Origin of the sequence: Caulobacter sp. 602-1 (assembly GCF_003931565.1) — a bacterium.
Lineage (GTDB): Bacteria > Pseudomonadota > Alphaproteobacteria > Caulobacterales > Caulobacteraceae > Caulobacter.
Map to the genome: position 1 here is coordinate 55,053 of NZ_RRYI01000008.1, position 110,560 is coordinate 165,612.

The following is a 110,560-nucleotide window of genomic DNA, read 5'->3' on the forward strand; positions in this document are numbered from 1 at the left end:
ACCCAAACGAAAGTTATCGGCGTCAGGATGCGCTCCGACAAAGCTGTCGGATCCGTCACAGTGCCCATCCAAGTCGTCAAAGCCCTGGACCTTTCCCCCGCCGACATCGCGCGGTGGATGGAGCTGCAGCGTAGCCAGGCGCGGCTGGACTCGCCGTTCCTGTCGCCGCACTGGGCCTTGGCGGTCGCCCGCGCCCAGGGCGACAAGGGCGAGGCCGTCAAGGTCGCGATCGTGCGCGGCGCCGAGGGCGAAGCCCTGGCCTTTCTTCCAGCCCGCATCCGCCAGGGCGTGGCCATGCCGGCCGGCGCGCCGATGTGCGACTATCAGGCCCTGGTCTCGGCCCCGGGCGTCGCGGTCAATCCGCGCGACCTGCTGGCGGCCCTGCACGCCTCGCGCATCGACTTCTGTCACATGCTGGCCGACGACGAGACCCTGGCCCGCCACGGGCGTGGTCAGGCGGACTCCTGGATCATCGAACTGCCAGACGGCTACGAGGCCTACGCCGCCGAGCGCAAGGCCGCCAATGTCGGCGTGCTCAAGGACATCGACAAGAAGCGCCGCAAGGCCGAGCGCGAGGTCGGGCCCTCGCGCTACACGGCCATGTCGGAAAGCCGCGCCGACTTCGACCAGTTGATCGCCTGGAAGCGGGCTCAGCTGCTGGCCACCGGCCAGACCGACCTCTTCAAGACGCCCTGGGTCAATGACCTCGTCGAGGCGCTGTTCCAGAATCGCGCCCCCCACTTCGGCGGCGGGCTCTATACCCTGCATCTGGGAGACCAGTTGGCGGCCGTGCACCTGCACCTGCGCGGCGAGCACACGATCCACGGCTGGCTGATCGCCCACAATCCCGAGCTCGACCGCTATTCGCCCGGCATGCTGCTGTTCCAGGACATCCTGAAGAGCATGGACGGCGCGGACTATTCGCGTCTGGACCTCGGCACGGGCGACTACCGGTTCAAGCGTGAGCTGTCCAACGCCCGTCAGACGGTGGTGTTCGGCTTCCTGGGCTCGCCCTCGCTGCCGACCCTGGTCCGCCACGCCGCCTACGGCATGCGCAGCGTCGCCGAATCCCTGCCGCTGGGCCGGATCTCCGAAATCCCCGGCAAGGCCATGCGCCGCATCGATCTGCTGCGCGGCCTGCACTGACCCCTAGTGAAGGGCGTTGATCCGCATGGCGCGCGGATCAACCGAACCGGCCGCCCAGGCGCGGGTCCAGCCGTATTTCAGCTCGCCCTCGCGGAAGGCGAAACGGTCCAGGTGCTTGGCGACCACGTCCTCCAGCCGGGCCAGACCCTCGAGGTCGGCGGCCTCGACGGTGATGTCGAGGCCATCGGGATGGGCCACCATCCGGCAGGTTCCCAACGGCAGCGGAAACACGGCCGAGGTCTCGTCATAGGCGACCTCGAACTTGTGGCTCCAGTGCTTGGCCAGTTGGGTCATGTAACGGGCCGCCTTGTCGGTGGCGACGCGAGCGTGGCTTTCCATGCCGTCCCTCCTTCCGCTTAGATGGCTTCGATGACCGCCGCGGCGTCGTCCATGGCCTTGGCGATGGCGGCGATCTGCTCGGCGCTCAGTTGGCCGCCGTGCAGCTTGAGACGCAGCGCGGTCTTGAGGTTCTCCCGAGCCCGCATGATCTGCGGCGAGAAGGCGGCGCTGGCGGACGCGGCCTCGGCCATGCGCTCGAACAGCGAACGGACGGGCGCGTCGTTGCTGGCCAGGAACGCCTCGCCTTCCGGCGTGATCGTGTAGAGCTTCTTGCCGCCGCCGGCGTCGCTGGCGGTGACGTAGCCCAGCTCTTCCAGCAGGGTCAGGGTCGGATAGACCACGCCCGGGCTCGGGCTATAGGCGCCGCCGGCCGCCGTCTCGATGGCCTTGATCAGTTCGTAGCCGTGGCTGGGCTTCTCGGCGATCAGCTTGAGAACCACGAAGCGCAGGTCGCCATGATCGAAGAACCGGCCCATTCGGCCGCCGCGACCGCGCGGGCCGCCATGATGACCGGCGGGACCGCCGTGGAAACCGAAGGGATGACGGCCGTGATGCTCGTCGGCCTGACCGCGCCAGTGGCCGCGGTGATGGTGATGTCGTCCAAACATTGTGTTTTAGATCCTGTTTCGTTATATCGGATTTATAGATATATCGGATCTGAATTGCGTCAAGAGCTATTTTCGATATATCGGATTATGTCGGAAAACACGACGCCGCGACGTCGCCGCTTTGCGACCGGCTGGTTCAAGTCAGGGCGATTTGAAGCAAGGCCGCCCAACGTGGCCGAAATACAACGTAATCAGTCTTGATACGGATTGCGGCGTGAATACATGCCGGCGTGTAGACTCAGGAGCACGGGCTTGAACGACCAGGATAACGGCCTCCGCCACAGGGCGACCGGTCGGCGCATCGCCGCCATGGGGCTTGCCGCGGCCGCCAGCCTGGCGACGTTCTCGCCGGCCCTTGCTCAAGAACAGGGCGTTAAGGGCCAGTCGGTCGGCACCACCGCGAACGTCGAGGCGGCCAACGATCCGCTGGAAGGTTTCAATCGGGGTTCCTTCAAGCTGGGCATGGGCCTGGACCACGTGATCCTGGCGCCGATCGCCCACGGCTACATGGCGGTCACGCCCCGCGTGGTCCGCAACCGGGTCAGCTCGGCGGTCTATAATCTGGGCGAGCCGAACACCGTCATGAACATGGTTCTGCAGGGCAAGCCCAAGCAGGCCATGCGGTCGACCACCCGCTTCGTGGTCAATTCGACCGTCGGGGTGCTGGGCCTGTTCGACGTGGCCTCCAAGATGAACCTGCCGCGCCGCGATTCCGATTTCGGCCAGACCTTTGGCAAATGGGGCGCCAAGCCCGGCGCCTATCTCTATGTACCCCTGATGGGTCCGCTGAACGTCCGCGACGGCGTCGGCCGCGTCCTGGACATCGTCACCGACCCCGTCTCGCTGTATGTCGGCGGCCTGTCCACCGACTTCGGCAAGGCCCGGACCGGCGTGACCATCGTCGACGTGCGCTCGAACGCCGACCCGGCGTTCCAGGCCTTGAAGGACGCCGCCGACCCCTATGTCACCACCCGTTCGGCCTACACCCAGTATCGCGAGGCCTTCATCCGCGAAGCGACCGGCGACGCCGAGGTGCTTCCCGACTTCGATGCGCCGCCCCCGGAAGCTCCGCCCCAGGACGCTTCACCCGCGGCGCCCAAACCATGACCGGTAAGACCATGACCAACACCCCCTCCACCCGGCGCGGCGCCAACGCCGCGCTTTTGGCGTTCTTCGGAGCTGTCGCGATCGGCGGTCCGGCCCTGGCCCAGAACAGCGCCCGCGACGCCGGCGCCGAGGCCTTCGTCCAGACCAAGGCCCAGCGCGTGATCACCGTGCTGGCCAACAAGACCATGAGCGACGCCCAGAAGACCCAGGTTTTCCACCAGGCGGTGGACGAACTGGCCGACGTGCCGCGCATCACCAACTTCGTGCTGGGCAAATACGCCCGCACCATCACGCCCGAACAACGGGCCCGCTTCACGCCGGTGTTCCGCGCCTATGCCGAGAACGTCTATCAGAGCCGCATCGACGACTATCGCGGCGAGCAGCTGAAGGTGGTCGGCTCGGTGGTCAACAAGCCGGGCGACGTGACGGTCAAGACCCTGATCTCGGGCGGCCAGATCACCCAGCCCCTGCCCGTATCCTGGCGCGTGCTGGGCGGCGGCCAGACCTGGAAGGTCGTCGACGTCCAGTTCAAGGGCATCTGGCTGGCCATCACCCAGCAGCAGGACTTCGTCTCGACGATCGACAACGCCGGCGGCAACATCGACGTGCTGATCAATCAACTCCAGAAGGGCGGCTCGGCGCCTTCTGGCCGCCGCAAGTAGCGGCGGGACGACAGGCTTAAAGACCAAGGGGATTTGGCATTGCGCGAACAATGGGCCGAGACGGCCATGGGCGTCGTCGTCCTCGCCCTGGCGGCGGGGTTCCTGATCTATTCGCTCAGCGTGGGCGGCGTTCACATGAAGAGCGGAAACTATGAGATCAACGCCAAGTTCGGCGAGGCCGGCTCGCTGGCCCCGGGCGCGGCGGTGAGCGTGGCCGGCGTCAAGGTCGGCACCGTCTCGCAGATCACCCTGGAGCCGAAAACCTTCCTCGCCGTGGCCAAGCTGAGCATCGACCCGACCGTGAAGCTGCCGTCGGACTCGACCGCCAAGATCACCAGCGACAGCCTGCTGGGCGGCGCGCACGTCTCGATCGCGCCGGGCGCGGCCATGGACGACATCAAGCCGGGCGGCCAGATCGAGAACACGCAAGGCGCCGTGGACATCTTCGGCCTGATCGGTTCGGTGATCCGTCCGCAGGGTGGTTCGGATGCGACGGCTTCGTCGGACTCCGCCGCGCCGGCCGCCTCGCAACCCGCCGTGAGCTACTGACATGACCGCGGTCGAGGCGACACAGCGGGTCGCCCCTCGTTCTCCTGGCAATCCCGTTCGGGCTCTGGGTCGCTCGACCCTGGCCGCCGTGCGCATGGTCGGGTCGGTCGGCGTCTTCGCCGTGCGCGGCGTCGCCGCCGCCCTGACCCCGCCCTGGTTCCTCGGCCAGCTGTGGCGCCAGTTCGTGGCCATCGGCTTCTTCTCGCTGCCGGTCGTGGGCCTGACCGCCATCTTCACCGGCGCGGCCCTGGCCCTGAACATCTTCACCGGCGGCGGGCGCTTCAACGCCGAGCAGGTGATGCCGCAGATCGTGGCCCTGGGGATCACCCGCGAACTGGGTCCGGTTCTGGCGGCGCTGATGCTGGCCGGCCGGGTCTCGGCCGCCATCGCCGCCGAGATCGGCGCCATGCGCGCGACCGAGCAGATCGACGCCATGCGCACCCTGTCGACCGACCCGTTCCGCTATCTGGTCGGCCCGCGCCTGCTGGCCGGCGTCCTGATGACGCCGCTGCTGACCGCGGTGGCCGACACCATCGGCGTCGCCGGCGGCTGGCTGGTCGCCACGCGGGTGCTGGACTTCAGCTCGGCCGTCTACATTCGCAATACCATCGACTTCCTGCAGAGCTGGGACATCGTCTCGGGCCTGATCAAGGCCGCGGTGTTCGGGTTCATCGTGGCGCTGATGGGCTGCTACCATGGCTACAACGCCAAGGGCGGGGCGCGGGGCGTCGGCCGGGCCACCACCCACGCGGTGGTCTCCTCGGCGATCCTGATCTTCGGCTCCGACTACCTCCTGACCACCCTCTTCACCCACGCTTCATGACCGACGTGACCCCGAAACTCGCCTGGAAGGGCGTCACCAAGCGCTTCGAGGGCCGCGCGGTCCTCGACGGTCTCGACCTGTCGGTCGCGCCGGGCCGGTCGCTGGTCATCATCGGCGGCTCCGGCCAGGGCAAGTCGGTGACGATCAAGACCGCGCTGGGCCTGATGCGCCCGGACGCCGGCAAGATCGAGCTGGACGGCAAGAACACCGTCACCCTGTCGGAAGGCGCCCGCCGCAAGCTGTTCTCCCGCGTGGGCGTGCTGTTCCAGGGCGCGGCCCTGTTCGACAGCCTGACCGTCTGGGAAAACGTCGCCTTCCGCCTGATCAACGCCGACGGCCTGAACCGCAAGGCGGCCAAGGAGAGGGCGATCGAGGCCCTGGAACAGGTGCGTCTGTCGCCCGACGTCGCCGACCGCTTCCCGTCCGAGCTGTCGGGCGGCATGCAGAAGCGCGCGGGTCTGGCCCGCGCCGTCGTCGCCCAGCCGGAGATCCTGTTCTTCGACGAACCGACCACGGGCCTGGATCCGATCACGGCGGCGGCGATCAATGAGCTGATCTCCCACCAGGTGCGGCGCCTGGGCTCGACCGCCGTGTCGATCACCCACGACCTGGCCTCGGCCCAGACCATCGGCGACGAGATCGCCATGCTGCATGGCGGCAAGATCATCTGGCGCGGGCCGGCCGCCGAGCTGCGCACGACCGACAACCCGTATGTCCGCCAGTTCGTCGAAGGCCGCGCCGAGGGTCCGATCTCGCATGCGGTCTAGGATGTCGCGCGCCGCCAGACCGGCGGCGCGTTAAGCTTCGGTTTCTCGCAGGGTTTCGGCCAGCAGCCGTCCCTCGACGCCACGGCTGGAACCGGCCCGCCAGGCCACCACGATCTCGCGGCTGGGATGTTCGGTCGCCAGCGGGCGGATCGTCAGCGCGGTCTTGTCGGCCAAGCCCGCGTGCACCGCCATGGCCGGCAGGAACGAGACGCCCAGGCCCGAGCCGATCATCTGCACCAGGGTCGGCAGCGAGGTGGCGGCGAAGGTCTCGTCGTCGCCCACGCCGCGCGGAGGCTCGAGGCCGCAGGCGGCCAGGGCGTGATCGCGCAGGCAGTGGCCGTCTTCCAGCAGGATCAGGTCGTCGCCCCGCAGGCTGTCGGGATCGACCCGCGTCGAGGCCGCCATCGGATGGTTGGCGGGCGCGGCGGCCAGCAGTTCATCGTCCTCGACATGGGCCCAGTCCAGGCCGGACATGTCGTAGGGCAGGGCGATCAACGCCGCGTCCAGGGCTCCGCTCTTCAAGGCCGCGATCAGGCGCTGGGTCAGGTCCTCGCGCAGGAACAGCTTCAGCTTCGGAAAGCGGTCGCGCAGGACGGGCAGGGCGCGCGGCAGCAGGTAGGGCGCCACGGTCGGGATCACGCCCAGGCGGAAGCGGCCCGCCAATGGCTGGCCCGCGCCGCGCGTGGCCTGCACCAGGTCCTCGGCCCGCGCGAGAATGTCTTCGGCTCGCCGCACCGCCTCCTGGCCGGCGGCGGTCAGGATCACCCCCGAGCGCGCCCGATCGACCACCGGCGCGCCCAGGATCTTTTCCAGTTCCTGGATGCCGGCCGACAGGGTGGGCTGGGTGACATAGGCGCTCTCGGCGGCCCGGCTGAACGAGCCATGCTCCGAGAGAAGCTTCAGATATTGCAGTTGGCGAAGGGTCGGGAGAAGCATGGCCTTTATATAGGCCGCATCTATCGAAAATCCAAAAACTATCGATTGGATATCTGGAAGGCCCGGACATACACCCCTTTCACGGTGAAAGTTCCAGCGTGTCTCCCCCCACCGCCGCTGGATCCCACCCCGTTGTTCCCGGTCCGCCCGCGTCTCCCCTCCCAGCGGCGCGGACCGGGACGAACCTCTCCCTTAGTGCTAAGCCCGCCCCGGATCTCACGGAGCTTGCCATGTCCATTGAGGCCTTGCGCGCCCAGCTACCCGCCTACGCCAAGGACATCGGGACCAATCTGAGCGTCCTGGCCGGCGAGACCGTGTTGAGCGACCAGGCGCGCTGGGGCTGCTTTGTCGCCAGCGCCTGCGCGGTCGGCGAACCCGAGACCCTGCGGGCGATCACCATCGCCGCGCGCGAGGCGGACCTGACTTCCGAGGCCTTCACGGCGGCCAAGACCGCCGCGGCGATGATGGCCATGACCAATATCTACTTCCGCGCCGTTCATCTAATGAAGGCGCCCGACTACGGCGCATTGCCTTCGCGCCTGCGCATGAACCGGCTGGCCCATACCGGCGTCGAAGCCGTCGACTACGAACTCTGGTGCGTGGCCGTGTCGGCGATCAACGGCTGCGGCGCCTGCCTCGACAGTCACGAGGCCGAGCTGCGGAAACGGGGCGTGGACCCTCTTCAGATCCAGGCCGCCCTGCGCATCGCCGCCGTGGTTCACGCGGTGGGCCGGGTGCTGGCGGTCGAGGGGCCGGATCGTCCGCAATTTTCGGGCGTCTGAGGCCCATCCGCGACGCCCGGTCGCGGCGCGGGCCCCTCGACATTCACCTTGCCCGTAAACTAAGTTGTTAACCTCTGGGTAAGAGATTCGCGGCGTCCGCAAGGCGACCTGTCGGGTCGCGGCGGGGCCGCACGGGGTGAAGGTGGGCGATATGAGACTGCTGTCGAAGAATCCTCGCGAGAACAAGAACGGCAAGCCGACCGTTCTTGGTGAAGTCGGCCAGGTCGAAGCCGTGCAGCACCAGATCGAATCCACCCAGGCGATCGGCCAACGCTACGAGACCATTCACGGCGGCCTCGACAGCATCGGCCGCGTGATGGAGCACCTGAAGGCCATCGAGCCGCTGATCGCCGAGATCCGCGGTCCGGTCGCCCAGGAGTTCGAAGCCCGCCGCGCGGAACATGCCGAGCTGATCGCCCTGCGCGCCAACTACGAGCACGCCCAGCGCCAGGTCGCCCAGATCCAGGCCGAGGAACGCGAGGTCAGCGCCCGCCTGGCCGCCGCCGAGACCGCGCTTGGTGAGTCCGACGCCCGTCGCCAGACCCAGGACGCGGCGCTGGAAGACAACGCCCTCGAGATCGACCGCCTGCGCAACGCCCTGCTGCAGTCGGATCTCAAGGTCTCCAGCCTCGACGCCAGCTTGCGCGACTCCACCGCCCGCATCGAACACCTGGTGCAGGACGTCGAGGGTCTGCGCCTCCAGGCCCAGGACATCGACACCCGTCGCGGCGACGCCGAGGCGGCGCTCGCCCGCGCCAACCAGGACAACGCCCTGCTGGGCGACGAAGTCGCGACCCTGAAAAAGCGCGTCGACCAGGCCGGCCTGGACGTGGCCCGCCTCTCGCGCATCGAAACCGACCTTGAAGCCCAGCTGGCCGGCGAACGCGCCCGCGCGCAGGCGATCGAGAACGCCCTTTCGGCTCACCAGACCGACAGCGGCCGCACCATCCGCAACCTGGAAAGCCAGGTCGAAGCGGCCCGCGCCGAGATCTCGGCCCTGCAGACCCGCCTGGAGACCGCCACCGGCCGCGCCGACAAGCTGGAAGAGATGAACGGCCAGATCTCGGCCCGTCTCGCCGAGTCGTCCGCGCATCAGAAGGCGGTCGAGCGCCGCGCCGGCGACCTCAACGTCGCCCTGGAACGCGCCCTGGAACGTATCCGCACGCTGGAAGAAGATTCCGAAGGCCTGCGTCAGCGCCACGCCGGCGTCGACACCGCCCGCGCCACCGCGATCGAGCGCGCCGACCAGCTGGCCAAGAGCGCCGTCGCCCAGGAAAAGGCGATGAAGCGCGCCGAGGAACGGGCTCAGCAACTGCGCACGCGCCTCGACGGCATGCAGGAAGCCCAGGACCAGCTCCGTCGCGAACACGAGGAAAAGGTCGCCGAACTGCAGGCCACGATCGAGCGCCTCACCTCGGAAGCCGCCCTGGCCGAAGGCGCCCTGGAAGCGGCTCGCCGCGACCGAGCGCGCCTGCAGATGGCCCTGCTGGGCGCATCGGACGAGGGCATGGCCGAGAGCGCCTGAGCCTCGCAGCCCTGAAGGACCAAAGCCCGCCGACCGACCGGTCCGGCGAGCTTTTTCTTGCCTATTTCGCTTCGGCCGCCGCCTTCAGCCCAGCCATCTGCTGGCCCAGCACGCCGTCCACCGGCGCGGCGATCTTGTCCAGGCCGCCCTTGAAATAGCCGCCGACGTCGTAGGTGACGGTCACCGTCGTCTGACCGTCCTTCTCGGCGAGCAGGAAGGTCAGCGCCCCGCTGGCGCCGGAGCTCTGCATCGGGCCGAGCGCGCCGACCAGCACCAGCTTGCGGCCCGGCTCGGCGTTGACCGTCGTCATGTGCAGCGCCGAGCCGCCGTTGGGCAGCCGCTCGCAGAAGCAGCCGCCCGAGGCCGCGCCCAGCGACAGGTTGGCGGCCGAACCCGACCAGGTGTGGGCCGAGGCCCACCATTTCGAAGGCTGGACCAGCGTCGCCCAGACGGCGCCGGCGGGCGCGGCGATGACGACCTGACGCCGGACCTCGAATCCGTTGGGCTGGGCGTCCACGACCTCGGCGCGCGCCGAGCCGGCGACCAGCAGCGCAAGGGCGATGGCGGCGATCTTCGTCTTCATGAGGGGTCCCTCTCTGGCCAAGGTTGAGGGCAGGGGCGGGCGGGCGTCAACGCCCGCTCTTCGTCGTCCTATTCGACGGGCGAGCTCACCGTCGCGCCGCCGGCCTTCAGCCTGTCCAGCACGCCGTTGGCCGGCAGCAGAAAGCCGAGATCGACCACCGCCACCGTGACGCCGGGACGCTTCAGCGCGTCGGTCATGGCGTCGGTCGTCTGGGCGACGCCCTTCTCCAGCAGCGCTGGACCGCCGGGCGCGCGCAGCAGGCAGCGCTGGGCGCCGCTGGCGCGATAGCGGGCGCGGACAGAGCCCAGATCGCCCTGCGCCCAATCCTGGCCGATCGTGGTGGAATGGGCCCCGTCATAGGCGATCTCGTCCAGCGCCACCCGCAGGCAGTAGAGCTGGTCCTCGGGCGAGAGCTTGGAGACGATCGAGGTCACCGCGCTCATCCGGTACTGTCCGACCGACTTGACCTTCAGCTTGCGGGCCTTGGCCATGCGCTCGACCGTGCTGACCGGCTTGGCTTCGGAGAGGCCCGCCGCCTGGCGGAAATCCGACAGCAGCAGGAAGCCGGCCACGCCCGGCTTCCAGTTCTTGTACTCGCCCGCTCCCTTGCGGGCCTGATTGCGGGACTCCACGAAGCGCGCCTTCAGGTCGGGCGGCAGCTGGTCTTCCAAGTTCTTGCCCATCGGCTGGCGCAGCCCGCCGCCGAAGCTGAGGATGAAACCCGCCGCCTGGGTGACGCCGACCGCCGCCTGGGGCGGAACCAGCACCAGGCTGGCCTTGTCCAGCGCCTTGTTCAGGCGCGGGCTTTCCCATTTCAGCTGATGGGGCAGGGGAGCGGCCGAGCCGAGAATGTAGAGCTTGGCCCCGTCCTTCTCGACCAGCCAGATCGCCGGCCCCTTGGGCTTGGCCACCACGGTCAGCTCGGCGACCACAGCGCTTTCGTCCTGGGCCGGGGCCTGGCCGAGCTCGACCACGGGCGGCGGGGGAATGGTTTGACCGGCGAGAAGCAGGGACAGGGCCAGAACGGCGGACGCGACCATCGAAACTCCTTCAGCCCCCGAGCCCATTTAGCCCTTCTCCCGTGGCGGGAGAAGGGCTTGGGTCAGGCGCCTAAGCGCCCGCCGGGACCGGGAAGCCGCGCTTGCGCATCAAGGCTCCGATCTTCACGTCGCGGCCGCGGAAGGCGCGGAACTGGTCGACGGGGTCGACCGTGTTGCCCTTCGACATGATCGTCTCGTAGAGGCGCTTGGCGGTCGGCTTGTCGTAGAAGCCGCCGGGCGCCTGCTCGAAGGCCTCGGCGACGTCGGCGGTCAGGGTGTCGGCCCACAGATAGCTGTAGTAGCCGGCCGAATAGCCGTCGCCGGAGAACACATGCCCGAACTGCGGGGTGCGGTGACGCATGACGATCTCGTGCGGCATGTTCAGCTTGGCCAGCTCCTCGCGCTCGAACTTGTCCGGGTCGATGTCGACGTCGCCGGCAAGGTGCAGCTTCATGTCGATCAGGGCCGAGGCCAGATATTCGGTCGTGCCGAAGCCCTCGCCGAACTTGCCGGCGGCCTCGATCTTGTCGACCAGGGCCTGCGGGATCGGCTTGTCCGTCTGGTAGTGCAGGGCGAACTGGTTCAGCACCTGCGGCGTCGGCAGCCAGTGCTCGTTCAGCTGGCTAGGGAACTCGACATAGTCGCGCGCCACGGCCGTGCCCGACACCGACGGATAGGTGGCGTTGGCGTTCAGACCATGCAGGGCGTGGCCGAACTCGTGGAACAGGGTGGTGGCGTCGTCCCACGAGATCAGCAGCGGCTCGCCCGGCTTGCCCTTGATGAAGTTGGAGTTGTTGGAGACGATCGTGGTGATCTCGCCCTTGAACCGCTCCTGGGTGCGATAGGCGTTCATCCAGGCGCCCGAACGCTTGCCGGGGCGGGCATAGGGGTCGAAGTACCACAGGCCCACATGCTTGCCGGCGCGGGTCACCTCATAGACGGTGATGTCCTCGTGATAGACGGGGATGCCGGAAAGCTTCTTGAATTCAAAGCCGTAGAGCTGGCCCGAGGCCCAGAACATGCCCTCGCGCAGCTTGTCGAGCTGCAGGTACGGCTTCACCTCGTTCATATCGAGGTCGTACTTCGCCTTGCGGACCTTCTCGGCGTAGTACCGGTAGTCCCAAGGCTCCAGCTTGAACCCGCCGCCCTCCTTGTCGATGATCGCCTGCATGTCGGCGACGTCGATGGCGACCTGGGCGATGGCCGGCTGCCAGACAGCTTCCATCAGGCCCATGGCGTTCTCGGGCGTCTTGGCCATGGCGTCCTCGAGGCGCCAGTGGGCATGGGTCTTGTAGCCCAGCAGTTTGGCCCGCTCGGCGCGCAGCTTCAGGATCTTGCTGATGATGGCGTTGTTGTCGGTCGCGCCGCCATTGTCGCCGCGGTTGACAAAGGCCCGCCAGACCTTCTCGCGGGCGGCGCGCACCGGGCTCTCGGTCAGGAACGGGTCGACGCTGGAGCGGGTGTTCACGACGATGAACTTGCCCGGCAGCTTGCGCGACTCCGCGTTCGAAGCCGCGGCGGCCTTCAGGCCATCCGGCAGGCCGGCCAGGTCGGCGTCGCTCAGCTCGATCCAGGTGTTCTCGTCGGCCAGCAGGTTCTGGCTGAACTTGGTGTAGAGGCCGGCCAGCTCGGTGTTGATCGCGCCGACGCGGGCCTTGGCCTCGGGCGACAGCTTGGCGCCGGCGCGCACGAAGTTGGTGTAGTAGATCCACAGCACGCGCTGCTGCTCGGGCGTCAGCTTGGCCTTGTCCGGCGAATTGTAGACCGCCTCGATGCGGGCGAAGAGCGCGGCGTTCTGATTGACCTTGTCGCTGTGCGCCGAGAGCTTGGGATCCATCTCCTCTTCGACGACCTGGAACTCCGGCGTGCTCATGTTCGAGCCCCAGATGTAATAGTAGGTCGACACCGCGTTCAGCATCCGTCCGGCGTCTTCCAGCGCGCCGATCGTGTTGTCGAAGGTCGGCGCGGCCTTGTTGGCGGTGATCGCGTCGATCTCGGCCAGGTTCTTGGCCATGGCCGTTTCCAGGGCCGGCTTGAAGTCGGCGACCTTGACCTTGTCGAAGGCCGGCACGCCGCCGTAGGGGCCGACCCACTTCTGGGTCATGGGGTTCGCGCCTTGGGCCATGGACAAACTCGGATTGAGGGCGGCGACCGCGCCGGTGGCGGCGGCCGAGGCCAGGAATGTACGACGTTGCACGGAGTGTCTCCGGTGAAGATTTGGAAGCGACCCTAACAAGGTTCCCGGGCGTGTCACATGACAGGCGCGTAACCTTTCTGGAACCGCGCCCAGTCCCGTGGACGACGCACGCTTTGACGGCTACAGCTTGGCCCATGATCGGCGTCTTCGACTCCGGCGTGGGCGGCCTCTCGGTCCACCGCGCCCTCGTGCAGCGTCTGCCCCAGGCGGACTTCATCTATCTGGCAGACCAGGCCCACGCGCCCTATGGCGTGCGCACCGGCGAGGACATCGTCGAGCTGACCAAGGCCGGCTGCATCCGCCTGTTCGACCGCGGCGCCAGCCTGGTGGTCCTGGCCTGCAACACCGCCTCGGCCATCGCGTTGCGCCGCCTGCAGCAGACCTGGCTGCCGGGCTACCGCAAGGACATCGGCCGGCCGGTCAACATCCTGGGCATCATCGTGCCGACCATCGAAAAGGCCACCGGCCTGCCGTGGGAGCACGAGGCCGAGCGGCGCGGCGAAAAGGTCGAGCAACTGGACATCCTGGGCGTCTTCGCCACACCGGCCACGGTCCGCTCGCGCGTCTACGAAATCGAGATCGACAAGCGCAAACAGGACCTGGCGGTGTTCTCCGAGGCCTGCCCGGAGCTCGTGCCCCTGATCGAGGGCGACGCCTCGGTGGTCGAGCTGGCCAAGGCGGTCGAGAGCCACGTCGAGACCCTGAAGACCCGCATCGGCCGCTATCCGCACCGCGTGGTGCTGGGCTGCACCCATTACGAGATCATCGCCGACCTGTTCCGCGCCGCCCTGCCGGCCGGCACCCCGCTGATCCAGCAGCCCGAGGCCACCGCCGACGCGCTGGAGCTCTATCTGCAGCGCCACCCCGACTATGATCCGGGGACGGGCGGCGGCCGCGTCTTCCTGACTACGGGAACGCCGGGCCCGCAGAACGGTCTGGTCCAAAGCTTCTGGGGCGCCCCGCTGGCGTTCGAGGCGGCCTAATATCCAGCCTTAGGTCACCCCGCGTCCTGGTTCCGTGGCTGGTGATGGGCTTGACCTACTTGCCGTGGACGACGTTCGCGGCGCCGCCGGCCTTCGTAAACTCGCCATGGGTGTTCGTCTGCGGGATCGGTTTGTTCTGGGCGATGTATTTCGCGTGGCCTCTAGCTGAGCGCGCGTTCGCGAAGCTCCGCCGCCCCTGACCGCGACGTTGTGAATCATTTCCTGACGAACGCCGTAAACGCCTCTTAACGCTCTTCGGGCACAACATCGCGGTTCGACCCCTTCCACGGGTCCACGCGACGAGTTGAGTTCGGAGACTTTCATGGCGCGAGCCGCGCGGCGATCCACGACGGAGCTCCTCTGGGACGCGATCCGTTACGGCTGGGTCCAGCCCTGGACCGCCCGGTTCAGGGGCGGGATCATCACCGTGATCGGCGCCGTCCTGCTGCTGGCCATCGCCACCTACAACGCCACCGACCCCAGCCTCAACGCCGCCACCGGCGAGCCGGCCCGCAACGCCTTGGGCGCGCCGGGCGCGGCGATCGCCGACCTGCTGATGCAGTCGTTGGGCCTGTCCGGCTGGGGCGTGGCCCTGTTCATGCTGGTCTTCGGCGTCACCCGCGTGGCCCAGGCCGACCCGGACGCCGAGCGCAAGGACCTGCGCCAGCGCGCCGGGGTCGGCGTCCTGGGCCTGCTGGCCTTGTCCGCGACTCTGGCCGCGCCCCCGCCGCCGGCGATCTGGCAGCTGGAAAAAGGCCTGGGCGGCTTCTGGGGCGACGCCCTGCTGCACATGGTGGCCGGCGTCCTGCGCTTCGCCCACATTCCCGGCGCGACGATCGTCGCCGCCCTGTTGTTCGCCGTCGCGGCCATCGTCGCCCTGGGCTTCGCCATCGGCGTGCGCGAGGTTGATCCCGACGCCCTCCACGCCGCCGTCAGCAACGCCCTGCAGCCGCGCGTCCGCGCCGAGCCGGAACCGATGCCGGAGCCAGCCCCCAAGCCGGCCCGCGCCAAGCGGGAAAAGGCCGAGGCCCCGCCCAAGCGCGAACGCCCGGGCCGCCTGCCGCCGATCGACGCCGATGAAGACGAGGCCGTGGTCGCGGCCACGCCGACTCCGGTGTCCCGGCGCGCGCCCGAGCGGGCCTACACCCCGCCGCCGGCTCAGGACGACGAGGACGATTTCGAGGATTCGCTCGACGCTCGTCCGATGGCGATCGCCAAGCCCAAGACCGTGCCCAAGGAGTCCGGGCGCGAGGCGCGCGAGCAGCAGAAGGCCTTCGACTTCGACGACGAGGCCGGCTTCCAGCTGCCCGAGCTGGCCATGCTGGCCAAGTCCAAGCCGCGCTCGTCCGAAGTCGACGCCGCCGCCCTGCGCCAGAACGCCCGCCTGCTGGAAAGCGTGCTGGCCGAGTTCGGCGTCAAGGGCCAGATCGACCAGATCCGCCCCGGTCCCGTGGTCACCATGTACGAGCTGGTGCCGGCCCCGGGCGTCAAGACCGCCCGCGTCGTGGCCCTGGCCGACGACATCGCCCGCTCGATGAGCGTGATCTCGTGTCGCGTGGCCGTGGCCCAGGGCCGCAACGCCATCGGCATCGAGATGCCGAACTCCAAGCGCGAGACCGTCTATCTGCGCGACCTGCTCTCGAGCGCCGACTACGAAAAGGCCAGCCAGATCCTGCCCATGGCGCTGGGCGAGACCATCGGCGGCGAACCCTATATCGCCGACCTGGCCAAGATGCCCCACCTGCTGATCGCCGGCACCACCGGCTCGGGCAAGTCGGTCGGCGTCAACGCCATGATCCTGTCGATCCTGTACAAGCTGCCGCCAGAGAAGTGCCGCTTCATTATGATCGACCCGAAGATGCTGGAACTGTCCGTCTATGACGGCATCCCGCACCTGCTGGCCCCCGTCGTGACCGATCCGAAGAAGGCCGTCGTGGCCCTGAAATGGACCGTGCGCGAGATGGAGGACCGCTATCGCCGCATGTCGAAGATCGGCGTGCGCAACATCGGCGGCTACAACGAGAAGGCCAACGAGGCGCTGGACAAGGGCGAGCACTTCGAGCGCACCGTCCAGACCGGCTTCGACGACGCCGGCCGGCCGATCTACGAGACCGAGCAGATCCGTCCCGAGGCCATGCCCTATCTGGTCGTGGTCATCGACGAGGTCGCCGACCTGATGATGGTGGCCGGCAAGGACATCGAAGGCGCCGTCCAGCGCCTGGCCCAGATGGCCCGCGCCGCCGGCATCCACCTGATCATGGCCACCCAGCGCCCGTCGGTCGACGTCATCACCGGCACCATCAAGGCCAACTTCCCGACCCGGATCAGCTTCCAGGTCACCAGCAAGATCGACGCCCGCACCATCCTGGGCGAGCAGGGCGCCGAGCAGCTGCTGGGCCAGGGCGACATGCTCTACATGGCCGGCGGCGGCCGCATTACCCGCCTGCACGGTCCGTTCGTCTCGGACGGCGAGGTCGAGCAGGTCGCCAAGTTCCTGCGCGACCAGGGCATCCCGCAGTACCTGGAAGAGGTCACCGCCGGCGGCGACGAGGAACAGGAAGAGGCCATCGAGGGCGCCTTCGCCGGCGAGGGCGGGTCCAACGACCTCTACGACCACGCGGTGGCCGTGGTCACCCGCGACCGCAAGGCCTCGACCAGCTACATTCAGCGCCGCCTGCAGATCGGCTACAACCGCGCCGCCTCGCTGATGGAGCGAATGGAGAAGGAGGGCGTCGTCGGCGCGGCCAACCACGCCGGCAAGCGCGAGATCCTGGCTCCGCCGCCGCCGCCGATGTAGGAAACCTTGGCCGTGCGGGCGCGTTCCTGACGCTCCCAACCTGAACGGCGCTTCATCGGGGCGCCGGAAAATGGCCTTGCGACGGCCTTCGCGCAGGCAAAGGTTGCCGCTAAGGAGTTCGCATGAACACTCGCCGTTTCCTTCTGGCGGCCGGCCTGGCCGCCGCGATCGCTTCTCCGGCTCTGGCGCAAGGCGCCAAGCCCGTGCCGGCCACCCTGACCGCCGAACAAAAGGCCCTGCTGGACAAGGCCACGGCCTATATCCAGGGCCTGGGCTCGGCCAAGGGCCGCTTCGTGCAGACCGACGCGCGCGGGACCCAGACGCAGGGCGCCTTCTACATGCAGCGTCCGGGCAAGGCGCGGTTCGCCTATGACCCGCCAGCCGGCCTGCTGGTCGTTAGTAACGGCAACAACGTCAACATCTTCGACAGCCGGCTGAAGACCTATGAGAGCTATCCGCTCAGCAAGACGCCGCTGAACCTGCTGCTGGCCCGTGAGGTCCGCCTGGATCGCGGCGTGATCATCACCGACATCCGGCCGCTGGCCGACGGCTTCACCATCGTCGCCCAGGACGCCAAGCGCCAGGCGCTGGGCCGGATCTCGATGGACTTCTCCAATTCGCCGGTCGGCCTGATGGGCTGGACGGTCACCGACATCAAGGGCGGCCAGATTCGGGTGCGCCTGATCGATTTCGCCGAGACTTCGGCGCTGGATCCCAAGCTCTTCGTGCTGACGGATCCCCGTCGTCGGGTCGGCAAGCCCTAGTTGTTCCTGGGCATAAGCTCGATGCCAGGCTGAATGTGACATTACCACAACAGGCAAGAATCAACCGATCTCGGGGTTGACTTAAAGTTTTGAAGTGGCATATTTAACACGCATGGCGAAGAGCGACCGACCCGCGCTTCGCAAACCGTGCCGGATCCTATCCCCTCCCGGCGGCGGCATGAGAGACTAGACTTTCGCCCCAACGCCCCTGCGTTGGGGCGTTTTTCTTTTAGTGCGCCGGCCCCTCGGCCGGCTGAGGGCCCCTGCGTTGGGGCGTTTTTCTTTTCAGGCGTCGGCAAACCCCCTAAAGCCAAGCCATGCGCCTTCGTATCGCCACCTGGAACGTCAATTCCGTCCGTCTCCGCGCCGAACAGGCCGCCCGCTTCGTCGACGAGCAGGCCCCGGATGTCCTGTGCATGCAGGAGATCAAGTGCCAGGAGGGCGAGTTCCCGCGCGAAGCCTTCGAGGCCATGGGCCTGAAGCACCTGAAGATCGCCGGCCAGAAGGGCTGGCATGGGGTGGCCATCGCCTCGCGCCTGCCGTTCGAGGATGTCCCGACCCTGATGAACTGCCGCGAGGGCCATGCCCGGTGCGTCGCGGTCAAGGTGGCCGGCGTCGACATCCAGAACTTCTACATCCCGGCCGGCGGCGATACGCCCGACCGCATCGGCAATCCGAAGTTCGACCACAAGCTGGACTTCTACGAGACCCTGACCGCCGCCCTGAAGAAGCGCGACCCCAAAGCGCCGCTGATCGTCACCGGCGACCTCAACATCGCACCGGGCGAGAACGACGTCTGGAGCCACCGTCAGATGCTCAAGGTGGTCAGTCACACCCCGGCCGAGATCGAGGCCTTCGACGCGATGATGAAGTCGATGGACCTGCTGGACCTGCCGCGCCTGGCGACGCCGGAGCCGGAGAAGCTGTTCAGCTGGTGGAGCTATCGCGCCGCCGACTTCCGCAAGTCCAACCGCGGCCTGCGCCTGGACCACATCCTGGCCAGCCCCGGTCTGCGCGACGCAGCGATCGTGGACGGCAAGGTCTCCTCGCGCGTCCACGACACCGTCCGGGAATGGGAGCGTCCCAGCGACCACGCCCCGGTCACGGCGGACCTGAAGATCTAGCGGATCGGAGCCGGGGCCTTCATCGCCAGGATCTCGCGCGTCTTGCGCGTGATGCCGTAGAGCATGCCCTTGTCGCTCTCGTCCCAATCGATCGCCTGGCCCTCCGCCTCCATGGGCAGGGTCGCCAGATGGTCCAGCACGCCGCCGCCCGCAGGCAGGGCGACGACATAGAGTTCGGGAAGGTCGTGGCCGCTGAGATAGAGCCGCCCGTCCGGCCCCCAGCCGCCGCCTGAAATGCTCATCGGCTTGATGCGCTCCAGGATCGAGGCGGGCAGGGCCCAGGCCTCGAGGCGGCGCCACTGGGCGTCGAACTTGACCAAGGTCGTATGGCGATGGTCGCGCGGAGGCTCGCCGCCCTTGCCGTCGTAGTTGGCGAACATCGCCCACCAGAAGCCGTCGCGCCGATCCACCCAGGTGATCGACCCCGCGCCCATGCCCAGGGCGACGCTGCGCCGGTGAGCCAGGGTGACGGGATCGAACATCTCCACCGTGCTGACCTGGGGCACGCCCGGAAAGTTCGAACTGGCGCAGACCAGATCGCCGCCGATCAGGGCGCACGAATTGATGTGCGGGAAGCGCGACTTCTCGCCGACCCACTCCGCTCTGGTCTCGCCGGTCTTCTTGTCCAGGCGCGTGATGCGGAAATTGCTGACCGCGTAGACGTCCTTCGGCCCGACCGCCACGCCCTGGCTGGCGGTGCTGGCATAGCGCCGCACGGTCTCGAAGCCCACGGCCTCGAGACCGGGGGGTGAGGGGCCGGCCGGAGCGGGTTCGGCGGCGGCGACCTGGAGGCCCGCCGCCAGGATCAGGGCGATCGACATGGTCTGGTTCCCAATCAGAAGTTGAAGCTCGCGCCGACCCAGTAGGTGCGACCATAGTTGGCCCATTCCTGCAGGTTGCGGCGCTTGGGACCCGTCACCTCCTGGCGGCCGGTATTGGACAGGTTCTGGCCCTCGACGAACAGGCTGATACGGTCGTTCCAGCGCCAGGACAGGCTGGCGTCGAACACGTGACGACCTTTCCAGTACTGGTCCGAATTGACGTTGCCGTCGTTGATCGTCTCGAGCTGGCCGCCGATATAGTTGTGCGACACCCGGGCCTCGAACGGACCGCGCTGATAGTAGATCGACTCGTTGGTGGTGATCTCGGGCTGCTGGAACAGGCCGGTCACGCGCGGGCCGGTCGAGGTCAGGAACGTGAACTCGGTGTCCAGCCAGGTGACGTTGCCGTTGAAGCCGAAGCCGTCGAACGGCGCGGGCAGAAAGGTGAAGGCCTGCTGCACGGCGAACTCGACGCCCTTGATCTTGGCGGTCTCGGCGTTGCGCGGGGTCGAGATCAGCACCGTCTCGATCCCGCGGCCGACGTCCATCTGGGCGGTGGAGGACAGGGTGAAGATCTCGTTCTTGATGTCCTTGGAGAACACGGCCAGCGAAACCATGCCGTCCGTCGGATAGTATTCCAGCGACAGGTCGAGGTCCTCGCTCTTGCGGGCCTTCAGGTCCGGATTGCCGCGCGACAGAGTGGGCTGGCTGCCATCGAAACTGAGGTTTTCCGTCGCCGCCAGCGAGCCGTAGTCTGGACGGCCGATCGTGTTGGTCCAAGCCGCCCGGACGATCACATCGGCGCGTGGCTTCCATTGCAGGTGCAGGCTGGGCAGCCAGTTCCCATAGCTGCCGCTGTTCGAGACCGGCGTCAGGACGCCCGCCGTGGTGCGCACGGCGTCGGACTCGACCTTGGTCCGCTCATAGCGGACGCCGCCCAGCACCGTCAGGTCGCCGAACTGGTAGCTGCCCTGGACATAGCCCGCCTGCACATCCTCGCTGACGTCGTAGTTGCCAGTCGGGGCGGTGACCGTCGTCGTGAAACGGGCGCGATTGGCGCGGAAGAAGGCCATGGCCGCGTCGGCGTCGATGCGCGGCGTCAGAAGATAGCGGCCGGCGATCAGTTCGCTCGGACCCGGCTTGTCGACCTCGGCCAGGGTGTAGGTGAAGCCCGTTCCCGCCCGATAGTTGACCTGCGAGCTCCGGAAGTCCCGGTCGCTGGAGCGCAGCACGCCGCCGAACTTCAGCTTCCACGCGCCGCCGTCGTCATGGGCGAGATCGAGCCTGGCCTGGGTGGTGTTCTCGTTGGTCTTGGTCAGGGCCTGGCGATGCTGCTGCAGCACATAGTTGGCTGGATCGCGCATCGCCGCGTCATTCACCGACGTGAAGATCGGGAACAGCGGATTGGTGGTGTCGTAGGTGAAGGCGTAGTTGGCGCCCTGGGCGTCCACCGTGCGGAACTCGACCGACTCGTTGGGCACCTTCAGGCCGGCCAGCGAATAGACCAGGTCCCCGCTCGCCTTCCAGCCCTTGGCGAAATCCCACGCGAAGCCGGTTCGCGCCAGGCCGATCTCGCGGGTGGTGATCGGCTGGTTCAATTGGATGATGCCCCGGCCGCGGGCGAACGAGCCGCTGGTCTGGGTCTGGTTGGCGACGTTGCCCAGAGGCTCGATGCGATATTCGATCCGCTCCTCGTCGTCTTCCATGCGCGAGGCGAGGATCGAGGCGTCCCAGCGGAAAGCGTCGCTAGGACGGTATTCGATCTTGGCGTTCACGCCGCTGCGCTGCTTGGTGTTGTTGTACCAGAACAGGCGGACCTGGGTGGGCACCTGGATGCCGTTGCCGGTCGGAGACCCCGACGGTGTCGGCGCGCCGGCGGCGGTATATTCGCGGACGCTGGGGTCGGCGGATTCGACTTGTGGAATGTCGTAGTCCAGCTGCTCTTGAGAGGCGCCGATCACGACGCCCCACTGATCCTCGGCCCCGAAGGTGCGGCCGGCGGCGAAGGCCAGGCGGTACGAAGGCTTGTCGTTGCGCACGTCGCCGCTGCGCTCGTAGTGGCCGTAAGAGGCCATGCCGTTGAAGAACGGACGCTTGGCGTCGAAAGCGCTGCGGGTGGTGACGTTGATCACGCCGCCGATGGCGTTGCCGTCGTTCTCCGGCGTCACCGTCTTGATCACCTCCAGCCGGCCCGCCATCACCGAGGGCACGATGTCCATCGGCACGGTGCGGCCGCTCTCGTCGACCGAGGCCACCAGGGCCCCGTCGATGGTCGTGCGGTTATAGGTCGAGCGCAGGCCGCGGATGACCGGGAAGCGCGGCTCGCCCTGGTCTTCCATGACCGAAATGCCGGGGATACGGCGCAGGGCGGCGGCGGTGTTGTGGTCGGGGAGCTTGCCGATGTCGTCGGCCGAAACCACGTCCGAAACCACGAAGGCCTCGCGCTTCACCGCGATGGCGGCGCGTTGGGCTTCGCGCTGGCCCGTGATCACCACTTCTTCGACGGCGGTCGAGTCCTGGGCGAAGGCGGCAAACGGCGCGCACAGGGCGCTGGTGGCCAGCAGGCCGGCGATCAGATTCTGAGACTTCGACACGGGACCCCTCCAGCGTTTCGGATGGCTGGGCGATAGGGGGTCTTGGCGACAGGGAGGCGAAGGTTCCGTCTCGTTTCGACGACAAGAAAACTAGGATTTCTCTACAGGCGACGCGCCGTTCGCGCCGGCCGTGTCGTCAGCCCTCGGCCGCGACGATCCCCTGCTTGATCCAGAGCGCCGAGTCCTTGAGGTTCTTTCGGATCCAGGCGGCGTGCAGTTCCCGCTCGGCGTCGGTCGAGCGGGGCGCCAGCGGGCGGGGACGGGCGCCGTACGAGCCCTGGATCGCCGCCGAGACCGACAGGGCCTCGACATGGGTCAGTTCCAGAGCGCGTTCCTTGCCGCCCTGCAGTTCCAGATAGACCTCGGCCAGCAGGTGCGAGTCGATCAGCGCCCCGTGCTTGTCGCGGCTGTCCAGGCTGATCTTGAAGCGTTTGCACAGCGCGTCGAGCGAGTTGTACATGCCCGGAAAGCGCTTCTTGGCCATGGCCAGGGTGTCGATCCAGCGCTCCTCGTGGATCGGCGCGCGACCGCACTTCTCCAGTTCGAAATTGACGAACGAGCGGTCGAAGGCGGCGTTGTGGGCGACCACGACGCTGTCGCCGACGAAGTCGATGAACCTGTCGGCGATCTCGTGGAACTTCGGCTTGCCCGTCAGGAAGGCCGACGACAGGCCGTGAACCTTTTCGGCCTCGGCCGGCATGTCGCGCAGCGGGTCGCAATATTCATGGAACGAGCGGCCGGTCGGCATGAAGTCGACCACCTCGATGCAGCCGATTTCGACCAGGCGATCGCCCGTCTTCGGATCGAAGCCGGTGGTTTCGGTGTCGAGGATGATTTCCCGGGCCATGTTTCTTCAATGCCGCCGTTCGGGGCGGGCTTCAAGCGGGGCTGGGAGTTCTCAACAGAGTCAGAAGGTCGCGGACCTGGGCGTGGGCGTGCTCGACGCCCTGGCTCGTGTCGATCACGAAGTCGGCGCGGGCGCGCTTCTCCGCGTCGGGAGTCTGGCGGGCCAGGATCGCCTCGAACTTCTCAGGCGTCATTTCGGGACGGGCCAGGACGCGGGCGCGCTGGACGTCGGCAGGCGCCGAGACCACCACCACCTTGTCGACCTTCTTCTCGCCGCCGGTTTCGAACAGTAGGGGGATGTCCAGCACCACGATCTCGTGGCCCTCGGCCTGGGCTTTCTCGAAGAAACCGATGCGATGAGCGCCGACCAGCGGGTGGACGATCGCCTCCAACTTGGCCAGGGCCTCGGAATTGCCGACCACCTGGGCGCTGAGCCTGGCCCGGTCGATCGCGCCGTCGACGACCACGCCGGGGAAGGCGGCCTCCACCGGTCCGACGGCTGCGCCGCCGGCCGCATAGAGCGCGTGAACGGCGGCGTCGGAGTCGTAGACCGGGACGCCCTCGGCCTCGAACAGGGCCGCGGTCGTCGACTTGCCCATGCCGATCGAGCCGGTGAGACCGAGGATCAGCATGTCAGGCCTCGCCCAGCAGCTTAAGGGCGATGGACCGGACGTCGACTTCGGCCGGCGGGGCGATCCCATAGAACGCCTCAAAGCTCGGGACCGCCTGGCGCAGCAGCATTTCCAGTCCGTCGACCGTGCGGCGGCCCGCGGCCTCGGCCCGACGCAGGAATTCGGTTCGCAGAGGCTTGTAGACCATGTCCATGATGACGGCGGTTTCCGGCGTCAGGGTCAGGTCGGCCGCCGGACCCTCGCCGCCGCCAAGGCCCAGGGCGGTGGCGTTGATGACCAGGCCGGCCTCGGGCAACAGACCGGGCAGGGCGCTGTCCTCGGCCGCGACCACCTGCGGGCCGAACGCCTCGACCAGCTCCCGAGCACGGACGAGCGTGCGATTGACGATCGTGATCCGCGCCGCGCCGGCCAGCAGCAGAGCCGCCACCGCGCCGCGCGCCGCGCCGCCGGCGCCAAGGATCACGACCGGCGCGGCCGAGACGTCAAAGCCCTTCGCCTGCTCCGCGATAGCGCCCAACAGGCCCGGTCCGTCGGTGTTGTCGGCGTGGATCGAGCCGTCCGCAGCGAAGATCAACAGGTTCGCCGCGCCCGCCATCCTGGCGAGATCGCTAGCGTGGTCCGCGACCGCGAGCGCGCGTTCCTTGAAGGGTATGGTGACGTTGAGCCCCCGAATGGCGCCGCCTCGAAAGCCGTTCACGAAGGTCTCGAAATTGTTCACCCCCGGCGAGAACGGCACATAGGCCGCGTCGAGGCCGGCCGCGGCGATCCAGGCGTTGTGCAGCGCCGGGCTCAGCGAATGCTTGATCGGCGCGCCACAGACGCCGCCGACGATGGCGGCTCCGGAGATCGTCATGCGGCCAGGGCTCCATGAAGACGCAGGAAGTCGAGCAGGCCGATCAGCGGCAGGCCCAGGATGGTGAAATAGTCGCCGTCTATGGCGTCGAACAGCTGAACGCCCTCGCTCTCCAGCTCGTAGCAGCCGACCGACCACAGCAGGGCTTCACCGCGCCGCTCCATATAGGCGTCGAGCCAGGCGTCGCTGAACGGCCGCACCGACAGCTTGGCGCTCTCGACGATCCGCCAGATGGGCTGGCCATCGCGGGCCACGACCACGGCCGAGTGCAGCTTGTGGCTCGTTCCGCGCAGTTCCAGCAGGCGTTCGCGGGCCTCGTCCAGGGAATTGGCCTTGTCGACCAGCCGGCCCTTGAGATCCAGAGTCTGGTCGGCGCCGATCACCAGGCCCGGCCGCCTGGTCGAGACCTTGACCGCTTTCATCTCGGCCAGGGCGTCGGCGATGTCGCGGGGCGTGACGTCCTCGGCCAACAGGCCGGCCTTGGCAGCCTCCTCGTCGACACCGGGGCTGACCGCCTCGAAGGCGACGCCGGCGTTCTTCAGGATCATTTGCCGCGCCGAACTCTTGGACGCGAGCGTTACCGGGGTCATCCGAGAACCTCGACCTTGCCGCGGCCGCCCGACAGCAGGTTGATGATCGCCGCCGCCGTCTCCTCGACGGAGCGACGGGTGATGTCGATGACCGGCCAGTTCATTCGCTCGAACAGGCGGCGAGCGGCGATGATCTCCTGGCGCACGGCGTCGCTGTCGACATAGTCGCTCTCGCGGCTTTCCTTGAGGGAGAGCAGGCGGTTGCGGCGGATCTGGATCAGGCGATCGGGCGAGGTGATCAGGCCGACGATCAGGGTGTTCTTCAGCTCGAACAGATCCTGCGGCGGCGGCCGGCCCGGGACCAGCGGCACGTTGGCGGCGCGCACGCCGCGGTGGGCCAGATAGATGCAGGTCGGAGTCTTGGAGGTCCGCGACACGCCGACCAGGATGACGTCGGCCTGGGTCAGATCCTGTCCGCCCTGGCCGTCGTCGTGGGCGATGGCGTAGTCCAGCGCCTCGATGCGGTCGAAATAGTCGTTGGTCAGGGCGTGTTGGGCCCCGACCCGGGTCGAGATCCGCGCGCCAAGATAGCGGGACATGGCGCTGATCACCGGATCCAGCGCGGCGATACAGGGCATTTCCAGCTTGCGGCACCCTTCTTCCAGGGCCGTGCGCAGGTTCGGGTCGACGATGGTGTGCATCACCACGCCGGGCGCGCCGCCGATTTCCTCCAGCGCCCGGTCCAGCTGACGCGTGGAACGGACAAGCGCGTAGATATGTTCGATAGGAAGAATGTCGGTGAACCGGGCGCAGACCGCGCGCGCCATGGCGTTGAGCGTCTCGCCCGTGGAATCGGACACCAGGTGGATATGGAAGTAGGTGGCGAAGCGCGGCGGCAGCCGTTCCGCTTCCCCCTGAGCCAGACTCTCCTGTGGATCATCCGTTAACGGTTGTTTAACCACTTGTCCTGCCTCTGGGGACGCCCGGGCGCCGAATGGCCCAGGAGGCGTCGTGTCATGGCGCCGCTGTGATCAACGGTCGCATTGCCCGCGTACCATCCCCAGGCTCGCCCCGCATCCCCCGATAAGTGAATCCCGACTGTCCAAGGCTCGGGACAGAGTCCCGCGACGGGTCTTTCTCCCGCCTCCGCGCATTAAGAATTCATTAAGACCTTCAAGGCGATCGACGGTCTGTCCACATGATTAACAGATCCTTAATCCCATGTGGGAAGGGTTGGGGGTAACGAAGGATCGGCTGTGCGAGTCACTCGCCCGTGAGGCGTTTTCCCCACTATGCAGTTGCCCTCCCACCCCCTCATTCAATCTTAATTTCTTATTAAGATATGAGAGGAAGGTCTTAGGAGCCTTACGGACTTGAGCCCGGACGCTCGCCGGGCTTTAACCCGTTCCATGACGTCTTCGGCTCCGACTCCCAAATTTCTCTCCGCGCTTTCGGGGGAGACGCACGCGAACCCTCCGATCTGGTTCATGCGTCAGGCGGGACGGTATCTGCCCGAGTACCGGGCGGTGCGCGCCACGGCTCCGGACTTCATCAGCTTCTGCTTCGATCCCGAGAAGGCGGCGGAGGTCACCCTGCAGCCGATGCGGCGGTTTCCCTACGACGCCTCGATCGTGTTCGCCGACATCCTGCTGGTCCCGGGCGCTCTGGGCCAGAAGGTCTGGTTCGAAGCCGGCGAGGGCCCGAAGCTGGGCGAGATGCCGTCGATCGAGTCCATGGCCGAAAAGGCCGGGAACGCGGGCGAGGCCCTCAAGCTCGTCGGGGAGACGCTGACGAGAGTTCGATCGGCGCTCGATCCGTCCAAGGCCCTGATCGGTTTCGCGGGCGCGCCCTGGACCGTGGCGACCTACATGATCGAAGGCGGCTCCAGCGACCGGAGCGGCGCGCGGACCTACGCCTATCAAAATCCCGAAAAGCTGGACGCGCTGATTCAGGTGCTGGTCGACTCGACGGTCGATTATCTGGCCATGCAGGTCGACGCCGGGGCCCAGGCCTTGAAGCTGTTCGAGAGCTGGGCCGAAGGCCTTTCCGAGCCGCTGTTCGATCGACTGGTCACCCAGCCGCACATTCGGATCATCGAGGGCCTGCGCGCGCGCGGCGTCACGGCGCCGATCATCGGCTTCCCGCGTGGCGCCGGGACGCTGGTCGAAGACTACGCGGCCAAGACGCCGGTGCAGGGCGTGGCGCTCGACACCTCGGCCTCGGCCAAGCTGGGTCAAGAGATCCAGAAGACCAAGACCATCCAGGGCGCGCTCGATCCGCTGCTGCTGCGCGCCGGCGGCGACGAGCTGCTGCGTCGGGTCGACCAGCTTCTGGAACAGTGGAACCAGGGTCCCTACATCTTCAACCTGGGTCACGGCATCCTGCCCGACACGCCGATCGCCAATGTCGAACTGGTGCTGGAGCGGGTGACCGGCCATAAGGTCGGCGGATGACCCGCAAGCTTGCCGTCGTTCTGTTCAACCTCGGCGGTCCGGATGGTCCGCGCGCGGTGAGGCCATTCCTGTTCAACCTGTTCCGCGATCCGGCCATCATCGGCTTGCCGGCGATCTTTCGCTATCCGCTGGCGGCGCTGATCTCGACCAGCCGCGAGAAGATGGCCAAGGCCAACTACGCGATCATGGGCGGCGGTTCTCCCTTGTTGCCGGAGACGAAGAAGCAGGCCAGCGCTCTGGAAGCAGAGTTGGCCAGGAGTCTGCCAGGCGTCGAGGCCAAGTGCTTCATCGCCATGCGCTACTGGCATCCGCTGACCGGCGAGACCGCGCGCCAGGTCGCGACCTTCGCGCCGGACGAGATCGTGCTGTTGCCGCTCTATCCGCAGTTCTCGACCACCACGACCGGCTCGTCGCTGGAGGCGTGGCGCAAGGTCTATAAGGGCTCAGGCGTCGAAACGACCGTCTGCTGCTACCCGACGGGAGGCGGCTTGGTCGACGCTCACGCCCGAATGATCCGCGAGACCTGGGAAAAGGCTGGCTCTCCGGCGAACCTCCGCCTGCTGTTCTCGGCTCATGGACTGCCGGAGAAAGTCATCCTGGCTGGCGATCCCTACCAGAAGCAGATCGAGGCCACGGCCGCCGCCGTCGCGGCCAGGCTGCCGGCGGGCCTCGACTGGACCGTCAGCTATCAGAGCCGGGTGGGGCCGATGAAGTGGATCGGTCCCTCGACGGATGACGAGATCCGCCGCGCGGGCGCCGAAGGCAAGGGCTTGATCATCACGCCGATCGCCTTCGTTTCCGAGCACGTCGAGACCCTGGTCGAGCTGGACCACGAATATGCCGAGCTGGCGACGACGGTTGGCGCCGCGCCCTACATCCGGGTTCCAGCCCTGGGCTGCGCGCCGGAGTTCATTCAAGGCCTGGCCGGCGCCGTCCGTGACGCCATGGGCGAACGCGCCGGTTCGGTAGCTCCGGCCTGTGGCTGGCGTTGCGGCGCTGAGTGGTCCAAGTGCCCGCGTCAAGAAGGAGCCGCCGCGTGATGGAATTTCTGGTGGCGCACTTCAACCTGGTGCGCGGACTGCACATCCTGTCGGTCATCGCCTTCATGGCCGGGATGCTCTACCTGCCGCGTCTGTTCGTCTATCACAGCAAGGCGACGCCCGGTTCGGAGATGCACGAGACCTTCACGGTCATGGAGCGGCGTCTGCTGCGCGGCATCATCAATCCGGCCTCGATCGCCACGGCGCTGTTTGGTCTTGGTCTGATCCTGGCCGACGCCCAGATCCGCGGCTGGAGTTTCCTGGTCGAGCCCTGGATGGCGACCAAGCTGGTGGCCCTCGTCGGGCTCTACGGCTTCCACGGCTTTCTGTCGGCCTCGCGCAAGAAGTTCGAGAAGGGTGAATATCCCCGGTCCGAAAAGTTCTGGCGGATGGTCAACGAGATCCCGTTCGTGCTGGCGATCGTCATCGTCCTGTCGGTGACGACCAAGTTCCTGAACCACTGAGTCCGGCCGGCGGCTTGACCGCCGGTCCCCCGCGTGGTTTGCATCCAGGGAAGTTCGGATTTTCCGAACTCCCTTTCCACGGACCGGCGCCCGTCCTGGCGCGCCCCGCGAGCGATCGCTCCAAGGTTCGTCCCCCGAACGATCCGCGTCATCGTCAATCGACGCGCTCGCCTGGTCCGTCCGCATGGGCGGACCGGTGTGACCATCGAAGTCTTACCGGCCGGACTCCGTCTTGGGGTCCGCGCCCACTCTTGAGTCTTGTCATGACCGAAGAAACCGAAAACGAAATTCCCGCCTCGGATGGCGAGGCCGCCGAACAGGCGACCACCGAAGCGACCTCCGTCGATATCGATACGACGGTGGAGGCCGCGACCGACGCCGAAGCCGAGGCCGAAGGCGAAGATGAAGGGTCCGGGATCGCCGACGCCATCGCGGCCCTGGGCCTGAAATCCATGTCCCTGCAGGAGCTGAAGGAAAAATCCCCGGCCGATCTGCTGGCGTTCGCCGAGACCTTCGAGGTCGAGAACGCCAACTCCATGCGCAAGCAGGACATGATGTTCGCCATCCTGAAGACCCTCGCCGAGGAAGGCGTGGAGATCTCGGGCTCGGGCACCATGGAAGTGCTGCAGGACGGCTTCGGCTTCCTGCGCTCGCCGGAAGCCAACTATCTGCCGGGCCCAGACGACATCTATGTGTCGCCGTCGCAGATCCGGAAGTATGGCCTGCGCACCGGCGACAGCGTCGATGGCGCCATCCGCTCGCCGCGGGAAGGCGAGCGCTACTTCGCCCTGACCAGCGTGTCGAAGATCAATTTCGAGGCGCCTGACAACGTCAAGCACAAGATCCACTTCGACAACCTGACGCCGCTCTATCCCGAGCAACGCCTGAACATGGAACTGCCCGATCCGACCGTGAAGGATCGCTCGGGCCGCGTCATCGACATCGTCGCCCCGCTCGGCAAGGGCCAGCGCTGCCTGATCGTCGCCCCGCCGCGCGTGGGTAAGACGGTTATGCTGCAGAACATCGCCAAGTCGATCGAGACCAACCATCCCGAGTGCTACCTGATCGTCCTCTTGATCGACGAGCGCCCGGAAGAAGTCACCGACATGCAGCGCACGGTGAAGGGCGAGGTCATCGCCTCGACCTTCGACGAGCCGGCGACCCGCCATGTGCAGGTGGCCGAGATGGTCATCGAAAAGGCCAAGCGCCTGGTCGAGCACAAGCGCGACGTCGTCATCCTGCTGGACTCGGTCACCCGTCTGGGTCGCGCCTACAACACCACCGTCCCGTCATCGGGCAAGGTGCTGACCGGCGGTGTCGACGCCAACGCCCTGCAGCGCCCGAAGCGCTTCTTCGGCGCGGCGCGGAACGTCGAGGAGGGCGGCTCGCTGTCGATCATCGCCACGGCCCTGATCGACACCGGCAGCCGCATGGACGAGGTGATCTTCGAAGAGTTCAAGGGCACCGGTAACTCGGAAATCGTCCTGGACCGCAAGGTCGCCGACAAGCGCATCTTCCCCGCCATCGATGTGCTCAAGTCGGGCACCCGCAAGGAAGAGCTCATCACCCCGCGCGACCAGCTTCAGAAGACCTATGTCCTGCGCCGCATCCTCAACCCGATGGGCGCCTCGGATGCGATCGAGTTCCTGCTGGACAAGCTGCGTCAGTCGAAGACCAACGGCGACTTCTTCCAGTCGATGAACACCTGAGTCCAAACAGACTCATCTCAGAACGAGAAAGGCCCCGGTTCTACCCGGGGCCTTTTTTGTTGGCCGTACTGGTTTGGTCGTGCCGGGCTCGGCCCTACGGAATCAGCAGGGTGGCGCCGGTCGTACGGCGGCCTTCCAGCGCTTCGTGCGCGGCGCGCGCCTCGGCCAGCGGGAAGGTCTGGCCGATGTCGATCTTCACCGCGCCCGAGCTGAGGACGGCGAATAGCGCCTCGGCGCTCTCGTCCAGTTCCCCGGTCGTGGCGATGTAGTCGAAGAGGCGCGGGCGGGTGACGAACAACGACTTGCCCGACAGCTCCAGCGGCGCGAAGGGTGGGACCGGACCCGAGGCGTTGCCGAAGGTGACCAGCATCCCGCGTCGGGCCAGGCTCTTGAAGCTGGCGTCCCAGGTGTCCCTGCCGACTCCGTCATAGACGACCGCCGCGCCCTGACCGCAGGTGATCTCGGCGACCCGGGCGGCGACATCCTCGCGGCCATAATCGACGACATGGTCAGCGCCGAGCTCGCGGGCGAGCGTCAGTTTGGCCTCGCCGCCGGCCGTGGCGATCACCGTCGCGCCGAGAGCCTTGCACCACTGCACCAGGATTTGGCCGACGCCGCCCGCGGCCGCGTGCACCAGAACGAGGTCTCCGTGTTTCACGTGGAAACACCGGCGGACCAGGAACTCGGCCGTCATGCCCTTGAGCAGGACGGCGGCGGCGGTCTCCAGGCTGACGCCGTCGGGCACCTTGACCGCGCGCTCGGCCGGGACGACCGCCGCCTCGCTATAGGCCCCCAGGGTTCCATTGTAGGCCACGCGGTCGCCGACCTGGAACCGCGTGACGTCATCGCCGATCGCTTCGACCGTCCCGGCCGCCTCCAGCCCGATCACCGCCGGCATCTTCAGCGGGTAGAGGCCAGAGCGGTGATAGGTGTCGATATAGTTCAGACCGACGGCCTCGTGACGCACAAGGATCTCTCCGGCGGCGGGCGAGGGGACCGGAAGCGCGACGGCTTCCAGCACCTCCGGACCGCCCGAGCGAGCCGCCTGGATCGCTAGCATCAGCCGAGCGCCTTCTGGAAGAAGGTCAGGCTCCGGCCATTCGCCTTGGCCGCGTCGGCGGCGTCATAGTGCGCGCCGCCCTCGCGGGCAAAGGCGTGATCGCGGTCCGCGTAGGTGTGCAGCTCGATCTGGGGGTGATCCTTCAGGGCGGAAAGGATCAACTGCTGGGCTTCCGGCGGGACGAACTGGTCCTTCTCGGCGATGTGCATCAGCAGAGGGTGGGTCAGCTTTTCGGCCTCGTTCACGTGCTTCTCGATGCCGACGCCGTAGTAGGAAACGCTGGCGTCGACATCGGTGCGCGTCGCGGTGAGGAAGGCCAGCAGGCCGCCCAGGCAGTAGCCGACCGCTCCGACCTTGCCGTTGACGCCCGGCAGCTCGCGCGCCTTGGTGATGGTGGCGGCGATGTCGCCGACGCCGGCGTCCACGTCGAAGGCGTTGAACAGTTCGAAGGCCCGTTTCCACTCGGCCTCGGACTGGTCGGTGATGTCGATGCCGGGCTCTATCCGCCAGAACAGGTCGGGCACGATCGCGACATAGCCCTGGGCGGCCAGGCCGTCGGCGATATCGCGCATCACCTTGTTGACGCCGAAGATCTCCTGGATCACGACGATGGCCGGCGCGCTTTCGGCCTTGGGCCGGGCGACATAGGCCGAGAAGTCGCCATCGGGCGTGGTGATCGTGAGGGTCTCACTCATCGCGGGTCTCCGTGCTTACTGTGTCTCAAGTCAGACCGATGTGACTTTCGACCAAAGCGCTCTAACCTGAGCCGACGGGCCTTGGCCCATAACAATATCGTGCCCTGCCCGAAGGGAACCTCCGCATGAAGATGACCATCGAGATTGACTGTACCCCCGTCGAAGCCCGGAGCTTTCTGGGACTGCCCGACGTCAGCGCCTTGAACGAGCATCTGGTGAAAGAGATGCAGAACCGCATGGACGCCAACATGGCCATGCTGGCGCCCGAGGAGTTGATGAAGAACTGGATGGCGTTTGGCACGGGCGCCCAGGAGCAGTTCCGCAAGCTGATGACGGCGGCGGCGGGCGCTGCGGCCGGCAAGCGCGAATAGGTCATGGCGGATACGATCTTCGCCCTGGCCACGGCGGCCGGGCGCGCGGCCGTGGCCGTGGTGCGTGTCTCTGGTCCCGAGACTGTTTCGGTGGTCGAGGCGCTGACAGGCGGCAGGCCCAAGGCGCGGACGGCGGCGCTTCGCACCTTGCGTCATGGCGGCGCCGATCTGGACGAGGCGCTGGTTCTTCGCTTCGAGGGGCCGGCCAGCTATACCGGCGAGGACAGCGTCGAGTTTCACGTGCACGGCGGCCGCGCCGTGGTCGAGGCGTTGATGGTAGCGCTGTCGGAGCTGGGCCTCCGCCTGGCCGAGCCGGGCGAGTTCACCCGTCGGGCATTCGAGAACGGCAAGCTCGATCTTGCCCAGGCCGAGGGTGTCGCCGACCTCATCGACGCCGAGACGGAAGCTCAGCGCAGGCAGGCGCTCGGCCAGGTCGGCGGCGCGCTGAGTCAGCGCTATGACCGCTGGCGCGATTTGCTGATCCAATCCCTGGCCATGCTCGAAGCCGCCGTCGACTTCCCGGATGAGGATTTGCCGGAGGAAGTCGCCGAACGCGCTCGGCCTGGACTGCGGGTCCTGAGCGCCGAACTCGACGCGGCCTTGGCTGATGTTTCGCGCGGGCGACGGGTTCGGGACGGCTTTCGCATCGCCCTGGTCGGCGCGCCGAACGCCGGCAAGAGCACCTTGCTGAACGCGCTCGTCGAGCGGGACGCGGCGATCGTCACGGACACACCAGGTACGACCCGGGACGTCATCGAGGCGCCGCTAGTGCTTGGGGGTTACAAGGTTCTGATCGCCGACACGGCCGGTCTGCGCGAAACGGCGGACGCCATCGAGGCCGAAGGCGTGCGCCGCGCCCGAGCCTGGGCTGAGGAAGCCGACCTAAGGCTTTGGGTCATTGATGGGTTTCACGTGAAACATACGGTGAAGCTTGAAGAGGCGGTTCGACCCGGAGACTGGCTTGTACTGAACAAGACCGACATCGCCGACGCCGCGGCGCTGGACGAAGCGACCGCACGCTGGGCGGGGGAGGGCTTGAAAGTGGTCCGTCTGTCCGCCCGCTCAGCGGATGCGCTGGCCGAAGTTCGCGAGGCGCTTTCCATCTATGTCGCCGGGGTGCTGTCCGGCGCAGATTTTCCCGCCGCCACGCGACTGCGTCACGCCGAACGCCTCGTGGAAGCCCAAGGCTATGTCCGACGAGCGCTCTCCGACGTCGGTCTCGAAGTCGAACTGGCCGCTGAGGACGTTCGCCTCGCCGCGCGGGCGCTTGAGAAGATCGCGGGGCGGGTCGACCCGGAGGATGTGCTCGGGCGCGTCTTTTCGACCTTCTGCATCGGCAAGTGATGTTCCACGTGAAACGTCCCCTATATTATCCACAGCACGCTCACAGCTGGGGTAGGGGTGTTTCACGTGGAACGCCCTTGAGTCACATCGACCGCCTCGCCTGATTGGCGTATAGATCGAGTCCAACGCCCCCGCGGTATGCCGGGGGCGTTCGCATTGAGGCGAGTTCGTTGTCCAACACCTGGGATGTCATTGTCATCGGCGGCGGCCACGCCGGCTGCGAGGCGGCGGCCGCCTCGGCGCGCGTGGGGGCGCGCACCTTGCTGCTGACGCACAAGCTTGAAACGATTGGCGAGATGTCCTGCAACCCGGCCATCGGCGGCCTGGGTAAGGGTCATCTGGTGCGCGAGATCGACGCCCTGGATGGCGTCATGGGTCGCATGGCCGACAAGGCCGGCATTCAGTTTCGGATGCTGAACCGCTCCAAGGGCCCGGCCGTTCGCGGGCCGCGCGCCCAGATCGACCGCAAGCTCTATCGCGAGGCGATGCAGGCCGAACTGGCGGCCACGAAGAACCTCGACATCAACGCCGCCGCCGTCGAGGACCTGATCGTCGAGGACGGCAAGGTCGCCGGCGCGATCGACGGGGAAGGGCGGTCGTATCGCGCGCCCCGGGTTATCCTGACGACGGGCACCTTCCTGAAGGGCGTCATCCATCTGGGCGAGACGCGTATTCCGGCCGGCCGCGTCGGCGACCAGCCGGCCATCGGCCTGTCGGATCGCCTATATGGCCTGGGCTTCCAGATGGGTCGGCTGAAGACCGGCACGCCCGCGCGCCTCGACGGTTCCACCATCGCTTGGGATCGCCTGGAGATGCAGCCCGGCGACGACGAGCCCGTGCCGTTCTCGTTCCTGAACGATCGGATCGAGACCCCGCAGATCGCCTGCGGCATCACCTTCACGACCGCCGAGACCCACCAGATCATCGCCGACCGCCTGAGCGAGTCGCTGGTCTATGGCGGTCGCGCCACGGGGATCGGCCCGCGCTATTGCCCGTCGATCGAAGACAAGGTCGTGCGCTTCGCCGACAAGACCAGCCACCAGGTGTTTCTCGAGCCGGAAGGCCTGGATGACACCACGGTCTATCCGAACGGGATCTCGACCTCGGTCTCGGAAGAGACCCAACTGCTGTTCCTGCGCACCATTCCCGGCCTGGAGGCCGTGGAGGTCAAGCGCTATGGCTATGCGATCGAATATGACTATGTCGATCCGCGCGAGCTCTACGCCACACTCGAGACCAAGCGCCTGCCGGGCCTCTACCTGGCCGGCCAGATCAACGGCACCACCGGCTATGAAGAGGCGGGCGCTCAGGGTCTGGTCGCCGGCTTGAACGCTGCGCTGGCGGAGCAGGGCCGGGAGGCCGCCGTGTTCGCGCGGGACGAAGCCTATATTGGCGTAATGATCGATGACCTCGTCACCCGGGGCGTCACCGAGCCCTATCGAATGTTCACCAGCCGGGCCGAGTTCCGCCTGACCTTGAGGGCCGACAATGCTGACCAGCGCCTGACGGATCGCGGGATCGCGCTGGGCTTGGTTGGCGAGCGCCGGGCCGTGGCCTGGAGTGAGAAGAAGGAGCGCCTCGAAGCGGCGCGCGCCTTCGCCCGCTCGGTGAGCCTTACGCCGAACGAGGCCGTGAAGGCCGGTTTCAAGGTCAATAGCGACGGCGTGCGCCGCGACCTGTTCGCCATGCTGGCCTATCCGGACGTGACGCTGGACTCGCTCGGCGCCGTCTGGCCCGAGGTTTTCACGTGGAACACAGACGTCCGGGAGCAGATCGAGATCGAGGCGGCCTATGCCGGCTATCTCGACCGCCAGCGCGCCGACGCCGAGTCGCTGCGCAAGGACGAGGATCTGCGCCTGCCGGCCGAGCTCGACTATGCCGATATCGGCAGCCTGTCGAACGAGGTCCGGGAGAAGCTGGCCCGCGTGCGTCCGATGACCCTGGGCCAGGCGGCGCGCATCGAGGGTGTCACCCCCGGCGCGCTGACGGCGCTGCTAGCCCATGTGAGGCGCGGCCGTGCAGCCTGAAGCCATGACCGCTGAACCCCCGGCGCTGGACGCGACTGGTTACCAAGCCCTTACCGGCGTGTCCGACGCCCAGATGGCCGACCTGACGCGCTTCCAGGACCTGCTGGCCGAATGGAACGCGGTCATGAACCTCGTCGGACCGCTGACAATCGCCACCTATTGGACGCGCCATGCGCTGGACAGCTCGCAGCTGCTGGCCTTGGCGCCCGATGCGCGCGTCTGGGCCGACCTTGGCGCCGGCGCCGGTCTGCCCGGCGTCGTGCTGGCCATACTGTTGAAGGGCCAGGGCGGGGCCAAGATCCATCTCGTGGAGAGCATGGCCAAGCGTTGCCGCTTCCTCGAGGTCGCGGCCAAGACGCTGGATCTGCCCGTCGAGATCCACAATGTCCGGGCCGAAGAGCTGAAGCTGAAGGTCGATGTGGTCACCGCGCGCGCCTGCGCGCCGATGACCAGGCTGCTGGGCTTCGCCGAACCCTATCTCCATCGCGGCGCGACGGGCTTGTTCCTCAAGGGCCAGGATGTCGCGGCGGAGCTGACGGAGGCCCGCAAGGCCTGGTCGTTCGCCAGCGAGCTACTCCCCAGTCAAAGCGACCCTCGCGGCCGCATCGTTCAAGTGAAGAGGCTTTCCCGTGCCCGCTAATCCTCTCCGCGTCCTGGCTATCGCCAATCAGAAGGGCGGCGTCGGTAAGACCACGACCGCCATCAATCTCGGCACCGCCCTGGCGGCTTGCGGCGAGCGCGTGCTGCTGATCGACGCCGATCCGCAGGGCAACTGCTCGACGGGCCTGGGCATCACACGCATCCAGCGTCGGACCACGCTTTATGACGTGCTGATGGGCGAGTCGCCGGTGATCGACGCGGCGGTAAAGACGGAGCTGCCTGGGCTGGACGTCATACCCGCCGACGCCGACCTTTCGGGCGTCGAGATCGAACTGGGTCAGACCGCCCGACGGTCATACCGTCTGCGCGACGCCCTGGAGACGATCCGCGCCAACGGGCCCTACACCTATGTGCTGATCGACTGCCCGCCGTCGCTGAACGTGCTGACTGTCAACGCCATGACCGCCGCCGACGCAGTGTTCGTGCCGCTGCAGTGCGAGTTCTTCGCCCTCGAAGGCCTGACCCAGCTGATGCGGACCATCGAGCGCATCCGCGGCAGCCTCAATCCGCGCCTGGAGATCCAGGGCGTGGTGCTGACCATGTACGATCGCCGCAACAGCCTGTCAGAGCAGGTCGCTCGCGATGTCCGCGACTATTTCGGCGACAAGGTCTATGACGCGGTCATCCCGCGTAACGTCCGCGTCTCCGAGGCGCCGTCGTTCGGTAAGCCCGTGCTCTTGTATGACCTGAAGTGCGCCGGCAGCCAGGCCTACCTGAAGCTGGCCCGCGAGGTGATCAGCCGCGAGCGCGACCGCCAGGCCCAAGCCGCCTGATCCCACCCGAAATATCGATCCGAGTTAGAACGAGAAGAAGATGGAGTCCGTGGTGGCTGAGGCGAGTGGTTCCGAAGGGCGTCGTGGTCTGGGGCGGGGGCTTTCCGCCCTGCTGGGCGAGGTCGAGAACGCGCCGGCCCAGGCGCCCGGCGACAACGCCCCTGGTTCGCGCGAAGCGCCGATCGAGATCCTGAAGCGCAATCCCGATCAGCCGCGCCGCACCTTCCGGGAAGAAGACCTGGAGGAACTGTCCAATTCGATCCGCGAAAAGGGCGTTCTGCAGCCGATCCTGGTCCGGCCGGCGCCCGGGGCGTCCGGTGAATATCAGATCGTCGCCGGCGAGCGACGCTGGCGTGCGGCTCAGCGCGCGGGCCTGCGCACCGTGCCGATCATGGTGCGCGAGCTGGACGATCTGGCGGTGCTGGAGATCGGCATCATCGAGAACGTCCAGCGCGCCGACCTGAACGTCCTGGAAGAAGCGCTCTCCTACAAGGTGCTGATGGAGAAGTTCGAGCGCACCCAGGAGGCCATCGCTCAGACCATCGGCAAGAGCCGCAGCCACGTCGCCAACACCATGCGCCTGCTGGCCCTACCGGAGGAGGTGCAGTCCTACCTAGTCAGCGGCGAGCTGTCGGCGGGTCATGCTCGCGCCATCGCCGCGGCGGCGGACCCTGTCTCGCTCGCCAAGCAGATCATCGACGGCGGCCTGTCGGTTCGCGAGACCGAGGCCCTGGCCCGCAAGGCCCCGACCGCCACGCCGTCGAAGAACAAGGGGGGGCGTCCGCCGCGGGTGAAGGACACCGACACCCAGGCCCTCGAAGCCGATCTCTCGTCGGTGCTGGGTCTTGATGTCTCGATCGACCATCGCGGGGCGGGGGGCGCCCTGACCATCACCTATGCGACGCTTGAGCAGCTCGACGACCTCTGCAATCGACTGACGCGCGGAATCTGATCTCGATCTGATCAGGCGCACCTAAAAACGTGCGGATGATCGGATTCTGGAGCCTTCCAAAATCGCTTCTGTCGCGCACCAAACGGCGCCGTTCCGTACTCCGGGAGGCGCCGTTTTCGTCAGAGGAGGGCGGCTCACAGCGATTTCCGCCGCAAACCCTTCTGTTAAAAGGCTTTCTCAAGAAGCATCCACAGGCGCGCAAAGAGCCCTTTTAGAGGGTTTTGGAGCCTAGAGACCCAAGCGACGCGCGCGCCCCGCTATCATCAGCGCCAGGCGTTCGGAAATCAGCTGGTCGGGCGAGCCGGACGTCTTGCAGGCGCGGTCGGCGTTGAGGATCTCGCCCTGGATTTCCAGGATGGCTTCCAGGTTCCAGGCGCGCGCCTGACGCAGGAACTCGCGCTCCTGTTTCCAGAACACGCCGGCGGCCTTGGCGGCGGCCTGCAGGTCGACGCCATTCTTATGCAGGGTCAGCACGCGGCGCAGACGGCCAAGATAGTAGCCCATGGCCCGGACGGCGGCCGGACCGCCTTCGCCCTCGGCGGCCGCGCGGCGAAGAGCCTGCTGGGCAGGACCGGCCTTGCCGCCAAAGGCGTCGGCGGCGGCGTCGCTGAGCGAGGCCTCGGGCTCGACGCCCAGAAAATCGGTCAGGTCGGCGGCGGTGGCGGTGACGCCGCTGTTGGGACCCAGATAGAGCGCCAGCCGTTCGATCTCGGCGCGGGCCACGCCGCGCTCCTTGGGCAGGCGGGAGACGAAGAGGTCCAGCGCTTCGCTGTTCAGCCCGACCTTGTCATTGGCCAGGGTGTCGCGGGTCAGTCGGGCCAGGTCGCCCGCTTCGTCTTCATAGCAAGGGATGACGGCGCAGCCGCTGGCCTTCTCGCCGACCTTGCGCAGCTGGGAGTCGCGGCCCAGCGCCCCGGCCTCGACCAGGAAGAAGGCGTCGGGATTGAGCTGGCCCTCGACGTGGCGGGTCAAGGCCTCGGCGGCCTGCTTGTCGGGTCCGGCCTTCTCGCCGGCCAGCCGCAGGCGGACGAGGCGGCGGCCGCCCATCAGCGACATCGCCGAAAGCTCGTCCTCCAGCTTGGCCGGATCGGCGTCGAGGTCGCCGTCGGTCAGCATGGCGGTGTCGAAGGGATCGTCCGGACGCGCGACCACGCGCTTGGCCAGGGCGTTGGCGCGATCGCGCACGACGCCCCGATCCTTGCCGTAGATGACCACGGCCCGGATGTCCGGGGCCGGCTCCCGCAGGAAGCGTTCGACGTCCGGACGCTTGGAGAGGATCATGACCCGCTAGGCCGCCGGCTTTTTCTTGCCGGCCGCCAGCCAGGTGGCGAGATCCAGCTGGATCTTGCGGGCCGCTTCGGTCGCCGCCCGCTCCTGGCCGTCGTTCTGGGCCGCAATGGCCGCGTAGGGCTGGTCGGCGGAGTCGTAGGTCACCGACACCTCGGTCTTGCCGTTGGTGGCTTCCTTGCCGCTCTTGGCGTCCATCAGCCGCCAGTCGACGCTCATCCGCAGTTCGTAGCGGTTGGCGACGTTGTCGAGACGCACGCCCCGGGCGAAGCGGATCTCCTTGACCGAGAAATAGAGCTTATAGGCGGTGGCGTCGCCCTGCTTATGGCCGAAGGCGTCGTCCAGTTGCTCGCGCAGCAGGTAGCCGCCCCGGCCCTCGGCCGCGACGGTCTCGATGCTGGAGAGGCCGCCCTCGACGCCCGGCTGGCCATACAGCGGCGTGAAGCCGGCGCAGGCCGAGAGGGCGAGGGTCGAGAGCGCGAAAGCGCCAGCCGCCAGGGTGCGTTTCATAGAGGTCCCTTGGGGTCTCAGTTGGCCACGATGTTGACGATGCGGTCCTTGACGACGATCACCTTGCGGACCGTGACCCCTTCAAGGTGAGCCAGGACGTTCGGATCCGCCAGAGCGATTTTCTGAACCTCGTCTTCCGGCGCCCCAGCCTTGACCTTGATCTCGCCGCGACGCTTGCCGTTGATCTGGATCGGCAGGACGCGCTCGTCGTCCGCGGCCAGGGCCGGGTCGGCCTTTGGCCAGGGCGCGTTGACGACCATGCCTTCGCCGCCGATGCGGGCCCAGGCCTCTTCGGCCAGGTGCGGGGTGAAGGGGGCCACCAGGCGGGCCAGGATGTTCAGGGCCTCGGCGCGGGCCGCCAGGACGGCGTTCGAAGCGCCTTCGGCCGGAGCGGCCTTCAGCGCGTTCAGGAACTCGTACAGACGCGCCACGCCGCTGTTGAAGCGGAAGCCCTCGATGCTGTCGGTGACGAAGCCGATCAGCTTGTGAGCCGACTTGCGCAGGGCCAGGGCCGCTTCGTCGCTGTCGTCGTGAGCGAAGTCGCCGGCCGGCTGGCTGTCGAACTCGTTCCACAGGCGATGGGTGAAGCGCCAGCTGCCCTCGACGCCGGCATTGGTCCACTGCACGTCGCGCTCTGGCGGGCTGTCAGACATCACGAACAGGCGCGCGCTGTCGACGCCATAAGCCTCGAAGATGTCCTCGGGGGCGACGACGTTCTTCTTGGACTTCGACATCTTCTCGACGTCGCCGATGATAATCGGCGCGCCGGTCGTGGCGTGGACAGCCGAGCGGGCGTTGCCCTCGACGGTGATACGGATGTCCGACGGCTCGACCCACTCGCCGGCCTCGTTCTTGTAGGCCTCGTGGGTGACCATGCCTTGGGTGAACAGGCCCGCGAAGGGCTCCTCGACCGACAGCAGGCCCTCGTCCTTCAGGGCGCGGGTGATGAAGCGGGCGTAGAGCAGGTGCAGGATCGCGTGCTCGACGCCGCCGATATATTGGTCGACCGGCAGCCAGTGGTCGGCCGCGTCCTTGCCCACCGGCTCGGCGGCGTGAGTGTCGGCGAAGCGCGCGAAGTACCAGCTGGAGTCGATAAAGGTGTCCAGCGTGTCGGTCTCGCGCTCGGCCTTGCCGCCGCATGAGGGACAGGTGGTGTGGCGCCAGGTCGGGTGACGCAGCAGCGGATTGCCCGGTTTGTCGAAGGTGACGTCCTCGGGCAGGGCGACCGGCAGCTGGTCTTCCGGCACGGGCACGACGCCGCAGGCCTGGCAGTGGACGACCGGGATCGGGCAGCCCCAGTAGCGCTGGCGCGAGACGCCCCAGTCGCGCAGGCGATAGACCGTCGCGCCCTGACCCTGGCCGGCCGCTTCGATGCGGGCGACGGCCTCGGCCTTGGCGGCCTCGACGTCCATGCCGTCCAGGAATTCCGAATTGAAGATCTTGCCAGGGCCGACATAGGCCTCGTTGCCGACCTGGAAACTCGTCGGATCCTCGCCGTTGGGCAACACGACGGGCTTGACCGGCAGGCCGTATTTGCGGGCGAAGTCCAGATCGCGCTGGTCGTGGGCCGGGCAGGCGAAGATCGCGCCGGTGCCGTAGTCCATCAGGATGAAGTTGGCGATCCAGACGGGCAGGGTTATCGACGGGTCCAGCGGGTGCTTCACCCGCAGGCCGGTGTCGTAGCCCAGCTTCTCGGCGCTCTCGATCTCGGCCTCAGAGGTGCCGCCCTTGCGGCAGTCGGCGATGAACTGCTGGATCTGCGGGTTCTCGATAGCCAGGCGCTCGGCCAGCGGATGCTCGGGCGCGACGCCGACGAAGCTGGCGCCGAACAGGGTGTCGGGCCGGGTCGTGTAGACCTCCAGGCCGTCCGCCATGCTGTCGGGCGCTTCGCCGTCGAACTGGAACTTGAAGCGCAGGCCCTTCGAGCGGCCGATCCAGTTCTCCTGCATCAGGCGAACCTTGTCGGGCCAGCGGTCCAGGGTCTTCAGGCCGTCGATCAGGGCGTCGGCGTAGTCGGTGATGCGCAGGAACCACTGGGTCAGCTTGCGCTTCTCGACCGTCGCGCCCGAGCGCCAGCCCTTGCCGTCGATGACCTGCTCGTTGGCCAGGACGGTCATGTCGACCGGGTCCCAGTTGACCGAGGCTTCCTTGCGATAGACCAGGCCGCGCTTCAGTAGGCGCAGGAACCAGGCCTGCTGCTTGCCGTAATATTCCGGGTCGCAGGTGGCGAACTCGCGCGACCAGTCGACCGAGATGCCCAGCGACTTCAGCTGCTCGCGCATGGCGGCGATGTTGTCGTAGGTCCAGCCCTTGGGATGGACGCCGCGCTCCATGGCCGCGTTCTCGGCCGGCATGCCGAAGGCGTCCCAACCCATCGGGTGCAGGACGTTGAAGCCTTGAGCGCGCTTGTAGCGGGCCACCACGTCGCCCATGGCGTAGTTGCGGACGTGGCCCATGTGGATGCGGCCCGACGGGTACGGGAACATCTCGAGGACGTAGTATTTCGGACGGCCGTCGTTGATCTCGCCGGTCTTGAAGACGTCGGCCTTCGCCCAGGCTTCGCGCCACTTGGGTTCGGTGTCTTTGGGATTATAGCGGGCCATCGGAAACCAGGGTCTTGGATGCAGGAACGCGCCGGGCGCGAGATAGCCGAAAGTGTAAGCGGTTTCGGCGGTTATCGTGCGCCCAACTATTGGACTTGGAACCTGCCAAGGCAGGCTCCGCGCGCGTCCGCGACAAGTTAAGCGGTTTCGCGGCTGGAGCGCGTAGAGAAATAGGAAGCCAGGGTCCTCTTCGCCTGGAAGAGGACCCGTGAGCGCCTTAGTTCTTGATGTTCGAAAGTCGAAGCTGACGGGCGCGGGTCAGGATCGCGTTCTCGAGATCGGTGGCGGTCTGATCGGCGACCGGAGCGTCGACCCAGGCGCCGTTGATGTCCTTGGACTGCTTGAACACCGTGACGTTCAGGCCGTCGGCGCGCAGGCGGGTGTCCAGGATGTAGACGGTGGCCTTGAAGCGCTCGGCCGGCGTTTCCGGGTTCACGTACCAATCGGTGATGATCACGCCGCCGTACGGGTCGGCCGAGGCCAGGGGCATGAAGGCCAGGGTGTCCAGGCTGGCGCGCCACAGATAGCCGTTGACGCCGATCGAGCCTTCCGACGCCGGGGCCTTGGCGCCGCCGCCGAAGCGCTTGAACGGGTTGAGGCCCGGCTCGTCGCTTTGCGTGGAGAAAGTCTTGGGGGGCTTGTTGCTGGCGCATGCGGTCATGCTCAGCATCGACAGAGCCAGGACGCCCGCGGCGACGCCGCGCATCACAGACCCACGTTCAAACGCCATAGTACCTCGCTCCAAATGTCTTTCGGGCGCTCGCGCGCACCCTGGCGCGCCCCCGCGGCCGGGAGCCGGTCTATAGCATGGCTGCGCCGCCTCAAAACAGGAATCGCGTGACCTCGTCGCAACAGGACTCGATTGAATCGCCCAATTTGGCGCCGGGTGCGACCGAAGCGAGGTTGACCGCGTTCCGCTCCAGCCTTTAATCGCAATGTAAGGGGCTCGTTCCTACATGGGATGGGTGGGGACAACTGAGTATAGGCGGCGAGTGGTGATGACCGCGACGCGTTTCTTTCTGGCGGGGACTGCCGCGCTGATCCTGACGGGATCGGCCTCGATGGCGTTCGCCCAAGCCAAGCCGCACGCCGTCACGCCGGATTTCTCGGTCAAGAACGACTTCACCAGCGCCGCCGCCGGCGTCCAGTATCCGCAGGATGACAAGCGCACCCTGCGTTGGGACGCCAAGAAGGGTCGCTGGGGCCTGAAGCTGGACCTCGATCAGCCGTCCAGCCGCGAAATGGAAATGCAGGACGTCCAGGCCGGCGCCTATTTCAAGGTGACTCCGTCGATCCGCGTCGGCGGCGCCGTCAGCCTCGGTGAATCCAACCCGGCGCTCGCCGCCCGCAAGGCCCAGCAGCCCGATCCGGCTCCGCGCGTACGCCTCGAGACCGCCTTCAAGTTCTAAGGTCCGGCCAAGGCCTCCACGGCCGCGATCCCGACAATCCCGCTGCCGATCAGCCGCGAGACCGTGCGCGCGCGCACCCCGCCCAGCGCGTAGACGGGCAGCGACGTCGCTGCGACGAGATCCTTTAGGCCCTCCACGCCCAGCGGCTCGCCGGCCGACGGACTGTTGCTGGGAAAGATCGGCGAGACGACGACGGCGTCGGCGCCCCCGCGCTCGGCCGCCTGGATCGCGCCCCGATCATGGGCCGCGACGGTGATCAGCCAGCGACTGTGCTCGGCTCGCAGGCGAGGGATCTCGGCCGAGAGCCGCTCCGGCATGTGCAGGCCATCGGCGCGGACGCCCTCGGCCAGACCCGGATGGGCGCCGACCAGCAGCAGCAGGCCGCGCTCGGTGGCGATCACCCGCAGCCGGCGTCCGCGCTCGATCGCGTCCTCGGCGCTGAACGCTCTGTAGACGATCCCCGCGCCGGCCGGCAGGCGCTCGGCGATCGCCTCGGGGTTAGGAACCCGCTGCGGATCGGTGAAGAACAGCAGGTGGGGCAGGGCCTGGCCGCGCACGGTCCTTGGCGGAAAGGCCGCGGCCGCACTAGACAGGACTTCCAGTTCGCTCACGTTCCCGTCCAAGGCTGCCCCCAATGTCCCACGCTCTCGCTCGGATCCAGGACCGCATCGCCGTCGCCGAGGCGCGCGCCGGCCGGCAGGCCGGATCGGTGACTCTGGTGGCGGTGTCGAAGACCCAGCCCTGGGAGCATATCGCGCCGGTGCTGGAGGCGGGACAGAAAGTCTATGGCGAGAACCGCGTTCAGGAAGCGATGGAGCGCTGGGGTCCGCGCCGCGAGGGCCTCGAGCTGCGCCTGATCGGCCCGCTGCAGACCAACAAGGCCCGCGAGGCGGTCGATTTCTTTGACGTCATCGAGACGCTCGACCGCGAGAAGCTGGCCCGCGTGCTGGCCGAGGAGATCCAGCGGGTGGGCAAGGCCCCGCGACTCTACGTGCAGGTCAATATCGGCGAGGAGGTCCAGAAGGCCGGCGTCGCACCCTCAGAAGCCGACGCTTTCCTCGCCGCCTGCCGCGAATCCTACAGCCTGACGATCGAGGGCCTGATGTGCATCCCGCCTGTCGGCGCCGATCCCGCGCCCTATTTCGCATCCTTGCGGGCCATCGCCGCGCGCAACGGCGTCGAGAAGCTGTCGATGGGCATGAGCGACGACTTCGAGATCGCCATCGCCGAGGGCGCGACCTCGGTTCGGGTAGGCTCGGCGCTGTTCGGCGACCGCCACTACGGCTAGTCGGCGACGATCTCGACCGCGTCGCCCGGTTTGGCGATGGCCAGCACCGCCTCTAGGTCCGGTCGCGCCAGGGCCACGCAGCCCTCGGTGCCCGGATAGCCGTCGCGGGCCAGGTGCATGAAGATCGCCGAACCCATGCCTGGCGCGGGCGGACGGTCGTTGTGGCCCAGGATGACGACCAGGTCGTAGACGTGGTCGTCACGCCACATCCGTTCGGCGCTGGCCGGGTAGGGCAGCAGGACAGGGCGGTTGTAGTTCGGATCGCCCGGGGAGTCGCACCAGCCGTCGTCGGGGCGGGTGGCGTGGAGGGGCAGGGCGGTCTTTGGACCGCCTTTATAGACATCGGGCCGGTACCAGACCTCGCGCATGACCCATGTCCCCGCCGGGCTCTTGTTGTCGCCCTCGCGCTTATCGGCGGCGGCGATCGCGCCAGCCTTGCCGATCGCGCAGCGCACGGTGCGCCCGTTCAGCTCGAAGCGGCCATCCGCATGGGCTCGAAACAGCATCAAAGGTGTCTCCCAGACATTCCTGTTTGGCGCTCAATGGCCGCCGAAACCCGCTACCACTTTCCGCTATTGAGCTTAAGGCCCCGCTCGGGGTTGTCCCCGAGGGCCGCAGCGGTGCATGTTCCGCCTTATGGCGCAACGCAAGACGCTTCTGCTGATCGACGACGACGAGGACCTGCGCGGCGCCCTGGCCGAGCAATTGGCCCTGCACGAGGAATTCGCCGTGGCCGAGGCCGCAACGGCCGGCGAGGGCGTGAAGATGTCGCGCGAGGTCAAGCCTGACTTGATCCTGCTGGACGTCGACCTGCCCGACATGGACGGCCGGGAGGCCTGCCGCCTGATGCGCAAGAACGGGGTCACGGCCCCGGTGATCATGCTGACAGCGGCGGCCAGCGACAGCGACACCATCCTGGGCCTGGAGTCCGGGGCCAACGACTATGTCACCAAGCCTTTCCGCTTCGGGGTGCTGCTGGCCCGCATCCGCGCCCAGCTGCGCAGCTACGAAGCGTCGGAAGACGCGCTGTTCCGCATCGGTCCGTACGAGTTCCGCCCCTCGGCCAAGCTGCTGGTCGACGAAAAGCAGAAGAAGGTGCGGTTGACCGAGAAGGAAACCAACATCCTCAAGTACCTCTACCGCGCCGGCTCCAAGCCCGTGTCGCGCGAGGAGCTGCTGACCGAGGTCTGGGGCTATAATGCCGGGGTCACCACTCACACGCTGGAGACCCACGTCTACCGCTTGCGCCAGAAGATCGAGCCGGATCCAGGGGCGGCCAGGATCCTGATCACCGAGATGGGCGGCTACCGCCTGCAGCCGTAAAGAAAAAAGGCCCGGTCAGCGATGACCGGGCCTTCTTGTATTTTCGCGGTGGCGTTCGAGGCTAGGCGTTGCCCATCACGCCGCCGGCTTCGGCCTGGGCCTTGCGCGCGGCGTAGACGCCGGCGAAGTCGATCGGATCGATCAGGAAGGGCGGGAAGCCGCCTTCGGCCGTGACGTCCGAGATCAGGCGACGCGCATACGGGAACAGGAAGCGGGGGCACTCGATCAGAAGCACCGGCTCCAGGTCTTCCTCAGCGACGCCCGCGATGTGGAACAGGCCGCCGTAGACGACTTCGATGTGGAACACGGCCTGCTCTTCGCGCGTGGCGCGGGCCGAGAGCTTCAGGTCGACTTCGAACAGGCCATCCGGGCGACCACGGGCGTTCATTTCGACGCCCATGTCGATGGCGGGCTGGGCCGCGCCGGCGCGCAGGCTGTCGGGCGCCAGCGGGTTTTCGAACGAGAAGTCGCGGACGAATTGGGCCAGGATACGGATGCCCGATTGCGCGGCGGCGTTGTCGTCCGAAGTCGCCTCGGGGGCGGTGGTGTCGGTCATTAGGATAAAATCCGTAATCGGCGTCTAAAACGCCTAAGAAAGGTGGGCGCTGCTACCATGAGGGCCCGTCCGGCGCAACGCTGGGCGCCTGACGAGAGAACGCGTCTCGCCTATATAGAGATGATATCCTGGGCCCAAAGCCCGTTGCCGGACCTTGAAGTGCTCCAGATCCTGTTCCTCGCCGCGGTCGCCGCGGTCGTCCTGTATCAGCTGTACGCCACCCTGGGGCGTCGTACGGGCCGTCAGCCCGAGGACGTCGTCACGGCCCAGCCCGGCGCGGCTCCGCTTCCGGCCGAGACGCATCCGATCCTGCGCACCGAGGGCCTGGAGGCTCTGAGGTCCAAACAACCGGACTTCGATCCAACCAAGTTCCTGGCCGGCGCCCGTTCGGCCTATGAGCAGATCGTCAAGGCCTACGCCGAAGGCGACCGCGAGACGCTGAAGCCGCTGCTGGCCCCGGACGTCATGGCCAATTTCGAGCAGGCCATGGCCGCCCGCGAGACCGCCGGCCGCAGCGAGAAGGTCGAGTTCATGGCCCCGCCGCGCCTGGACCTCGAGCGGATCGACCTGGTCGGCGACCTGGCCAAGGCGGTGGTGCGGATTCTGGCCGAGGTGCGCACCCGCACCAAGGACGAGCGCGGCGAGGGCGTCGACGACCGCCGCACCGCCGAGCTCTGGACCTTCGAGCGCGAGGTCAAGAGCGCCAATCCCAACTGGCGCCTGGCCTTCGTCGCCGCCGCCGAGGCGTAATGACTCGGATTCTGAGCGTCCAGACCGCCTTCGCCCCCCTGGCCCTGGCGGGCCTGCTGCTGAGCGCCTGCGCCAGCACGACGTCCACGCCGCCTTCACCGCCGGCAACGACACCGCCCCCGACGACCTCGCCCGCAACGACGGTGTCGTTCGCCAGTCTGGTCGGCTGGGCCGAGGAGGATCACGTCGCGGCCCTCGACGCCTTCCGCGCCGGCTGCGGCGTCGCCAAGGATCCGGCCATGGCCCGCGTCTGCGGCCTGGCCCGCAACGCCACCGTCCAGGACGAACCCGGCGCGCGCGCGTTTCTGGAAGCCAATTTCCGGGTCGAGCCGGTTCGCCAGAAGGAGGGGAGCGACGAGGGCCTGCTGACCGCCTATTTCGCCCCCCAGTACGAGGCGCGGATGTCGCGCAACGCCGAGTTCACCGTCCCGGTCCGCGGCGTCCCGGCCGACCTGGTCGTGCTGGACCTCGGCGCCTTTGAGCCCAGCTTCGTCGGCAAGAAGATCACCGGCCACATCGAGGGCCCGACCTTCGCGCCCTATCCGGACCGGGCCGAGATCGAGGCGACCCCCACCGACAAGCCCCTGGCCTGGATGCGACCGGAGGAGCTGTTCTTCCTGCAGATCCAGGGTTCGGGCGTTCTGGTTCTGCCCGATGGCCGCCGCGTCCGCGCGGTGTTTGCCGGGACCAATGGCAGGCCGTTCGTCGGAATCGCCAACGCCATGCGCGACAAGGGCCTGCTGCCCGACAACAACACCTCGGGCGACGCCATCCGCGCCTGGCTGGCCGACCATCGCGGGCCGGAGGCCGACGCGATCATGCGGCTGAACCCGCGCTACGTGTTCTTCAAGACGCTTCCTGATGACGGCAAGGAGCCTGTGGGCTCGGCCGGCGCGCCGTTGCCTCCGGGACGAGCCATCGCCATCGATCCCAGCCGCCACGCCATGGGCGAGCTCTACTGGCTGGACGCCGCCGCGCCGAAGCTGGCGGGCGCCTTCCCGGCCTATCGCCGACTGGCCATGACCCTGGACACTGGCGGGGCGATCAAGGGCGATGTCCGCGCCGATCTCTATATGGGCTCGGGCGCCGCCGCCGGCGCCGAGGCCGGTCGCGTGCGCCACACCCTACGCCTGTACCGGCTCGTACCGCGCTGACATGGTCAGGAAGCCGCCGCCCGGACCCGAGGACGACAAGCGCCTCTGGAAGCTCGTCGCCTCGACGGTGACGCCGCGCGCGCCGGGAAAGCCCGAGAAGATGCGCTCCAAGGCGCGGATCCGGCCGGTGAAGAGCGACACGGCCATTCCGGTGGAGCAGCCCACCCACCTGGCCTCGATTGCGCCCCTGCGCGTCAGTCCCGAGGAGCTCAAGCCGGCGCCGGCCAAGGTCCTGAAGGGTCCCGTCCACCACATCGAACCCAACCGCAAGCGCCGCATCGTCAAGGAGCACGACCCGATCGGCGCCCGCCTGGACATGCATGGCCTCGACCAGGACCGGGCGAGGGCCACGCTGGAGGGCTTCATCCGACGCGCCTATGACGATGGCCACCGGGCGGTGCTGGTGATCACCGGCAAGGGCCGGGTCGGACACGGCGTACTGAAGCAGCGGACGCCGGAATGGCTGGCGGGTCCGGCCCTGCGCGAGATGATCGCCGGGGTCTCGACCGCCGATCAGCGGCACGGCGGCGATGGGGCGCTGTATGTGGCGCTGAAGCGCAAGGGCTAGCAGCGAGGCTTTCGGGCGCCTTCAGTGTTTCCGCGACGCCTTCTCGGCGATGCCCGAGGTCCCTTCGCGGGCCTCCAGCTTCTCGGCCACGGCGTCCAGGGACACCCCCGACGCCGCCATCAGCGCCAGCCAGTGGTAGAGCAGGTCGGCGCTTTCGGCCGCCAACGCATCCGGACCTTGAGCCACGGCGGCGATCACCGTCTCGACGGCTTCCTCGCCCAGCTTCTTGGCGGCGAGGGCGGGGTCGTTGAGCAACTTGGCGGTGTAGGACACCGACGGATCACCACCCTTGCGGGCCGCGATCGTGGCGGCCAGGCGTTGCAGGACGTCAGTCAGGCGCTGGCTCATGCGGCGCTCCGGTCCAGGCGCACGGGAATGCCGGCGTCGGCCATGGCCTGCTTGGCCTCGCCGATGCTGATCTCGCCAAAGTGGAAGATCGAGGCGGCCAGCACGGCGGCGGCGTGGCCGTCGCGCGCGGCCTCGACCAGATGTTCGGTGGTCCCCGCGCCGCCCGAGGCGATCACCGGCACATTGACCGCGCCCGTCACGGCCTTCAGCAGCGGGATGTCGTAGCCGATCTTGGCCCCGTCGCGGTCCATCGAGGTCAGCAGGATCTCGCCCGCGCCGCGCTCGACGACCTTGGCGGCCCAGTCGACCACGTCGAGGCCAGTGTCCTTGCGGCCGCCATAGGTCCAGACGTTCCAGCCCGAGCCGTCCTCGCGCAGCTTGGCGTCGATGGCCACGACCACGCACTGGGCCCCGAAGGCGTCGGCGCCGGCAGCGATCAGGTCGGGGTTCTCGACGGCGGCGGTGTTGACCGAGACCTTGTCGGCGCCGGCCAGCAGCAGGCGGCGCATGTCGGAGACCTGTCGCACGCCGCCGCCCACCGAGACGGGCATGAAGCAGACCTCGGCGGTGCGCGAGATGACGTCCAGGATCAGGCCGCGGCCCTCGCTGGAGGCGGTGATGTCCAGGAACATCAGCTCGTCGGCGCCGGCGGCGTCATAGGCGCGAGCCTGTTCCACCGGGTCGCCGGCGTCGCGCAGGGCCACGAAATTGACCCCCTTGACCACCCGCCCGTCCTTCACGTCGAGGCAGGGAATGATCCGGGTCTTCAGCATCAGGCGGCCGCCGCGATCAGGGCTTCGGATGGCTTGATCGTGCCGGCGTAGAGCGAGCGGCCCAGGATGGCGCCGGCGATCTCGACGCCCGGGCGGGCCTTGAGGCGCTCGATGTCGGCGACCGCGGCCACGCCACCGGAGGCGATGACGGGAATGGAGACCGCGTCGGCCAGTTCGCCCACGCCCTCGACATTGACGCCGGTCAGGGCGCCGTCGCGGCTGATGTCGGTGATGATCAGGGCGGCGACGCCGACGTCCTCAAAGCGGCGCGACAGGTCAATCGCGGAGAGGTCCGACAGGCCGGTCCAGCCGTCGATGGCGACCTTGCCGTCACGGACGTCGACGGCCACGGCGATCTGCTCGGGCCACAGGCGCGCGGCCTTGCGGACCAGGTCCGGGTCGTGGACGGCCACGGTGCCGAGGATGACGCGGGAAACGCCCGCCTCGATCCAGGCCTCGACGCCTTCCAGCGTGCGGATGCCGCCGCCCAGCTGCACGGGGATCGAGATCGACTCCAGGATCGACTCGACGGCGGCGGTGTTGACCGACTTACCCTCGATGGCGCCGTTAAGGTCGACAACATGCAGCCACGAGAAGCCGTCCTTGACGAAGCGCTGCGCCTGGTCGGCGGGCGAAGTGTTGAAGACCGTGGCCTTCTCCATGTCGCCGTGCAGCAGGCGCACGCACTGGCCGTCCTTCAGGTCGATGGCGGGATAGAGGATCATGGGCGCCATTCCAGGAAGTTGGCGAGCAGGGCGAGCCCTGAAGCTTGTGACTTTTCGGGGTGAAACTGTACGCCCGCGACATTGTCCTTGGCCACCGCCGCGACAAACGGGCCGCCGTGGTCGGTGGTGGCGACGACATCGGCCGGGTCGGCCGCGTCCAGGGCGAAGGAGTTGGCGTAGTACATGTGGGCGCCGTCCTCGATCCCCGCGAACAGGGCGTGAGGGCGGACGAAGCTGATGGCGTTCCAGCCCATGTGCGGGATGGTCAGGGCCGGGTCGTTTGGCTCGAGCTTCTTCACCTGGCCGGCAATCCAGTCCAGGCCCGGCGTGACGCCGAATTCCAGGCCTTCGGTCGCCAGCAATTGGTGGCCGACGCAGATGCCCATGAAGGGAACGCCGCGGCCGTGCACGGCGTGGTTCATCGCGTCGTAGACGCCGGTGGCGTCCAGACCCGCGCGACACGAGGCGAAGGCCCCGACGCCGGGCAGGAAGACGCGGTCGGCCTCGGCGACGAGGTCGGGGTCGGCGGTGACGACGATCTCGGCGTCGAGCGCGCGGCGACGGGCCGCCTCACGCAGGGCCTTCTCGGCCGAACGCAGGTTGCCCGACCCGTAGTCGATCAGGGCGACGGTCTGCATGGAGTATCCTTACAGCACGCCCTTGGTGGACGGAGCCTGACCGCCGGTCTTCGGGTCGATCTCGACCGCCTGACGCAGCGCCCGGGCGAGGGCCTTGAAGCCGCTTTCGGCCACATGGTGGGTGTTGTCGCCGTACAGGGTCTCCAGATGGACGCACGCCCCGCAGTTCATGGCGAACGCGTGGTGGAACTCCTTGAAGAGCTCGGTGTCCATCTCGCCGACCTTGGGCCGCTTGAACTCGACCTTCCAGATCAGATACGGCCGGTTGGAGAGATCGATGGCGCAGCGCGTCAGGGTCTCATCCATCGGGATATAGGCGTGGCCGAAGCGCCGGACGCCCTTGAAGCCGTCCAGCGCCTTGTGGATCGCCTGGCCCAGCACGATGCCGGTGTCCTCGACCGTGTGGTGCATGTCGATGTGCAAGTCGCCCTTGGTCTCGACCTTGAGGTCGAAGCCGCCGTGGCGCGCGAAGCTCTCCAGCATATGGTCGTAGAAACCGATGCCGGTGGAGATCGTCGAGGCGCCGGTCCCATCGAGATCGATCCAGACCCGGATCTGGGTCTCCTTCGTCTCGCGGACCACTTCAGCGGTGCGGGCCATCTGCGTCCTTACAGTCCGTTCTTCCGGGCCAGGTCGCGCAGGGACACCTGCGGACGTGGGCCATAATGGTCGATCACCTCGGCGGCGGCCAGGGAGCCCAGCTGACCGCAGACCGGCAGCGGGCGGCCCTGCGAAAGGCCGTAGAGGAAGCCAGCGGCGTATTGGTCGCCCGCGCCGGTCGTGTCCACGACTTTTTCCACCGGATAGGCCGAGATTTCGTGGAGGCTTCCGCCGGAAGCAATCACCGAGCCCTTTTCGCTGCGGGTGACGGCGGCGATCTCGCAGCGCTCGGCCAGGGCCTTCACCGCCGCGTCGAAGTCGGTGGTCTCGAACAGCGAGCAGACTTCGCTCTCGTTGGCGAAGACGATCTCGCACTGGGTCTCGATGAAGCCCATCAGGGCGCCGCGATGGCGATCGACCATGAAGCTGTCGGACAGGGTCATCGAGATCTTGCGGCCGGCGCCGTGGGCCAGGGCGGCGGCCTTGGCGAAGGCGCGGCGGGCTTCCGGCGGATCGAACAGATAGCCTTCCAGATACGAGATCTGGGCGGCCTCGATGATGGCGGGGTCGACGTCGGCCGGGGTCAGCTCGACGCACGCGCCCAGATAGGTCGACATGGTGCGCTGGGCGTCTGGGGTGACGTTGATCAGGCTCTGGGCCGTGGCCGGGCCCTCGGCCAGGGGCGACGTGGTGAAGGCGCAGCCGATGGCCTGCATGTCGTGCCGGAACACGCGGCCCAGCTGATCGTCGGCGACCTTGCCGATGAAGGCGGCCTTGCCGCCGAAGCTGGCCACGCCGGCCAGGGTGTTGGCCGCGCTGCCGCCCGAGGCCTCGATGCCGGAGGCCATGGCGTCATAGAGGCTCGCGGCCCGCGCCGGGTCGATCAGGGCCATCGAGCCCTTGGTCAGGCCTTCCTGGGCGAGGAAGGCGTCGTCGCACTGGGCGATGACGTCGACGATGGCGTTGCCGATGCCGGCGACGTCGTAGAGCGCGGTCATGGAGCGGAACAAACCTTTGAAAGAACAGGGCGGAGAAGCCACAAACACTTGGCGATTAAAGGAAGTGGGGGCTCAAGGCAACGCAAGGCTTGCCGCGCGTGTCGCGACATCTTAGCTGCGAGGCTTCGTTGAACGCGAGTATGCCGATGGCCGACGTCCTCATCCTGGTCCCCGCCCGCGACGAGCGCCGCTACGGCGACAGCTGGGCGCCGCTGCTGGAGCGTCTGGCCGGGCCGCTGCGCCGCCACGGCCTGACCATCGCCGCCCAGCCGTGGACGGATCCGGTCGACAAGGACCAGGCGCGCCTGGTCATGCCGTCCCTCGCCTGGGGCTATCATGCCCGTCAAGCCGAGTGGTTCGCCCAGCTGGACGCCTTCGAGGCGAGCGGCGCGCGCATGGTCAATCCGCCGGCGGTGCTGCGCTGGAACTCGACCAAGACCTATCTGGTCGAGCTCGCCGGGAAGGGCGCGCCGGTGGTGCCGACCCTCGCCCACGACATTCTGACGCTGGAGCATGTCCAGGCCGCCTTCGACGCCTTCGGGGTGGACGAGGTGGTGGTCAAGCCGCAGATCTCGGCCGGCTCGCACGAGACCATCCGGGTCAAGCGCCACGGTTCGCTGGAAGGCGGACCCACGGGTCCGGCCCTGATCCAGCCGTTCCTGCCGGCCGTCGGTGAAGAGGGCGAGCTGTCCCTGTTCTATTTCGACGGCGTCTTCAGCCACGCCGTGGCCAAGGTCGCCGAGGAGGGCGACTTCCGCGTCCAGCCGCAGTTCGGCGGCAAGGTCACCGAGATCGCGCCGGAGCCCGAGGCCCTGCGCGCGGCCGAGATGGTGCTGGAGGCGGCTGGCGCCCCGCTGACCTACGCTCGCGTGGATCTGATCCGGGGCCTGGAGCACACCCCGCAACTGATGGAGCTGGAGGCGATCGAGCCGGACCTCTTTCTGGAACATGCGCATGACCACGGCGAGGCCTTCGCCCGGGCGGTGATCAAGGCGATCGGCTAGGCCCCCAGGAACAGCTCCCGCGAAGGGCACAGGTCGCTGATCCTGCAGATTTCGCACTTGGGCTTTCTCGCCACGCAGACATAGCGCCCGTGCAGGATCAGCCAGTGGTGCGCCCGGGTCTGGTAGGGCGGCGGCACGATCCGCATCAGGTCCTGCTCGACCGCGTCGGGCGTCTTGCCGGCCGACAGTTTCAGGCGGTGCGAGACACGGAAGACGTGGGTGTCGACGGCGATGGCCGGCTCGATGTCCAGCTCGTTCAACACTACACTGGCGGTCTTGCGGCCCACGCCTGGCAGGGCTTCGAGGTCGGCGCGGTTCAGCGGCACCTGACCACCGTGCTTGTCCATCAGGATGTGGGCGGCGGCGATGACGTTCTTGGCCTTGGTGCGGAACAGGCCGATGGAGGCGATGTACTTGATCAGCCCATCCTCGCCGAGTTCCAGCATCTTCTCGGCGCTGTCGGCGACCTGGAACAGCGGGCCGGTGGCCTTGTTGACCTGGACGTCCGTCGCCTGGGCCGAAAGGGCCACGGCGGTGACCAGCTCATAGGGATTGGCGTAGTTCAGCTCGGTCTTGGGATGCGATTCCAGGCTCTCGAAGCGCTTGAACAGGATCTCGACCCGCTCGCGTTCGGCGGGGCTGATGCGCTTTTGGGCGGGTTTCTTTTTCTTCGCGAGCACGGGCTTGGCCATGACGCGGACCATGCCGTGATGCGCCTGAAACGCCAAGAAGGACGGCTCGCCAAGCGCCAGGGACGGTTCTAAAATCCCGCCATGGCCCTGCCGATCTACATGGACCGCGTGATCGCGCCACACCGTTCGCTGACGCCGCGGGGCGCCGTGGTGCTGTTGGCGGTGGTCATGGCCTTCAACGTCATGGTGGCGATCTTCCTGCTGGTGGTCGGCGCGCCGCCGGTCCTGCCGTTCCTGGGACTGGACGTCCTGGCCCTGTGGCTGGCGCTGCGGGCCTCGGACCGCGCCGCCCGCCGGGTGGAGCGGGTCCAGGTCACGGCGGAGGCTGTCACGGTCAGCCGCGAGGACGAGAAGGGCGCGCGCACCGTCTGGACCTCGCCGACGGCCTTCACCCGGGTGGGCGTGGACCATCTGGGCGAGCACGAGGCGCGCGTCCGGCTGATGATCTATCGCAAGCGCCTGACCCTGGCCCGGTCCCTGAGCCCCGACGAGCGGGTCAGCTTCGCCCAGGCCCTGCAGGACGCCATCCGCGCCGCCCGCGCCGAGCGGTGGTCATGACCGGCGACGCGGCCGCAAGAACCGGGCGGACGGCGGTATCCGACGGGTCTAGCGTCCCGGGCATGGCATACGACGCATCCCCCCTTTCGACCGACCTTTCGGAGGCCGCCAGCCAGGAGCTGGTCCGTCTGGCCGAGCGCTCGGTCGACTACCACCGCATGGCCAAGGCGCTCGATTGGCTGGCCGAGCGGTGGTCGGACCATCCCTCTCTGGACGAGGCCGCCCAGGCCGTGGGCCTGTCGCCGTTCCACTTCCAGCGCGTCTTCACCCGCTGGGCCGGGGTCAGCCCCAAGAGCTTCGTCTCGGCCATCGCCCACGCCGAGGCCCGGCGCTCGCTGGAGGCCGGCGGCACGGTGCTGGACGCGGCCTTCGACGCGGGGCTGTCGGGCCCTTCGCGGCTGCACGACCTGTTCATCGCCCAGGAGGCCGCGACCCCCGGCGAGGTGCGCCGCCGCGGGGCGGGGATGCGGCTGCGCTGGGGCTGGGCTCCGACGCCGTTCGGCAAGGGCCTGTTCGTGATGGCCGAGCGTGGTCTGGCGGGCCTGGCTTTCTCGGACGGCGACGACGAGGCGACTTTCGCCGACATGCATCGCCGCTTCCCGGCCGCCGACTGGATCCGCGACGACCCGGCCGCCCAGGCCACGGCCATCCACGCCTTCACGGGCGGGGATGGGCCGCTGCCTGTCGTACTGATCGGATCGCCCTATCACGTGCAGGTCTGGAAGGCCCTGCTGCGGATTCCGGCCGGCGAGACCGCCACCTACGGTCAGGTGGCGTGCTGGGCCGGCAAGCCCAAGGCGTTCCAGGCCACCGGCGGCGCCATCGGGGCCAACCCGATCTCGCTGCTGATCCCCTGTCACCGGGCGATCGGCAAGAGCGGCAAGCTGACCGGCTACCACTGGGGCCTGGCCCGCAAGGCCGCGATCCTTGGAATGGAGGCGGTTTCCGCCGCCTCCTAAACCTAGAGGATGAACCGGCTCAGGTCGGCGTTGGCCGCCAGCGCGCCGATCCGCTCCTGCACATAGGCCGCGTCGACCGCGATGGTCTCTCCGCTACGATCGGCCGCCGAGAAGCTGATTTCCTCGACCACCTTCTCCAGGATCGTCTGCAGCCGGCGGGCGCCGATGTTCTCGACCGAGTTGTTCACGGCCACGGCCGCGTCGGCCAGGGCGTCGATGGCCTCGTCGGTGAAGGTCAGGGTCACGCCCTCGGTCAGCATCAGGGCTTGGTGCTGGCGGATCAGGTTGGCTTCCGGCTCGGTCAGGATGCGACGCATGTCGTCGCGCGACAGGCCCTTCAGCTCGACGCGGATCGGCAGGCGGCCCTGCAGTTCGGGCAGCAGGTCGGACGGCTTGGCGACATGGAAGGCCCCCGAGGCGATGAACAGGATGTGGTCCGTCTTGACCGGGCCATACTTGGTCGAGACGGTCGTACCCTCGATCAGCGGCAGCAGGTCGCGCTGCACGCCCTCGCGGGAGACGTCGGCGCCAGAGCGCTGCGAGCTGCTGGCGACCTTGTCGATCTCGTCCAGGAAGACGATGCCGTGGTTCTCGGCCAGCTCCAGGGCTTCCTGGGTCAAGGCTTCCTGGTCCAGCAGCTTGTCGCTTTCCTCGGCGATCAACGGGGCCCAGGCGCCGGTGACGGTGGTCTTGTGGGTCTTGGTGCGGCCGCCGCCGAACGACTTCATCATCTCCGACAGGTTCAGCACCTGGGCGCCGGGCTGGCCGGGGATCTCGAAGCTGGCGCCGCCGGTGTCGGCCAGCTGCAGCTCGATCTCCTTGTCGTCCAGCTCACCGGCGCGCAGCTTCTTGCGGAAGCTGTCGCGGGCGGCGGTCGAGCCGGGGCCGGTCATGGCGTCGAGGATGCGCTCCTCGGCGGCGGCCTCGGCCTTGGCCTTCACGGCGGCGCGGCGCTTGTCGCGGACCATGGCCAGAGCGCTTTCCACGAGATCGCGGACGATCTGGTCGACGTCGCGGCCGACATAGCCGACCTCGGTGAACTTGGTGGCCTCGACCTTGAGGAACGGCGCCTGGGCCAGCTTGGCCAGGCGGCGGGCGATCTCGGTCTTGCCGACGCCGGTGGGGCCGATCAGCAGGATGTTCTTCGGCGTCACCTCGTCACGCAAGTCGGCCGGTACGCGTCTGCGGCGCCAGCGGTTGCGCAAGGCCACGGCGACGGCCTTCTTGGCCTCGGCGTGACCGACGATGTAACGGTCCAGTTCGGAAACGATCTCGCGGGGGGAAAACTCGGTCATCGGTCGTTGATCAGGGTCTCGAAGATCAGGCGCCACCCGTCGGGCCGCCTTTGCCAGACATGCATATAGTGCGCGGCGACGGCTTTTTGACCCTCCGACCACGCGGCTTCGCCATGGGTCCAGACGAAATCACCGGCCTTGGCGGCGCCGCCGCCCCGCAAGGTTAGGGTCATGGCCGCCGGACGCTGTTCCAAGCGTTCCGTGATCGCCGTTGGAAGCAAGGCGCGAGTTCCGCGCGGACCGATCAAATGGGCGTCGGCCACCAGAACGGTCTTGTAAGCCAGGGGCGCGTTTTTCTCGGCCGATTGGCTCAGCATCGTCTCGGCCGCCCGCACGGCGTCGAAGGCCTTGGCGGCCGAGCCTTCGCCGGTCTTGGACATTGGCCCTTTCCGCGCCGGCGTCGCCTGGACGGGGGCCGAGACCGGGTCGGCGGCGCTGCCGCCGTCATAGATCCAGCGCCAGACATTGTCGGCGTCCTTGCGCCAGATGCTGGAGTACCAGCCGCCCGGCTTGCCGTCGAAAAAGGACGGGCCGGTGGAAAGGGCCAGATCCCCGGACTTGGCGGCGACCACCCACGCCGGCCACCATTCCAGCTTGGGCCCATTGTCACCCGCCCGGCTTTCGTAGAAGGCGCGGGCGTTGGCCGGGGCGGGCGTGAAGATGATGGCGTCGCCGGCCATATGCTTCAGGAACGCGCGCTTCACGCCCAGGGCCAGGCCGTCGACCGCGAAGGCGCGCTCGGCGGCCTCCACCTGGTTGGCGGGGTTCCTGGACTCGGCCTGAACGGCGCCGGCCAACGCAACGCAAGCGATCAAAAGGGTCTTCAGCATGGCGGGATCCTCCCCGCGCCTAGCCAAGCGCCGGGAGAATTCGCCGCGCATCTCGTTTGCGACGAAAACCCGCTGGGGCTCGCCCTAAAGCGCTTCGACGGTGAGATTGCCGTTGGTGTAGACGCAGATCTCGGCGGCGATGGCCATCGCCTTTCGAGCGATCTCCTCGGCCGAAAGGTCCTGGTCGATTAGCGCCTTACCCGCCGCCAAGGCATAATTTCCGCCCGAGCCGATCGCCGCCACGGCGTTGCCGTCGGCGCTCTCGCCCGGTTCCAGCACGTCGCCAACGCCGGTGACGGTGTAGATGGCGGTCTTGTCGGCCACCAGCAGCATGGCTTCCAGCCGGCGCAGATAGCGGTCGGTCCGCCAGTCCTTGGCCAGATCCACGCAGGCGCGGGCCAGCTGGTCGGGATATTGCTCCAGCTTGGCCTCAAGGCGCTCGATCAGGGTGAAGGCGTCCGCCGTGGCCCCGGCGAAGCCGGCCACCACCTTGCCGCCGGCCAGGCGTCGCACCTTGCGGGCGTTGCCCTTGACGACGGTTGGGCCCATGGAGACCTGTCCGTCGCCGGCGATCACCGTCTGTCCGTTCTTGCGCACCGCCAGAATGGTCGTGCCGTGCCAGTCGGGGAAGGAAGTCGAGCTTTGCATGGCTTCGCATGTGGCGAGGCCGGACCGGAGGGTCAAGCGCCATGAGTTTTTCAGAAGCCGAGGTCGAGCGCTACGCCCGCCATCTGGTGCTTCGCGAAGTCGGCGGTCCGGGCCAGCAGAAGCTGAAGAGCGCGCGCGTGCTGATGGTCGGGGCCGGGGGCCTGGGCGCGCCGGCCGCGCTGTATCTGGCCGCCGCCGGGATTGGAACGATCGGCCTGGTGGATCCCGACGCCGTCTCGCTGTCGAACCTGCAGCGCCAGGTGCTCTACGCCACCGCCGATGTCGGCCGGCCCAAGGTGGAGGCGGCGGTCGAGCGTCTGGCCGCCCTGAACCCGCACACGGTCGTGGAAACCCATCCGGTATGGCTGGACTCCGCCAATGCTGGTGACATCGTCGGCCGGTATGACCTGGTGCTGGACGGCACGGACGATTTCGCCACCCGCTTCGCCGTCAGCGACGCCTGCTTGGCCCACGGCAAGCCGCTGGTCAGCGGAGCCCTGGGGCGCTGGACAGGTCAGGTCGGGGTCTTCCACGGCAGGCCCTGCTACCGCTGCCTGGTGCCGGAAACCCCGCCGGACGCCGAGACCTGCGCCTTGGTCGGCGTGGTCGGCGCGTTGGCGGGGGTGATCGGATCGATGATGGCCCTGGAAGCGATCAAGCTGGTCGTCGGCGCGGGCGAACCCTTGTCGGGCAAGCTGTTGATCTATGACGCGCTCTCGGCTGAGAGCCGCACCGTGAGGATCGGGGCCGATCCTCAATGTCCGTCGTGCGGCGCTTGACGGGCGACGGCGTCCGCCCAAATCCTGGCGCCCGGGGCCAGTCTCCGGGGAGGGTGGGATGAAGACGCTGGCGAAGGGTCTTGCGATCGCTCTCGGATTGATCGTCGTACTGGCGACCGCCGGCTGGTTTCTGCTGCAGCGGCCGGACATCCCCTACGCCGCGCTGGAAGCGCGGTATGGCTACGCGGATTCCCGGTACATGGACCTGCCGGGCGGGGTGCGGGCGCACTATCGCGATCTTGGCCCGCGCGCGGCGCCGGCCATCGTGCTGGTGCATGGCTTCTCGGCCTCGACCCATGCCTGGGACGCGTGGGCCAAGGCGTTGTCGAGCGACTATCGCGTGGTTGTCCTCGACCTGCCTGGCCATGGCCTGACCCGCGCGCCCCCGGGCTATGCGGCCGGGCGGGATGGCTTCGACACAGTGGTCGACGGCGTGACGGGCAAGCTGGGCCTGACCCGCTTCACCCTCGGCGGCAATTCGATGGGCGGCGGGGTGGCCTGGGCCTATGCGCTGAACCATCCGGACAAGGTCCAGCGCCTGGTCCTGGTCGATGCGGCCGGCTGGCCAACGAGCAAGGCCGGCGGGGCTTCGATCTTTGCGATCCTGCGCAACCCGCTGGGCCGAAAGCTGTTGCGAAACATCGACACCCGACCGCTGGTCGCCCAGGGCCTGCGCGCGGCCTATCTGGATCCCAGGCTGGTCACCCCGGACCTGATCGACCGCTATGTCGACCTGGCGCGCGCGCCAGGCCACCGGGACATCCTGCTGGGCCTGCAGACCGGCCCGCGCCGCCTCGCCACGACGGCCGACCTGTCGCGGATTCATGTTCCGACCCTGGTGATGTTCGGCCAGGACGACCGCCTGATCCCGGCCGCGGACGGCGAGAAGTTCCACAAGGCCATACCGGGCGCGACCCTGATCCTCTATCCCGGAGTCGGCCACGTGCCGATGGAGCAGATTCCGGACCGATCGGTGGCCGATCTGAAGGCGTGGCTGGCGACGCACCCTGTCGGATATTGACCGCCACGGGCTAATACGGGACAGACACCAGCCCGACGGCCAAGCTAAGCCCTCGGCGTCCTGTACGGAGGCTTGGAAGATGAGCGGATCACGGATCGGACTGGAGAGCCTGGCGGCCAGGATCATGCCGGCCGAGGCGGCCGCGGCGCTGATCGCGCCGGGCGAAACGGTGGGCATGAGCGGCTTCACCGGCTCGGGCTATCCCAAGGCTGTGCCGATGGCCCTGGCCAGCCGCATCGAAGCCGAGCACGCGGCCGGAAACCCCTTCCGCCTGCGAGTGTGGACCGGGGCTTCGACGGGCCCGGAGCTGGACGGCGCCCTGGCCAAGGCCGATGGCATCGAATTCCGCCTGCCGTACAACTCCGATCCCATCGCCCGCGACAAGATCAATCGCGGGGAGATGGACTATTTCGACATGCACCTGTCGCAGGTCGCGCCCATGGCCTGGCAGGGGTTCCTGGGGCCGCTGGACACGGCGATCATCGAGGTCAGCGGCATCCGCCCCGATGGCGCGCTGATCCCGTCCTCGTCGGTCGGCAACAACAAGACCTGGATCGACCGGGCCTCGAAGGTGATCCTGGAGGTCAACCGCTGGCAGAACCCGGCGCTGGAAGGGATGCACGACATCTACTACGGCACCGCCCTGCCGCCGAACCGGGTGCCGATCCCATTGGTGCGGCCCGACCAGCGCATCGGCGAGGCCTATTTCCGCTGCGATCCTTCCAAGATCGTCGCCGTCGTCGAAACCGACTCCCCCGACCGCAACCTGCCGTTCGACGCCCCGGGCGAGGACCATCGCGCCATCGCCGGCCACCTCCTGGAATTCTTCCGTCACGAGGTCGCGCGCGGCCGCCTGCCGGCCAGCCTTCTGCCGCTGCAGTCGGGCGTGGGCAACATCGCCAACGCGGTGATGTCGGGCCTGGTCCACGGTCCGTTCGACAACCTGACCGCCTTTACCGAGGTGCTGCAGGATGGGATGCTGGAGCTGATGGAGTCCGGCAAGCTGCTGACCGCCTCGGCCACCGCCTTTTCCCTGAGCCCCGAGGCCGCCGCGGCCCTGAACGCCGACATGGTCCGCTTCCGCGAGCGGCTGGTGCTGCGGCCGCAGGAGATCAGCAACCATCCCGAGCTGATCCGCCGCCTGGGCTGCATCGCCATGAACGGCATGATCGAGGCCGACATCCATGGGGCGGTGAACTCGACCCACCTGATGGGCTCGCGCATCCAGAACGGCATCGGCGGCAGCGGCGACTTCGCCCGCAACGCCTATGTCTCGATCTTCATGGCCCCCTCGACCGCCAAGGGCGGCAAGATCTCGACCATCGTGCCCAAGGCGCCGCACGTCGACCACATCAATCAGGACGTCCAGATCCTGGTCACCGAGCAGGGCCTGGCCGACCTGCGCGGCCTGTCGCCCCGCCAGCGAGCCGAGGTGATCATCGAGAACTGCTCGCACCCGGACTACCGTCCGGCCCTCAAGGACTATCTGGCCCGCGCCCGCCGCGACTCGTACGGTCAGCAATCCCCGACCCTGCTGGACGAAGCCTTCGCCTGGCACCAGCGGTTCGTCGAAACGGGCGACATGCGCGGCTAGTTCGCAACGAGGCTTGAGGGGGATCAAGGCGCGGTCGTTCGATAGCGTCGATTCTGCCGGTTTCGAGTCCGGAGCCTTCGATGACCGTTCAACAGACCGCCTTCGACCAGATCGGCGGCGCGGCCCGCGTCGACGCCCTGGTCGAGGCCTTCTACGACCTCGTCGAGACCGACCAGGCCTATGCGGGACTGCGGGCCATGCACGCGCCCGACATGACCAACGTGCGCGCCGCGCTGAAGGGTTGGCTGACCGGCTGGCTGGGCGGCCCGCGCAACTGGTTCGTCGCGAACCCAGGCGTCTGCATGATGTCCATGCACCGCGCGATGCCGATCGACGCCGCCACGGCGGGGCAATGGACGGACGCGATGCGCCGCGCCCTGGTTCAGGTCGAGGTCGATCGTGAAATGGCCGAGGCGCTCCACGATGTTTTCGGGCGCATGGCCGCCAACATGACGGCCCGCTGAGCCTCTAAAGCATCGCCGGGATCACCCGGTCCGGCGGTCGGTGGCCGTCCATGAAGGTCTTCACGTTGACGATGACCTTCTCGCCCATGTCGATGCGACCCTCGACCGTGGCCGAGCCCATGTGGGGCAGCAGCACGACATTGGGCAGCTTCAGGAGCTTGGGGTTGATCGCGGGCTCGTGCTCATAGACGTCGAGGCCTGCGCCGGCGATCTCGCCCTTGGCCAGCATGTTGGCCAGGGCGCCCTCGTCGATCACCTCGCCCCGCGCGGTGTTGACCACGATGGCGTGCGGCCGCAGCAGCTTCAGCCGACGGGCGGACAGCAGGTGGTAGGTCGCCGGCGTGTGCGGGCAGTTGACCGAGATGAAGTCCATCCGGGCCAGCATCTGGTCCAGGCTTTCCCAGTAGGTGCAGCCCAGCTCCTCGGCGATGCGCGGGCTGACGGGCTTGCGGTTATGATAGTGGACCTGCATGCCGAACGCCTTGGCGCGGCGGGCCACGGCCTGGCCGATGCGGCCCATGCCGATGATGCCAAGGCGCTTGCCCCACAGGCGGCGGCCCAGCATCCAGGTTGGCGACCAGCCGTGGAAGCCGCCGGACTTGACCACCTCGGCGCCTTCGACGATCCGGCGCGAGGCGGCCATGATCAGGGTCATGGTCAGGTCGGCCGTGTCCTCGGTCAGAACCCCCGGCGTATTGGTGACGATGATGCCGCGCGCATTGGCCGTGGCGACGTCGATATTGTCGACCCCGGCCCCGAAATTGGCGATCAGCTTGAGCCGATCGCCGGATCGCGACAGAAGGCGCGAGTCGATACGATCGGTGATCGTCGGCACCAGCACGTCGGCGCGGCTCATGGCCTCGACCAGTTCATCCGCCGTCAAGGGTTTGTCGGAGACGTTCAGTTCGGTATCGAACAATTCGCACATTCGCGTCTCCACCGGATCGGGGAGTTTGCGGGTGACGATGACTTTGAGCTTGCGGGCGGCCATGGGCGGTTTGAAAAGCTCTCACTGACGGGCGTTTGAAAGCTGTAGCAAAGGGGCCCGAAGGGGCCAAGCAACATGCCGTCGAAAACAAAACAAGGTTCGTTTCGTGTCGTTCTTGGGGCGATCGTCGGCCTGTCGGCGGGCCCGGTCCTGGCGGACGGCCCGAAGATCACGCCGTCGGGCCTGGAAGTGCCGCGTTACGTCTCGCTGAAATACGCCGAGGTCAACGCGCGCAATGGCCCGGACGAGGCCCATCGGCTGCTGTGGATCTACCATGCCAAGGGCCTGCCAGTGCAGGTGGTGGCCGAAACCCGCGAGTGGCGGCGGATCTGCGACCCCGAAGGCGGCCTGGCCTGGGTGCACAAGCGCACCACCGACGGCCGCCGGTCGGCCATGCGCGTGCAGCCGACCAACCTGCCCTTGTTGGGCGCCCCCAGGGATGGGGCCAAGGTCAGCGCCTATCTGAAGGGCCGCTCGGTCGCCCAGCTCGACAAGTGCGAGAAGGGCTGGTGCAAGCTGCGCGCCGAAGGCTCGTCGGGTTGGGCCAAGGAAAGCGACATCTGGGGCGCGGATCCGGCCGTTCAGTGTCGCAAGGATTAGGCGCCCGCCCGCGCCGGCGTTGGAACGCCGCTCGACAGGGAAACGTTGAGACCTGACCCGCCGCCGTGCTAGGGCGTCCCCATGCAGAAGAACGCCTACACCTTCGAAGAACTCCTGGCTTGCGGCCGCGGCGAGCTGTTCGGCCCCGGCAACGCCCAGCTTCCGGCCCCGCCGATGCTGATGTTCGATCGCATCGTCCGGATCGAGGCCGAGGGCGGCAAGCACGGCAAGGGCTATGTCGAGGCCGAGTTCGACATCAATCCCGACCTTTGGTTCTTCGGCTGTCACTTCATCGGCGATCCCGTCATGCCCGGATGCCTGGGCCTGGACGCCATGTGGCAGCTGGTCGGGTTTTTCCTGGGTTGGTCGGGTGGTCCCGGCCGTGGCCGCGCCCTGGGCGTCGGCGAGGTCAAGTTTACGGGCCAGGTGACGCCGGACGTCAAGAAAGTCGTCTATAAGATCGACCTGAAGCGGGTGATCATGCGTAAGTTGGTCATGGGAATCGCCGACGGCGTCCTGGAAGCCGACGGCAAGGCCATATACGAAACCAAGGACCTCAAGGTCGGGCTGTTCACGCCCGAACAGATGGCGTCCTGATCCGTTAGACGAGACCGGCCATTCCTTGGAGCGCGGCAGCGCAGCGCTCGGGGATTTGGGAGAGCTGGCCCCTGGCGGATTTCGAGGGGGAGAAGAGGATTTACGATATGCGTCGCGTCGTCGTCACCGGACTGGGGATCGTCTCGTCCATCGGCAACAACGCCAATGAGGTGTTGGCGTCCCTGAAGGAAGCCAAGTCCGGCGTGATCGCCGCCCCGGAATACGCCGAGCTCGGCTTCCGCTGTCAGGTCCATGCCGCGCCCCAGATCGAGTGGGAGCCGCTGGTCGACCGCCGCGCCGCCCGCTTCCTGGCGCCCGGCACGGCCTACGCCCACATCGCCATGGAGCAGGCGATCGCCGACTCTGGCCTCCAGGAAAGCGACATCTCCAACGAGCGCACCGGCCTGATCGTCGGCTCGGGCGGCCCGTCCACCCGCGTCATCGTCGAGGCGGCGGCCACGACGAAGGAGAAGGGTCCCAAGCGGATCGGCCCGTTCGCGGTGCCCAAGGCCATGAGCTCCGGCCCGTCGGCGGTGCTGTCGACCTGGTTCAAGATCCGCGGGATCAACTATTCGATCAGCTCGGCCTGCGCGACCAGCGCCCACTGCATCGGCGCGGGCGCCGAGCAGATCCAGATGGGCAAGCAGGACATCATCTTCGCCGGCGGCTGCGAGGAGCTGGACTGGACCCTGTCAAACCTGTTCGACGCCATGGGCGCCATGAGCAGCAACTTCAACGATCGTCCGGCCGTGGCCAGCCGCGCCTACGACAAGGACCGTGACGGCTTCGTGATCGCCGGCGGCGCGGGCGTCGTGGTGCTGGAAGAGTACGAGCACGCCAAGGCGCGCGGGGCCAAGATCTATGGCGAACTCGTGGGCTACGCCGCCAATTCCGACGGCTACGACATGGTCGCCCCGTCGGGCGAGGGCGCGGCGCGCTGCATGAAGCTGGCCATGGCGCAGGCCGGCGACCGCAAGATCGACTACCTGAACCCGCACGGCACCTCGACGCCGGTCGGGGACAGCAGGGAGATGGGCGCGGTGCGCGAGGTGTTCGGCGACAAGGCCCCGATGATCTCGTCGACCAAGTCCCTGACCGGTCACAGCCTGGGCGCGGCTGGCGCGCAGGAGGCCATCTACTCGATCCTGATGCTCGACAACGGCTTCGCCTGCGAGAGCGCCCATATCGAGGAACTGGACCCTGAGTTCGCCGACCTGCCAATCCTGCGCCAGCGCGTCGACACGCCGCTGCAGACGGTAATGTCCAACAGCTTCGGCTTCGGCGGCACCAACGGCACGCTGATCTTCAGCCGCGCCGACTAGGTTGGGGAGGGTTCCGCCCAGCGGAGCCGCCTGCTAACCAGCGGTCAACGACTTCCGGAAAGGGCCCGACACATGGCCGACGATTACGCGTTCCCCAAGGGCGAGCTGATGCGGGGCAAGAAGGGCCTCGTCATGGGCGTGGCCAACCACAACTCGATCGCCTGGGGCATCGCCAGCCAGCTGGCCGCCCAGGGCGCCGAGATGGCCTTCACCTATCAGGGCGAGGACCTGGAGCGCCGCGTGCGCCCGCTGGCCGAGAGCATCGGCGTCAAGACGATGATCCCCTGCGACGTCACCGACGACGCCTCGATGGACGCGGCCTTCGCGCTGATCGAGAAGGAATTCGGCGCGCTGGACTTCGTGATCCACTCGGTGGCCTTCGCCAACAAGAACGAGCTGAAGGGCTCGTTCGTGGACAACACCACCCGCGAAGGCTTCCTGACGGCCATGAACATCTCGGCCTTCAGCTTCGTGGACGTCGCCAAGCGCGCCAGCAAGATCATGCCGAACGGCGGCTCGCTGGTGACCATGACCTATCTGGGGTCGGAGCGGACGATCCCGAACTACAACACCATGGGCGTGGCCAAGGCGGCTCTCGAGGCCTCGACCCGCTATATCGCTCGCGACCTCGGCCCCAAGGGCATCCGCGCCAACGCCATCTCGGCCGGCGCCATGCGCACCCTGTCCCTGGCCGGCATCTCGGGCGGTCGCGGCATGATCGCCCAAGGCCGCGCGTTCTCGGCGATGAAGGAAGACACCTCTATGGAAGGCGTCGCGGGCTGCGCCCTGTGGCTGGCCTCCGATCTCGGCAAGTCGACCACGGGCGAGGTCGTCCACGTCGACGCCGGCTTCCACATGATGGGCATGCCGGACCCCGAAGAGGCTTAAGGCTTCTCTAGCGCCGCCAGGACCGGCGGCCCTTTCAGCCCATCGCGCTTACGGCGCGTAGGCCCGCATGAAGCGAACGGCCGCCTCCCGCGCGAGGCGGCCGTATTCGTCCGGGGTCTTGTCGGACGGCAGGCGCAGCAGCGAGCGCAGCTGGCTGTGACCCATGACCATGCCGGAAAAGAACTCCGCGGCCTGGTCGAAATTCTCGACCTTCATCCGGCCCAGCTCGGTCTCGGTCTTCAGGAACGCCGCCAGTTGCCGGCGGGCGCTCAACGGGCCGGCCTCGAAGACCTCCTTGGCGACGTCGGGCATCTCGCCCGATCCCAGCATGATCACCCGCATCATCGAGTAGCTCTTGCTGGTGATCACCGTCTCCAGCACCGAGCGGGCATAGGCCTCCAGCGCCTCGGTCGGGTTGTCGATGGCGCCAGGTTCCCGAAGGGAGGCCGTGATGGCCTCGACCCGGCGGTTCATCAGGGCTCGCATCAGCTCGGCCTTGGAGCCGTAGTGATTGTAGACCGTCTGCTTGGAGACCCCCGCGCGGCGGGCGATCGCCTCCATCGGGGCGGCGAGGCCGCGTTCGCCGATCACCTCGACGGCCGCGTCGAGGATGGCTTCGGTCTTGGCGACGTCGATCTGTCCGGGCACCCTTGGCATTAGAAAACTCCGGGCATCAGTGAGCGTCCGAAGGCGGCGGGGCGGCGTTCTTGACCGGCGCGGCCAGCAGCGAGACGCCGGCGGCGACGAAGCAGCCGATGGCCAGCAGGGTGAAGCTGTCGCCGAAGGCCATGACCGTGGCCTGCTGCTCCAGCATCCCGCCGATGGCCTTGCGCGCCGCGCCGCCGGGGTCGGTGACGCCCAGCTGCTGCATGCGCTCCATCAGGCCCGCCATCATGCCGGCCGTGGCGCCGCCCTGGGTCACCTTCGACGACAGATCGTCGTAGTAGAGCGCCGTCTGCTGGGTGATCGAGGTGGCGAGCAAGGCCAGGCCGATGGCCCCGCCGGTGTTGCGCGCCAGGTTCACCAGGCCGGAGGCGTTCTTGACCATGTGCGGGGGCAGGGTGCTCATCGTGATCTGCTGGGTGGCGATCATGGCGATCATGACCCCGACGCCGCGACAAGCCTGGACGCCTGCGAATTCCCAGAAACCCCATTCCTTGGTCACGCCGTGGGCCATGTACATGCCGAAGCCGGCCAACAGAAAGCCGATGAACATCGGCACGCGGGGGTCGGTCTTGCGGACAAGGCGGCCGGCGATCGGTCCGGTCAGGAACATCGACAGGCCCGACACGATCATCGTCGTGCCGACCTCCGACGCCGAATAATGACGCACTCGGCCCAGGAACTGCGGCAGCAGAAAGGTGCCGCCGAACAGGCTGGCGCCCGAGACAGCCGTCATCAGCACGCCCACCGAGAAGTTGCGGTTGGCGAAGGCGCGCAGCTCGACGATGGGGTTCTTATAGGTCAGCTGCCGCCAGATGAAGACCATGCCGCCGATCACGGCCAGCACGGTCAGCCACAGGATGCCGCTGTCGTCGAACCAGTCGTCCTTGGCGCCTTCCTCCAGCACGAACTGCATGCTCATCAGGAAGATCGCCATGACGATCAGTCCGAACCAGTCGAAGCCCTTGGCCAGGCTGGGGTCGCCCTTGTCGAAGTCGGCCCAGCGATAGACGCCGAACAGCACCACCAGACCGGTCGGGACGTTGATGAAGAACAGCCAGCGCCAGGACAGCGCCTCGGTCAGATGGCCGCCCAGGGTGGGGCCGACCGTGGGCGCCAGGGTGACGATCAGGCCCATGATCACGCTGGCCGTCACGCGCCGTTCCGGCGGGAAGGCGGTGAAGGCCACGGCGAACACCGTCGGAATCATCGCCCCGCCGATGAAGCCCTGCAGGGCTCGGGTCAGGATCATCATGTCGATCGACGAGGACAGGCCCGTCAGCACGCTCATGACGATGAAACCCGTACACGAGATCAGATAGAGGCGCTGGGTGCCCCACAGTCGCGACAGGTAGCCCGACAGCGGGATCATCACGACCTCGGGGATCAGATAGGCCGTCTGGATCCAGCTGATCTGGTCGGTGCTGGCCCCGACGCCGGCCTGGATCTGCGGCAGCGAGGCCGCCACGATCTGGATGTCGAGGATGGCCATGAACTGGCCGATGACCATGGCGCCGAAGCCGAGGAACAGCTTGGTCCAGTCGACCTCGGGTTTTGTCGGGGCCTTGGAAACGGTGGTGGCGGGCAGGGCGGCGTCGGTCATGACGCGCTCCTTCGCTCTAGCGATCCACGCCCTGGCGGGCGACCTGCGGCGTGGCCTGGCCGGCCTCGGCGAACGAGGGGCCCGACCGGTCGCGGACGTCGACCTTGATCTCGACCGACAGGCCCGGGCGCAGGGCCTGGCCCAGCTGGCTGCGGTCGACCACGATCTTGACCGGCAGGCGCTGGGTGATCTTGGTGAAGTTCCCGACGGCGTTCTCGACCGGGATCAGGGCGAACTCCTGGCCGGTGGCCGGGGCGAAGCTGTCGACCTTGCCGACGATCTTCTGTTTGCCGAAGGCGTCGGCCTTGATTTCGACCGGCTGGCCGACCCGGATGCGCGAGACCTGGGTCTCCTTGAAGTTGGCGACGATATAGGCCTGGCCCAGCGGCACGATCGACATCAGCGCCACGCCGGGCTGGACCAGCTGACCCGGACGGACCGAGCGGGCCCCGACCACGCCGCCGGCGGGCGCGCGGATCACGGTGCGCTCCAGATCCAGCTTGGCCTGCTCCACGGCGGCGTGGGCGGCGGCGGCCTGGGCGATGGTCTGGGCCTTGGCCGAGCCCAGCGACTGGGCGGCGCGCTTCTCGGCCTCGAGAGCGGCCTGGGCGCTGGCGACGCCGGCCGCGGTCTGGGTGGCTCCGGCGCGCTCGGTCTGGACCTTCTGCTGCGAGACCCAGCCTTGCTTGGCCAGAGCGTCGTAGCGCTCGAGATCGGCCTTGGCGCGCCCGGCGTCGGCCTGAGCGCTGGTCACGCCGGCCGCCTTCTGGGCGATCATCGCCTGCTCCAGGCTGGCCTTGTCGTCGATGGCGCGGATGGCCGCGTCGGCGGCGCTGGCGTTGGCGATCGCCTGGTCAAGGCGCGCCTGGAAGGTCGACGGATCGATCTTGGCCAGCACCTGGCCGGCCTCGACCCGCTGGTTGTCGGCCACCAGCACCTCGGCGACATAGCCGGAGACCTGCGGGCTGACCGACACGGTGTCGGCCTGGACGAAGGCGTTGTCGGTGCTCTCGAAGTGCTGCTTGTCGAGGAACCAGAACGTTCCGCCGACGACCACGCCGGCCAGGATGGCCCCCCCGGCGATCATCGGGACCAGCTTGCTCTTCCTGTTCGCGGAGGGTTCCGGCGAGGCCATGATCTGTTCCGATCGAAAGTTCGAAGGCGCCGGATACTGGGGTCCGACGCGCCCTTCAAGGGATAAATGGACGCACCCGTCCAAAAATCAACGATCGAAGAAAAGTTCCCGGACATCGGAGGCGGCGATGGGGAGTCGCTGTCTTTTCGCCTGGCGGATCGAGCCTTGAACCAGGGTCGGTCGCCAATGCCCAAGGGGCCGGCAAGGCGCCGGAGTTCGACCACGCGACGACAGGTCGCGATTTTTCTTGCGTCGGAATCGCGGCAGATTAAAAGCCGCTCCCCAATCGCAACCAACGGCTTGGGAGCGCGTATCTCCTCCGGCGCGCGTTTTCGCCGGCCCATGCTCAAGGCGGCAGGAGGTTCCCTTGAAGACTCAGCACCCGATCGGCCAGACGCCGCTCGACATGATCCGCCCGGTCCTCTGGATGGCTGCGGCCGCTTTCGCGGCCGGTTTCGGCGGCTACCTCGTGCTGGGCCTTCGCGCCATTCACCCGGCCGTCTAGAGCATTTTCGATCCAACTGTATCGATAGAGTGCTCTAGGCCTTTGTTTTTACGCATTTTCCGACGAACCGGCGCCGGCTTCGTCGGAGAATGCTCTGGCTAGACGCCCGTCGAGCCGAAGCCGCCCGCGCCCCGGTCGGTCGCGTCCAGGTCGTCGACCTCGACCAGCGACCATTGCGGGGCCGCCGCGATCACGCCTTGGGCGATGCGGTCGCCCCGGCGAATGGTGAAGTCCTCTTCGCCCAGATTGATCAGCAGCACGCAGACCTGGCCGCGATAGTCGCTGTCGACGGTGCCCGGGGCGTTGACCACCGTGACGCCGTTCTTGAACGCCAGGCCCGAGCGCGGGCGCACCTGCATCTCATAACCGTCCGGAATCGCCACAGAGAAGCCGGTCGGAGCCATGCAGCGCGAGCCCGGCTTCAGGACGATCGGCTCGTCTTCGGGCACATGGGCGCGGAGGTCGAAGCCCGCCGCGCCGGCGGTCGCATAGGCCGGAACCGGCAGGTCGGCATTGCCGTCCCAGCGCTTGAAGCGGATGGCGAGGCCGGCGGGGATGGCGGACATGCGGGCGGCTCCTGATCTGGAAAGGTCGGCCCGGCTGTAGCTGATTTGCCGGGCCTACGGCCAGCGCCGCTTAAGCGAGGGCGTCGGCGATCCGCTGGGCGATTTGGGCCGCCACCTGGTCCTTGGCCGCGCGGTCCCAGCGCTCAAGCCCGTCCTTGGTGATCAGCAGCACGGCGTTCTCCCCCCCGCCCATCACGCCCGGTTCGGTGACGTCGTTGGCGATGATCCAGTCGCAGCCCTTGCGGGCAAGCTTGGCCCGCGCGTGCTCCTCGACATGATCGGTCTCCGCCGCGAAGCCGACGACAAGTTTCGGCCGCATGGGTCCGGTGGCCGACAGGGTCGCCAGGATGTCGGGGTTCTCGACGAAGGTCAGGGCCGGCGGGCCGCCCTTTTCCTTCTTCAGCTTGGTTCCGAACGCCTCGTCCACGCGCCAGTCGGCGACGGCGGCCACGAACACGCCGACGTCGGCGGGCAGGGCGGCCTGGCTGGCGGCCAGCATCTGGCGGGCGGTCTCGACATCGATCCGCTTGACCCCGACCGGCGTCGGCTGGGCGACCGGACCCGCCACCAAGGTGACCTCCGCGCCCAGCTTGGCCAGGGCCTCGGCGATCGCGAAGCCCTGCTTGCCGCTGGAGCGATTGGTGATGCCGCGCACCGGGTCGATCGGCTCGAAGGTCGGGCCGGCGGTGACCAGGGCGCGTTTCCCCGCCAGAGGCCGGGCGGCCGAACCTTCGAGCATCGCCATGATCGACGCGAAGATCTCTTCCGGCTCGGCCAGCCGGCCCGGTCCGAACTCGCCGCAGGCCATGGCCCCTTCATCGGGACCGACGAAGGCGACGCCGTCGGCTTTCAGGGTGGCGATATTGCGCTGGGTGGCCGGGTGCAGCCACATCCTCACGTTCATGGCCGGAGCCATCAGGACCGGCTTGTCGGTGGCCAGCAGGGTGGTGGAGGCGAGATCCCCGGCCAGGCCGTGGGCCGCCTTGGCGATCAGGTCGGCCGTGGCGGGGGATACGACGATCAGGTCGGCCGAGCGGGACAGCTCGATATGGCCCATCTCGTGTTCGTCGGTCAGGGAGAACAGTTCCTGATAGACCTTGTCCTCGGCCAGGGCGGCCAGGGACAGCGGGGTGACGAACTCGGCGCCGGCCTTGGTGAGGATCGGTCGCACGCCGACGCCAGCCTTGCGCAGCAGGCGGGTCAACAGCAGCGCCTTGTAAGCCGCCACCCCGCCGCCGACGACCAGAAGAACCCGTTTTCCGCTCACGTCGCGCTCCGCTTTCCGCGTTCGTCTCGTCCCCAGCACATGCCCACGCTCGAACCAAAGCGCCAGAGGCAATTCGAGCGGCAATCACAAGGCGAAGATTGGGACTCGACTCTCGTTCCGCTTTCGTTCATTAATCGTATAGATAGAGTTATGGGGCGAATACGATCATGAAGGTTGTTCGACATATCTCGGCGGGCGTTGTGGCCGCGCTCGGCCTGATGAGCCTCTCGGCCTGCGATAGCGGGGCGTCGGCGGTCAAGGCGCCCAAGGCTGGCGAACGCGCCAGCCTCGAATCTGGGTCTCCGACCGAGACCGCCGACGGCGGCTGGGGCGAGGGCGTCCGCCGCGCCGATCCGCGCGATGCGCCGGTCAAGCTGGTGGCGGGCAAGCCGTACTGGGCCGCCAATCGCACCCGCACGGCCGAGGAGAACGCCGAGCGTTCGTTTCAGAGCAACGGCAAGACCTTCGACGCCAAGTCGACCGATGACTACGTGGCCAAGGTCCACGCCTTCGTCAGCGATCCGCCCAAGGGCGCCGAAACGCTCAAGCGCGCGAACGGCGACCTGCTGATCTACGACCCCAAGGGCAATGTCTTCGCGGTGGTGTCGCGCGAAGGCGCGCCGCGCACGATGTTCAAGCCGGACGAGGGCGCGGCCTATTGGGACGAACAGAAGACCCGCGAGGCGCGCCGGGCTTCGGCGGCCAAGCGGCGTGAACAGGCGGAAGGGTAGGGCTACCGCGCCAGCAGCAGGCCCGTCACGAACGCCGCGCCCGCGGTCGTCGCGCCGACCAGGAACCACAGCAGCGGCCACGCCTGGTCGCGCTCGACCTTGACCGGGACGGGCGCTGGCGGGGCCTCGGCCAGGCGGGCGAGGGCCTTGATGGCGCGTAGGGCTTCTTCGGCGAAGTCGCGGGCCTTGGCGGCGGGGGACAGCTCGCGGCCGATCCAGCGGCGCACCACCGGGTCGGCGGCGGCCCACAGGTCGTGGGTGGGGTCGATGCGGCGAGCGACGCCCTCGACCGTGACCATGGTCTTCTGCAGCAGCACCAGTTCGGGGCGCAGGGCCATGTCGAACAGGGCGGTGATCTCGAACAGCTGCGCCAGGAGCCGGCCCATCGAGACCTCGCGGGCGTTGCGGCCGAACACCGGCTCGCCGACGGCGCGCAGGGCCTGGGCGAAGGCGTCCATGTCCTGATGGGCGGGGACATAGCCGGCGTCGAAATGGATCTTGGCCACCCGCGCGTAGTCGCGGTTCAGGAAACCATAGAGGATCTCGGCCAGGTAGCGGCGCTCGCCGGGACCCAGGCGACCGACGATGCCGTAGTCGACGGCGACCACCTCGGCCGGGGCGGCGACGAACAGGTTGCCCTCGTGCAGGTCGGCGTGGAACAGGCCATGGTCCAGGGCCTGGGCGAGAAAGCCGCGGGTGACGTTCTCGGCCAGTGCCTTGCGATCCAGGCCCGGCAGCGCCAGGGCGGCGGGGTCGGAGAGCGGCACGCCCTCGGCCCAGGTCAGGGTCAGGACCCGCTTGCCGACGCCTTCCCAGCAGACCAGCGGCGCGCGCATATAGGGATCGACGGCCATAGCTTCGCCCAACTCGGCGCAGCCGGCGGCCTCGAAACGCAGGTCCATCTCCAGGTCCAGGGACCGGATCACGACCTCGACGAACTCGGTGGGGCGCAGGCGGCGCGAGGCGGGCGCCAGCCTTTCGGCCAGGCGCGCGGCCAGGCGCAGCACGGCGCTGTCCTGGGCGACCTGGCGCTCGACGCCGGGCCGCAGCACCTTCACAGCCACCTTGCGACCATCGAGCAATGCGGCCGGATGGGCCTGGGCCAGGGAGGCGGCGGCGACCGCCTCGCCAATCTCAGCATAGACCTCGTCGAGCGGCTTGCCGAGGTTGCGGACGATCTCGGCCCTGGCCGTTTCCAGCGGGAACGGCGCCAGACGATCCTTCAGATGCGACAGGTCCTCGGCGAAGGCGGTCCCGAAGATGTCGGCGCGGGTCGACAGGAACTGGCCCATCTTGATCGCCGCCGGTCCCTGCTTTTCCAGCACCCGCGCCAGCCGCTCGCCCGGCCGGCCGCGCTTGGCCGCGCCCCCGGCGAACAGGCGTAGCAACCGGCCCGCCAGCTTGGCGGCCGGCGGCAATTGCGGCTCGACCTCGCGCGGGATCAGGGCGTCGGCCCGGACCAGGGCCCAGCCCGCGCCGGTCAGGCGCCAGAAGGCGGAAAGACTCGTCACCGTTCTAGAGCGCCCAGCCCTGGTGCAGGGCCGCCACGCCGCCGGTGAAGTTGGTGTAGGTCACCCGCTTGAAGCCAGCGTTTTCCATCATGCCGGCGAAGGTCCGCTGGTCGGGGAAGCGGCGGATGCTCTCGACAAGGTACTGATAGGCCTCGCGGTCCTTGGCGACCCACTCGCCGACCTGCGGAATGACCTTGAAGCTATAGGCGTCATACGCTTTGGCCAGGGCCTCGGTCACCGGACGCGAGAATTCCAGGCACAGGAAGCGGCCGCCGGGCTTGAGCACCCGGCGCGCCTCGCGCAGGGCCGCGTCGATGTCGGTGACGTTGCGGATGCCGAACGAGATCACATAGGCGTTGGCGTAGGCGTCGGGCAGCGGCAGGCGCTGGGCGTCGCCGACGGTCCAGGTGATCTCCGGCTCGCCGCCCCGCTCGATGCCGGCCATGATCATCTCGGCGTTGTAGTCGACGATGTTGATGGTCGCGTCCGGGCCGCCGCGCCGCTGCTGGGCGCTGCGGGCCATCTTGGCGAAGCGGCGGGCCATGTCGCCCGTGCCGCCGGCGCAGTCGATGATCACCTCGCCGGGCTGCGGGTTGAGGCGCGCGGCCACGGCGTCCTTCCAGAGCCGGTGCACGCCGCCGCTCATCAGGTCGTTCATGATGTCGTAGTTCTTGGCGACGCGGTCGAACACGCCACGCACCATCCCGGCCTTCAGCGAGGCGTCGACGTCCTTGAAACCGAAGCTGGCGGAGGTGTTGCTCATGACGTCCTTGGGCCGCGCTCTTACTATATGAACGTCCGCTATTAGCTTGCGCCTCGCGCCGCGTCATCGCCTTAAGGAATGATCCTTGCCCGAATTGCCCGAAGTCGAGACCGTGCGACGCGGTCTCGAGCCCGTCCTGTCCGGCGCGCGGCTGGCCCGTGTCCGCGCCAACCGGCCGGACCTGCGCTTTCCCCTGCCGGACGGCTTCGTCCAGCGGCTGACCGGCGCGAAGATCCTGCGCCTCGATCGCCGCGCCAAATATATCCTGGCCCCGCTGGACCGGGGCGACACCCTGGTGATGCATCTGGGCATGACTGGCCGCTTCGAGATCGCCGCGCCTGCCGGAAGCCAGGAAAGAACGGTTCGTCCCGGCGACTTCGCCCGCGAGGTCAAGCCGGACGACAAGCACGCCCACATCGTCTTCGAGACCGAAGACGGCGCGATGGTCACCTACTACGATCCGCGTCGCTTCGGCTTCATGGACCTGATCCCCACCGATCGCGTCAGCCATCATCCCTGGTTCGCGACCATGGGCCCCGAGCCGCTGGGCGAGGGGTTCGACGCCAAGACCCTTGAAAAGGCCTTCGCGGGCCGCAAGCAGGGACCCAAGACCCTGCTGCTGGACCAGCGCACCGTGGCCGGCCTGGGCAATATCTATGTCTGCGAGGCCCTGCACCGGTCGCGCATTTCGCCGTTCAAGCCGTCGGGCGGGATCGCCAAGAAGCGCCTGGCGCCCCTGACCCTGGCGATCAAGGACGTGCTGGCCGAGGCCGTCGAGGTCGGCGGCTCGACCCTGAAGGACTTCGCCGCCGCCGACGGGGCGCTGGGCTATTTCCAGCACCGCTTCCGCGTCTACGACCGCGAGGGCGAGCCGTGCCCGACGCCGGGCTGCGGGGGCGTCATCGCCCGCCAAGTCCAGGCCGGCCGTTCGACCTTCTTCTGTCCGGTTTGCCAGGTATGAGCTAGCCGCCGCCGAAGATGAACTCGGTCTTGTAGTATCCGTTGGCCGGATCGAGGATGTTGACCGCGTACGGCGCTGCGCCATCGGAGAGATCCGTCAGCCAGGCGTCGTTCGACCGCGCCATCACGCCCAGGTTCTCGGTGGCCGCCGCCGCCAGCAGGAAGCCGACCATCGCGGCCTTGGTTCCCATGCCCTCTGGCCCGTCGCCGCCGTAATAGGCGAGATAGTCCACGCGGCTGTCGATCAGGCTATGGACCTTGGTGTCGCTCGGCGTCCCGCCGAAGATCGCCGCATAGGCCTTCTTGGTGGCGTCAAACAGCGACAGGTACTGGTAGCCGCCGAGGAAATTGTCCGCGCCCTCGCCGTTCTTGCCCAGGTTCACCGCGAAGTTGATGTACCGGTTCACCGTGTTGAACTCGGCATAGTAGGCGCTATTGAGGTTTGTGGCGTTCGGTCCCGTCGGCGCGATCAGGAAGTCGACGCCGATCTGGCTGGGAACCTTACCCGTGAAGAACTGGTAGCTCATCGAGGCCACCGAGGTCGTGGCGTCGGCGGCGTCGACTATGGCCCTGGTCACCTGGTCGTCTGACAGCTGGCCGGCCTGCCACTGGGTGAACAAGGTCTGGGACAGGGCCGCGCCCGCACCGCTCGCGGGCAGCCTCAGGATGTTGAGCACCCGCGCCGAGACCTCGCCGATCGAGGGCTCCGCCGCGAAGGCCAGGGTTTCGATGCCGGTCAGGTGGTCAACGCCGTCGGGCGCCCCCGCGCGCAGATCGGTCACGGTGACCGAGCCGTCACCGTTGGTGACGACGCGGTAGTCCCGCATCGTCCCGGCGTAGCGGACCGTGTCCTTGCCGGCGCCGCCATCGATGGTGTCGTCGCCGGCCCCTCCGCGGATGATGTCGTCGCCGCCGCCGCCGACCAGCACGTCGTCGCCGGCCCCGCCGTAGATCGTGACCGAACCGGCATAGCCCGCGCCGCCCGTGATCTTGTCGTTCTGGGCGCCGCCCGTGATCGAGCCGATCGCCTCGACCTCCGTGATTGAGAGGCCGCCGGCGGTGAACTGGCCGTTCTTGAAGGTGCTCAGATCCAGGTTCAGGGCCGTCGCGCCCGCCACGAAGTGGACCGTGTCGGTTCCGAAGCCGCCGGTCACCTTGTCGTCGCCGACGCCGATATAGAAGGTGTCGTCGCCGTAGCCGCCGTCGAGGATATCGTCCCCGGTCCCGCCGTAGAGGATGTCCGCGCCGTCGGAGCCCTCCAGCGTCGCGCCGGTCGCGCCGGCTTTGAGGACATCCGCGCCGAGCCCGCCGACCACCCGCTCGATGCTGATATAGGTCTTTTGCTGTCCGGCCGGCCCCTGAGGGGTGGCCAGGGAAAGGTCCACGGTCGCGCCGGAGAAGGCCCAGTCCCCTGAGTTGAACAGGCCGAAGTCCACCGTGTCGAAGCCGTCGCCGCCGTCGACGATGTCGTCGCCGTTGCCGCCCACGAGCACGTCGTCCCCGGCCCCGCCGCGCAGGACGTCGTCGCCGTTGTTTCCGTAGAGGGTGTCCGCGCCGCTGCCGCCGACGAGCACGTCGTCATAAGCCGAGCCGTCCACACTCTCGATGCCGATCAGGGTGTCATTGCCCCATCCAGTCGCCTGCGGGCCGGACTTCGAGAGGTCGACCGTCACGCCGTTGGTCGCATCGGTATAGATGGCTTCATCGCCCCACTGACCGTTGGCGCCGCCGTCGAGCACGTCGTCGCCGAGCCCGCCGTAGAGAGCGTCGTCGCCGCCGCCACCGCGCAGGACGTCATCACCGCCGTTGCCGACGAGGCGGTTCGAGAGGTTGTCCCCGGTTAGTCGGTCGGCGAAGGCGGAGCCTAGGAGCGCTCCGATGGACTTCAGGGTGTCGGTTCCGGCGCCGCCCGTGACTTGCGGGCCGGTGAGCGTCAGGTCGACCGTCACCCCGCTTGTGGCGCGGGTGTAGTCGGCGGTGTTGGAGCCCGTGCCGCCATCGAGCAGATCATCGCCGGGACCGCCCTCGAGGATATCGTGGCCTTGGCCGCCCCTGAGGATGTCGTCGCCCTCGAGCCCGATCAGCGTGTCGTTGACCGGGCTGCCGTCTATCGTGTCGTTGCCCGATGTGCCGATGAAAGTGGCCATGCCGAAATCCCCTGCCCGCAGGCGCGCGGACAGATGTAAAGCCACGACGCCACTCGAAATTGAGCCAAGGTCTGACCTAAATCTGAGGGGGTGGTCAAGTTGTCGCCAACCGCCGCCTAAGGCTCTCCCCCAACGCCACTGGCCTCTCTATAACTGCGCGGCTCAAGCAGGAGACCTTGATGGCCGAGTACCAGACCCTGATCGTCGAAGCGCCCGAGACCGCGCCCGGCGTCGCCCTGATCCGCCTGAACCGACCCGAGGCCCTGAACGCCCTGAACACGGCGCTGCTGGCCGAACTGGCTCAGGCCCTGGCGGCGGCGGAGGCCGACGACGCGGTGGGCTGCATCGTGCTGACCGGCTCGGCCAAGGCGTTCGCGGCCGGCGCCGATATCAAGGAGATGTCGGACAAGACCTACGCCCAGATGTTCAAGGCGGACTTCTTCACCGCCGGGGCGCGGGCGGTCGAGCAGTGCCGCAAGCCGATCATCGCCGCCGTCGCCGGTTACGCCCTGGGCGGCGGCTGCGAGCTGGCGATGATGTGCGACTTCATCCTGGCGGCCGACACCGCCAAGTTCGGCCAGCCCGAGATCACGCTGGGCGTGTCGCCGGGCATCGGCGGCACCCAGCGCCTGACCCGCTTCGTCGGCAAGTCCAAGGCCATGGACATGATCCTGACCGGCCGGATGATGGGCGCCGAAGAGGCCGAGCGCTCGGGCCTGGTGTCGAGGATCTTCCCGGCCGACGCGCTGATCGACGAGGTCCTGGCGGTCGCCGCCAAGATCGCCGCCCAGTCGCCGCTGGCCGTGGCGATGAACAAGGAGCTGGTCGAGGCCGCCTACGAGACGACCCTGACCACCGGCGTCGCGCTGGAGCGGCGGCTGTTCCACTCGCTGTTCGCGTTCGAAGATCAGAAGGAAGGCATGGCGGCCTTCGTCGAGAAGCGAAAGCCGACATTCAAGGGCGAGTAATCGATTGCGCCAAAATGGCCCGCAGGATTCATGCCTGTGGACCGTTGACCCCGGCCGGCGCTTCCCGTATATCCGCGCGCTCTATTTTCCCTGCTTCGCGGCCGCCCGCGTGGCTGTCCGTTTGAAGGTCCGACCTAATGGCCAATAATCCCGGCGCCAAGAAAGCGATCCGCAAGATCGCTCGCCGCACCGAAGTCAACACCGCCCGTCGCTCGCGCGTGCGCACCTTCCTGCGCAAGTTCGAAGACGCCATCGCCAAGGGCGATGTGGCCGTCGCTAAGGCCGCTTTCGTGGAAGCTCAATCGGAGCTGATGCGCGCGGTTTCGAAGGGCGTGGTTCACCCCAACACGGGCTCGCGCAAAGTGTCGCGTCTGGCCGCGCGCCTGAAGAAGCTGGATAAGGCCGCCGCCTAGTCCAGATTTTAGACGAACGTCGTTCGTCTAACGATTTCAAGTATTTACGAGAGCCGATCAGGTCCGCCTGGTCGGCTTTTGCTTTGAATCCAACGCCCTATTCCAGTCGTTGCAATCTGTGATCTGAGCAGCTGACTTTGCTATTCCCTTGCCGGGCGAGGGGCTCTCGCGAGTCAACAGAAATATCCGGGCTCGGACGCAAGTTTTCCGTTTGACCGGCCCTCCCCGCTGGCTAGTTTAAGCGTCTCAGCGCTTCTCCAGTCTTGGAAAAAACAAGGCGGCGGCGGACCTACCGTGGTCGCCGAGTAAGAACCTGTGTGCGTTGAGAAGACCGGCCGTACGCCATGGGGGGCGGGCGGCAGGAATGGTAGCGGCGGTTGTTTTTGTGCGAGGCGGTGGACGAATGACGATGAAGGGCGGGGTGGCCAGCCAGGACTTCTCGACGGCGATCGCGACGGTTGTAGAGCCGGCGACGAGCGTGTGGTCGAAGGTTTGCGTGGCTCTGAAACGCGAGCTTGGCGATGCGGCCTTCGGGTCATGGATCGCTCCGGCGGCTCTGCGCGAGGCCGCGGCCGGCGATGTCGTCCTGGTCACGTCGACGGGCATCGCCCGCGACTGGATCCGTCGCAGCGCCTGGCGCCGCATCGGCGAGCTGTGGGCCGCCAACGACCCGACCGGTCGTCGCATCGACCTCAAGTCGCGCCTGGAGTTCGAGGCCGCCCTGGCCGGCAACGGCGGCGCCTATATCGAGGCCGCCCCCAAGGCCGCGACCGCCGAGCCCATCGAGATCGTCCTGCCGGTGTCCAGCGACGTGCCGGCGCCGATCACCAAGTCGACCCGAACCCAGGGCCTGCAAGAGCGCTTCACCTTCGAGACCTTCGTCCCGGGTCCGGCCAACGAGTTCGCCCACGCCGTGGCGCGCCGGATCGCCAACTGGGCCGACGGCCATTTCAATCCCGTGCTGTTCCATGGCCCCTACGGCTTCGGCAAGACCCACCTGCTGAACGCTCTGGCCTGGGAAGCCATGCGTAACGCGCCGGAAAAGCGCGTTGTGTATCTGACCGCTGAACGCTTCCTGTCGACCTTCGTGCGCGCCCTGATGGATCGCCAGACGGCGGCCTTCAAGGAAGAGCTGCGCGCCGCCGACCTGCTGATCATCGACGACGTGCATTTCATCGCCGGCAAGCAGTCGACCCAGGAAGAGCTGTTCCACACCCTGACCGCCCTGGTCGGCGACGGCGGCCGCGTGGTGTTCTCGGCGGACCGTCCGCCGTCGGCCATGACCGAAATGGACGCCCATCTGCGCTCGCACCTGTCGGCGGGCCTGGTCTGCGGCCTGGAGCCGGCCGACCGCAGTCTGCGCCTGGGCATCCTGGAACGTAAGATCCAGACCCTGGCCGTGGCCCACGGCTTCGAGCCGACCATGCGTCCCGACGTGCTGCAGTTTCTGGCCGACCGCTTCACCGACAGCGTCCGCGAGCTGGAAGGCGCGCTGAACACCCTGTCGGCCCGCGCCGGCGAGGGCCTGTCGCGCATGACCCTGGACGAGGTGCAGGCGGTCCTGCGTCCGCACCTGCGGTCGGGCGAGAAGCGCATCACCATCGACGACATCCAGAAGGCGACGTCCGAGCACTACGGCATGAAGCAGGCCGACCTGCTCAGCGAGCGCCGCAACCGCGCCGTGGCCCGTCCGCGCCAGGCCGCCATGTGGCTGGCCAAGCAGCTGACCACCCGCTCGCTGCCGGACATCGGCCGTCGCTTCGGCGGTCGCGACCACACCACCGTCCTGCACGCCGTGCGCCGCATCGAGGCCCTGCGCGCCGAGGACAGCACCCTGAACCACGACCTGGAAGTCATCACCCGCAAGCTGCGCGGCTGATCCGGCCTCCGATCGACCGACAAAAAGGCCGCTCCGAAAGGAGCGGCCTTTTTCGTGTCCGAACTTATAAAATAGACAGTTGAAATGCGACATTGAACTGTCAGTATGTCGACATGACCGACGATCCGCCCCGCTATACGGCTCGGGATCTCGCCGCCCTGTGCGACATCTCCGAGCGCACCGTCCGCTACTATGTCGCCGAGGGCCTGCTGCCGCCGCCGGCCGCGCGCGGGCGCGGGGCCAATTTCGATGACGATCACCTGACCCGGCTGCGGCTCATCCGGGCCATGCAGCGGGCCGGCAACGATCTTGAGGCGATCGGCGACTATCTGCGCGAGCTGGAGGCCGAGCTGGCCGGGCGTCCGTCGGGTTTCGAGAGCGCGCTGGCCGTCTGGACCGGCCGGACCGAACGGCTGGAGATCGAGCAGCGCTTCCGTTCCCGCTGGAACGTGCCCGAACCCGCGCACCGCTATCGTGTGGCGCCGGGGGTCGAGGTGCTGATCTCGAGCGCCGGCGGACCGCCGCAATCGCGGCTGCAGGCCGCGTTGAAGGCCATGCGTGAGGCGCTTGAAGAAGAGGACGCCTAGGCCGGCCTCGCCCGGCGGAGCGTCAGATTGATCCGCCCGCCGTCCGGGACCAGGCCAGAGGATCCGGCCAGGATCCGGTCGACGCCATGGAAGGCCAGCCGCGCGGGGCCCGACAACCGGCAGACGTCGCCCGAGGCCAGCTTCAGGCTCCGCGTCGGGTCCTTGCGCGATGTTCCGCCGATCCGGAACACCGCCGTGTCCCCCAGGGAGATCGACAGCACCGGAAAGGCTGGGTCCGCCTCGTCGCGATCCTGGTGCAGGCCCATGCGCGCGTCGCCGCGATAGAGGTTCACCAGGCAGGAGTCCGGCGGAGTCTGGGGGTCGCCCAGCTGGGTCCAGAGATCGAGCAGAGCTTGCGGCATGTCGGGCCAGGCCTGGTCCGTGCCCGGATGGCGTTGGGCGTAGCGGTATCCCGCCTTGTCGCTGGTCCAGCCCAGCGGCCCGAAGGCGGTCATGGCCACGCTCATCGCCTTGCCATAGGCCGTGTCGTAGCGGGCGAACGGGGCCGTCTTCGCCGCGGCCATCACCGCATCGACCAGCGCGCGCTGGGCCGGCAGGTCCAGCAGGCCGGGCCAGAGGTCGAAACCGGGAATGACGGAGAGGGGCTGAAACATTACTGAAATTTAAGACGCGCCATAGGGACGGAAGGTGTTGGTTTGCGCCTCCGGCGAAGAGGCCGGACTATTTTTCCATATCAGGACCGTACATGCGCCGTCTTATGTCCTCCGCGGCCGTCGCCGTGATTTTGTTCGCCGCAGGCGGCGTGTCGGCCGCGGCTTCCGGACACCTCCAGGTCAAGCCGAAGCCGGCCGCCGTCGCCGCGCAAGCCGGTTCGAAGGGCGCGACCTTCGCCACGGTGACGACCCAGCTCCCACGCGCTGTCCGGCCCACGCACTACGACCTGTCCTTCACGCCCGACGCCGACAAGATGGCCTTCACCGCCAGCGTGAAGATCGCCATCGAGGTGGTCGAGCCGACCGCGACCGTGACCCTGCAGGCCGCCGACCTGGCCTTCTCCAAGGCCGAGATCGCCGGAGTCGGCGCGGCCAAGGTCAAGGTCGACGACGAGGCCCAGACCGCCAGCTTCACGTTCGCCAAGCCGCTTCCGAAGGGCAAGTACGTCCTGGCTCTCGACTACACGGGCAAGATCTACACCCAGGCCGCCGGCTTGTTCGCGCTCGACTACGAGACCGAGACCGGCAAGAAGCGCGCGATCTACACCCAGTTCGAGAACTCCGACGCCCGTCGCTTCATCCCCTCGTGGGACGAGCCGTTCTACAAGGCCACCTATAGCGTCGAGGCGACGATCCCGACCGGCCAGATGGCGCTGGGCAACATGCCGATCGCCTCGTCCAAGGACCTGGGTAACGGCAAGACCCTGGTCAAGTTTGCGACCTCGCCGAAGATGTCGACCTATCTGCTGTTCTTCGGCCTGGGCGAGTTCGATCGCGCCTCGGTCAAGGCGGCGGGCGCCGACGTCGGCGTGGTCACCAAGAAGGGCGACACCCCCAAGGCGCAGTTCGCCCTGAAGGCGGCCGCCGACATCCTGCCCTGGTACAATGACTATTTCGGCACGCCCTATCCGCTGCCGGTGCTGGACAACATCGCCGCCCCGGGCCGCAGCCAGTTCTTCAGCGCCATGGAGAACTGGGGCGCGATCTTCTACTTCGAATACGCCCTGCTGCTGGATCCGAAGATCTCCACCGAGAGCGACAAGCAGACTGTCTTCACGACCGTGGCCCACGAAATGGCCCACCAGTGGTTCGGCGACCTGGTCACCATGGCCTGGTGGGACGACCTGTGGCTGAACGAGGGCTTCGCCTCGTGGATGGAGGGCCGGGCGACCGAGCACTTCCACCCGGAATGGAACGCCAACCTGAACGCCGTGGGCGGCCGCGAATACGCCATGGGCCTGGACGCCTTGTCGACCACCCATCCGGTAGTTCAGCACGTGACCACCGTCGAGCAGGCCAGTCAGGCCTTCGACGGCATCACCTACCAGAAGGGCGAGGCCGTCATCCGCATGCTGGAAAGCTATGTGGGTCACGACGCCTGGCGTGACGGCGTGCGCGCCTACATGAAGAAGCACGCCCACGGCAACACGGTCAGCGACGACCTGTGGTCGTCGGTCGAAGGCGCGGCCAAGAAGCCGATCACCGCCATCGCCCACGACTTCACCCTGCAGCCCGGCGTGCCGCTGATCACCGTCGACGCGGCGACCTGCGCGGCGGGCAAGACCACCCTGACCCTGACGCAAGGCGAGTTCAGCAAGGATATGCCGGGCAAGAAGCCGCTGCTGTGGCGCGTGCCCGTCACCGTCCGGGCCATCGGCGGCGGCGAGGCCAAGACCCTGGTCACCGGCGGCAAGGGCTCGGTCACGGTCGACGGCTGCGGCCCGGTCGTGGTCAATGCCGGTCAGAACGGCTATTTCCGCACCCAGTATGGCGCAGAGCGCTTTGGCGGCATCGTCCAGAGCTTCGCCAAGCTGCCGGCGATCGACCAGCTGGGCGTGATGAGCGACGCCTGGTCGATGGGCCTGGCCGGCTACCAGCCCGCCACCGACTTCCTCGACCTGGCCAAGGCCACGCCGGCCGACGCCGACCCGCAGGTGTTCTCGAAGATCGCCGGCGTCTATTCCAGCATCGACAACTACTATGAGGGCATGCCGACCGAGCGCGCGGCGTTCCGCAAGCTGGCCGTCGCCAAGCTGCGTCCGCTGCTGGCCAGGGTGGGCTGGACCGCCCGGTCGGGCGAGCCCGACAGCACCGCCATCCTGCGCGGCGAACTGATCGGCACGCTCGGCGGCCTGGGCGACCCGGAGGTCGTGGCCGAGGCCACCCGCCGGTTCAACGCCGACAAGACCGATCCGTCGGCCATCCCCGGTCCGCTGCGCAAGACCATCCTCAGCGTCGTGGCCCGTCACGCCGACGCCGCCACCTGGGACGCCATCCATGCCCAGGCCCTGGCCGAGAAGACCCCGCTGATCCGCGCCCAGCTGTTCTCGCTGCTGGCCTCGGCCGAGGACGAGGCCCTGGCCAGGAAGGCGCTGGAGCTGGCCCTGACGCCGGAGCCGGGTGAGACGATGTCCAGCACGATGATCTCGCGCGTCGCCAGCGCGCACCCTGACATGACCTTCGACTGGGCCGTGGCCAACAAGGACAAGGTCAACGAAAAGGTCGACTCAACCTCGCGCACCCGGTTCATCCCCGGTCTGGGCGCCGGCTCGTCGAACCCGGCCATGGCCGAGAAGATCAAGGCCTGGGCCGCGGCTAATCTGGCGGAAGGTTCGCGCAAGGAAGCCGACAAGGCCGCCGCCTCGGTGCTGAACCGCGCCAAGATCCGTGAGCAGCGCCTGCCCGCCATCACCGCCTGGGTCGGTAAGAACGGCTAAATCCTCGATAACGTGATATATTTCCTGGCCGCGCCCGAAGGGGTGCGGCCATTTTTCTTGCCCAAAAAGCCAGATTCCCCCTCGCGGCATGGGGTTATGGTCTTGCGCCCTTCACCCTATCCCCCATATCCGGCTTCGAAGCGGGGTTGACGGGCTCGTCAAGTTCGCACAACGCATTTTGCCCGCTCGGTTTTCGCCGGTGGGACAGGATGTGGATCTAACCGTAAAGCGTACGAACCCATCGGGGACGGGAACGAGAAAAACCGGGGCGCTTCCGAGAAGGCCCTCGTCACCACCGTCCGCCTAAAGGAGCGAACAGGTACCAAAATGAGCAAGATTATCGGCATCGACCTTGGCACCACGAACTCGTGCGTGGCCATCATGGACGGCAAGAACCCGAAGGTGATCGAGAACGCCGAAGGCGCTCGCACCACGCCGTCGGTCGTGGCCTTCCTGGAAGACGGCGAGCGCCTTGTCGGCCAACCCGCCAAGCGCCAGGCCGTGACCAACCCGACCAACACGCTGTTCGCGATCAAGCGCCTGATCGGCCGCAACGCCAGCGATCCGGTGGTCGAGAAGGACAAGGGCATGGTGCCCTACGAGATCGTCAAGGGCCCGACCGGCGACGCCTGGGTCAAGGCCCACGGCAAGGACTACAGCCCGCAGGAAGTCTCGGCCTTCATTCTGCAGAAGATGAAGGAAGCCGCCGAGGCCCACCTGGGCGAGCCCGTGACCAAGGCGGTCATCACCGTCCCGGCCTATTTCAACGACGCCCAGCGTCAGGCGACCAAGGACGCCGGCAAGATCGCCGGCCTGGAAGTCCTGCGCATCATCAACGAGCCGACCGCCGCGGCCCTGGCCTATGGCCTGGACAAGGACAACAACAAGAAGATCGCCGTCTATGACCTGGGCGGCGGCACCTTCGACGTGTCGATCCTGGAAATCGGCGACGGCGTCTTCGAAGTGAAGTCGACCAACGGCGACACCTTCCTGGGCGGCGAGGACTTCGACCTGCGGATCGTCGACTACCTGGCCGACGAGTTCAAGAAGGAGCAGGGCGTCGACCTGCGCAAGGACAAGCTGGCCCTCCAGCGCCTGCGCGAGGAAGCGGAAAAGGCCAAGAAGGAGCTGTCCTCGACGGCTCAGTACGAGGTCAACCTGCCGTTCATCAGCATGAACGCCTCGGGTCCGCTGCACCTGAACATCAAGCTGTCGCGCGCCAAGCTGGAAGCCTTGGTCGACGACCTGATCGCCCGCACCATCGGTCCGTGCGAACAGGCCCTCAAGGACGCCGGCCTGAAGAAGAGCGACATCGACGAAGTGATCCTGGTCGGCGGCATGAGCCGCATGCCCAAGGTCCAGCAGGCGGTGCAGGACTTCTTCGGCCGCGAGCCGCACAAGGGCGTCAACCCCGATGAAGTCGTGGCGCTGGGCGCGGCCGTTCAGGCCGGCGTGCTGCAAGGCGACGTCAAGGACGTGCTGCTGCTGGACGTGACCCCGCTGACCCTGGGCATCGAGACCCTGGGCGGTGTGTTCACCCCGCTGATCGAACGCAACACCACGATCCCGACCAAGCGCTCGCAGACCTTCTCGACCGCTGACGACAACCAGTCGGCCGTGACGATCCGCGTGTTCCAGGGCGAACGCCCGATGGCGCAGGACAACAAGATCCTGGGCCAGTTCGACCTGGTCGGCATCCCGCCGGCGCCGCGCGGCATCCCGCAGATCGAAGTCACCTTCGACATCGACGCCAATGGCATCGTGCAGGTCCACGCCAAAGACAAGGCGACCAACAAGGAGCACTCGATCCGCATCCAGGCCAATGGCGGCCTTTCGGACGCGGACATCGAGCGCATGGTCAAGGAAGCCGAGGCCAACAAGGCCGCGGACGAAACCAAGAAGAAACTGGTCGAGGCCAAGAACCAGGGCGAGGCGATCCTGCACTCGACCGAGAAGGCCCTGGCCGAGCACGGCGACAAGGTGGGCGCGGCTGAAAAGACCGCGATCGAGACCGGCGTCACCGAGCTGAAGACCGCCCTGGAAGGCGACGACGTCGAGGCCATCCAGGCCAAGACCCAAGCGCTGATCCAGGCGTCGATGAAGCTGGGCGAAGCCATGTACGCTTCGCAACAGGGTTCGGCCGAAGGCGCTGACGGCGCCGAGGCCGCGGACGATGGCGTCGTCGACGCCGAGTTCGAGGAAGTCGACGACAACAAGCCGGCGAACTAATCGCCATGCGCGCGCCGCGGAACATCAGCGACAGCCCTGTTCCGCGGCCGCGACCTCTTGCCGCTCCGCCCGCTGGCGCCTTGCGCCGGGCCGCGTGCTATCCCACCTCTTCCTTCATCAACGCCACTTTCGTGGGCCTTTTGGGCGCCAGACGCTGATTATGCGCGACTATTACGAAATTCTCGGCGTGACCCGGACCATCGATGACGCTGGTCTGAAGTCCGCGTTCCGCAAACTGGCGATGGAACACCACCCGGACCGCAACGGCGGATGCGAGAACGCCACCGGCCGGTTCAAGGAAATCAACGAGGCCTATTCGGTCCTCTCCGATCCGCAGAAGCGCGCGGCCTACGACCGCTTCGGCCATGCCGGCGTCAATGGCGGCCAAGGCGGCGCGGGCGGCTTCGGTGGTCAGGGCTTCGACGCCAGCGACATCTTCAACGATGTCTTCGGCGACGTGTTCGGCGAGATGTTCGGCGGCGGTCGCCGTCAGTCGAACGGTCCCCAGCGCGGCCAGGACCTGCGCTATGATCTGGAGATCGCCCTCGAGCAGGCCTATGCCGGCGCCGAGGTCGAGATCAAGGTGCCCGCCGCCATGACCTGCGAGGTCTGCGAAGGCTCGGGCGCCAAGCCCGGCACCAACCCCACCGTCTGCGGCACCTGCGGCGGCGCCGGCCGGGTCCGCGCCACGCAAGGCTTCTTCGCGGTCGAGCGCGGCTGCCCGCGCTGCGGCGGCTCGGGCCGTCTGGTTCTCGATCCCTGCCAGAACTGCCATGGCCACGGCCAGGTGCGCCGCGAGCGCATCCTGTCGGTCCGCATCCCGGCCGGCGTCGACGACGGCGCCCGGATCCGCTTGGCGGGCGAGGGCGACGCGGGCGCGCGCGGCGGTCCGCGCGGCGACCTCTACATCTTCCTGTCGGTGACCCCGCACGAACTGTTCGAGCGCGACGGTCTCGACCTGCTCTGCACCGTGCCGGTGCCGATGACCACCGCCGCCCTCGGCGGCGAGATCGAGGCCCCCTGCCTGCTGGGCGGCGAGACCTGCGACGGCGAGTGCAAGATCACCGTCACGGTTCCCGAAGGCGCCCAGACCGGCAAGACCGTCCGCCTCAAGGGCAAGGGCATGCCGTCCCTGCGCAGCCGCCAGCGCGGCGACCTGGTGGTCGAGCTGTTCGTCGAAACCCCGACCCACCTGTCCGCGCGCCAGAAGGAACTGATGCGCGAACTGGCCGGCCTCTGCGGCGAGAAGCAGAACCCCAAGTCCGCCAACTTCGTCGGCAAGGCCAAGCGGTTCTGGGAAGAGGTGACGGGGAACTAGGGTTCCCCCTTCGGACGCCTTTCCGCCGCGGGGGTGTTGTAGCGATCCAGGCCCCAGATCAACACCAGCAGCAGGGTAAGTGCGATGGCGGCGACGCCAGCCGCCGCGCCCATCATGGACTGCATGGTCTCCTTGTCCGGCCGGATCATCGCGTGCGGTTCCGGCGGGCGGAAAACGAGCGGGATCGTCACAGAAGCCGGCGGCCCGTTGGGATCGGGCTTGGTCATCTGGAACTTCGACGCCATCTTCAACGCCGCGTCGCCGAAGTGCTCGTCGGTCGGCGATTCCTCCAAGACCATGCAGCCGTCTAGCCGCCCGTCGGCCATCACGTCGCACCTGATGGTCGCCCTGCCGGAGATGTCGCGCCGCGCCGCGCGCGCTGGATAGAACTCGGCCAAATCCTCGCCGGAGGGTTTCACCAGCCAGTCGGGCCGGTGGATGATCGTGCCGGCGGGAGGTGGTGGCGAGGCTGTGCTCATAGGCAAAGCTCAACCGCACGTCGATATGGTCGTCAAGGATGCTCGAACGTTCCGAGCATGATGTTCCATACCCTTATTTCCTTAACGCCGCCCCTTAACGGGAGTCGCGACGCTCTGTAGTTTCCAGGCGTCATGAACGCCCACGCCACGCCGACCCCCGCCCACCTGCTCGACCCCGCCGGCGCGACGCCGGTGATGGCGCAGTTCTTCGAGATGAAGGCGCGGCAGCCCGACGCGTTGATCTTCTTCCGCATGGGCGACTTCTACGAGCTGTTCTTCGATGACGCCTACAAGGCCGCCGCGGCCCTGGGCATCAGCCAGACGTTCCGGGGAACCCACAACGGCCAGCCGATCCCGATGGCGGGCGTGCCGCAGCACGCGGCCGAGGCCTATCTCTCCAAGCTGATCCGCATGGGCTTCAAGGTCGCCGTCTGCGAGCAGATGGAAGACCCGGCCGAAGCCAAGAAGCGCGGCTCCAAGTCTGTCGTCCGTCGCGACATCGTCCGGGTCGTGACGCCCGGCACCCTGACCGAGGACGGCCTGCTGGACGCGCGGGGCGCCAACCGCCTGGCGGCCGTCGCCATCCGCGCGGGCCAGGCGGCCGTGGCCTCGGTCGAGCTGTCGACCGGCGAGGTCGAGGTCTTCACCGTGGCCAAGGAGGCCGTGGCGCCGATCCTGGCCGCCCTGGCCCCGTCCGAGACCCTCGTCGCCGACCGGCTGCTGTCCGACGATGCGCTGTCTCAGACCCTGAAGATCTGCGGCGGCCTGGTGCAGCCGATGCCCTCGGCCCTGTCCGAGCCGCAGGCGTCCGAAGCGCGGGTCAAGCGCCTCTACGGCGTCGAGACCCTGGATGGCTTCGGCGGACTTACTCCCGCCGAAGTCGGCGCCTTGGGCCTGATCGCCGCCCATCTGGAAATGACCCAGGCCGGCAAGCTGCCGGCCCTGCGCGCGCCGCGCCGCGCCGCCGACGCCGACGTCATGGCCATCGACCCGGCCACGCGCGGCAGCCTGGAGATCGACCGCACCCAGACCGGCGACCGCAACGGCTCGCTGCTGGCCTGTATAGACCGCACGGTGACCGCCGGCGGCGCGCGGATGCTGGCCTCGCGCCTGGCCCGGCCGCTGCTGGACGTCGCCGCCATCGATCAGCGCCTGGACGCCGTCGAGTGGTTCGTCGAACACCGCCAGCTGCGCCAGCGCCTGCGTGAGGTGCTGAAAGGCGCCGGCGACATGGCCCGCGCCCTGTCGCGTCTTGCCTTGGGGCGAGGCGGGCCGCGCGATCTGGGTTGCCTGCGCGACACCCTGAAGGTTGGCGAGCGTCTGGCCGGCATGGCGGGCGGTTCGCCCGATCCGCTGTCGCCGCCGCCGTTCGAACTGGAGCACGCCTTCAAGGCGCTGACCCCGTCGCTGCACGAGGGGCTGTCGCAATTCCTGAACACCCTGGAGCAGGGCCTGGGCCCCGATCTCCCGGCCCTGGCCCGCGACGGCGGCTTCGTCGCCGCCGGCGTCCGGCCCGAGCTGGACCAGGCGCGGGGCCTGCGTGACGACAGCCGCAAGGTGATCATCGCCCTGGAAGCCCAGCTGATGGCCGAGAGCGGCGTGCCGCTGAAGATCCGTCACAACGGCGTGCTGGGCTATTTCGTCGAGGCCACGGCCGGCAAGGCCGACCCGCTGTTCCAGCCGCCGCTGAACGCCACCTTCATCCACCGTCAGACCCTGGCCAACCAGGTGCGCTTCACCACGGTGGAGCTGGCCGATCTGGACGCCCGCATCGCCCAGGCCGCCGAGCGGGCCCTGGCCATGGAGGTCGCCGCCTTCGAGGACTGGCGCGAGCAGGCTCGAGCCCACGCCGACGCCATCCAGATCGCCGCCGAGGCCCTGGCGCGGCTCGATGTCGCCTCGGCCTTAGCCGAATGGGCCGAGGACGCCGGCGCGGTGCGGCCGATCGTCGACGCCTCCTACGCCTTCGACGCCAAGGGCGCTCGCCACCCGGTGGTCGAGGCCGCGGTCAAGCGCGCCGGCGATCCCTACACCCCCAACGACTGCTGCCTGGACGCCTCGGGCGAGACCGGGGCGCGGCTGTCGATCGTCACCGGCCCGAACATGGCCGGTAAGTCGACCTTCCTGCGCCAGAACGCCTTGCTGGCGATCCTGGCGCAATCGGGCTGCTACGTGCCGGCCGCCAGCTTCCGCCTCGGCGTCGTCGACCGCCTGTTCAGCCGCGTGGGCGCGGGCGATGATCTGGCCCGCGGTCGCTCGACCTTCATGATGGAGATGGTCGAGACCGCCGCCATCCTCACCCAGGCCGGGCCGCGCAGCCTGGTGATCCTGGACGAGATTGGCCGGGGCACGGCCACCTATGATGGTTTGGCGATCGCCTGGGCCTGCGCCGAGGCCCTGCACGACACCAACAAGAGCCGCGCCCTGTTCGCCACGCACTATCACGAGCTGGCGACGCTGGAGGAGCGGATGGCGCACGTCTCCAACCTGTCCCTGAGGGCCAAGGAATGGAACGGCGACCTGGTCTTCCTGCACGAGGCCGCGCCGGGTCCGGCCGACCGTTCGTACGGCGTCCAGGTGGCCAAGCTGGCCGGCGTGCCCGGTCCGGTCGTCGTGCGCGCTCGCGAGGTGCTGGATCGCTTGGAGAGCAAGGATCAGTCGCCGGCCAAGCTGGACGACTTGCCGCTGTTCGCCGTCAGCCAGGCCGTGGCGCAGGCGCCCGCCAGAGCGGCGCCCAGCGCGGTCGAGACCACGCTGGAGGACCTCGATGTTGACGGGATGAGCCCCCGCGAGGCCCTGGAAGCCCTCTATCGTCTTAAGGGTCTGCTCAAGACCTAGCGCGTAACCATATAGGTCATATGCCCCGTCGCCTCCGCCCCACCCGCCTGGAACATGTCGTCGACGGGCACGCCTTGCGCGCGCGCCTGTCCGCCGCCGCCCTCGACGCCATCGGCAACGAGGCCGAGCAGCGCGCCCGGGCCATCGACATCCTCAAGCAGGCGCTGTTTCGCGGCCGGATGATCGCCAAGGAGCGGCTGGAGAACGGCGCCAGCGGCGTCGAGACCGCCCGCCTGATCAGCGGCGTCACCGACGAGGTGATCACCGCCCTCTACGACTTCACCACGGTCCACGTCTTTCGAGCCCGAAACCCGACCGAGGGCGAGCGCCTGTGCCTGCTGGCCGTCGGCGGCTATGGCCGGGGCACCCTGGCCCCGTTCAGCGACATCGATCTGCTGTTCCTGCGGCCCTACAAGCAGACGCCGCACGCCGAGAGCGTCATCGAGTTCATGCTCTATGCGCTGTGGGATCTGGGCTTCAAGGTCGGCCACGCCTCGCGGACCATCGAGGAGTGCGTGCGCCTCTCGAAGGAAGACTTCACGATCCGCACCTCGATCCTGGAGGCCCGCCGCCTGACCGGCGACGAGCGCCTGGCCAACGATCTCAAGAAACGCTTCCGAGACGACGTGATGAAGGGCACCGGCGCCCAGTTCGTCGCCGCCAAGCTGAAGGAACGCGACGATCGCCAGGCCCGGGCCGGGACCAGCCGTTACATGGTCGAGCCCAACGTCAAGGAAGGGAAGGGGGGGTTACGCGACCTCCATACCCTGATGTGGATCGCCGAATATCTGCACCCGGTCGATCGGCCGGAGGACGTCTTCAAGCTGGAGGTGTTCTCGAGCCGAGAGACCAAGGCCTTCATCCGCGCCTTCGACTTCCTGCACGCCGTGCGGGCCCACCTGCATTTCACGACGGGGCGGCCCGAGGAGCGGCTGACCTTCGATCTGCAGCCCGAGATCGCCCGCCGCATGGGCTATGGCGACCGGGGTGACGCGCCGGCGGTCGAGCGCTTCATGCGCCGCTACTTCCTGATCGCCAAGGAGGTCGGGGCCCTGACCCGCGCCTTCTCGGCCAAGCTGGAGGCCGAGCACTTCAAGAACGAGCCCAAGGGCATTTCGCGCTTCCTGCCGGGCGGCCGGCCCAAGCGCAAGGCGCTGGACGTCGAGGGGTTCTACGAGGACGGCGGTCGCCTGAACATCGACGGGCCGGCGGTCTTCGAGGCCGATCCGGTCAATCTGATCCGCCTGTTCAAGATCGCCGACGAACGCGATCTCGACCTGCATCCGGACGCCTTCACGGCGGTGACCCGGAGTCTCTCGCTGATCACGTCCAAGGTGCGCCGCGCCCCCGAGGCCTGCCGGGCGTTCCTGGACCTGCTGGCGCGCGGCAAGCGCAGCTATCGCACCCTGACCCTGATGAACGACGCCGGGGTCCTGGGCCGCTTCATCCCCGAGTTCGGCCGCGTCGTCGCCCAGATGCAGTTCAACATGTACCACTCGTACACGGTGGACGAGCACACCCTGCGGGCCGTGGGCGTGATCGGCGACATGGCGGCCGGCCGGCTGGTCGAGGACCACCCCCTGGCCGTCTCGATCATGCCCCTGATCGAGGACCGCGAAGCGCTGTTCCTGGCCATGCTGCTGCACGACACCGGCAAGGGCGGCGTTGGCGGCCAGGAAAAGGCCGGGGCCCGCGCCGCCCGCAGCGCCTGCGAGCGCCTGGGCCTGGAACGGGTCAAGGTCGAACTGGTCGCCTGGCTGGTCGAGAACCACCTGGTGATGAGCGACTTCGCCCAGAAGCGCGACGTGTCCGATCCCGGCACCGTCGCCGCCTTCGCCCGGATCGTCGAAAACCCCGAGCGCCTGCGCCTCTTGCTGGTCATCACCGTCGCCGACATCCGCGCCGTCGGGCCGGGGGTGTGGAACGGCTGGAAGGGCCAGCTGCTGCGCGAGCTCTACAACGCCACCGAGGCCGTGTTCCGGGGCGGGCGCGGCAGCGACGCCGCCGCCAACGTCCTGCGCCACCAGGAAAGTCTGGCAGAGGCCGCCCGCGCCACGCTGCTGGAGATCGATCCGGCCGCCAAGGGCTGGGTGTCGGCGATGGAGAACGCCTATTTCAGCGCCTTTCCGCAGGAGGAGCTGTTCGAGCACGCCGCCCTGGCCCGCCGCGCCGCCATCCAGGGCGGGGCCGCCGCCGAGGGCCGAGTGCAGCCCAACCAGAACGCGGCCGAGATCGTGGTCGCCGCCAAGGACCGCCGCGGCCTGTTCGCCGACCTGGCCATGGCCATTTCCGCCCTGGGCGGCAATGTGGTCGGGGCTCGGGTCTTCACCTCCCGCCAGGGCCAGGCGCTGGACGTCTTCTACGTCCAGGACGTGACCGGCGCGCCGTTCGGCTGCGAGAACCCGCGCGCCCTGCGCCGCCTGGCCGATGCGCTGGAAGCCGCCGGCAAGGGCGAGTCTCTGGGCGTAGAGCCGCGCCGGGGCTCCGAACCGTCCCGCGCCGCCGCCTTCGCCATCGCGCCGACCGTGACGATCGACAACGAGGCGTCCAACGACGCCACGGTGGTCGAGGCCTCGGGCCGCGACCGGCCGGGCCTGCTGCACGCCCTGGCCAAGACCCTCGCCGACAACGGCCTCTCCATCCAGTCGGCCCATATCGACGGGTATGGCGAGCGCGCCGTCGACGCCTTCTACGTCCAGACGCCGGAAGGCGGAAAGCTGACCGAGACCCGCAAGGTGGCCGGCGTCAAGGCCGACCTGCTGGCGGCTCTGGAGCAGAACGAGGCTACCGCGCCCGCCGCCCGACCGGGCTTGAAACGGGCGCGGGCCAGCGTGGCGCGGTAGGGCTGTCTTGCCGCCATCACGGATCGCCGCCTAGAGTCCGTCCGCAACCGGGGCCAAATCGGGAAACGACATGAAGCCGCCCATCAAGCGCCTGGCCGACCTCAAGCCCGCGGTCATCGCCGGGGCCTATGCCCGCCCGACGCCGAAGGTGGTGCGACGCAAGACCGCCAAGGTGCTGACGCCCGAGGAAAAGGCGGCGTTCCTGGCCTCGCGCCCGGACCTGTCGTCGAAGTCCTGAGCGGGATCGACATCGCGCGTCTGGCTGCCTAGACCTTTGCCTCAGGTTGAGCGCGGGGCGGGCATGGCGAAGGGTGTTGCGGTAACGGCGAGGGGCGAGGCCGCCGAGGCCTGGGCTCTCTGGGACAAGCTGAAGCGCCTGTTCCCGGCCTGGAACCTGTTGCTTGAGGCGTTCTACACGCCCGGCGCCTGGGGCTATATGGGCGTCGACTTCCTCAACGGTTTTCGCCGGAACCCTTCGACGGCGAAGGCCTTCGCGCTGCTGGACGGGATCGACGACGCCACGTTCGACGCCCTGTCGGCCCTGGCCAGCCTGAACGCCCGTCGACATGATCAGATGGTCCGGGCGGTGGTTGTCGTCTACCTGACCGTGCCGTTGACGATCGCGGCCATCATGGCGGACCTGGCGGGCGACAGCATGCTGAGTTTCATTCGCGCGCACAGCACCGTGGCGATCCAGGTCGCGGCGGGCGTCACCCTGGGTCCGATCTCCTACCTGCAAGGCCAATGGCGCTCCCGCCAGATTCTCGGCGTGCTGGACCTGATCCGCATCGAACGCGGCCAGGCGCCGTTCACGGCCTTGGAGCTGCGGGAGGAGTAGGGGCGGCTGGACAGTCAGGTGCGATGATCGATAATCACTGGGCTAGATTTCAGTTTCGATCGTCCGAATGGATCCGCTCAGCGACGTCATCGCCCTGCTCCGGCCGAACTCGGTCATCTCCAAGCCCATCACCGGCAGGGGAACCTGGGGCGTGCGCTACGCCGCCCACGACGCGCCGGGCTTCACGATTGTGCTCAAGGGCGAATGCTGGATCGCCTTCGAGGGCCAGCCGGCCTTCCGGATGGGGCGGGGCGACTTCCTGTTGTTGCCGTCGACACCGGCCTTCACCCTGAGCAGCGCCCCCGGCGTCGCGGGCGAGGCGCGCGAACCCACGGAGGTCCCTGTCCGGCACGGCGAGCAGGAGGGCGAGGCCGATTTCGAGTCCCTGGGCGGGGCTTTCGGCATCGAGCAGGTCAACGCGTCGCTGCTGCTGGCCCTGCTGCCGCGCATGATCCACATCCCCGCCTCGGAGGGGCGGACCGACCGCCTGGCGGGCGTGATCGCGCTGATCATGGACGAGTGCGGACGCGACGAGCCAGGCAAGGACATGATCCTGCGGCGGATGCTGGAGGTCCTGTTGGTCGAGGCCCTGCGCTGGCGTGGCGTGGCCCGCGACGACGCCCGGGCCGGCCTTCTGAATGGCCTGCGCGACCCGGCCCTGGCCCGGGTCCTGCGGGCCATGCACGCCGACGTGCGCGCCCACTGGACGGTCGCGGGACTGGCCAAGATCGCCGGCTTGTCGCGATCGGCCTTCGCCGCGCGCTTCGGCGAGGTGCTGGGCTGCGGGCCGATCGAGTATCTGGCGCGGTGGCGCATGGCCCTGGCCAGGACCGCCCTTGTCAGCGGAGACAAGACCCTCGACAGGATCGCTGACGAGATCGGCTATGAGTCCGCCAGCGCCTTCAGCACGGCCTTTCGCAAGCGGCAGGGCTGCTCACCTGGCCGGTTCGTTCGGAGCCTTGCCGCCTGATCTGGACGATCGGAAACTAATCTTGGACGTTCGATTATCGATTGGCCTGGCGTGAAGGCGCATTGAGGAGACCGTCCCATCCGTGGAGGTCCCCATGCAAACCATCCTGATCACCGGCGCGTCCTCGGGCTACGGCCTCGAAACCGCTCGCTATTTCCTGGCCAACGGTTGGCGCGTCATCGCCACCATGCGCCGGCCCGACCCGAATGTTCTGCCGCGCTCAGAGGCCCTGCGCATCCTGCCGCTGGACGTGACCCAGCCGGACAGCATCGCCGCGGCCGTCGTCGCCGCAGGTCCGATCGACGCCCTGGTCAACAATGCCGGGGTTGGCGTCGTCGGCGCGTTCGAAGCTACGCCGATGGCCCACATCCGCAAGGTGTTCGACACCAACACCTTCGGCGTCATGGCCATGTGCCAGGCGGTGATCCCGGGGATGCGGGCGCGCCGTTCGGGCGTGATCGTCAACGTTACCTCGAGCGTCACCCTGGCCGCCATGCCGCTGGCCGCCGCCTATACCGCCAGCAAGCAGGCCATCGAGGGTTTCACGGGGTCGCTGGCCCACGAGTTGGGTCATTTCGGCGTACGCGCGAAGCTGGTCGAGCCCGGCTATGGCCCGACGACCCGCTTCAGCCAGAACACCGATGTCAAGGTCGAGGACCTGATCCCGCCGGCCTATGCCGACTTCGCCGCGCCGATCTTCGAGAGCTTCGCCAAGCCGGCGATGACCACCCGGGAGATCGACGTCGCCGAAGCTGTTTGGGACGCCGTCGCCGACACCAAGGGCCGGCTGCGCTTCCCCGCCGGCGCGGACGCGGTGGCGCTTTCCAAAGCGCGGTTCGGCTAGAGAGAGAGCGACGGGCGCGGGCTGAAATCACCCGTGTGGTCCGGGGCCAGGGTCGTGGCCCCGGACCGCGCGTTCTCACGCCACCGCGTGATCCTTCAGCACGCCCAGGGTCACCACCGCCAGCATCTCCTCGTGCGTGGCGTCCAGCACCACCTGCGGGGCCATGCCGGCGTCGAGGGCTTCCTTCCAGCGGCCGGCGCACAGGCACCAGCGGTCGCCGGCCTTCAGGCCCGGGAAGGCCAGTTCGGGACGCGGGGTGGAGAGGTCGTTGCCCTGGGCCTTGGAGAAGGCGAGGAAGTCGTCGGTCATCACCGCGCAGACGGTGTGCAGGCCCAGGTCATGCGGGCCCGTCTCGCAGCAGCCATTGCGATAGAAGCCGGTGATCGGATCCAGCGAGCAAGGGGCGAGCTCGCCGCCCATGACGTTCCTGGCGCTGTTGTCGTACCGGGTGGTGCTCATGGGGCGATCCTAACCCCGTGAGAGGCGGCGCCAAGCCGCTTCCCGCACGGGGAAGGCTTTTGCTGCGTCGCGGCGGTGCTAGGGTCGGGTGAAGGACAAGAGAGCAGGGGATTTCCGTGACCGACACCGATACCGCCATCCGCCCGCGCCGCAGCGCCCTCTACATGCCGGCGTCCAACGCCAAGGCCGTCGAGAAGGCCCGCACGCTGGATGCCGACGTGATCATCCTCGACCTGGAAGACGCTGTCGCGCCGGAGATGAAGCCGGCGGCGCGCGAGGCGGCCGTGGCGGCGGTCAAGGCCGGCGGCTTCGGCGCGCGCGAGGTGGTGATCCGTGTCAACGGCATCGACACCCCCTGGGGCGCCGAGGATCTGCGCGCCGCCGCCGAGGCGGGGCCGGACGCGGTGCTGGTCCCCAAGGTCGACGACGCCGACGGTGTGCGCCTGTACGACCAGTACCTGAATGGCGCTCCACCCGCGACCCGGCTGTGGACCATGATCGAGACCGCCAAGGCGGCTTTCCACCTATGGGACATCGCCGGGGCCGTGCATGGCACGCGCCTGTCGACCTGGGTGATGGGCGTCAACGACTTCGCCAAGGAGATGCGGGCCCGCCAGACGCCGGATCGCGCCCCGTTTCTGCCGCTCCTGACCCTGTCGGTCGCCGCCGCCCGGGCCCACGGCCTGACCATCCTGGACGGGGTCCACAACGATATCGAGGACCTGGACGCGCTGGAGGCCGTCTGCGTCCAGGGCGTCGACTTCGGCTTCGACGGCAAGACCCTGATCCATCCCAAGCATCTGGCGATCTGCAACCGCGTGTTCTCCCCCTCGCCCGAGGACATCGCCTGGAGCCAGGCGGTGATCGCCGCCTTCAGCGCGCCCGAAAATGCTGGCAAAGGAGCCTTGCGCGTCGACGGCAAGATGGCCGAGCGCTTGCATCTGGCGCAGGCGCAGCGTCTTGTCGCGGTGGCGGAGGCCATCGCGGCGCGATCGGTCGCCGCCTAGGGGGTACCAGAAGGTTTCGTATGCGGGCTCGGGCTATCGTTCTTTCCGTCGTCTTGATGGCCAGCCCGGCGCTGGCGCAACAGACTCCGGCGACGGCCCCGCCCACGGGCTATGTGCCGACCTTCGGGACCCAGGCCGCGCCGTCGACCGCGCCCGCGCCAGTTCCTGCGCCTGGCGCCGAAGCGCCGGCCAGGACGGCGGTCCCAACGCCGTCGGCGCCTGTCCTGGATTCCTCGCAGATCCCCCAGGCCATCGATCCGATGGCCGACCTCATCTCGCAGAGCGGCCAGACGGTCGACGAGGAGGCCGCCGAGACCGCCGCCAACAAGCCGGCGGCCAGGCACCGGGCCACCATCCTGCCGATTCCGCCGCCGGAGCCCGAGGCGCCGACCGGCGCCGAGCTGACCAAGGCCCAGGTCTATGAACTGCGGGTCAAGGGCTCGATCGCCGCCGCCCAGAACCTGCAAGGCCCGCTCGACGGCGGCTGGCGGATCGTCGGGGCCGACGGCGGCCAACTCTACGCCCTGCAGCTCGTCGACAAGGCTGGCGGCTACGGCGAACTGGAGGGCGCCTGGCGCGACGTCCGCCGTCCGGGGGCAGTCGGCTCGACGGGGCTGATCGACGACCTGCGCCGGGACGGCGGCGACGTCGTCGTCCGCTTCAGCCCCAGGGGCGGCCAGTCCACGACCTTGACCCTGCGTTCGTCCGGCGACGAGCGATGGTCGGGCGAACTGGTCGAGAACGGCGCGACCCAGGCGGTCAGCGCCGAACACATTCTTCCGCAGGCCCCGCCTGGCTATGAAGGGCAGGGGCGCGGACCCTATGTCTGGCCGCCGCGCGTGGTCGCCCGTCCGACGGCGCCGGTCGCCGCCTCGCCGGCCTGCTCGACCCGGGGCAAGAAAGGCAAGGCGCTGAAGGCCGCCAAGGCCAAGTGCGCCGCCGCGGCCAGGAAGAGCGGCAAGGGCTCGGCCCTGAAGAAGGGCAAGGGCGGCAAGGCCAAGGCGACCTCTGCTCGCAAGGGCAAGGCGACGGCGGCCAGGAAGGGCTCGGCGAAGAAGAAGCGTTAGAGCTTCAAGGCGTCCCGCGCCGCCGCCATCGCCGCCGCGAGGTCCTCGGTCGTATAGGCGGCCGCCGGGCTGTGACCCCAGACGGGGCCCGGCCAGGCCGGATCGTTTCCGCGGCGGCCCACGACATGAACATGCAGCTGGGCCGTGACATTGCCCAGGGCCCCGACGTTCAGCTTGTCGACCGGCAGGCCCAGCGTCGCCCCGACCGCGCGGACGGCGGTCCCGGCCAGGACGATCTCCTCCATCAGCTGGACGCGATCGCCGGTCTCGAGGTCCTCGATCTCCCGCAGGCCGGGCCGGCGGGGAATGAGGACCAGCCATGGGTAGCGGGCGTCGTCATGCAGACGCACTTCGCACAGCGGCAGGTCGGCGACCTCGTGCGCGGTGGCGACGAAGGCGGGGTCGAGCTTGAAATCAGCCACGCTTTGGAACCGCCGCCCAGTAGTCGAAGTCGAGAATGACGGCCGGATTGTAGGTCCCCTCGCCGTCCTTGTCGGGGAAATCGTCGCACGGACGGTCTCTGGTCGCCACCAGCCGTAGGCGCAGGGCGCCGACGCCGCCGAGATCAGCCTTGTCCAGCACCTCGCTCCAGGCGAACACCGTGCCGCCGGCGAAGAACGGGGCCACGTGCCGTCCGCCGTTGATCGCCAGGATCAGGCCGGCGTTCTGCAGTCCGTTGTAGGACAGGGCCTTGGCGGTCGAGATCACCACGCCGCCATAGATCAGCCGCTTGCCCGACGGGTCCTTGGCCCGCTCGAACTGGTTGAAATGGACCTTGGCCGTGTTCTGCCACAAGCGCGTGGCCATCTGGTGCTCGGCCTCCTCGACCGCCATGCCGTCGACATGGTCGATCCGCTCGCCGACGACATAGTCCTCGAAGGCGTGCGGCGCGCCGGCCAGGGGCCAGTCGTATTTCGAGAAGTCCAGGCCTTCGGGAACCGTCAGGTCGGCCGGAGCCACTGCCGCCGACAGGGTCGGCACCGCCTGCTCGGTGATCTCCGCGCCCGGATCGCGCTTTCGGACCATCACCCAGCGGACATAGCTCAGCACCGCCTCGCCGCGCTGATTGGTCCCGGTCGTTCGCACATAGACGACGCCGGTCTTGCGGTTGGAATTCTCCTTCAGCCCGATCACGTCCGAGACGGCGCTCAGCGTGTCGCCCGGAAACACCGGAGCCAGGAAGCGGCCCTCGGCGTAGCCCAGGTTGGCGACGGCGTTCAGGCTGACGTCCGGCACGGTCTTGCCGAACACCACGTGGAAGGCGATCAGCGGATCGACGGGGGCGGACATAAGGCCGCAGGCTCGGGCGAACTCGTCCGACGAGAACAGCGAGAAGCGTGGCCCGTACAGCGCCGTGTACAGCGCGACGTCGCCGGCCGTAATCGTCCGGGGCGTGGCGTGGACCAGTCTCTGACCGAGACGGAAGTCCTCGAAGAAATGGCCTGGATCGGTCTTGCTCATCCCCGGTGCTCCTTATCGTTGTTCAGCCATCTTTGCCGCAGTGCAGCGAAACCGGAAAGAGGGCTTGAGGCCGAGCCGCGACGGGTCTAGACCGCGCCCCGACATTCCACTGTCCACAGCCTTGATGGAGACCCCATGGCTCGCGCGAAGATCGCCCTTATCGGCGCCGGCATGATCGGCGGCACCCTGGCCCACATCGCCGCTCGCGAAGAGCTGGGCGACGTGATCCTGTTCGACATCGCCGAAGGCACCCCGCAGGGTAAGGCCCTCGACATCGCCGAAGCCTCGGCCGTGTTCGGCAAGGACGTGGCCCTGAAGGGCGCCAACGCCTACGAGGACATCGCCGGCGCCGACGTCTGCATCGTGACCGCCGGCGTGCCGCGCAAGCCGGGCATGAGCCGCGACGACCTGCTGGGCATAAACCTGAAGGTCATGAAGGCCGTCGGCGAAGGCATCAAGGCCCACGCCCCGAACGCCTTCGTCATCTGCATCACCAACCCGCTCGACGCCATGGTCTGGGCCCTGCAGCAGTTCTCCGGCCTGCCGAAGGAAAAGGTCATCGGCATGGCCGGCGTCCTCGACTCGGCCCGCTTCGCCTACTTCCTGGCCGAAGCCACCGGCGTCTCGGTCGAAGACATCCACGCCTGGACCCTGGGCGGTCACGGCGATGACATGGTGCCGATGGTCCGTCACTCGACGGTCGGCGGCCTGCCGCTGCCGGAACTGGTCAAGCAAGGCTGGCTGACGCAAGAGAAGCTGGACGCCATCGTCGAGCGCACCCGCAAGGGCGGCGGCGAGATCGTCGCTCTGCTGAAGACCGGCTCGGCCTTCTACGCCCCGGCCGAGAGCGCCATCGCCATGGCCACCTCGTACCTGAAGGACAAGAAGCGCGTCCTGCCCTGCGCCACCTACCTGACCGGGCAATATGGCCTGGACGGCCTCTATGTCGGCGTGCCGGTCGTCATCGGCGCCGGCGGCGCGGAAAAGATCGTCGAGTTCGAAACCAACGACGCCGAGAAGGCCATGTTCGCCGCCTCGGTCGCCTCGGTTAAGGGCCTGATGGAAGCCTGCAAGGCCATCGACAGCTCGCTGGTCTAAGCGACTTTCGATTTCAGGACCGACAAAGGGCGGCTCCTCGCGGGGCCGCCCTTTTTGCTTTCGGTCGCTTAGTGCGCCGCTTCGCCGCCTTCCTGGGAGATTTCCTCCAGGGTCTTGCCGACTTGCTTGGCGCCGTAGTCCTTGGCCACATCGCCCAGCGAAAGAATGCCGGTGAGGTCGCCCGCGTCGTTCAGCACGATCAGGCGGCGGACCTGATTGTTGGCCATCTTGGCGGTGGCGTCGGCCAGCACGTCATCCTCCTTCACGCTCAGGACCTCGCCCTCCGACATGGCCTCGGAGATGGGGCTGTCGAAGCTGCGGCCCTCGGCGACCACGCGCAGGACGATGTCGCGGTCGGTGACCATGCCGACCACCTTGCCGTCGTCGACCACGGGCACGACCCCGCTTTCGACCTTGGCCATGGTCTGGGCGACCTGGCGGATGGTGTCGGAGGGACGGGCGACCGAGACCTGGCTGGTCATGGCGTCGCTGACTTTCATGGAGGAACCTCGTGGGTTGGAATTCGAGGCTGTAAAACCCTCAGCTTGGGCCAACCGTTCCGCTTCCGATCGTCACGGCGCGCGCGTATCTAGGCGCTTCCCTTTTTCGTGGAGCTTCCCATGGCGATCTCTATCCATCAGGCCAGCGCGCCCGTGTTCATTCAGGGCTTGAAGGGTCTGAAGGGCGTGCTGACCAAGGCCGCCGCCGTGGTCGAGGCCAAGGGATGGGATCCGGACGCCCTGCTTAAGGCGCGACTCTATCCCGACATGTTCCCGCTGATCCGCCAGGCGCAGATCGCCACCGACTTCGCCAAGGGCTGCTGCGCGCGCCTGGCCGGGGCCGAGGTTCCGGCCTGGGATGATGTCGAGACCAGCTTCGCTGAACTGATCGCCCGCATCGACCGGGCCATCGCCTATGTCGAGGGCCTGGATCCGGCCGCCTTCGCCGGCGCGGAGGATCGCGACATCACCCTGACCCGCCGCGGCGAGACCAGCGTGGTCAAGGGCCTGGTCTATTTCCAGACCCAGGCCATGCCGAACTTCTTCTTCCACATCACCACCGCCTACGCGATCCTGCGCCACAATGGCGTCGAGGTCGGCAAGCGCGACTTCCTGGGCGTGGCCTGATCCTCGCCCCCGGGGCGGCCGTGAATGGCCGCCCCCTTTGACTCCTCGCCCTTTTCTGTGCATAAGCCCCGGCTTCCGGCGCTTTATCAGCAGCGCCTCCACCGTCACGACCCCGGCCTGTTAGCGCAGGATCCATCCGGACGAGGACGGCGAGGACCCCCGTCGACGTGATCGTCCACGGGGGCTGATCGCGTTTGGACCCCGGTCTGTTCTTCGAACAGGCCGAAGCAAGACAAAGAGTCGGAACGTGACGCGTCACGTTCCAGGGTATTCAACAGGGTTCGACATGTTCGACGGCCTTACAGAGCGACTTTCCGACGTCTTCGAACGTCTTGGCGGTCGCGGCGTGCTGTCCGAGAAGGACATCGACGAGGCGCTGCGCGAGGTTCGCGTGGCCCTGCTCGAGGCCGACGTCGCCCTGCCGGTCGTCAAGGACTTCATCAGCAAGGCCAAGGAACTGGCTTCGGGCGAGGCGGTCATCCGCTCGGTCAAGCCGGCCGACCAGGTGGTCAAGATCGTCTATGACGGCCTGGTCGACATGCTGGGCGGCGAGCAGCCGACCGGCCTGAACCTGGCGCTGAACCCGCCGTCGGTGATCCTGATGGCCGGTCTGCAGGGCTCGGGCAAGACCACCACCACCGGCAAGCTGGCCCTGCGCCTGTCCAAGACTGAGCGCAAGAAGGTGCTGGTCGCCTCGCTCGACACGCGTCGTCCGGCCGCCATGGAGCAGCTGGCGACTCTGGCCAAGCAGGTCGAGGTCGAGAGCCTGCCGATCGTCCCCGGCCAGAGCGCCCAGGACATCGCCAAGCGCGCGATGAGCGCCGCCAAGCTGGGCGGCTACGACGTCCTGATCCTCGACACAGCCGGCCGCACCACGCTGGACGAGGCGATGATGAGCGAGGCGGCGGACATCGCCCGCATCGCCCAGCCGTCCGAGACCATCCTGGTCGCCGACAGCCTGACCGGTCAGGACGCCGTGCGCACCGCCAAGGCGTTCCACGAGCGCCTGCCGCTGACGGGCCTGATCCTGACCCGCGCCGACGGCGACGGCCGCGGCGGCGCGGCGCTGTCGATGCGCTACGTCACCGGCCTGCCGATCAAGTTCCTCGGCGCCGGCGAGAAGATCGACCAACTGGACGTATTCGACGCCCGTCGCGTCGCCGGCCGCATCCTGGGCCAGGGCGACGTCGTGGCGCTGGTCGAGAAGGCCGCGGCCGACCTCGACCATGCTGAAGCCGAGCGCATGGCCAAGAAGCTGGCCAAGGGCAAGTTCGACCTGGACGACCTGTCGGCCCAGCTCTCCCAGATGCAGAAACTGGGCGGCATGGAAGGCATCATGGGCCTGCTGCCCGGCGTCCAGAAGGTCAAGAAGCAGATCGCCGAGAGCGGCATCGACGACAGCATCTTCCGTCGCCAGCAGGCGATCATCAGCTCGATGACCAAGGAAGAGCGCAAGAAGCCCGACATCCTGGCCGCTTCGCGCAAGCGCCGCATCGCCGCCGGTTCGGGCGTCGACGTCGCTGAGGTCAACCGTCTGCTCAAGCAGCACCGCCAGATGGCCGACATGTTCAAGGCCATGTCCAAGGACGGCGGCAAGGGCATGGCCCGCATGGCCCAGATGATGGGCGGCGGCGACATGGCCCATCTCAAGAATTTGGGCGGCGGCAGGATGCCCCAGCCCGATCCCAACGCAGCGGGGGGCCAAGGCCCCTCGGGGCTGCCCGGTCTGCCGGGCCTCGGGGGCGGCGGCGACGCCAAGCCCAACCCTCTCTCCGGCCTGGGCCTGCCCGGCTTCAACCCGTTCAAGAAATAGAACTTTAGACCAAGGACTACCTCAAATGCTGAAGATCCGTCTCGCCCGTGGCGGCGCCAAGAAGCGTCCGTACTACTCGATCGTCGTCGCCGACAGCCACTCGCCGCGCGACGGCCGTTTCATCGAGAAGGTCGGCACCTACAACCCGCTCCTCAAGAAGGACGACGCCAACCGCGTCACCCTGAAGGTCGAGTCGATCCAGGAATGGCTCAAGAAGGGCGCCCAGCCGACCGACCGCGTCGCGCGCTTCCTGGCCGCGCAAGGCCTGACCACCTGGGCCCACGGCAACAACCCGCAAAAGGGCGCTCCGGGCAAGAAGGCCCAAGAGCGTTCGGCCGAGCGCGCTCAGCGTGAGGAAGACCGCAAGCAAGCCGAGGCTGACGCCAAGGCCGCCGCCGAAGCCGAAAAGGCCGCCGCCGCTGAAGCCGCCGCCGCGGCCGCCGCTGCTCCGGCCGTGGAGGAAGCTCCGGCTGAAGAGGCTCCTGCCGCCGAAGCCCCGGCCGCCGAAGAAACCACCGAAGGCTAAGGGTTCCCGCGCCGCCGATCCTCGCGGGTCGGCGGCGCGACTCTGTCCACGCGATGGCCGCACCTCAAGACGATCCACTGATCCTGGTCGGCCGCGTGGCTGGCGGCTTTGGCGTGCGCGGCGAGGTGCGGATCTCGACCTATACCGAAGACCCGATGAGCATCGCGGCCTTCAAGGCGCTGAAACGCCAGGACGGCTCGCCCGCCCTGACCATCGCCTCGGCCCGCAAGACCAAGGACGGCGTCGTCTGCCGCTGTTCCGGCATCGACACCAAGGAAGCCGCCGACGCCCTGCGCGGCCTTCGCCTCTATGTTCCCCGTTCGGCCCTGCCGCAGCCCGACGAGGACGAGTTCTACCTGACCGATCTGGTCGGCCTGTCGGTCCGCCACGTCGCCACCGACGTCCTGCTGGGTCGCGTGAAGAGCGTCCAGAACTTCGGCGCCGGCGACATTCTCGAGATAACGCCCGACCTGGGCGGCCCCACCTGGTACCTGCCGTTCACGCGGGCGGCCGTGCCCGAGGTCAAGATCGGCGAAGGCCTGATCCTGGCCGACCCACCCGCCCTCGTGGGAGAACCGGAAGGCTCCGCTGAAGACGAAGAGTTGGGCGACCGAGACTGACTTTCGGCGAGGAGCCAGCGATGTCGGACGGAAAATGGCGGGTCACCGCCTCGCGCGTCGTTCACAAGGACCGCTGGATCCATCTTCGCGCCGACGACTGCGTGACCGACGAGGGCGCGGTGGTCGCGCCCTACTACGTGCTCGAATATCGCGACTGGGTCGAACTGGTGGCTCTGGACGCCGAGAGCAACGTCCTGCTGGTGCGTCAGTATCGCCACGCCCTGGGCGACATCTCCACCGAACTTCCGGCCGGCGGCATGGACGCCGACGAGACCGATCCGGTCGAGGCCGCCCGTCGCGAACTGCTCGAGGAAGCCGGCTGCGCGGGAGCCTTGACCCTGCTGGGCGAGACCCGGCCAAACGCCGGCACGCACACCAACCGCATCCACATCATCCTGGCGCGCGATGTGTCGAAGGTCGCGGAGCCGAAGGACGACCCCCATGAACGGATCGAAACCCTCTGGGTCCCGGCCGCCGAGGCCCTGCGCATGGCGCTGGCCGGCGAGATGACGGTGGGCATGCAGGCGGCCTCGCTGTTGCGCGGGCTCGCCGCCGCCGGCGTGGCCAGAATCGAGGCGGTTCAGGCCTGAAGGCCTACTTCCGCACCCGCATCAGGCATTCCTGAGCCACCGAGGCCAGCAGCTTGCCGTCCTGGCTGAACATCTGGCCGCGCACCAGGCCGCGGCCGTGTGAGGCGGCCGGGCTGTCCTGGGCGAACAGGGTCCAGTCGTTGAAGTTGAAAGGCTGATGGAACCACATGGCGTGGTCCAGGCTGGCGGCCTGAATGCCCGGCGTGGTCCAGATCAGGCCGTGCGGGCGAAGGGCGCTTTCCATGAACGCCATGTCCGAGGCGTAGGCCAGGGCGGCCTGCTGCATCCTCACGTCGTCGCCCAGCGGAGCCTTGGCGCGCATCCAGACGTTCTTGGTGCCGGACTTCTTGACCGGCGCGACGGGGTTCTGGGGATCCTCCCAGCGAATGTCGACCGGGCGGGGCCGGCTGGCGATGGCCAGCATCTTCGGATGGATCTGGTCGCCCAGGCTCTTGAGGAACTCGACCTCGGTCGGCAGGGTCTCGGGATCGGGCGCGTCGGGCATGTCCGACTGGTGCTCGAAGCCGTCTTCCGGCGTCTGGAACGAGGCGGCCAGGTTGAAGATCTGCTCGCCATGCTGGATGGCGGCGACGCGGCGGGTGGTGAACGTGCCGCCATCGCGCGCCCGCTCCACCTCGTAGAGCACGGGCGCGGTCACGTCGCCGGGACGGATGAAATAGGCGTGCAGCGAGTGGCAGACCCGGTCCGGCACGGTCTTGTAGGCCGCCAGCAGGGCCTGGGCGATCACCAGGCCGCCGAAGATGCGCGGAAAACCGTCATTGGGGCTGACGCCCCGGAACAGGTTCACCTCGATCGGTTCGAGGTCGAGGATGTCGGCGAGGTTCTCGGTCGTCTGCATGGTGCAGTGCGATAAGCCCGCCAGAGCGCCGCCGCAAGCCGTCACCTTGCGTCAGCCGGCCGCCGTCCCCATCGTGAGGCGATGTTGTGCGTCCCTCCGATCGTCCATCACCCCGCCTTCCGCGCCGAGATGCCAGTCGGACATCGCTTCCCCATGGACA

Annotated in this window: 112 protein-coding genes (1 of these 112 running past the window's edge); 64 read left to right on the plus strand and 48 right to left on the minus strand. The window is 67.9% G+C overall.

All coding sequences use genetic code 11. The features are described from left to right. Window positions 1-60: 60 nt before the first annotated feature. Window positions 61-1,146 (plus strand): GNAT family N-acetyltransferase, encoded by a 1,086-nt coding sequence (locus EIK80_RS20735; RefSeq protein WP_125158917.1) that lies wholly within the window; start codon window positions 61-63, stop codon window positions 1,144-1,146. 3 nt (window positions 1,147-1,149) lie between these two features. Here the strand turns inward: EIK80_RS20735 and EIK80_RS20740 are convergent, their stop codons facing one another. Next, window positions 1,150-1,485, minus strand: a complete 336-nt coding sequence (locus EIK80_RS20740; RefSeq protein WP_125158918.1) for a DUF2218 domain-containing protein — start codon at window positions 1,483-1,485, stop codon at window positions 1,150-1,152. A 17-nt stretch (window positions 1,486-1,502) separates the two neighbouring features. Further along, entirely contained in the window at window positions 1,503-2,093 is a 591-nt protein-coding gene (locus tag EIK80_RS20745) for a PadR family transcriptional regulator (RefSeq protein ID WP_199743566.1), read from the minus strand. Between the two features lie 222 nt (window positions 2,094-2,315). Here EIK80_RS20745 and EIK80_RS20755 point away from each other — a divergent pair, with 222 nt between their 5' ends. Genes EIK80_RS20755 through EIK80_RS20775 form a run of 5 tightly spaced genes read left to right on the plus strand, consistent with a single transcriptional unit; the run spans window position 2,316 to window position 6,001 of the window. Beyond that, window positions 2,316-3,200: a VacJ family lipoprotein gene (locus EIK80_RS20755; RefSeq protein ID WP_125158921.1), complete on the plus strand. Its 885-nt coding sequence runs from the start codon at window positions 2,316-2,318 to the stop codon at window positions 3,198-3,200. After that, window positions 3,197-3,862, plus strand: coding sequence for a phospholipid-binding protein MlaC (locus EIK80_RS20760; RefSeq protein ID WP_125158922.1), 666 nt, complete (start codon window positions 3,197-3,199; stop codon window positions 3,860-3,862). Before EIK80_RS20755 ends, EIK80_RS20760 begins: the two co-directional genes overlap by 4 nt. Window positions 3,863-3,895: 33 nt before the next feature. Further along, entirely contained in the window at window positions 3,896-4,411 is a 516-nt protein-coding gene (gene mlaD / locus EIK80_RS20765; protein ID WP_125158923.1) for an outer membrane lipid asymmetry maintenance protein MlaD, read from the plus strand. A gap of 1 nt (window position 4,412) precedes the next feature. Continuing rightward, window positions 4,413-5,234 carry an ABC transporter permease gene (locus EIK80_RS20770; RefSeq protein ID WP_125158924.1) on the plus strand — a complete coding sequence of 274 codons (822 nt, stop codon included), beginning with the start codon at window positions 4,413-4,415 and terminating at the stop codon, window positions 5,232-5,234. Continuing rightward, window positions 5,231-6,001, plus strand: coding sequence for an ABC transporter ATP-binding protein (locus EIK80_RS20775; RefSeq protein WP_125158925.1), 771 nt, complete (start codon window positions 5,231-5,233; stop codon window positions 5,999-6,001). Before EIK80_RS20770 ends, EIK80_RS20775 begins: the two co-directional genes overlap by 4 nt. 30 nt (window positions 6,002-6,031) lie before the next feature. On the opposite strand, the gene EIK80_RS20780 is transcribed toward EIK80_RS20775, so the two are convergent. Beyond that, complete coding sequence (locus EIK80_RS20780) at window positions 6,032-6,937, minus strand: hydrogen peroxide-inducible genes activator (RefSeq protein WP_125158926.1); 906 nt, start codon at window positions 6,935-6,937, stop codon at window positions 6,032-6,034. Window positions 6,938-7,167: 230 nt separating this feature from the next. Between EIK80_RS20780 and EIK80_RS20785 the strand changes: the two genes are divergently transcribed. Together EIK80_RS20785 and creS are read left to right on the plus strand one after the other, a co-directional pair. Further along, a complete protein-coding gene (locus tag EIK80_RS20785; RefSeq protein WP_125158927.1) occupies window positions 7,168-7,719 on the plus strand; it encodes a carboxymuconolactone decarboxylase family protein in 552 nt (183 codons plus the stop codon). Between the two features lie 151 nt (window positions 7,720-7,870). Continuing rightward, entirely contained in the window at window positions 7,871-9,244 is a 1,374-nt protein-coding gene (creS, locus tag EIK80_RS20790; protein ID WP_199743567.1) for a crescentin, read from the plus strand. 61 nt (window positions 9,245-9,305) lie between these two features. Here creS and EIK80_RS20795 read toward each other — a convergent pair whose 3' ends face one another. The 3 genes from EIK80_RS20795 to EIK80_RS20805 form a co-directional block, all read right to left on the minus strand. Then, a complete protein-coding gene (locus EIK80_RS20795; RefSeq protein ID WP_125158928.1) occupies window positions 9,306-9,827 on the minus strand; it encodes an SRPBCC domain-containing protein in 522 nt (173 codons plus the stop codon). A gap of 68 nt (window positions 9,828-9,895) precedes the next feature. Next, on the minus strand, window positions 9,896-10,867 hold the full coding sequence (locus EIK80_RS20800) for a TraB/GumN family protein (RefSeq protein ID WP_125158929.1): 972 nt from the start codon (window positions 10,865-10,867) through the stop codon (window positions 9,896-9,898). A 70-nt stretch (window positions 10,868-10,937) separates the two neighbouring features. Further along, the gene (locus EIK80_RS20805) at window positions 10,938-13,064 is read right to left on the minus strand and encodes a M3 family metallopeptidase (protein ID WP_125158930.1); all 2,127 of its coding nucleotides are present in this window, start codon (window positions 13,062-13,064) and stop codon (window positions 10,938-10,940) included. Between the two features lie 134 nt (window positions 13,065-13,198). Here EIK80_RS20805 and EIK80_RS20810 point away from each other — a divergent pair, with 134 nt between their 5' ends. From EIK80_RS20810 to EIK80_RS20825, 4 genes are all read left to right on the plus strand, one after another. Further along, on the plus strand, window positions 13,199-14,047 hold the full coding sequence (locus tag EIK80_RS20810) for a glutamate racemase (RefSeq protein WP_125158931.1): 849 nt from the start codon (window positions 13,199-13,201) through the stop codon (window positions 14,045-14,047). A gap of 304 nt (window positions 14,048-14,351) precedes the next feature. Further along, complete coding sequence (locus EIK80_RS20815; RefSeq protein ID WP_199743568.1) at window positions 14,352-16,844, plus strand: DNA translocase FtsK; 2,493 nt, start codon at window positions 14,352-14,354, stop codon at window positions 16,842-16,844. A 122-nt stretch (window positions 16,845-16,966) separates the two neighbouring features. Further along, complete coding sequence (locus tag EIK80_RS20820) at window positions 16,967-17,608, plus strand: outer-membrane lipoprotein carrier protein LolA (RefSeq protein ID WP_125158933.1); 642 nt, start codon at window positions 16,967-16,969, stop codon at window positions 17,606-17,608. Between the two features lie 317 nt (window positions 17,609-17,925). Beyond that, window positions 17,926-18,732: an exodeoxyribonuclease III gene (locus EIK80_RS20825; protein ID WP_125158934.1), complete on the plus strand. Its 807-nt coding sequence runs from the start codon at window positions 17,926-17,928 to the stop codon at window positions 18,730-18,732. On the opposite strand, the gene EIK80_RS20830 is transcribed toward EIK80_RS20825, so the two are convergent. The 7 genes from EIK80_RS20830 to EIK80_RS20860 form a co-directional block, all read right to left on the minus strand. Continuing rightward, entirely contained in the window at window positions 18,729-19,553 is an 825-nt protein-coding gene (locus tag EIK80_RS20830) for a hypothetical protein (protein ID WP_125158935.1), read from the minus strand. The genes EIK80_RS20825 and EIK80_RS20830 overlap by 4 nt on opposite strands. Window positions 19,554-19,567: 14 nt before the next feature. Next, window positions 19,568-22,147, minus strand: a complete 2,580-nt coding sequence (locus tag EIK80_RS20835; protein WP_125158936.1) for a TonB-dependent receptor — start codon at window positions 22,145-22,147, stop codon at window positions 19,568-19,570. A gap of 136 nt (window positions 22,148-22,283) precedes the next feature. Next, window positions 22,284-22,994 (minus strand): DNA polymerase III subunit epsilon, encoded by a 711-nt coding sequence (gene dnaQ / locus EIK80_RS20840; RefSeq protein WP_125158937.1) that lies wholly within the window; start codon window positions 22,992-22,994, stop codon window positions 22,284-22,286. Between the two features lie 31 nt (window positions 22,995-23,025). Continuing rightward, window positions 23,026-23,625: a dephospho-CoA kinase gene (gene coaE, locus EIK80_RS20845; protein ID WP_125158938.1), complete on the minus strand. Its 600-nt coding sequence runs from the start codon at window positions 23,623-23,625 to the stop codon at window positions 23,026-23,028. A gap of 1 nt (window position 23,626) precedes the next feature. Continuing rightward, complete coding sequence (aroE, locus tag EIK80_RS20850) at window positions 23,627-24,478, minus strand: shikimate dehydrogenase (RefSeq protein WP_125158939.1); 852 nt, start codon at window positions 24,476-24,478, stop codon at window positions 23,627-23,629. Continuing rightward, the gene (locus tag EIK80_RS20855) at window positions 24,475-25,068 is read right to left on the minus strand and encodes a Maf family protein (protein ID WP_125158940.1); all 594 of its coding nucleotides are present in this window, start codon (window positions 25,066-25,068) and stop codon (window positions 24,475-24,477) included. Before EIK80_RS20855 ends, aroE begins: the two co-directional genes overlap by 4 nt. Beyond that, complete coding sequence (locus tag EIK80_RS20860; RefSeq protein ID WP_125158941.1) at window positions 25,065-25,970, minus strand: pyruvate, water dikinase regulatory protein; 906 nt, start codon at window positions 25,968-25,970, stop codon at window positions 25,065-25,067. The genes EIK80_RS20855 and EIK80_RS20860 overlap by 4 nt, the downstream gene beginning before the upstream one ends. A 447-nt stretch (window positions 25,971-26,417) precedes the next feature. Between EIK80_RS20860 and hemE the strand changes: the two genes are divergently transcribed. The 4 genes from hemE to rho all read left to right on the plus strand — a co-directional run bounded on the left by hemE (window position 26,418) and on the right by rho (window position 30,674). Next, window positions 26,418-27,461, plus strand: a complete 1,044-nt coding sequence (gene hemE, locus EIK80_RS20865) for a uroporphyrinogen decarboxylase (protein WP_125158942.1) — start codon at window positions 26,418-26,420, stop codon at window positions 27,459-27,461. Next, window positions 27,458-28,501 (plus strand): ferrochelatase, encoded by a 1,044-nt coding sequence (hemH, locus tag EIK80_RS20870; RefSeq protein ID WP_125158943.1) that lies wholly within the window; start codon window positions 27,458-27,460, stop codon window positions 28,499-28,501. Before hemE ends, hemH begins: the two co-directional genes overlap by 4 nt. Beyond that, entirely contained in the window at window positions 28,501-28,965 is a 465-nt protein-coding gene (locus EIK80_RS20875; protein WP_125159059.1) for a CopD family protein, read from the plus strand. The genes hemH and EIK80_RS20875 overlap by 1 nt, the downstream gene beginning before the upstream one ends. Before the next feature lie 263 nt (window positions 28,966-29,228). Next, window positions 29,229-30,674 carry a transcription termination factor Rho gene (gene rho / locus EIK80_RS20880; protein ID WP_125158944.1) on the plus strand — a complete coding sequence of 482 codons (1,446 nt, stop codon included), beginning with the start codon at window positions 29,229-29,231 and terminating at the stop codon, window positions 30,672-30,674. Window positions 30,675-30,768: 94 nt separating this feature from the next. On the opposite strand, the gene EIK80_RS20885 is transcribed toward rho, so the two are convergent. After that, on the minus strand, window positions 30,769-31,734 hold the full coding sequence (locus EIK80_RS20885; protein WP_125158945.1) for a quinone oxidoreductase: 966 nt from the start codon (window positions 31,732-31,734) through the stop codon (window positions 30,769-30,771). Then, window positions 31,734-32,429 carry a dienelactone hydrolase family protein gene (locus EIK80_RS20890; protein WP_125158946.1) on the minus strand — a complete coding sequence of 232 codons (696 nt, stop codon included), beginning with the start codon at window positions 32,427-32,429 and terminating at the stop codon, window positions 31,734-31,736. Before EIK80_RS20890 ends, EIK80_RS20885 begins: the two co-directional genes overlap by 1 nt. A gap of 125 nt (window positions 32,430-32,554) precedes the next feature. Here EIK80_RS20890 and EIK80_RS20895 point away from each other — a divergent pair, with 125 nt between their 5' ends. From EIK80_RS20895 to EIK80_RS20920, 6 genes are all read left to right on the plus strand, one after another. After that, on the plus strand, window positions 32,555-32,800 hold the full coding sequence (locus tag EIK80_RS20895) for a DUF6489 family protein (protein ID WP_125158947.1): 246 nt from the start codon (window positions 32,555-32,557) through the stop codon (window positions 32,798-32,800). 3 nt (window positions 32,801-32,803) lie between these two features. After that, complete coding sequence (gene mnmE, locus EIK80_RS20900; protein ID WP_125158948.1) at window positions 32,804-34,144, plus strand: tRNA uridine-5-carboxymethylaminomethyl(34) synthesis GTPase MnmE; 1,341 nt, start codon at window positions 32,804-32,806, stop codon at window positions 34,142-34,144. Between the two features lie 170 nt (window positions 34,145-34,314). After that, on the plus strand, window positions 34,315-36,171 hold the full coding sequence (gene mnmG, locus EIK80_RS20905; protein ID WP_199743569.1) for a tRNA uridine-5-carboxymethylaminomethyl(34) synthesis enzyme MnmG: 1,857 nt from the start codon (window positions 34,315-34,317) through the stop codon (window positions 36,169-36,171). A 4-nt stretch (window positions 36,172-36,175) separates the two neighbouring features. After that, entirely contained in the window at window positions 36,176-36,811 is a 636-nt protein-coding gene (rsmG, locus tag EIK80_RS20910) for a 16S rRNA (guanine(527)-N(7))-methyltransferase RsmG (RefSeq protein WP_125158950.1), read from the plus strand. Further along, window positions 36,801-37,604 (plus strand): ParA family protein, encoded by an 804-nt coding sequence (locus EIK80_RS20915; RefSeq protein ID WP_125158951.1) that lies wholly within the window; start codon window positions 36,801-36,803, stop codon window positions 37,602-37,604. Before rsmG ends, EIK80_RS20915 begins: the two co-directional genes overlap by 11 nt. Before the next feature lie 40 nt (window positions 37,605-37,644). Next, a complete protein-coding gene (locus EIK80_RS20920; protein ID WP_125158952.1) occupies window positions 37,645-38,556 on the plus strand; it encodes a ParB/RepB/Spo0J family partition protein in 912 nt (303 codons plus the stop codon). Between the two features lie 228 nt (window positions 38,557-38,784). On the opposite strand, the gene holA is transcribed toward EIK80_RS20920, so the two are convergent. The 4 genes from holA to EIK80_RS20940 all read right to left on the minus strand — a co-directional run bounded on the left by holA (window position 38,785) and on the right by EIK80_RS20940 (window position 43,701). Next, complete coding sequence (gene holA / locus EIK80_RS20925; RefSeq protein WP_125158953.1) at window positions 38,785-39,837, minus strand: DNA polymerase III subunit delta; 1,053 nt, start codon at window positions 39,835-39,837, stop codon at window positions 38,785-38,787. A 6-nt stretch (window positions 39,838-39,843) separates the two neighbouring features. Then, window positions 39,844-40,353, minus strand: coding sequence for an LPS assembly lipoprotein LptE (lptE, locus tag EIK80_RS20930; protein ID WP_125158954.1), 510 nt, complete (start codon window positions 40,351-40,353; stop codon window positions 39,844-39,846). A gap of 17 nt (window positions 40,354-40,370) precedes the next feature. Beyond that, window positions 40,371-42,956 (minus strand): leucine--tRNA ligase, encoded by a 2,586-nt coding sequence (gene leuS / locus EIK80_RS20935; protein WP_125158955.1) that lies wholly within the window; start codon window positions 42,954-42,956, stop codon window positions 40,371-40,373. A 217-nt stretch (window positions 42,957-43,173) separates the two neighbouring features. After that, window positions 43,174-43,701, minus strand: a complete 528-nt coding sequence (locus EIK80_RS20940) for a DUF3576 domain-containing protein (RefSeq protein WP_125158956.1) — start codon at window positions 43,699-43,701, stop codon at window positions 43,174-43,176. 253 nt (window positions 43,702-43,954) lie between these two features. On the opposite strand from EIK80_RS20940, the gene EIK80_RS20945 reads away from it, so the two are divergent. Further along, window positions 43,955-44,365: an NtrZ family periplasmic regulatory protein gene (locus EIK80_RS20945; RefSeq protein WP_199743570.1), complete on the plus strand. Its 411-nt coding sequence runs from the start codon at window positions 43,955-43,957 to the stop codon at window positions 44,363-44,365. Here EIK80_RS20945 and EIK80_RS20950 read toward each other — a convergent pair. Next, window positions 44,362-44,967 (minus strand): thiamine phosphate synthase, encoded by a 606-nt coding sequence (locus tag EIK80_RS20950; protein ID WP_233586902.1) that lies wholly within the window; start codon window positions 44,965-44,967, stop codon window positions 44,362-44,364. The two genes, EIK80_RS20945 and EIK80_RS20950, sit on opposite strands and share 4 nt — an antisense overlap. 32 nt (window positions 44,968-44,999) lie before the next feature. On the opposite strand from EIK80_RS20950, the gene EIK80_RS20955 reads away from it, so the two are divergent. Beyond that, window positions 45,000-45,653, plus strand: a complete 654-nt coding sequence (locus tag EIK80_RS20955; RefSeq protein ID WP_125158959.1) for a YggS family pyridoxal phosphate-dependent enzyme — start codon at window positions 45,000-45,002, stop codon at window positions 45,651-45,653. Here EIK80_RS20955 and EIK80_RS20960 read toward each other — a convergent pair. Continuing rightward, window positions 45,650-46,159 carry a L,D-transpeptidase gene (locus EIK80_RS20960; protein ID WP_125158960.1) on the minus strand — a complete coding sequence of 170 codons (510 nt, stop codon included), beginning with the start codon at window positions 46,157-46,159 and terminating at the stop codon, window positions 45,650-45,652. The genes EIK80_RS20955 and EIK80_RS20960 overlap by 4 nt on opposite strands. Window positions 46,160-46,289: 130 nt before the next feature. On the opposite strand from EIK80_RS20960, the gene EIK80_RS20965 reads away from it, so the two are divergent. Next, window positions 46,290-46,976, plus strand: a complete 687-nt coding sequence (locus EIK80_RS20965; RefSeq protein WP_199743582.1) for a response regulator transcription factor — start codon at window positions 46,290-46,292, stop codon at window positions 46,974-46,976. 61 nt (window positions 46,977-47,037) lie between these two features. Here the strand turns inward: EIK80_RS20965 and secB are convergent, their stop codons facing one another. Then, the gene (gene secB, locus EIK80_RS20970; RefSeq protein WP_125158962.1) at window positions 47,038-47,532 is read right to left on the minus strand and encodes a protein-export chaperone SecB; all 495 of its coding nucleotides are present in this window, start codon (window positions 47,530-47,532) and stop codon (window positions 47,038-47,040) included. A gap of 144 nt (window positions 47,533-47,676) precedes the next feature. Here secB and timA point away from each other — a divergent pair, with 144 nt between their 5' ends. The 3 genes from timA to EIK80_RS20985 are packed head-to-tail and all read left to right on the plus strand — an operon-like array spanning window position 47,677 to window position 50,004. Beyond that, window positions 47,677-48,282, plus strand: coding sequence for a TIM44-related membrane protein TimA (gene timA / locus EIK80_RS20975; RefSeq protein ID WP_148099119.1), 606 nt, complete (start codon window positions 47,677-47,679; stop codon window positions 48,280-48,282). After that, window positions 48,282-49,436 (plus strand): murein transglycosylase A, encoded by a 1,155-nt coding sequence (locus tag EIK80_RS20980; RefSeq protein WP_125158964.1) that lies wholly within the window; start codon window positions 48,282-48,284, stop codon window positions 49,434-49,436. Before timA ends, EIK80_RS20980 begins: the two co-directional genes overlap by 1 nt. A 1-nt stretch (window position 49,437) precedes the next feature. Beyond that, a complete protein-coding gene (locus EIK80_RS20985; protein ID WP_125158965.1) occupies window positions 49,438-50,004 on the plus strand; it encodes a Smr/MutS family protein in 567 nt (188 codons plus the stop codon). Between the two features lie 21 nt (window positions 50,005-50,025). Here the strand turns inward: EIK80_RS20985 and EIK80_RS20990 are convergent, their stop codons facing one another. Genes EIK80_RS20990 through EIK80_RS21015 form a run of 6 tightly spaced genes read right to left on the minus strand, consistent with a single transcriptional unit; the run spans window position 50,026 to window position 54,086 of the window. Beyond that, window positions 50,026-50,352, minus strand: a complete 327-nt coding sequence (locus EIK80_RS20990; RefSeq protein ID WP_125158966.1) for a phosphoribosyl-ATP diphosphatase — start codon at window positions 50,350-50,352, stop codon at window positions 50,026-50,028. Further along, window positions 50,349-51,125, minus strand: a complete 777-nt coding sequence (hisF, locus tag EIK80_RS20995) for an imidazole glycerol phosphate synthase subunit HisF (RefSeq protein ID WP_125158967.1) — start codon at window positions 51,123-51,125, stop codon at window positions 50,349-50,351. Before hisF ends, EIK80_RS20990 begins: the two co-directional genes overlap by 4 nt. After that, complete coding sequence (gene hisA, locus EIK80_RS21000) at window positions 51,125-51,859, minus strand: 1-(5-phosphoribosyl)-5-[(5-phosphoribosylamino)methylideneamino]imidazole-4-carboxamide isomerase (RefSeq protein WP_199170688.1); 735 nt, start codon at window positions 51,857-51,859, stop codon at window positions 51,125-51,127. The genes hisF and hisA overlap by 1 nt, the downstream gene beginning before the upstream one ends. Then, window positions 51,847-52,488, minus strand: coding sequence for an imidazole glycerol phosphate synthase subunit HisH (gene hisH / locus EIK80_RS21005; RefSeq protein ID WP_125158968.1), 642 nt, complete (start codon window positions 52,486-52,488; stop codon window positions 51,847-51,849). The genes hisA and hisH overlap by 13 nt, the downstream gene beginning before the upstream one ends. A gap of 9 nt (window positions 52,489-52,497) precedes the next feature. Continuing rightward, entirely contained in the window at window positions 52,498-53,088 is a 591-nt protein-coding gene (gene hisB, locus EIK80_RS21010) for an imidazoleglycerol-phosphate dehydratase HisB (RefSeq protein WP_125158969.1), read from the minus strand. A gap of 8 nt (window positions 53,089-53,096) precedes the next feature. Beyond that, window positions 53,097-54,086: an adenosine kinase gene (locus EIK80_RS21015; protein WP_125158970.1), complete on the minus strand. Its 990-nt coding sequence runs from the start codon at window positions 54,084-54,086 to the stop codon at window positions 53,097-53,099. A 146-nt stretch (window positions 54,087-54,232) separates the two neighbouring features. Here EIK80_RS21015 and EIK80_RS21020 point away from each other — a divergent pair, with 146 nt between their 5' ends. Further along, window positions 54,233-55,090, plus strand: coding sequence for a RimK family alpha-L-glutamate ligase (locus EIK80_RS21020; RefSeq protein ID WP_125158971.1), 858 nt, complete (start codon window positions 54,233-54,235; stop codon window positions 55,088-55,090). Here EIK80_RS21020 and nth read toward each other — a convergent pair. Beyond that, entirely contained in the window at window positions 55,087-55,794 is a 708-nt protein-coding gene (gene nth / locus EIK80_RS21025; protein WP_125159060.1) for an endonuclease III, read from the minus strand. The genes EIK80_RS21020 and nth overlap by 4 nt on opposite strands. A gap of 69 nt (window positions 55,795-55,863) precedes the next feature. On the opposite strand from nth, the gene EIK80_RS21030 reads away from it, so the two are divergent. Continuing rightward, complete coding sequence (locus EIK80_RS21030) at window positions 55,864-56,340, plus strand: DUF2244 domain-containing protein (protein ID WP_125158972.1); 477 nt, start codon at window positions 55,864-55,866, stop codon at window positions 56,338-56,340. Window positions 56,341-56,402: 62 nt separating this feature from the next. Beyond that, the gene (locus EIK80_RS21035) at window positions 56,403-57,299 is read left to right on the plus strand and encodes a methylated-DNA--[protein]-cysteine S-methyltransferase (protein ID WP_125158973.1); all 897 of its coding nucleotides are present in this window, start codon (window positions 56,403-56,405) and stop codon (window positions 57,297-57,299) included. Window positions 57,300-57,301: 2 nt separating this feature from the next. On the opposite strand, the gene hslU is transcribed toward EIK80_RS21035, so the two are convergent. The 3 genes from hslU to hslV form a co-directional block, all read right to left on the minus strand. Continuing rightward, window positions 57,302-58,594 (minus strand): ATP-dependent protease ATPase subunit HslU, encoded by a 1,293-nt coding sequence (gene hslU / locus EIK80_RS21040; RefSeq protein ID WP_125158974.1) that lies wholly within the window; start codon window positions 58,592-58,594, stop codon window positions 57,302-57,304. Then, entirely contained in the window at window positions 58,591-59,424 is an 834-nt protein-coding gene (locus tag EIK80_RS21045; RefSeq protein ID WP_125158975.1) for a DUF4440 domain-containing protein, read from the minus strand. The genes hslU and EIK80_RS21045 overlap by 4 nt, the downstream gene beginning before the upstream one ends. A gap of 84 nt (window positions 59,425-59,508) precedes the next feature. Then, window positions 59,509-60,108 (minus strand): ATP-dependent protease subunit HslV, encoded by a 600-nt coding sequence (gene hslV, locus EIK80_RS21050; protein WP_199743571.1) that lies wholly within the window; start codon window positions 60,106-60,108, stop codon window positions 59,509-59,511. 5 nt (window positions 60,109-60,113) lie between these two features. Between hslV and EIK80_RS21055 the strand changes: the two genes are divergently transcribed. The 4 genes from EIK80_RS21055 to EIK80_RS21070 all read left to right on the plus strand — a co-directional run bounded on the left by EIK80_RS21055 (window position 60,114) and on the right by EIK80_RS21070 (window position 63,930). Continuing rightward, entirely contained in the window at window positions 60,114-60,851 is a 738-nt protein-coding gene (locus EIK80_RS21055) for a molybdopterin-synthase adenylyltransferase MoeB (protein ID WP_199743572.1), read from the plus strand. A gap of 58 nt (window positions 60,852-60,909) precedes the next feature. After that, window positions 60,910-61,872, plus strand: coding sequence for an alpha/beta fold hydrolase (locus tag EIK80_RS21060; protein WP_125158978.1), 963 nt, complete (start codon window positions 60,910-60,912; stop codon window positions 61,870-61,872). Window positions 61,873-61,951: 79 nt separating this feature from the next. After that, on the plus strand, window positions 61,952-63,466 hold the full coding sequence (locus tag EIK80_RS21065; RefSeq protein WP_125158979.1) for an acetyl-CoA hydrolase/transferase family protein: 1,515 nt from the start codon (window positions 61,952-61,954) through the stop codon (window positions 63,464-63,466). Window positions 63,467-63,546: 80 nt separating this feature from the next. Then, window positions 63,547-63,930 carry a group II truncated hemoglobin gene (locus tag EIK80_RS21070; RefSeq protein ID WP_125158980.1) on the plus strand — a complete coding sequence of 128 codons (384 nt, stop codon included), beginning with the start codon at window positions 63,547-63,549 and terminating at the stop codon, window positions 63,928-63,930. A gap of 4 nt (window positions 63,931-63,934) precedes the next feature. Here the strand turns inward: EIK80_RS21070 and EIK80_RS21075 are convergent, their stop codons facing one another. After that, a complete protein-coding gene (locus tag EIK80_RS21075) occupies window positions 63,935-64,921 on the minus strand; it encodes a D-glycerate dehydrogenase (RefSeq protein WP_125158981.1) in 987 nt (328 codons plus the stop codon). 72 nt (window positions 64,922-64,993) lie between these two features. On the opposite strand from EIK80_RS21075, the gene EIK80_RS21080 reads away from it, so the two are divergent. The 4 genes from EIK80_RS21080 to EIK80_RS21095 all read left to right on the plus strand — a co-directional run bounded on the left by EIK80_RS21080 (window position 64,994) and on the right by EIK80_RS21095 (window position 68,325). Further along, the gene (locus EIK80_RS21080; protein ID WP_125158982.1) at window positions 64,994-65,518 is read left to right on the plus strand and encodes an SH3 domain-containing protein; all 525 of its coding nucleotides are present in this window, start codon (window positions 64,994-64,996) and stop codon (window positions 65,516-65,518) included. A gap of 81 nt (window positions 65,519-65,599) precedes the next feature. After that, entirely contained in the window at window positions 65,600-66,115 is a 516-nt protein-coding gene (gene fabA / locus EIK80_RS21085; RefSeq protein WP_125158983.1) for a 3-hydroxyacyl-[acyl-carrier-protein] dehydratase FabA, read from the plus strand. A 107-nt stretch (window positions 66,116-66,222) separates the two neighbouring features. Next, entirely contained in the window at window positions 66,223-67,437 is a 1,215-nt protein-coding gene (fabB, locus tag EIK80_RS21090; RefSeq protein WP_125158984.1) for a beta-ketoacyl-ACP synthase I, read from the plus strand. Between the two features lie 72 nt (window positions 67,438-67,509). Beyond that, window positions 67,510-68,325 (plus strand): enoyl-ACP reductase, encoded by an 816-nt coding sequence (locus EIK80_RS21095; RefSeq protein ID WP_125158985.1) that lies wholly within the window; start codon window positions 67,510-67,512, stop codon window positions 68,323-68,325. Window positions 68,326-68,373: 48 nt separating this feature from the next. Here EIK80_RS21095 and EIK80_RS21100 read toward each other — a convergent pair whose 3' ends face one another. From EIK80_RS21100 to EIK80_RS21110, 3 genes are read right to left on the minus strand one after another with little or no spacing between them, the layout of a single operon-like run. Further along, a complete protein-coding gene (locus EIK80_RS21100; RefSeq protein WP_125158986.1) occupies window positions 68,374-68,982 on the minus strand; it encodes a TetR/AcrR family transcriptional regulator in 609 nt (202 codons plus the stop codon). 16 nt (window positions 68,983-68,998) lie between these two features. Next, the gene (locus EIK80_RS21105) at window positions 68,999-70,591 is read right to left on the minus strand and encodes a DHA2 family efflux MFS transporter permease subunit (protein WP_125158987.1); all 1,593 of its coding nucleotides are present in this window, start codon (window positions 70,589-70,591) and stop codon (window positions 68,999-69,001) included. Window positions 70,592-70,607: 16 nt separating this feature from the next. Further along, entirely contained in the window at window positions 70,608-71,726 is a 1,119-nt protein-coding gene (locus EIK80_RS21110) for an HlyD family secretion protein (protein WP_199743573.1), read from the minus strand. A gap of 367 nt (window positions 71,727-72,093) precedes the next feature. Here EIK80_RS21110 and EIK80_RS21115 point away from each other — a divergent pair, with 367 nt between their 5' ends. Beyond that, a complete protein-coding gene (locus EIK80_RS21115) occupies window positions 72,094-72,231 on the plus strand; it encodes a hypothetical protein (protein WP_125158989.1) in 138 nt (45 codons plus the stop codon). Between the two features lie 98 nt (window positions 72,232-72,329). Here the strand turns inward: EIK80_RS21115 and dut are convergent, their stop codons facing one another. Both dut and coaBC read right to left on the minus strand, forming a co-directional pair. Beyond that, window positions 72,330-72,797 carry a dUTP diphosphatase gene (dut, locus tag EIK80_RS21120; RefSeq protein ID WP_125158990.1) on the minus strand — a complete coding sequence of 156 codons (468 nt, stop codon included), beginning with the start codon at window positions 72,795-72,797 and terminating at the stop codon, window positions 72,330-72,332. 70 nt (window positions 72,798-72,867) lie between these two features. After that, a complete protein-coding gene (gene coaBC / locus EIK80_RS21125) occupies window positions 72,868-74,064 on the minus strand; it encodes a bifunctional phosphopantothenoylcysteine decarboxylase/phosphopantothenate--cysteine ligase CoaBC (protein WP_125158991.1) in 1,197 nt (398 codons plus the stop codon). A gap of 167 nt (window positions 74,065-74,231) precedes the next feature. On the opposite strand from coaBC, the gene EIK80_RS21130 reads away from it, so the two are divergent. Then, complete coding sequence (locus EIK80_RS21130; RefSeq protein WP_158624741.1) at window positions 74,232-74,795, plus strand: hypothetical protein; 564 nt, start codon at window positions 74,232-74,234, stop codon at window positions 74,793-74,795. A 2-nt stretch (window positions 74,796-74,797) separates the two neighbouring features. Here the strand turns inward: EIK80_RS21130 and ubiB are convergent, their stop codons facing one another. Together ubiB and EIK80_RS21140 are read right to left on the minus strand one after the other, a co-directional pair. Continuing rightward, entirely contained in the window at window positions 74,798-76,306 is a 1,509-nt protein-coding gene (gene ubiB / locus EIK80_RS21135) for a 2-polyprenylphenol 6-hydroxylase (protein WP_125158992.1), read from the minus strand. A gap of 4 nt (window positions 76,307-76,310) precedes the next feature. Next, window positions 76,311-77,069: a class I SAM-dependent methyltransferase gene (locus EIK80_RS21140; RefSeq protein WP_125158993.1), complete on the minus strand. Its 759-nt coding sequence runs from the start codon at window positions 77,067-77,069 to the stop codon at window positions 76,311-76,313. A gap of 85 nt (window positions 77,070-77,154) precedes the next feature. Between EIK80_RS21140 and mutM the strand changes: the two genes are divergently transcribed. Then, window positions 77,155-78,030 (plus strand): bifunctional DNA-formamidopyrimidine glycosylase/DNA-(apurinic or apyrimidinic site) lyase, encoded by an 876-nt coding sequence (mutM, locus tag EIK80_RS21145; protein ID WP_125158994.1) that lies wholly within the window; start codon window positions 77,155-77,157, stop codon window positions 78,028-78,030. 1 nt (window position 78,031) lies between these two features. On the opposite strand, the gene EIK80_RS21150 is transcribed toward mutM, so the two are convergent. Then, window positions 78,032-80,176: a calcium-binding protein gene (locus EIK80_RS21150; RefSeq protein ID WP_125158995.1), complete on the minus strand. Its 2,145-nt coding sequence runs from the start codon at window positions 80,174-80,176 to the stop codon at window positions 78,032-78,034. Window positions 80,177-80,355: 179 nt separating this feature from the next. On the opposite strand from EIK80_RS21150, the gene EIK80_RS21155 reads away from it, so the two are divergent. The 4 genes from EIK80_RS21155 (at window position 80,356) to EIK80_RS21170 (ending at window position 84,023) form a co-directional block, all read left to right on the plus strand. Next, entirely contained in the window at window positions 80,356-81,144 is a 789-nt protein-coding gene (locus tag EIK80_RS21155; RefSeq protein WP_125158996.1) for an enoyl-CoA hydratase, read from the plus strand. Window positions 81,145-81,281: 137 nt separating this feature from the next. After that, complete coding sequence (gene rpsT / locus EIK80_RS21160; RefSeq protein ID WP_004617408.1) at window positions 81,282-81,557, plus strand: 30S ribosomal protein S20; 276 nt, start codon at window positions 81,282-81,284, stop codon at window positions 81,555-81,557. A 403-nt stretch (window positions 81,558-81,960) separates the two neighbouring features. After that, window positions 81,961-83,436 (plus strand): chromosomal replication initiator protein DnaA, encoded by a 1,476-nt coding sequence (dnaA, locus tag EIK80_RS21165; RefSeq protein ID WP_125158997.1) that lies wholly within the window; start codon window positions 81,961-81,963, stop codon window positions 83,434-83,436. Between the two features lie 113 nt (window positions 83,437-83,549). Next, complete coding sequence (locus tag EIK80_RS21170; protein WP_125158998.1) at window positions 83,550-84,023, plus strand: MerR family transcriptional regulator; 474 nt, start codon at window positions 83,550-83,552, stop codon at window positions 84,021-84,023. Here the strand turns inward: EIK80_RS21170 and EIK80_RS21175 are convergent. Then, window positions 84,020-84,637, minus strand: coding sequence for an alpha-ketoglutarate-dependent dioxygenase AlkB (locus tag EIK80_RS21175; RefSeq protein ID WP_125158999.1), 618 nt, complete (start codon window positions 84,635-84,637; stop codon window positions 84,020-84,022). The genes EIK80_RS21170 and EIK80_RS21175 overlap by 4 nt on opposite strands. A 92-nt stretch (window positions 84,638-84,729) precedes the next feature. On the opposite strand from EIK80_RS21175, the gene EIK80_RS21180 reads away from it, so the two are divergent. From EIK80_RS21180 to dnaJ, 3 genes are all read left to right on the plus strand, one after another. Then, window positions 84,730-87,414, plus strand: a complete 2,685-nt coding sequence (locus EIK80_RS21180; RefSeq protein ID WP_125159000.1) for a M1 family metallopeptidase — start codon at window positions 84,730-84,732, stop codon at window positions 87,412-87,414. A 327-nt stretch (window positions 87,415-87,741) separates the two neighbouring features. Further along, the gene (dnaK, locus tag EIK80_RS21185; protein ID WP_125159001.1) at window positions 87,742-89,643 is read left to right on the plus strand and encodes a molecular chaperone DnaK; all 1,902 of its coding nucleotides are present in this window, start codon (window positions 87,742-87,744) and stop codon (window positions 89,641-89,643) included. Between the two features lie 160 nt (window positions 89,644-89,803). Further along, on the plus strand, window positions 89,804-90,961 hold the full coding sequence (dnaJ, locus tag EIK80_RS21190; RefSeq protein ID WP_125159002.1) for a molecular chaperone DnaJ: 1,158 nt from the start codon (window positions 89,804-89,806) through the stop codon (window positions 90,959-90,961). Here the strand turns inward: dnaJ and EIK80_RS21195 are convergent. Continuing rightward, entirely contained in the window at window positions 90,958-91,440 is a 483-nt protein-coding gene (locus EIK80_RS21195) for an energy transducer TonB (RefSeq protein WP_125159003.1), read from the minus strand. The genes dnaJ and EIK80_RS21195 overlap by 4 nt on opposite strands. A 132-nt stretch (window positions 91,441-91,572) precedes the next feature. Between EIK80_RS21195 and mutS the strand changes: the two genes are divergently transcribed. From mutS to EIK80_RS21220, 6 genes are all read left to right on the plus strand, one after another. Next, on the plus strand, window positions 91,573-94,278 hold the full coding sequence (mutS, locus tag EIK80_RS21200) for a DNA mismatch repair protein MutS (RefSeq protein ID WP_125159004.1): 2,706 nt from the start codon (window positions 91,573-91,575) through the stop codon (window positions 94,276-94,278). Between the two features lie 20 nt (window positions 94,279-94,298). Beyond that, a complete protein-coding gene (locus EIK80_RS21205; protein ID WP_125159005.1) occupies window positions 94,299-97,121 on the plus strand; it encodes a [protein-PII] uridylyltransferase in 2,823 nt (940 codons plus the stop codon). A gap of 70 nt (window positions 97,122-97,191) precedes the next feature. After that, window positions 97,192-97,359, plus strand: a complete 168-nt coding sequence (locus EIK80_RS26470; protein WP_199743574.1) for a hypothetical protein — start codon at window positions 97,192-97,194, stop codon at window positions 97,357-97,359. 63 nt (window positions 97,360-97,422) lie between these two features. Beyond that, window positions 97,423-97,959, plus strand: coding sequence for a hypothetical protein (locus EIK80_RS21210; RefSeq protein WP_125159006.1), 537 nt, complete (start codon window positions 97,423-97,425; stop codon window positions 97,957-97,959). Window positions 97,960-98,026: 67 nt separating this feature from the next. Next, window positions 98,027-98,929, plus strand: coding sequence for an AraC family transcriptional regulator (locus EIK80_RS21215; protein ID WP_125159007.1), 903 nt, complete (start codon window positions 98,027-98,029; stop codon window positions 98,927-98,929). A gap of 94 nt (window positions 98,930-99,023) precedes the next feature. Beyond that, window positions 99,024-99,773 carry an SDR family oxidoreductase gene (locus tag EIK80_RS21220; RefSeq protein ID WP_125159008.1) on the plus strand — a complete coding sequence of 250 codons (750 nt, stop codon included), beginning with the start codon at window positions 99,024-99,026 and terminating at the stop codon, window positions 99,771-99,773. A 75-nt stretch (window positions 99,774-99,848) separates the two neighbouring features. On the opposite strand, the gene EIK80_RS21225 is transcribed toward EIK80_RS21220, so the two are convergent. Continuing rightward, window positions 99,849-100,232 (minus strand): DUF2237 family protein, encoded by a 384-nt coding sequence (locus EIK80_RS21225; protein ID WP_125159009.1) that lies wholly within the window; start codon window positions 100,230-100,232, stop codon window positions 99,849-99,851. Window positions 100,233-100,348: 116 nt separating this feature from the next. Between EIK80_RS21225 and EIK80_RS21230 the strand changes: the two genes are divergently transcribed. Beyond that, the gene (locus tag EIK80_RS21230) at window positions 100,349-101,239 is read left to right on the plus strand and encodes a CoA ester lyase (protein ID WP_370450248.1); all 891 of its coding nucleotides are present in this window, start codon (window positions 100,349-100,351) and stop codon (window positions 101,237-101,239) included. 20 nt (window positions 101,240-101,259) lie between these two features. After that, window positions 101,260-102,306, plus strand: coding sequence for a hypothetical protein (locus tag EIK80_RS21235; protein WP_199743575.1), 1,047 nt, complete (start codon window positions 101,260-101,262; stop codon window positions 102,304-102,306). Here the strand turns inward: EIK80_RS21235 and EIK80_RS21240 are convergent. Continuing rightward, window positions 102,303-102,728 (minus strand): HIT domain-containing protein, encoded by a 426-nt coding sequence (locus tag EIK80_RS21240; RefSeq protein ID WP_125159010.1) that lies wholly within the window; start codon window positions 102,726-102,728, stop codon window positions 102,303-102,305. The two genes, EIK80_RS21235 and EIK80_RS21240, sit on opposite strands and share 4 nt — an antisense overlap. After that, the gene (locus EIK80_RS21245; protein WP_125159011.1) at window positions 102,721-103,767 is read right to left on the minus strand and encodes a MaoC family dehydratase; all 1,047 of its coding nucleotides are present in this window, start codon (window positions 103,765-103,767) and stop codon (window positions 102,721-102,723) included. Before EIK80_RS21245 ends, EIK80_RS21240 begins: the two co-directional genes overlap by 8 nt. 135 nt (window positions 103,768-103,902) lie before the next feature. Between EIK80_RS21245 and mdh the strand changes: the two genes are divergently transcribed. Continuing rightward, window positions 103,903-104,865, plus strand: a complete 963-nt coding sequence (gene mdh, locus EIK80_RS21250; protein ID WP_125159012.1) for a malate dehydrogenase — start codon at window positions 103,903-103,905, stop codon at window positions 104,863-104,865. 68 nt (window positions 104,866-104,933) lie between these two features. On the opposite strand, the gene EIK80_RS21255 is transcribed toward mdh, so the two are convergent. Beyond that, window positions 104,934-105,365, minus strand: coding sequence for a CBS domain-containing protein (locus EIK80_RS21255; protein WP_125159013.1), 432 nt, complete (start codon window positions 105,363-105,365; stop codon window positions 104,934-104,936). A gap of 120 nt (window positions 105,366-105,485) precedes the next feature. On the opposite strand from EIK80_RS21255, the gene EIK80_RS21260 reads away from it, so the two are divergent. From EIK80_RS21260 to EIK80_RS21280, 5 genes are all read left to right on the plus strand, one after another. Beyond that, window positions 105,486-105,992 (plus strand): DUF1993 family protein, encoded by a 507-nt coding sequence (locus EIK80_RS21260; protein ID WP_125159014.1) that lies wholly within the window; start codon window positions 105,486-105,488, stop codon window positions 105,990-105,992. A gap of 286 nt (window positions 105,993-106,278) precedes the next feature. Next, entirely contained in the window at window positions 106,279-107,805 is a 1,527-nt protein-coding gene (gene ffh, locus EIK80_RS21265; protein ID WP_125159015.1) for a signal recognition particle protein, read from the plus strand. A 25-nt stretch (window positions 107,806-107,830) separates the two neighbouring features. After that, window positions 107,831-108,331 carry a 30S ribosomal protein S16 gene (gene rpsP / locus EIK80_RS21270; RefSeq protein ID WP_125159016.1) on the plus strand — a complete coding sequence of 167 codons (501 nt, stop codon included), beginning with the start codon at window positions 107,831-107,833 and terminating at the stop codon, window positions 108,329-108,331. 53 nt (window positions 108,332-108,384) lie between these two features. Further along, entirely contained in the window at window positions 108,385-108,951 is a 567-nt protein-coding gene (rimM, locus tag EIK80_RS21275) for a ribosome maturation factor RimM (RefSeq protein WP_125159017.1), read from the plus strand. 20 nt (window positions 108,952-108,971) lie between these two features. Beyond that, the gene (locus EIK80_RS21280) at window positions 108,972-109,541 is read left to right on the plus strand and encodes an NUDIX hydrolase (RefSeq protein ID WP_125159018.1); all 570 of its coding nucleotides are present in this window, start codon (window positions 108,972-108,974) and stop codon (window positions 109,539-109,541) included. 4 nt (window positions 109,542-109,545) lie between these two features. Here EIK80_RS21280 and EIK80_RS21285 read toward each other — a convergent pair whose 3' ends face one another. Further along, window positions 109,546-110,400 carry an acyl-CoA thioesterase II gene (locus tag EIK80_RS21285; protein ID WP_125159019.1) on the minus strand — a complete coding sequence of 285 codons (855 nt, stop codon included), beginning with the start codon at window positions 110,398-110,400 and terminating at the stop codon, window positions 109,546-109,548. Window positions 110,401-110,481: 81 nt separating this feature from the next. Between EIK80_RS21285 and EIK80_RS21290 the strand changes: the two genes are divergently transcribed. Next, a protein-coding gene (locus EIK80_RS21290) for a histone deacetylase (protein WP_125159020.1) crosses the window boundary here: on the plus strand, window positions 110,482-110,560 show its beginning. 842 nt of this gene lie beyond the right edge of the window; only the first 79 of its 921 coding nucleotides appear in the window; it begins with the start codon at window positions 110,482-110,484; the stop codon falls past the right edge of the window.

Coding starts and splice junctions, on each gene's coding strand:
- EIK80_RS21030 (WP_125158972.1), top strand. CDS start 55,864: ATGGCCCTGCCGATCTACATGGACCGCGTGATCGCGCCACACCGTTCG.
- dnaQ (WP_125158937.1), bottom strand. CDS start 22,994: ATGGCCCGGGAAATCATCCTCGACACCGAAACCACCGGCTTCGATCCG.
- EIK80_RS20800 (WP_125158929.1), bottom strand. CDS start 10,867: ATGGTCGCGTCCGCCGTTCTGGCCCTGTCCCTGCTTCTCGCCGGTCAA.
- EIK80_RS21035 (WP_125158973.1), top strand. CDS start 56,403: ATGGCATACGACGCATCCCCCCTTTCGACCGACCTTTCGGAGGCCGCC.
- EIK80_RS20810 (WP_125158931.1), top strand. CDS start 13,199: ATGATCGGCGTCTTCGACTCCGGCGTGGGCGGCCTCTCGGTCCACCGC.
- hemH (WP_125158943.1), top strand. CDS start 27,458: ATGACCCGCAAGCTTGCCGTCGTTCTGTTCAACCTCGGCGGTCCGGAT.
- EIK80_RS21255 (WP_125159013.1), bottom strand. CDS start 105,365: ATGAAAGTCAGCGACGCCATGACCAGCCAGGTCTCGGTCGCCCGTCCC.
- EIK80_RS21075 (WP_125158981.1), bottom strand. CDS start 64,921: ATGGCCGCCCGCAAGCTCAAAGTCATCGTCACCCGCAAACTCCCCGAT.
- fabA (WP_125158983.1), top strand. CDS start 65,600: ATGCAGAAGAACGCCTACACCTTCGAAGAACTCCTGGCTTGCGGCCGC.
- EIK80_RS21100 (WP_125158986.1), bottom strand. CDS start 68,982: ATGCCAAGGGTGCCCGGACAGATCGACGTCGCCAAGACCGAAGCCATC.
- EIK80_RS21065 (WP_125158979.1), top strand. CDS start 61,952: ATGAGCGGATCACGGATCGGACTGGAGAGCCTGGCGGCCAGGATCATG.
- EIK80_RS20820 (WP_125158933.1), top strand. CDS start 16,967: ATGAACACTCGCCGTTTCCTTCTGGCGGCCGGCCTGGCCGCCGCGATC.
- EIK80_RS21060 (WP_125158978.1), top strand. CDS start 60,910: ATGAAGACGCTGGCGAAGGGTCTTGCGATCGCTCTCGGATTGATCGTC.
- hslU (WP_125158974.1), bottom strand. CDS start 58,594: ATGACCGAGTTTTCCCCCCGCGAGATCGTTTCCGAACTGGACCGTTAC.
- EIK80_RS20795 (WP_125158928.1), bottom strand. CDS start 9,827: ATGAAGACGAAGATCGCCGCCATCGCCCTTGCGCTGCTGGTCGCCGGC.
- EIK80_RS20740 (WP_125158918.1), bottom strand. CDS start 1,485: ATGGAAAGCCACGCTCGCGTCGCCACCGACAAGGCGGCCCGTTACATG.
- leuS (WP_125158955.1), bottom strand. CDS start 42,956: ATGGCCCGCTATAATCCCAAAGACACCGAACCCAAGTGGCGCGAAGCC.
- hemE (WP_125158942.1), top strand. CDS start 26,418: ATGACGTCTTCGGCTCCGACTCCCAAATTTCTCTCCGCGCTTTCGGGG.
- rpsP (WP_125159016.1), top strand. CDS start 107,831: ATGCTGAAGATCCGTCTCGCCCGTGGCGGCGCCAAGAAGCGTCCGTAC.
- EIK80_RS21260 (WP_125159014.1), top strand. CDS start 105,486: ATGGCGATCTCTATCCATCAGGCCAGCGCGCCCGTGTTCATTCAGGGC.
- EIK80_RS21285 (WP_125159019.1), bottom strand. CDS start 110,400: ATGCAGACGACCGAGAACCTCGCCGACATCCTCGACCTCGAACCGATC.
- dnaJ (WP_125159002.1), top strand. CDS start 89,804: ATGCGCGACTATTACGAAATTCTCGGCGTGACCCGGACCATCGATGAC.
- EIK80_RS21220 (WP_125159008.1), top strand. CDS start 99,024: ATGCAAACCATCCTGATCACCGGCGCGTCCTCGGGCTACGGCCTCGAA.
- rpsT (WP_004617408.1), top strand. CDS start 81,282: ATGGCCAATAATCCCGGCGCCAAGAAAGCGATCCGCAAGATCGCTCGC.
- EIK80_RS21150 (WP_125158995.1), bottom strand. CDS start 80,176: ATGGCCACTTTCATCGGCACATCGGGCAACGACACGATAGACGGCAGC.
- EIK80_RS21195 (WP_125159003.1), bottom strand. CDS start 91,440: ATGAGCACAGCCTCGCCACCACCTCCCGCCGGCACGATCATCCACCGG.
- hisB (WP_125158969.1), bottom strand. CDS start 53,088: ATGGCCCGCACCGCTGAAGTGGTCCGCGAGACGAAGGAGACCCAGATC.
- EIK80_RS20760 (WP_125158922.1), top strand. CDS start 3,197: ATGACCGGTAAGACCATGACCAACACCCCCTCCACCCGGCGCGGCGCC.
- EIK80_RS20895 (WP_125158947.1), top strand. CDS start 32,555: ATGAAGATGACCATCGAGATTGACTGTACCCCCGTCGAAGCCCGGAGC.
- EIK80_RS21015 (WP_125158970.1), bottom strand. CDS start 54,086: ATGACCGCGCTCTACGACGTCGCCGGCATCGGCAACGCCATCGTCGAC.
- EIK80_RS20745 (WP_199743566.1), bottom strand. CDS start 2,093: ATGTTTGGACGACATCACCATCACCGCGGCCACTGGCGCGGTCAGGCC.
- EIK80_RS20980 (WP_125158964.1), top strand. CDS start 48,282: ATGACTCGGATTCTGAGCGTCCAGACCGCCTTCGCCCCCCTGGCCCTG.
- EIK80_RS20945 (WP_199743570.1), top strand. CDS start 43,955: ATGACCGCGACGCGTTTCTTTCTGGCGGGGACTGCCGCGCTGATCCTG.
- EIK80_RS21215 (WP_125159007.1), top strand. CDS start 98,027: ATGGATCCGCTCAGCGACGTCATCGCCCTGCTCCGGCCGAACTCGGTC.
- fabB (WP_125158984.1), top strand. CDS start 66,223: ATGCGTCGCGTCGTCGTCACCGGACTGGGGATCGTCTCGTCCATCGGC.
- EIK80_RS21155 (WP_125158996.1), top strand. CDS start 80,356: ATGGCCGAGTACCAGACCCTGATCGTCGAAGCGCCCGAGACCGCGCCC.
- rsmG (WP_125158950.1), top strand. CDS start 36,176: ATGACCGCTGAACCCCCGGCGCTGGACGCGACTGGTTACCAAGCCCTT.
- EIK80_RS20920 (WP_125158952.1), top strand. CDS start 37,645: ATGGAGTCCGTGGTGGCTGAGGCGAGTGGTTCCGAAGGGCGTCGTGGT.
- EIK80_RS20755 (WP_125158921.1), top strand. CDS start 2,316: ATGCCGGCGTGTAGACTCAGGAGCACGGGCTTGAACGACCAGGATAAC.
- EIK80_RS21140 (WP_125158993.1), bottom strand. CDS start 77,069: ATGAGCAACACCTCCGCCAGCTTCGGTTTCAAGGACGTCGACGCCTCG.
- holA (WP_125158953.1), bottom strand. CDS start 39,837: ATGATCCTCTCCAAGCGTCCGGACGTCGAACGCTTCCTGCGGGAGCCG.
- EIK80_RS21045 (WP_125158975.1), bottom strand. CDS start 59,424: ATGCTGAAGACCCTTTTGATCGCTTGCGTTGCGTTGGCCGGCGCCGTT.
- rho (WP_125158944.1), top strand. CDS start 29,229: ATGACCGAAGAAACCGAAAACGAAATTCCCGCCTCGGATGGCGAGGCC.
- EIK80_RS21205 (WP_125159005.1), top strand. CDS start 94,299: ATGCCCCGTCGCCTCCGCCCCACCCGCCTGGAACATGTCGTCGACGGG.
- EIK80_RS21055 (WP_199743572.1), top strand. CDS start 60,114: ATGAGTTTTTCAGAAGCCGAGGTCGAGCGCTACGCCCGCCATCTGGTG.
- EIK80_RS20885 (WP_125158945.1), bottom strand. CDS start 31,734: ATGCTAGCGATCCAGGCGGCTCGCTCGGGCGGTCCGGAGGTGCTGGAA.
- EIK80_RS21070 (WP_125158980.1), top strand. CDS start 63,547: ATGACCGTTCAACAGACCGCCTTCGACCAGATCGGCGGCGCGGCCCGC.
- mutS (WP_125159004.1), top strand. CDS start 91,573: ATGAACGCCCACGCCACGCCGACCCCCGCCCACCTGCTCGACCCCGCC.
- creS (WP_199743567.1), top strand. CDS start 7,871: ATGAGACTGCTGTCGAAGAATCCTCGCGAGAACAAGAACGGCAAGCCG.
- EIK80_RS20780 (WP_125158926.1), bottom strand. CDS start 6,937: ATGCTTCTCCCGACCCTTCGCCAACTGCAATATCTGAAGCTTCTCTCG.
- EIK80_RS20855 (WP_125158940.1), bottom strand. CDS start 25,068: ATGACCCCGGTAACGCTCGCGTCCAAGAGTTCGGCGCGGCAAATGATC.
- nth (WP_125159060.1), bottom strand. CDS start 55,794: ATGGTCCGCGTCATGGCCAAGCCCGTGCTCGCGAAGAAAAAGAAACCC.
- hisH (WP_125158968.1), bottom strand. CDS start 52,488: ATGCAGACCGTCGCCCTGATCGACTACGGGTCGGGCAACCTGCGTTCG.
- EIK80_RS21105 (WP_125158987.1), bottom strand. CDS start 70,591: ATGACCGACGCCGCCCTGCCCGCCACCACCGTTTCCAAGGCCCCGACA.
- EIK80_RS20960 (WP_125158960.1), bottom strand. CDS start 46,159: ATGCTGTTTCGAGCCCATGCGGATGGCCGCTTCGAGCTGAACGGGCGC.
- EIK80_RS20955 (WP_125158959.1), top strand. CDS start 45,000: ATGTCCCACGCTCTCGCTCGGATCCAGGACCGCATCGCCGTCGCCGAG.
- EIK80_RS20985 (WP_125158965.1), top strand. CDS start 49,438: ATGGTCAGGAAGCCGCCGCCCGGACCCGAGGACGACAAGCGCCTCTGG.
- EIK80_RS26470 (WP_199743574.1), top strand. CDS start 97,192: ATGAAGCCGCCCATCAAGCGCCTGGCCGACCTCAAGCCCGCGGTCATC.
- EIK80_RS21245 (WP_125159011.1), bottom strand. CDS start 103,767: ATGAGCAAGACCGATCCAGGCCATTTCTTCGAGGACTTCCGTCTCGGT.
- EIK80_RS20965 (WP_199743582.1), top strand. CDS start 46,290: ATGGCGCAACGCAAGACGCTTCTGCTGATCGACGACGACGAGGACCTG.
- lptE (WP_125158954.1), bottom strand. CDS start 40,353: ATGAAACGCACCCTGGCGGCTGGCGCTTTCGCGCTCTCGACCCTCGCC.
- EIK80_RS21235 (WP_199743575.1), top strand. CDS start 101,260: ATGCGGGCTCGGGCTATCGTTCTTTCCGTCGTCTTGATGGCCAGCCCG.
- mnmE (WP_125158948.1), top strand. CDS start 32,804: ATGGCGGATACGATCTTCGCCCTGGCCACGGCGGCCGGGCGCGCGGCC.
- EIK80_RS20785 (WP_125158927.1), top strand. CDS start 7,168: ATGTCCATTGAGGCCTTGCGCGCCCAGCTACCCGCCTACGCCAAGGAC.
- mdh (WP_125159012.1), top strand. CDS start 103,903: ATGGCTCGCGCGAAGATCGCCCTTATCGGCGCCGGCATGATCGGCGGC.
- EIK80_RS21210 (WP_125159006.1), top strand. CDS start 97,423: ATGGCGAAGGGTGTTGCGGTAACGGCGAGGGGCGAGGCCGCCGAGGCC.
- EIK80_RS20875 (WP_125159059.1), top strand. CDS start 28,501: ATGGAATTTCTGGTGGCGCACTTCAACCTGGTGCGCGGACTGCACATC.
- dut (WP_125158990.1), bottom strand. CDS start 72,797: ATGTCCGCCATCCCCGCCGGCCTCGCCATCCGCTTCAAGCGCTGGGAC.
- EIK80_RS21080 (WP_125158982.1), top strand. CDS start 64,994: ATGCCGTCGAAAACAAAACAAGGTTCGTTTCGTGTCGTTCTTGGGGCG.
- coaE (WP_125158938.1), bottom strand. CDS start 23,625: ATGCTGATCCTCGGTCTCACCGGCTCGATCGGCATGGGCAAGTCGACG.
- secB (WP_125158962.1), bottom strand. CDS start 47,532: ATGACCGACACCACCGCCCCCGAGGCGACTTCGGACGACAACGCCGCC.
- EIK80_RS20890 (WP_125158946.1), bottom strand. CDS start 32,429: ATGAGTGAGACCCTCACGATCACCACGCCCGATGGCGACTTCTCGGCC.
- EIK80_RS21170 (WP_125158998.1), top strand. CDS start 83,550: ATGACCGACGATCCGCCCCGCTATACGGCTCGGGATCTCGCCGCCCTG.
- aroE (WP_125158939.1), bottom strand. CDS start 24,478: ATGACGATCTCCGGAGCCGCCATCGTCGGCGGCGTCTGTGGCGCGCCG.
- EIK80_RS21020 (WP_125158971.1), top strand. CDS start 54,233: ATGGCCGACGTCCTCATCCTGGTCCCCGCCCGCGACGAGCGCCGCTAC.
- EIK80_RS20770 (WP_125158924.1), top strand. CDS start 4,413: ATGACCGCGGTCGAGGCGACACAGCGGGTCGCCCCTCGTTCTCCTGGC.
- ffh (WP_125159015.1), top strand. CDS start 106,279: ATGTTCGACGGCCTTACAGAGCGACTTTCCGACGTCTTCGAACGTCTT.
- EIK80_RS20775 (WP_125158925.1), top strand. CDS start 5,231: ATGACCGACGTGACCCCGAAACTCGCCTGGAAGGGCGTCACCAAGCGC.
- hisF (WP_125158967.1), bottom strand. CDS start 51,125: ATGCTGAAGACCCGGATCATTCCCTGCCTCGACGTGAAGGACGGGCGG.
- dnaA (WP_125158997.1), top strand. CDS start 81,961: ATGACGATGAAGGGCGGGGTGGCCAGCCAGGACTTCTCGACGGCGATC.
- EIK80_RS21110 (WP_199743573.1), bottom strand. CDS start 71,726: ATGGCCTCGCCGGAACCCTCCGCGAACAGGAAGAGCAAGCTGGTCCCG.
- rimM (WP_125159017.1), top strand. CDS start 108,385: ATGGCCGCACCTCAAGACGATCCACTGATCCTGGTCGGCCGCGTGGCT.
- EIK80_RS21130 (WP_158624741.1), top strand. CDS start 74,232: ATGAAGGTTGTTCGACATATCTCGGCGGGCGTTGTGGCCGCGCTCGGC.
- EIK80_RS20990 (WP_125158966.1), bottom strand. CDS start 50,352: ATGAGCCAGCGCCTGACTGACGTCCTGCAACGCCTGGCCGCCACGATC.
- EIK80_RS21225 (WP_125159009.1), bottom strand. CDS start 100,232: ATGAGCACCACCCGGTACGACAACAGCGCCAGGAACGTCATGGGCGGC.
- EIK80_RS20830 (WP_125158935.1), bottom strand. CDS start 19,553: ATGTCGATCGCCCTGATCCTGGCGGCGGGCCTCCAGGTCGCCGCCGCC.
- EIK80_RS20825 (WP_125158934.1), top strand. CDS start 17,926: ATGCGCCTTCGTATCGCCACCTGGAACGTCAATTCCGTCCGTCTCCGC.
- EIK80_RS21095 (WP_125158985.1), top strand. CDS start 67,510: ATGGCCGACGATTACGCGTTCCCCAAGGGCGAGCTGATGCGGGGCAAG.
- dnaK (WP_125159001.1), top strand. CDS start 87,742: ATGAGCAAGATTATCGGCATCGACCTTGGCACCACGAACTCGTGCGTG.
- EIK80_RS21175 (WP_125158999.1), bottom strand. CDS start 84,637: ATGTTTCAGCCCCTCTCCGTCATTCCCGGTTTCGACCTCTGGCCCGGC.
- EIK80_RS21280 (WP_125159018.1), top strand. CDS start 108,972: ATGTCGGACGGAAAATGGCGGGTCACCGCCTCGCGCGTCGTTCACAAG.
- hisA (WP_199170688.1), bottom strand. CDS start 51,859: ATGGCGCCCATGATCCTCTATCCCGCCATCGACCTGAAGGACGGCCAG.
- EIK80_RS21180 (WP_125159000.1), top strand. CDS start 84,730: ATGCGCCGTCTTATGTCCTCCGCGGCCGTCGCCGTGATTTTGTTCGCC.